Genomic DNA, 115,343 nt, shown 5'->3' with positions numbered 1-115,343 from the left:
GCTGCTCGCTGGCCTTGCGCTCGCTGATGTCGGTGAAGAAACACACATAGCTGGCCAGGTCGCGCTCATCGTCGAGCACCGCGGTGATGCCCACCCAGGCCGGATAGTGCTCGCCGCTGCGGCGCTTGAGCCACACTTCACCTTCCCAGGTGCCGCGTTGGTTCAGTTGCTTGAGCACATAGCCCAGGTGCGCGTCCTGCTGGCCTTCGACGGTGAGCATGTTCGGGCGCTGGTCGAGTACTTCATCGGGCGCATAGCCGCTGACCCGGCTGAAGGCCTCGTTGACCTGGACGATGTAGCCCGCCGGGTCGGTGATCAGGATCGCCGAGGTCGAGTGCTCGAATACCGTCGCGGCCATGCGCAGGTCTTTCTCGGCGCGTCGTTGCTGGCTGATGTCGCGCGCTACCCCAAGGACGCCCTCGAAGCGCTCGTGGTCGTCCCACACCAGCACCAGGCGCAGCTCGATGGGTATCTTGCGACCGTCGGCACGCAGGCAGTCGAACAGGAACATCTGGGTCGGCAGCTGGCTGCGCAACTGGCGCAGTTGCTCGCGGTCGTCCAGTGCCTTGCTGACCCGCTCCATGAGCGTCTGCATGCCGCTGAGCTGGGAGGGGTTGGCGATGATCGATGGCCAGCCGTTGTCGAAGATGTAGTCCACCGAGTAGCCCAGCACCGTCTGCACCGAGGGGCTGATGTAGTTGAGCTGCAGTTGGTTGTCGGTGGAGAAGATCACGTCACTGATGCTTTCGGCGAGCATCCGGTAGCGCTGCTCGCTGTCACGCAGCGACTGGCTGGCCTCGATCTGCACTGTGACATCCTTGCCCACCCCGATGATCCGCGTGACCTGGCCTTCGCCATCACGGGCCAGGACCTGCTCGCGGATGTCGTAGCAGCGCCAGCCGCCGTCGCGGTGGCGGAAGCGCAGTTGGCAGTGCAGTGATTGGCTGTGACCGCTGTCGCGCTGTTGCTGGCGCAGGCTGCGGTAGTGCTCGGCATCCTCGGGGTGCAGCAGCAGCTCCCAGAAGTGATCGCCCATCTGCGCAAGTTCCGAGCGGTCGTAGCCCAGGGTTTGTCCCAGGTGGCGGTTGCTGAAGATCATGCGTCGGTTGTGCACGTCCTGAACGTAGAGCTGGTCGGGTACGGTACGCACGACGTCTGACCAGAAGCTTTCACGTTCGAGCAGCGACAGTTCGACCTGTTTGCGGCTGGTGATGTCGCTGATGCTGAGGATCACGGCCTGGTAGTCGCGCCGCTGCTGGGGCAGGCGGGCCATCAGCCACAGGTGCAGCTCGCCACCCAGTGGCGCGGGCAGGCGTACTTCGAGCTCGAACTGTGCGCGCTGCTCGATCAGCGCGTCGAGCAACTGCATGCCGATGCTCTCGCGGCCATCGCCGCTACCCTCGATCAGCCGTTGCCAGGCGCCCTCGTTGCAGGTCACGTTGAGCAACTGGCGTGCAACTTCGTTGATCTCGGTGATCTTCAGTTCCTGCAGCAGGTTGCGCCGCAGGCCCGGTTCCAGTGCCAGGCTTTGCTTGAGTGCGGCGAGGTTGCGCAGGTGGTAACGATCGAGCTGGCCGGGCAGGCTCGACAGGTCGAGCACGCACAGGGCCACGCCGGTGCTCTCGAAGATATCCTGATAGCGCCGGCGGTCTTCCTGCAAGGCACGCTGGCGACGGCGCATGTTGATCAACGCCAGGCCCGGCAGCAGGGCGCAGAACAGCACCAGCAAACTCTTGCCCAGCAGCGCGGGCAACAGTTTCTCGCGGGCCGAGGTCGGGTCGTACAGGCCGCGGACCTGCCAGGTACTGTTGTCGATGAAGGCCAGCAGCACGCTGTGCAGCGCCGATGGGTTGGCGTGGGCGACACCGCTGCGCTCGATCACCGCGCCGTCACGGCTGTTTTCCAGCAGCCATAGCGGGTGGATTGGCGTGTTGAGCTTGCTGGTCAGCTCCTGGTAGTAGTCGGTGGACAGGCGCAGCAGCCAGTAGCCGCGATCCTGTTCGGCGGACTGGCGCAGCAGCAGGTAGACCAGCTGGTTGTCGCTCGAATTGCCATAGAAGTAGGCATTACCCTGATTCAGGCGCACCAGGCCGTCGATCGTTTGACGGTCCGGGCTGTCGCGCAGGCTGTCGCCGCGGATCTGCCCATTACTGTCCAGCCAGGCCAGGCCGCGCAAGGCCGGCAAGCGTCCCCTGAGGGTCTGCAGCAGCGCCGGCAACGCCGCCGGTGACGGTGGCTTGACGTAGGGCTGCACCAGATTCATGGCTTGCTGCGCCTTGAGCGCCATGTTCAGGGTGAGGTGGTCGGCCAGTTCCGCACTCGTCGCCACGCTTTGCTGGCGCAGGTCGGCCTGTGTGTGGCGGAACTGCGAGAACAGTTGCCAGAACAACAGACCCAGCAGGACCAGGGCCAGCAGAGCAAGCGCACCCTTGAGCGAGCCTCGCAACGAAGCAGACGGCGCAGGGCGCTGGATGGGCGGTTGGGTGAAGTTGGTCAAGCGTTGGTCCTGCGATTGGGCTGGCGAAGGCAGGGGAGATCATGCACGCGGCATGCCGCCGTGGCGCACTATAAGGCCGGACATACGAAAGCGGCTAGGTTCAACCTCATATGTATCTGCACTCGCCCATACTGCGTTGAAACGGAGCGAGCAATGCGCATGTACTTCAGTACACTGCGCTTGCTCGCTCCGTTTCGCCTTGTCTGGCCTTCGCGCAGACACATTTCAGACTGACCCTAGCATGCCTTGGATTATGGCAAAGTGCCAGTCCATATGTCGCCGATCCAGCGCTGACCGTGCATTCGGCAACCCGCTTCCACCTGTGCGAGAATGCCGGCCGTTTCATAGTCAATGCATCGGAGAAGTACGGTTTGGTTACTCACTATTCCACCAATGGCCTCGATTCCGCCTGTGGGCGCAGCAGTCAGACCCTGGTCAGCACTGCCGTGGCCGACGACGTATCCTGCAAGTCCTGCCAGCGCTCGTTCACCAAGCCCGACGCCGCGGCTGCGCAGCGCAAGACACCTTCGCTGGCCGAGCTGCGCAAGTCGGCCAAGGTTGCGGTCGAGCCCGTCATGGCGGCGGTCGTCACGGCCGATTTGGAGCCCGCTGCCAAGGTTGTGAACAAGTCGGCGAGCAGGTCCGTCCAGACCCCTGCCCGTGCCGGCGGTTTCAGCACCAAGGCTGCCTGGGCCGCGCGCCTGGCCGAACAGAGCGGGCAGTCTCGCCTGCCGCGCGGCATGGGCAAGCAACGCCACGTCTGAGTCACGCTGCTTGTGGTGGCGAGGCTTGCCTGCGAAAAGCCCCTGCGCTGCCTGGCACCCGCCAAGCCGGTGTTCGGGGCCAGGCCTATCGATCTGTTACCCGTTCGTCATTGAACGCCTGGCCCTCGATCGCGATGCGCCTGGCGTACCCGACGCCCCATACCAACGCCCGGCTCATGTTTTCGCCCGGGCGTTGGACATAGGCTTGTTCGTATAACGCCGAGCCATCGGCGCGATAGACACCGATGAACAACTGTGTCGCCCCCGTACGTGACAAGCGTGCCTGCACTTCAAGGCAGGCGCCGGTGCTCAGCGTTTCCTCATGGATTTGGTGGTGCAGGATCGGGTCGTACCACTGTCGATAGGTCTTGCCTCTTTTTTTCATCTGCCTACCCTCTGCATTGTTGTCAGCGGTAGATCACTTCCTGTGCGTATTCCGTCCAATTCAAACGGCACCATCGGACAGTCGGCAGACTTGTACAAATAGTCCTTGTTTGTACACCTGAGTTGTCGTCAATCCATAAATCCAAACCCATTCCTGATTGTCATTGGACAAGACTTTCGGGCCGTTGATAAGCGTGGCTGATATGCCCGCTCGCCAGGTTTGTGTCTACAAGATTAAAGACTCAAGTTCATTAGAGCCTTTCGTCCTCGCATTCAAAATCTTTTGCACGATGAGCCGCTTGCCCCCGGTCACTCATTTACACAGACCGTTCTGTGTAACTAACGACATGAGGTGTCAATCATGGCTAACAATCAAGACAATCGTGGCAATCAGGGTGGTAATGCCAACACCAATCCGGGCAACTTCGCCAACGATCGCGAAAAAGCCTCCGAAGCGGGACACAAAGGCGGCCAGGTGTCTGGGGGCAACTTCAAAAACGATCCGGAACGCGCTTCGGAAGCAGGTCACAAAGGTGGACAAGCATCCGGTGGCAACTTCAAGAACGATCCTGAACGTGCCTCCGAAGCTGGCCATAAGGGAGGCCAGGTGTCGGGCGGCAACTTCGCCAATGATCGTGAGAAAGCCTCCGAAGCGGGGCGTGTCGGTGGACAGCATAGCCACGGCGGCGGTCGCAAGAGTGACGACAACCGCTAGCCATCCGTGAAAAGCGCAAGGGCAGCCGAGCTGCCCTTATGCGTTGATGAGGACCCGCTTATGTTCATGCACAACAAACGATTGCAGTACACCGTGCGCGTGGCGCAACCCAATCCCGGCCTTGCCAATTTGCTCCTGGAACAGTTCGGAGGCCCACAGGGTGAGCTGGCTGCAGCCATGCGCTATTTCACCCAGGCTGTCAGTGAGGACGATCCAGGACGCAAGGACATGCTCTATGACATTGCGACCGAAGAACTCAGCCACCTGGAGATCATCGGTTCGATCGTGGTGATGCTCAACAAGGGGGCCAAGGGCAACCTGGCCGAAGGCATAGAGAGCGAGGGCGAGCTTTACCGCTCGCTGACCGGCGCCGGCAACGACTCCCACATCACAAGCCTGTTGTATGGGGCTGGGGCGCCGCTGGTGAATTCCGCCGGCGTACCCTGGAGCGCAGCCTACATCGATACCATTGGCGAACCGACTGCCGACCTGCGTTCGAACATTGCCGCCGAGGCTCGCGCCAAGATTGTCTACGAACGGCTGATCAACGTCACCGATGATCCTGGCATCAAAGATGCGCTGGGTTTCCTGATGAGTCGCGAGATCGCCCACCAGATGTCGTTCGAAAAGGCGTTGCACGCCATTCAGCCAAACTTTCCACAAGGCAAGCTGCCAGGAGACCCTGAACTCAATCGCACCTACTTCAATCTGTCCAAAGGCGGTGAAATGCGCGGGGCGTGGAACGAGGGACAAGACTGGGTCTACGTCGACGAACCCCAGCCTGCAGTGGACGGCGGCGATGGATCGGCCAGTGTCCAGCTCGACGAAACCAGTGCACAGGTTGTCGAGGCAATGAAACTCCGTACTCAGTCGAATCCAGAGGCGCAACCTTTGACCGGGGCGGAGCTCGGCAAGGTCAACAATGGACAGCAATGAGAACACCCCGCGCCGGAGCTGATTCGGCGCGGGGCGCTGGTCAACGCTTGGCTTCGGTGTCTGTGGGGGGGATCGGGCCGGGAGCGCGCAGGTCACCTCTGGCAAGTGGTCCGTCAGCCATTCAGCCATGGCCACTTCTTCCTTGAGAGTTGAGCAGCAGGCTTGCGCAGTGGCTCTCTCTTCGACCGCAACCCTATGTGGGCCACCCCGCAAGCGCTGCCGCGGGCGTTTGGCCAGCGACATGAGACCTCATTTCAGACAGGGCACATCGTACCCAGCAAGCGAATTTGCGCTGAACGCCCTTAAAGCTCGACAATGGCCCATTTTGCAAAGCTGGCCAGGTAGTTGTCAGTTTTATTCACGTTTGTGCAAGAGGTCCACAGAATGGCTCAATACGTCTACACCATGCATCGGCTGAGCAAGGTCGTGCCGCCGAAGCGGGAAATTCTCAAGAACATCTCCCTGTCGTTCTTCCCCGGCGCCAAGATCGGCGTACTGGGCCTGAACGGCGCCGGTAAGTCCACGCTGCTGCGGATCATGGCGGGTGTCGACAAGGAATTCGATGGCGAAGCCCGTCCGATGCCCGACATCAATGTCGGCTACCTGCCGCAGGAGCCCCAGCTGGACGCGAGCAAGACCGTGCGTGAAGTGGTCGAGGAAGCGGTCAGCGTGATCAAGGACGCCCAGGCGCGCCTGGACGAGGTCTACGCGGCCTACGCCGACCCGGATGCCGACTTCGACAAGCTGGCCGCCGAGCAGGCCAAGCTCGAAGCCATCCTGCAGGCCGCCGACGGCCACAACCTGGAGCGTCAGCTGGACGTCGCCGCCGATGCCCTGCGCCTGCCGGCCTGGGATGCGAAGATCGAGCACCTGTCCGGTGGCGAGAAGCGCCGTGTGGCGCTGTGCCGCCTGCTGCTGTCTGCCCCCGACATGCTGCTGCTGGACGAACCGACCAACCACCTGGACGCCGACTCGGTAGCCTGGCTGGAGCGCTTCCTGCACGACTTCCCCGGCACCGTGGTGGCCATTACCCACGACCGCTACTTCCTCGACAACGTCGCCGGCTGGATCCTGGAACTGGACCGCGGCGCGGGCATCCCGTACGAAGGCAACTACTCGGGTTGGCTGGAAGCCAAGTCGGAGCGTCTGGCGCAGGAATCCAAGCAGCAAAGCGCCCACGAGAAAGCCATGAAAGAGGAACTGGAGTGGGTGCGCAAAGGCGCCAAGGCTCGCCAGTCCAAGTCCAAGGCCCGTCTGCAGCGTTTCGAAGAGATGCAATCGCAGGAATTCCAGAAGCGCAGCGAGACCAACGAGATCTACATCCCGGCAGGTCCGCGCCTGGGCGACAAGGTCATCGAGTTCAAGAATGTCTCCAAGGGCTATGGCGATCGCGTGCTGATCGACAACCTGTCGTTCTCCATGCCAAAAGGCGCCATCGTCGGCGTTATCGGTGGTAACGGTGCCGGTAAGTCGACCCTGTTCCGCATGCTGATGGGCAAGGAGCAGCCGGACTCGGGCAGCATCGAGATCGGTGAAACCGTGCAACTGGCCTGCGTCGACCAGAGCCGCGAGGACCTGGACGGCAGCAAGACCGTGTTCCAGCAGATCTCCGACGGTTCCGACCAGATTCGCATCGGCAACTACGAGATCCCGTCGCGTACCTACGTGGGCCGCTTCAACTTCAAGGGCGGCGACCAGCAGAAGTTCGTCAAGGACCTCTCCGGTGGTGAGCGTGGCCGTCTGCACCTGGCGCTGACCTTGAAAGAGGGCGGCAACGTCCTGCTGCTCGACGAACCGTCCAACGACCTCGACGTCGAGACCCTGCGTTCGCTGGAGGAAGCCCTGCTGGACTTCCCGGGCGCCGCCATCGTGATTTCCCACGACCGTTGGTTCCTGGACCGTGTGGCGACCCACATCCTGGCCTACGAAGATGATTCGAACGTGGTGTTCTTCGAGGGCAACTACACCGAGTACGAAGCCGATCGCAAGAAGCGCCTGGGCGACGCTGCTGCCCAGCCGCATCGGGTACGGCACAAGAAGCTGGCGCAGTAAGCCGGTTTTCGTTGCACAAGGATGGGGCCCTCAGGGGCCCCATTTTTGTGCCTGGCTGGGAGCGGTGGTGGCTTCATTCGCGGGCAAGCCCGCTCCTGCAAGGGCTTGGAACTGCAAGCTTCCCTGTGGGAGCGGGCTTGCCCGCGACTGCCACACCGCGGTGACAATTTGTATACATTTATATAAAACGCACCAAAAAAATTCAGAAAAACGACATTTTGCCCTGTTCCAGTGCGATTGCTTCTTGATAGAGTCCGGAAAAAATCAATAAGTCCAATCCTCTTGGTGAGATGTCTACCATGATCGAATCCGTCGACCATTTCCTTGCACGCCTGAAGCAGCGTGACCCTGCCCAACCCGAATTCCACCAGGCCGTCGAAGAGGTGCTGCGCAGTCTCTGGCCATTCCTCGAAGCCAATCCCCACTACCTGCAGGCCGGCATTCTCGAACGCATGGTCGAGCCGGAGCGTGCGGTACTGTTCCGTGTGTCGTGGGTCGATGACCAGGGTAAGGTCCAGGTCAACCGCGGCTATCGCATCCAGATGAGCAGCGCCATCGGCCCGTACAAGGGCGGCCTGCGTTTCCATCCGTCGGTGAACCTGGGTGTGCTCAAGTTCCTGGCCTTCGAGCAGGTGTTCAAGAACTCGCTGACCTCGCTGCCCATGGGGGGCGGCAAGGGCGGCTCGGACTTCGACCCCAAGGGCAAGAGCGACGCCGAAGTCATGCGCTTCTGTCAGGCGTTCATGAGCGAGCTGTACCGCCACATCGGTGCTGACCTCGACGTGCCGGCCGGCGATATCGGTGTGGGCGCCCGTGAGATCGGCTTCATGTTCGGCCAGTACAAGCGCCTGGCCAACCAGTTCACCTCGGTGCTGACCGGCAAGGGTATGACCTACGGCGGCAGCCTTATCCGTCCTGAGGCCACCGGCTACGGCTGCGTGTATTTCGCCGAAGAGATGCTCAAGCGCAAGGGCCTGCGCATCGACGGGCGTCGCGTGGCCATCTCCGGTTCTGGCAACGTCGCCCAGTATGCGGCGCGCAAGGTCATGGACCTGGGCGGCAAGGTGATCTCGCTGTCCGACTCCGAGGGCACGCTGTTCTGCGAGGCCGGGCTGAACGACGAGCAGTGGGATGCGCTGTTGGAGCTCAAGAACGTCAAGCGCGGCCGCATCAGCGAGCTGGCCGAGCGTTTTGGCCTGGAGTTCCGCAAGGGCCAGACGCCGTGGAGCCTGCCGTGCGACATCGCCCTGCCGTGCGCCACGCAGAACGAACTGGACCTCGAGGATGCCCGCACACTGCTGAGCAACGGCTGCATCTGTGTGGCTGAAGGCGCCAACATGCCGACCACTCTGGAAGCGGTGGATGTGTTCATCGAAGCCGGCACCTTGTTTGCACCGGGCAAGGCGTCCAATGCCGGTGGCGTTGCGGTGTCGGGCCTTGAGATGTCGCAGAACGCCATGCGCCTGTTGTGGACAGCGGGTGAGGTGGACAGCAAGCTGCATGCGATCATGCAGTCGATCCACCATGCGTGCGTGCACTATGGCGAGCAGGCCGATGGGTCGGTCAACTACGTCAAGGGCGCGAACATCGCCGGCTTCGTGAAAGTGGCGGATGCCATGCTGGCGCAGGGCGTGGTCTGATTCGAGATCGTCGGGCCGCTTTGCGGCCCAATCGCGGGACAAGCCCGCTCCCACAGGGATTGGGCTGGTCTTTAGATTTTGAGCAAGACAGTTGCTCGTACAGGAATCGCGATTGAGCTGCGCAGCAGCCCCTAACCTTCTCCCAGGATCTCGACCACCTCGATGGACAGATCCCCCGCAGGCCGCCGCCATACCACTTCATCCCCAGGCCCCGCGCCAAGCAGCGCCCGCCCCAGCGGTGAGCCCCAATTGATCAACCCCCGCGCTGCATCGGCCTGATCTTCCCCGACCAGCTGCACCCTGTGCTCCTCATCCTGCTCATCGACGAACCTCACCCGGCTACCGATCTGCACCTTGTCCTGCGAGGTTGCAGGTGGCACCACCTGGGCGCTCTGTACGCGTGCCCGGAAATAGCGCAGGTCGCGCTCGGTATCGGCCAGGCGCTGTTTGTCGGCATGCTCACCCTGGGCTTGCAGATCGCTGTGCAGGGCAATGAGCGCCGCCACGCGTTGCTGCAACTGTGCAAGCCCGCTGGCGGTGACGTAGTTGGGCTGGTCGCTGACCCGTCGCTCCACCGGCTGGCTGGCCTGGGCGGCGGCCTGGTCTTCGTTGACGAATGCTCGGCTCATGAACGGCCTCCTTGTTTCTGGAGACCATGGTGAGGGCTGTCGGGTTTCCCTGAATGTCTGGCTGCGACCTAATTGTGGCGATAGGCGCGCGCGGCACCGCGGTCTTTTTCCTGTTGCCAGTCGCGGTCACGCTCGTCCCAGTAGCGCTCTCGGTACTGGCGCGTGTCTTCGCTGTTCTGCATGGCATGGCACTGGCGAAAGCCGTCGTCCCAACCGCTTTCGTAGCGGCGGTCGTGGAGGTAGCGCGGCACGTCCTTGCGAAAATCACCGACCATCAGCCCGGCTGCCTGGCGGCCGCTGCTGCAGCCGTCCTGGAATCCATCGGCGTAGGCCGGTGGATAGCCCTGGTCGAGCATCTGCTCGTGGGTGGACTGGCAGCCGACCAGCAGCAGGGTTATCCACAGGGCGAACGCGTACCGCAACATAGACTCTGGACCTCCGGGTGATAGGGGAAGTCTAGGTCGCGGATTGTCGTGGCGATGTCAAAACGCCGTCGAAGGATTGCGCGTCATGATGCGAATCCCTGTGAGTGGTATCAGTACTGATACCACTTCAATTCGAGCATCACCTCGTTCTGCGCGGTGGCCAGGTGGCTGAACTCGCGCTTGGCGCTCAACCGCAGGCCCAGGTTCTGCGAAATCTCCCACTGCTGGTTCAGGCTCAGGCTGCGCCGCACTTCGCCATTGGTGAAGTAATCGCCTTTCGCCTCCAGGGTCATGTTGCCCAGCCCGTTGCGCCACAGCAGGCCGCCATTGAAACCGGCTGCCGGCGAGATGAACTCGGCGAAGTCGTTGTGGTGTTCGACCCGCACCGTACCGAGAGCGAAGCCCAGCAGGCCGTCGGCGAGCTGCCAGGTGCCACCGCCGCCACCGTTGACGTGGCTGACCAACACTTCGTCGTCATGCTTGCCCGGCACCCGCTCGAGGCCGCCGGCCACCTGCCACGACCAGGGTTTGAGCAGCTCGTTGCGCGGGGTCAGTGAGCGGATGGTGGCCAGGTCGAGGCGTTGCACCTGCCAGTCGTTGCCCTCGTACTGGCGCAGCTTGAGCTGGAGAATCTCGATCTGTGCGCCGAGCGGGAAGCCGTAGGCGTTGTCGTTGAGGTCGTGGTAGGCCATGCGCAAGCCATACTCGGCGAAGGCGCGGTCTTCGCGGGTGCCGACACCCAACTGCCAGGTCCGCGACTGGTGACCGTCCTCAGGCAGGCCGGGGCGTTCGATCTGCAGCGGTGGCGGCGGGTTGCGGTTGATTGCCCGCAGCAGCTCGAAGCTGCGCCTGGCCTGTTCGGGGTCACGCTCCTGGCCGGTGGCGCGGTAGCGTTCCAGGCGATAGGCGGCATCTTGTACCAGGGCCTGGCGTTCGCGGGGCAGGGCGGTGAACGCGGGGCTTTGCAATTGCGCGGTGTCGGCGCTGACGGCCAATACCTGCTGTTTTTCGTGATGGTCCAGTGGCTCGGCGCGGGCCAGCAGCTCGCGTTCGCGCGATGGCCGGTAGCGCACATCGGACACCAGCCCCGACTGCTTGACGGCCTTGACCGTGTCGGTGGGGATGGCGGTGAGCGGGAACTGCGAGGTCAGGTCCAGCCCGGGGCGGGCGACCTGCAGCAGCTCCAGCAGGCGGTAGGAGCAGTTCTCGTCGAAGAAGAAGTAGTCGAACTGCACCTGCTTGAGTTCCCAGACGTGCTCGACCATGCGCCCGGTCTCTTCAGGCGTCAGGTCCAGCTGGTACTCCCACAGGTCGCGGTTCTCCAGGCTGCGGTATTCGGAGAGTTTCTCCTGGTACGGCATCATCGCGAACAGCCCGGGGTAGCCGCCCATCAGGCCTTTCCAGGCGTAGAGGATGCTGTTGTCGCTGCCTTCGATATAGGCGCCGAAGTTGATCGCGTAGCTGAGCAGCGTGGTGTCGTTGCTGCGGGTGTCGGCCTTGTCGATGCGCAGCAGGGTATGGCCGAACATCGAGGACGGGCTGTTGAGGTAGGCCGCCGGGAAGATCAACACCGCGCTGTGCGGTGCGACGTCGGCGTACCAGCGGCTGTATTCCTGGCAGTCCGGGGTCGGCAGGTCGCTGAGCTGCAGTTGCTCGCGCAGCCAGCGGGTGCGCGCCGGAAAGACGCATTGGGCGTGTTTGTCGCCCAGGCTGGCCGGGGCATACAGCGCATCGACCGTGGCCCGCAGTTCGCGATCCGGATGATGGGCGCCGTCCTCGGCGAGAAAGAATTTGTCGTCGTCCACATAACTGCGCCAACCGCCCAGCTTGGCGGTTTCGTAGTGACCCAGTGCGATCCAGTAGCGGTCGGCGGCCAACTGCTGCACCCGCGCCTCATCCAATGAAGGTGTCGCGTAGGCAGGGGCGCAGGCGCATAACGTCAGGTAGGCGAAGCGTTTGAGCATATCGGGCAACTACTTCTGAATGATGCCGAAGGGAGGCGGGCGAAACCCGCCCCGCAAGCGGGGCGGGCAGGGTCGAACTTACGCTTCGGTAGCGTATTTCGCCAGTTGCGGATCTTTTTTCAGGACCGCGATGGTGTTGTTGTGGACATCTTCGGCAGTGACGTTGGCGCTGCTGAAGATCTGCTGGAAGTGGTCGTGGGTGACCGAGGCGAAGTGCGCGCGGTCTTCGGGTTTGACGCCCAGTACCACGGCGTAGGTGGTCAGGGCTTCGCCCTGGCCCTGGGCCATGTCTTCGGACAGTTCGTTCATGGTGCCATTCATGGCCAGCCACGATTTACCGCCGTAGGTGAGCGCGGCCTTGGTGGAGCAGCCGTTGGTGCCGGAGGTCATGCCGAAGGTGGCGTTACCGGAGGTGCCGTTGGTGGTGGAGGCCAGGAAGTGCGCCGGAGTGCCGCGCTGGCCTTCGAACAGCAGGTTGCCCCAACCGCAGTTCGGGCCGCCTGGCGCTTCGGCCATGGCATTGATCGAAACCGCGGCGAACAAGGTACCCAGAAGAATCCGTTTCATAGCGTTATTCTCTTTTTCGATACGTATCAATGATCAGGGTTGTCTGGCAGTTCACTGCCAGGACGGGGAAGCGTTTTACCCACCCGCGCAGTTTGGAGTTTAGGCACGATCCAATAGTTGCGTAGTTGATTGCGAAAAAATCTTGGACAAACCTTTTTAACGCCTGCGACATAAAGTCCCGCGGAGCCTTGCAAGGCGCGCGCCCCCGGCGCCAGAATGCTGCGTATCCGCCCCGCCGAAGTAAGGAAACCCAATGCCCGATCCTGTTGCTGCGCGCCTGCGTCTCGCGCCCGAAGCCCTGACCCGGCGTTTTTCCCCCGAGCAGTTTGCCTTCACCAACACCGATGATCTGGAGCCGTTTCGCGGAGTACTGGGCCAGGAGCGTGCCGTCGAGGCCCTGCAGTTCGGCGTGGCCATGCCACGCCCTGGCTACAACGTCTATGTGATGGGCGAGCCGGGCACCGGCCGCTTCTCCTTCGTCAAGCGCTACCTCAAGGCCGAGGGCAAGCGCCAGCAGACCCCGGCTGACCGGGTCTACGTCAATAATTTCGAAGACACCCGCGAGCCGCGTGCGCTGGAGTTGCCGGCAGGCACTGCTGGCGAGTTCATCGCCGATATGAACGGTTTGATCGGCAACCTGCTGGCGACCTTCCCGGCGGTGTTCGAGCACCCGTCCTACCAGCAGAAGAAGGGCGCCATCGATCGCGCCTTCAACCAGCGCTACGACCGTGCCCTGGATGTGATCGAACGCGCGTCGCTGGAAAAGGACGTGGCGCTGTACCGCGACGCCAGCAATGTCGCCTTCACCCCCATGGCCGACGGCAAGGCGCTGGATGAGGCCGAGTTCGCCCAGTTGCCTGAAGAGGTCCGCGAGCAGTTCCACGAAGACATCGCCGAGCTGGAGGAGCGTCTCAACGAGGAGCTGTCCAGCCTGCCGCAGTGGAAGCGCGAGTCGAACAATCAGCTGCGCGAACTGAACGAAGAAACCATCACCCTGGCCCTGCAACCGCTACTGGCCCCTCTGTCGGAGAAGTACGCCGAGAACGCTGCGGTGTGCGCCTACCTGCAGTCGGTGCAGTTGAACCTGCTGCGCACCGTGGTCGAGCAACTGGTCGACGATGCCAAGACCGACGCGGTGGCGCGCAAGATGCTCGAAGAGCAGTACGCGCCAAGCCTGGTGGTGGGGCATCCGGTCAATGGCGGCGCGCCGGTGGTGTTCGAGCCGCACCCGACCTACGACAACCTGTTCGGTCGCATCGAGTACAGCACTGACCAGGGCGCGCTTTCCACTTCCTACCGCCAGCTGCGTCCCGGTGCATTGCACCGCGCCAATGGCGGCTTCCTGATCCTGGAAGCGGAAAAAATGCTGGGCGAGCCCTTCGTCTGGGATGCACTCAAGCGCGCGCTGCAGTCGCGCAAGCTGAAAATGGAGTCGCCGCTGGGCGAGCTGGGTCGCATCGCCACCGTCACCCTGACGCCGCAGATGATCCCGCTCAACGTCAAGCTGGTGATCATCGGCTCGCGTCAGCTCTACTACGCGCTGCAGGACCACGATTCGGACTTCCAGGAGATGTTCCGCGTCCTGGTCGACTTCGACGAAGACATGCCGATGGTCGACGAGAACCTCGAGCAGTTCGCCCAGCTGCTGCGTACGCGTACCAATGAAGAGGGCATGGCGCCGCTGACCAGCGATGCCGTGGCGCGCCTGGCGACCTTCAGCGCGCGCCTGGCAGAGAACCAGTCGCGGCTCTCGGCGCGTATCGGCGACCTGTTCCAGCTGGTCAGCGAGGCTGACTTCATCCGCCAGTTGGCCAACGACGAGATGACCGACGCAGGCCACATCGAGCGTGCGCTCAAGGCCAAGGCGACCCGCACCGGGCGGGTGTCGCAGCGGGTGCTCGATGACATGCTCGCCGGCATCATCCTGATCGACAGCGAAGGCGCTGCCATCGGCAAGTGCAACGGCCTGACGGTACTGGAGGTCGGCGATTCGGCATTTGGCATGCCTGCGCGGATCTCCGCCACGGTCTACCCGGGTGGCAGCGGCATCGTCGACATCGAGCGTGAGGTCAACCTCGGCCAGCCGATCCACTCCAAAGGCGTGATGATCCTCACCGGGTACCTGGGCAGCCGCTACGCCCAGGAATTCCCCCTGGCGATCTCGGCGAGCATTGCCCTGGAACAGTCCTATGGCTATGTGGATGGCGACAGTGCCTCGCTTGGCGAGGCCTGTACGTTGATCTCGGCGTTGTCGCGCACGCCGCTCAAGCAGTGCTTCGCCATCACCGGTTCGATCAACCAGTTCGGCGAAGTGCAAGCGGTGGGCGGGGTCAACGAGAAGATCGAAGGCTTCTTCCGCCTGTGCGAAGCGCGTGGCCTGACTGGCGAGCAAGGGGTGATCATCCCGCGCGCCAACGTTGCCACGCTGATGCTCGACGAGCGCGTGCTGCAGGCGGTCGAAGCCGGGCGCTTCCATGTCTATGCGGTGAGCCAGGCCGATGAAGCGCTGAGCCTGCTGGTGGGCGAGGATGCCGGGACGCCGGACGAGAAGGGCGAATTCCCTGAAGGCAGCGTCAACGCGCGGGTGGTCGAGCGTCTGCGGGTCATCGCCGAGATGATCAGCGAGGAAGAGATCAAGGAGGCCGAGAAGGAACGGCTGGAGGAGATGGTGGCCCAGGCCAAGCCGGCCTGAGTCAATAAACTGGCGCTGGCGGCCAAGTGCTACCGTTCAGCGCCGGTTTTCCAGCAATGCCCACCTGTCATCTATGCTGGAACTTAAGGAGTTTTCAGGGTTCAGGATGGAAACAGCCTGTCTTGCAGGCTGAACAGGGCTTCTCAGAGGGGACGCCGCCATGCGCAACCTCAGCCTCACCCGCCAGTGCCTTGGCCTGGTGACCCGCATCGAGTGCAGCATCCGTCCGCTGGCCGGCGACAACGGCATGTGGACCTTGCTGTTTGCCGCCGGCATGTCCGGTGAACAGCCTTCGGCGATCAAGGCACAAGGGCCGTTTCATGGGCCGATGGTGGCCGAATCGGTGATGAACGCCGTTGTCGACAGCTTGACCCTGCACGGCTACCAGGTGGCTGAAGACCCGCAGATCTGGTGCCTGCACCTGCAGGCGCAATTGCGGCGGATCAACGGAGAACGTTGCCGCAATATCGGGGATTACCAGTTCCGTCCGGATAATTGAAGAGGACTCTGCGGCAACCCGCCGCAGACTTTTGCTGTCATTGATGGCTGGCTATACTCGCGCACGCTTTTCCAGTCATCTCATGAGTCCCTATCCTCCATGGAACGTATTCTCGAAAACGCGATGTATGCCTCTCGCTGGCTGCTCGCACCCATCTATTTCGGCCTGTCGCTGGGCTTGCTGGCGCTGGCGCTGAAGTTCTTCCAGGAAGTGGTCCACGTCCTGCCCAACGTCTTCGCGCTGAGCGAAGCGGACCTGATCCTGGTGATCCTGTCGCTGATCGACATGTCGCTGGTCGGCGGCCTGTTGGTGATGGTGATGATCTCCGGCTACGAGAACTTCGTCTCGCAACTGGACATCGACGAGAGCAAGGAGAAGCTCAACTGGCTGGGCAAGATGGACTCTTCTTCGCTGAAGATGAAGGTTGCGGCGTCGATCGTGGCCATTTCCTCGATCCACCTGCTGCGCGTGTTCATGGATGCGCAGAACATCTCCACCGACTACCTGATGTGGTACGTGATCATCCACATGACCTTCGTGGTCTCGGCCTTCTGCATGGGCTATCTGGACAAGCTGACCAAGCATTGAGTCGGTATCGCCCTTCTCGCGAGTTCGCCCGCGAGAAGGGCGACGTGCTTCCGACCGACGAGAGGCCTCTTGTCTAATCCCGGCTTCTGTACAAAAAATGAGCAATTATGTGGGCTTCCCACAGCGAGGTGCATCCATGAACCTGCATCAGCTCAATACCGAGGCCAGGGCCGGCCACGTCGATGAACTCAACCTGATCGCCATCGAAGGCGGCGATTACTTGCTCGAGGCCCGGATCAAGGGTCATGCCCATCCGTTGAACGATCCCCGTGGCGAGCGCCTGCGGGTGCACTCGGTCGAAGATGCTCGCTTGCTCCTGCAAGCCCTGCCCATGCTGTCGATGAACCTGGTGCACTGGTCGGTGCAGGATGAGATGTGCGGGATGGGCAGCCACCCGGAGGAAGACCTCAAGGTCCCGATATCCCAGCGTTCGGCCTGGTAGCTGCTTCGCGCGGCCCCAGTGTGCTAGGCTGCTTGCCCTTTTGACCAAGGGCGCGGATGCAGTGCGCCCTTAAGCGGAGCAAGCCAATGTCCGAACTCAACCTGTCCACCGACGAATCCCGCGTCAGCTACGGCATCGGCCGTCAGCTGGGCGGCCAGCTGCGCGACAACCCACCACCAGGCGTGAACCTGGAAGCGATTCTCGCTGGCCTGACCGACGCCTTCAACGGTGCCGACAGCCGTGTCAGCGAAGCCGACCTGTCTGCCAGCTTCAAGGTTATCCGCGAAGTGATGCAGGCCGAAGCTGCCGCCAAAGCCGAAGCCGCCGCCGCCGAGGGCAAGGCCTTCCTGGTCGAGAATGCCAAGCGTGACGGCATCACCACCCTGGCTTCGGGCCTGCAGTTCGAAGTGCTGACCGCTGGTAGCGGCGCCAAGCCGAGCCGCGAAGACAACGTGCGTACCCACTACCACGGCACCCTGATCGACGGCACCGTGTTCGACAGCTCCTACGAGCGTGGCCAGCCTGCCGAATTCCCGGTAGGTGGCGTGATCGCTGGCTGGACCGAAGCGCTGCAACTGATGAACGCTGGCAGCAAGTGGCGCCTGTACGTGCCGAGCGAGCTGGCCTATGGCGCGCAAGGCGTTGGTAGCATCCCGCCGCACAGCGTGCTGGTGTTCGACGTCGAGCTGCTCGACGTTCTGTAAGACTGCGTTGTCTTCATCGCGGGACCAGCCCGCTCCCACATGTGCCCTGCAGGCTCTAATGCGCAGATTTACTGGTGGGAGCGGCTGTCTTGTTCAAAATCTAAGGACCAGCCCAATCCCTGTGGGAGCAGGCTGGTCCCGCGAAGAGGCCGGTAATGCCGGCCTCAATTCCAATCCGTTCCCCCTGGGCGCAACGCCCGCGCATAGCAGAACAGAAACAGATTCCTCACCAGCTCCTTCAGTACTCCAGGCTCACTCGAGTTCAGGCCGTTGAGGTCCAGGTCGCCCTGGTCACGCAGTTCGTCGAGTGCTTCTTCCTCGAGTACGGCACAGACTTCGCCGGTCTCGCGATGGAGGATGCGCAGGTAGGGATGGGGGCGGTCGAGCCAGGCGTCGATCAGGTAGGTCATGGCTATTCTCCTTGGAAAGCGTTCCAATGAGAATAATTCTTATTATCAAAATAGCAAGTGACTATTGGATTAATTCTGCCGAAGGGTGCAGATGATCCCGTTGCAGGATCTGTCAGGGCCACCCGAGGGCAGCCCTGCAAATAGCCTCAGACCTTGCGCACGAACTCGGACTTGAGTTTCATCGCGCCGATGCCGTCGATCTTGCAGTCGATATCGTGGTCGCCGTCGCACAGGCGGATGTTCTTGACCTTGGTGCCGACCTTGACCACCAGCGACGAGCCCTTGACCTTGAGGTCCTTGATCACGGTGACGGTGTCGCCATCCTGCAGGACGTTGCCGACCGAATCTTTTTTCACCACGTCATCGCTGGCCGTCTCGGCGTCGCCGCTGGCCGACCACTCGTGGGCGCATTCGGGGCAGATCAGTTGGGTGCCATCCTCGTAGGTGTATTCGGAGTTGCAGGCGGGGCAGGGCGGCAGAGTGCTCACTTCGTTTCCTTGGTGTACAGAGGGTTAAAGGCGCACATTGTATAAGGTTTTGCGGCGAAAATGTTTTTTGTCCGCACCAAAGCATTCGCGGGCAAGCCCGCTCCCACAGGACCCAAGTACATCAGGTCCTTGTGGGAGTGGGCTTGCCCGCGAATGAAGACGATGCGATCTATCAGTGCGTACGCGCGACCGCAAACTCGCTCAGCTCGACCAGTGCATCACGGTATTCGCTTGCTGGCAGCACTTCCAGGCAGGCGATGGCGCGGGCGACGTAGTCGCGGGCCATCCGTGCGGTGTAGTCGAGTGCGCCGGAGGCTTCGACGGCAATGCGGATCTGCTCGAGGTCTTCCAGGCCGCCCTTCTGGATGGCCTGGCGCACCAGCGCCGCCTGCTCTGGTGTGCCTTCGCGCATGGTGTAGATCAGTGGCAGGGTGGGCTTGCCTTCGGCCAGGTCGTCGCCGACGTTCTTGCCCAGGGTTTCGGAGTCGCCCTTGTAGTCGAGCAGGTCGTCGACCAGCTGGAAGGCCACGCCCAGGTGGTCGCCGAAGGTGCGCAGGGCCTCGCGCTGTTCGTCGCTGGCGCCGGCCAGCGCCGCGGCGCTGTGGGTCGAGGCTTCGAAGAGCATGGCGGTCTTGCCGCGGATGACGTCCATGTACACCTCTTCGGTGGTGCTGGCATCACGCACGCGCGACAGCTGCAGCACTTCACCCTCGGCGATCACCCGGGTGGCCTTGGACAGGATCTGCATGACCGGCATCGAGCCCAGTTCGACCATCATTTCGAACGAGCGCGAATAGAGGAAGTCGCCGACCAGCACGCTCGGGGCGTTACCCCACAGGGCATTGGCAGTGGAGCGGCCGCGGCGCATGCCGGACATGTCGACCACATCGTCGTGCAGCAGGGTGGCGGTGTGCAGGAATTCGATGGTCGCGGCCAGCAGGCGCAGGTCGTCGCCTTCACGGCCCAGGGCCTTGCCGCACAGCAGCACCAGCAATGGGCGCAGGCGCTTGCCACCAGCGGATGTGATATAGTCGCCGATCTTCGATACCAGCGGCACGCGCGAGGTCAGCTGCTTCTTGATGATCTCGTCGACGGCGCTGAAATCGTCAGCTACCGCGCGGTAGAAGGATTGGGGTTGCATCGGCTGCTCCATTGAGGTTGCGCGGCATGCTAGGTCGCGGGTCCCGGTGTGTCAAGGCGCGCTGCCTGCACCCTCGGGGCGGCACTTGCAAGGCTTTACCGGGTTGCGTACAATCGCGCACCCTAACTTCCTGGGCAGCACCTGCCTTACGCAATTGCACCGGGCCGTTCCAGCCTCGTGCAGCCATGCCAGCCAATACTCATCATATAAAGCGCTGGGTGAGCAGGATTATCGGAGATTCAAAATGTCCTACGCAGTAATCGTTACCGGCGGCAAGCAGTACAAAGTCGCTGAAGGTGAATTCCTCAAGATCGAAAAACTGGAAGTCGCCACTGGCGAATCCGTGACTTTCGATCGCGTTCTGCTGGTCGCCAACGGTGAAGAAGTCACCATCGGTGCTCCAGTCGTTGCTGGCGCCAAAGTAGTGGCCGAAGTTGTTTCGCAAGGCCGCCACGACAAGGTTCGTATCATCAAGTTCCGTCGTCGTAAGCACCACATGAAGCGCATGGGCCACCGCCAGTGGTTCACCGAGATCAAAATCACCGGTATCCAGGCTTAATCCCCTAGGTCCCCTGAATTTATTTGGAGAATTGAACCATGGCTCACAAGAAGGCTGGTGGTAGTACTCGTAACGGTCGCGACTCAGAATCGAAACGCCTTGGCGTGAAGATGTATGGCGGCCAGGTTATCAAGCCGGGCAACATCATCGTCCGTCAGCGCGGCACCGAATTCCACGCTGGCTACGGCGTTGGCATGGGCAAGGATCACACCTTGTTCGCCAAGATCGACGGCGTGATCAAGTTCGAGAAGAAAGGCGAGTTCAACCGCCGTTACGTGAGCATCGTCGCCGCTTAATCGCGACGTCGCTCCAGAAGCCCCGTCATGCGACGGGGCTTTTTCGTTTGTGGTGAGCCTCTTGCAAAGCTGTTTGTCTGGGCTGCCGGCGTTGGTTTCTGATGATACGGGGCCGCCGCGCTCATTTTTGCAAGAGCCTCAGGGTTTTCTGGTTTTCAGCTCGTCGTCCGACGAGAGGCGGTTTTGAATGAAGTTTGTTGACGAAGTATCGATCCGGGTAAAAGCCGGTGACGGCGGTAACGGTTGCATGAGCTTCCGCCGCGAAAAATTCATCGAGAACGGTGGTCCCAACGGCGGTGACGGTGGCGACGGCGGCTCGGTGTACATGGTGGCCGACGAGAACCTCAACACCCTGGTCGACTACCGCTACACCCGCCACCACGAGGCCCAGCGCGGCCAGAATGGCGGCAGCACCGATTGCACCGGCAAGAAGGGCGAGGACCTGTTCCTGCGCGTGCCGGTCGGCACCACGGTGATCGATGCCTCCACCCAGGAAGTCATCGGCGACCTGATCACCCCGGGTCAGAAGCTGATGGTCGCCCAGGGCGGCTGGCACGGTCTGGGCAACACCCGTTTCAAGTCGAGTACCAACCGTGCGCCGCGTCAGACCACTCCTGGCAAACCAGGCGACCAGCGCGACCTGAAGATGGAATTGAAAGTGCTCGCCGACGTCGGCCTGCTGGGCCTGCCGAACGCTGGCAAGAGCACCTTCATTCGCGCCGTCTCGGCCGCCAAGCCAAAGGTGGCCGACTACCCGTTCACCACCCTGGTGCCGAACCTGGGCGTGGTCAGCGTCGACCGCTGGAAGAGCTTCGTCATCGCCGACATTCCCGGCTTGATCGAGGGCGCCTCCGAAGGTGCCGGTCTGGGTATCCGCTTCCTCAAGCACCTGGCCCGTACCCGTGTGCTGCTGCACCTGGTCGACCTCGCGCCGCTGGACGAGAGCAGCCCGGCCGATGCCGCCGAAGTGATCATCAACGAGCTGGCGCAGTTCAGCCCGGCGCTGGTCGATCGCGAGCGCTGGCTGGTGCTGAACAAGGCCGACATGCTGATGGAAGACGAGCGTGACGAGCGTGTGAAGGAAGTCGTCGACCGCCTGAACTGGGATGGCCCGGTCTACGTGATCTCGGCGATCTCCAAGCAGGGCACCGAGAAGCTCAGCCACGACCTGATGCGCTTCCTCGAAGACCGCGCCGACCGCCTGGCCAACGACCCGGCCTACGCCGCCGAGCTCAACGAACTCGACCAGCGCATCGAAGACGAGGCCCGTGCCCAGCTGCAGGCCCTGGACGACGCTCGTACCCTGCGTCGTACCGGGGTCAAGAGCGTCCACGACATCGGCGACGATGACGACTGGGATGACTTCGAGGACGACGAGGACGGCCCGGAAATCATTTACGTGCGCGACTGACCGGTTGCAGTACACTGGACGCCGCTCTTCGAGCAGTGTGCCGTGATCAGGCTTGGGCGTTGAGCCCATCGCGGGACGAGCCCGCTCCCACAGGTCCGCTGCGATCCTTATGGGAGCGGGCTTGTCCCGCGATGGCCTCAACACCCTCTCACGGTACGCCGCTCAAATGAGCGGCGTTTTGGTATCTACAGATTCGACATAGGTTGGAAGAGAAGATGCGAAGCAAGGTGACGGGCGCCAAGCGCTGGGTCGTGAAGATCGGCAGTGCGCTGCTGACCGCCGATGGCAAGGGCCTCGACCGTGGTGCGATGGCGGTCTGGGTCGAGCAGATGGTCGCACTGCGTGAAGCGGGCGTGGAACTGGTATTGGTCTCCTCCGGGGCCGTGGCCGCAGGCATGAGCCAGCTGGGCTGGACCACGCGACCGAGTGCGATGAACGAGCTGCAGGCGGCCGCCTCGCTCGGCCAGATGCGCCTGGTGCAGGCCTGGGAGTCGAGCTTCGGCGAGCACGGCAAGCACACCGCGCAGATCCTCCTGACCCACGACGACCTCTCCGACCGCAAGCGCTACCTCAATGCCCGCAGCACCCTGCGCACCCTGGTCGACCTGGGCGTGGTGCCGGTGATCAACGAGAACGATACCGTGGTCACCGATGAGATCCGTTTCGGCGACAACGACACCCTGGCCGCGCTGGTGGCCAACCTGGTCGAGGCCGACCTGCTGGTGATCCTCACCGACCGCGACGGCATGTTCGACGCCGACCCGCGCAACAACCCTGAAGCCCAACTGATCTATGAAGCCCGCGCCGACGATCCGTCGCTCGACGCCGTGGCGGGCGGTACCGGTGGCGCCCTGGGGCGCGGTGGCATGCAGACCAAGCTGCGTGCCGCACGCCTGGCTGCGCGCTCCGGTGCCCATACCATCATCATCGGTGGCCGTATCGAGCGTGTACTGGACCGCCTGAAGGCCGGCGAGCGCCTGGGCACCTTGCTGTCGCCTGAGCGCGGCATGCTCGCTGCGCGCAAGCAGTGGCTGGCTGGCCACCTGCAGACCCGCGGCACCCTGGTGCTCGATGCTGGCGCTGTGAAGGCCCTGCGCGAATCGAACAAGAGCCTGTTGCCGGTCGGCGTGAAGACTGTGCAGGGCAGCTTCCGCCGTGGCGAGATGGTGGTCTGCGTCGGACCCGATGGCCTGGAAGTGGCCCGTGGCCTGGCCAACTACAGCGCCCTGGAGGCGCAGAAGATCATCGGTCAGCCGTCGGACGCCATCGAAAGCCTGCTGGGCTACAGCGCCGAGCCCGAGCTGGTGCACCGCGACAACCTGGTCCTGGTCTGAAGGAGACGCCCATGCTGAAAAGGATGTTTGCCGTGGCAGCGCTGATGCTGCCGATGCTGGCCGGCGCCGAGGAAATCGGCCAGGTGTCCACCGTGTTCAAGTTCCTTGGGCCCAACGACCGCATCGTGGTCGAGGCGTTTGACGATCCCAAGGTCGAAGGTGTGACCTGCTACCTGTCGCGAGCCAAGACCGGCGGCGTGAAGGGTGGGTTGGGGTTGGCGGAGGACCGCGCAGAGGCATCGATCGCCTGCCGTCAGGTTGGGCCGATCAACTTCAAGGGTGAGCTCAAGGATGGCGAGGAGGTGTTCAAGGAGCGCACCTCGCTGGTGTTCAAGACCATGCAGGTGGTGCGTTTTCTCGACAAGAAGCGCAATACGCTGGTGTACCTGGTGTACAGCGACCGGATAGTCGAAGGTAGCCCGCAGAATGCGGTGACGGCGATTCCGATCCTGCCTTGGGCGCATGCCCAATAAACGACGCAGCTCCCCCTGTGGGAGCGGGCTTGCCCCGCGATAGGGCCCGACCTGGCGGCGAGGTTGCCAAGTCGGGCCCTATCGCGGGGCAAGCCCGCTCCTACAGGAATGGGCCGCGGTTGCCTCAGGCCAGCTCTTCGGCCTGATCCTCACGCACGATCGCCTTCACTTCATCCCGGCGGCTGATGTACTTCCAGTCCGCCTCGTCGATGTAGATCCCGTTCGGCCCGCTGCCGCCTTCCAGGTCGATCGCCACGCGCGCCGACACCTGCGGCTTCACGCTCGCCAGAATCGGCACGAAGCCCAGTTGCTGGCTGGTCTCCAGCAGCGCCGCCTGGTTGCGTTCGTCGATGTCCGCCGCTTCGTCGAGGTAGTAGGGCAGGCGGATGCGCCCGGCCAGGTCGCGATCCATCAGGTGCAGCAACAGGTACATGTTGGTCAGCGCCTTGATGGTCATGGTGGTGCCGTTGGATGCGGCGCCGTCGATGTCGGCGTGGATCACCGGCTGGCTGTTGATCTTGGTGATCTCGAAGGCCAGCTCGAACAGGTCTTTCAGGCCCAACTGGTTGTGGTTGGCCGCTACCAGCCGCGCCAGGTACTCCTTGGCCTCTTCGTTCTTGTGATCCTGCTCGGCGCTCTGCGTGAGGTCGAACACCGACAGCGTTTCGCCTTCCTCGTACTGGCCGGCACTGTGGATGATCTGGTCGATGTGCTTGAGCGCTTCCTTGTTCGGCGCCAGCACCACGCGGAAACTCTCCAGGTTGGACACCTGGCGCTTGTTGATCTCGCGGTTGAACAGCGCCAGCTGGTGCTCGAGGCTGTCGTAGTCGCTGCGGATGTTGCGCAGGGTCCGGGCGATGTCGGTGACCGCCGCGCGGCGCGCCTTGGCCAGGGTGAGGGCTTCCTCGGTGCGGTGCGAGTAGGCGTTGATCAGCAGCATCAGGCGACGTTCCATGTCGTCTTCGCTGTCGAACTTGGCCACACCTTTCAGGCGCACCTGGGCATACAGCGCCTCGATCTGGTTGTCGACGCGCTGCAGCGCCTGCCAACTGTCCTGGTAGTCGTTCAGCAGCGGCAGCAGGTTGTCCATCGAGTCATCGACCGGCTCCATGAACGGCGTGCCGAACGGCAGGTCGGCCGGCAACAGCTGGCGGCGGCGCAGGGCATCGTCCAGGGTGCGCTGCTTGGCTTCCATGTCGGCGATCTGGCGGCCGACCAGTTGCAGCTTGGCCGACAACTGCTGGACGCGCTCGGTGAAGGCGTCGCTGGAGCGCTTGAGCTCGTCCTGGGCGGCTTCGAACTGCGCCAGTTGCTCCATCTTCTCTGGCTCTTCGGCGCTCAGGGTCTCGGTGCGGCGGAAGTCCTCAAGGGCCTTCTGCGCATCCAGCACCTGCTGGTACAGCGCCTCGGTCTGGGCCTTGCTCGCGGCGCGGTCCAGGGCCACGGCCTGCTGGGTCTTGAGCTGCTTGAGCTCCTTTTCCAGGCGTTCTTTCTGGTCGCGCAGGGCCGCACGGTCGGCCAGTGCCTGCAGCGCTGGCGGCTCGATGTGCGACAGGTCGATGGACAGGCCCGGCACTTCGAAGCGCTCGCCCTTGAAGCTGTCGAGCACGCCTTCAAGCGTCTTGACCCACAGGTCGCTGTCGTCCAGTTCGATGCCCCGATCGCCCAGCGGCAGGCTGAACAGCGCGCCATTGAACAGGCGCATCAGGCGATCGACGTCCTGTTGCGAGAACTCTTCGCGCAGGCGTGCGTAGCTGTTGTTGTCGGCGTGTTCGAGCTGCTGCTTGACTGCCTTGACGCGTTTTTCCAGGTCGCGCACGCGTTCGTCGAGGTCTTCGGCGGAGAACTGGCGCGACTGCGCCAGGGCGCCGGCCAGTTCGTCGTGGGCGTCCTTGGCGGCGAGCAGTTGCTGCTCCAGGACCTTGACGTCATCGACCAGGGCGAAGCGGTGCTTGAGCACCGACAGCTCGCCGAGCCAGCGCTGGATGCCGGTGATCTCGCGTTCCAGGCGCATCAGCTCCTGGGTGCCGCCACGCTGGTCGTTCTGCAAGCCATCCTGCTCGGCGCGGTAGTGCTCGGCCTGGATCACCAGCTCTTCCTTGCGCGCTATGGCGTAGTCCTGCCAGGTGCCGAGCAGGCTGTCGAGCAGGGGGGAGAGACGGTGCAGCTTGCCGCGCAGGATGTCGCGCTGGGCCACGCCGCCGGCAAGTGCTTCGACCAGCGGGCCGGCAGCGACCAGGGCGTTGTAGTCCTGCTCCATGCGGCGCACGTCGCGGAAGGCTTCTTCACAAGCCGCAATGTAGTCGACGCTGCCCGAGCGCAGGCTGTGCTCGAAGGCATCCAGGAACAGCTGCTTGAGCTTGGCGGCAGTGATCTCGCGCATGTGCAGCAAGTTGATGAACAGTGCGCGGAAGGTCTTCAGGCTCTGCTCGCTGGTCGAGCGCAGCGGGATCAGGGTGAGGTCCAGCGGCACCGAGGTGTGGCCGCCGACCAACAGCCGGCGCAGTTCGTCCGGCTTGAGTTCGTAGGCCTTGAGGCCGTTGCGCTCGAGGTTGGTGAACAGCTCCTTCTGGCGCAGGCAGGTGTCGTCTTTCTGGTAGTGAGCCAGGTCCAGCTCACCCTGGTAGGCGAAGAACTGGTGGCCGAAGCCGCCGCCCGGGCCGCGCCCGACCACGCCGATCACGTGCGGGCCGTGGGGCAGGTTCAGTTCGCAGAGGATGTAGCTGGTGTCGCTGGCGAAGTAGAAGCGCCGCGACTGCTCCAGGCTGTACTTGCCGAAGCTCATGTCCGACATGCGCGCCAGGATCGGGAATTGCAGGGCGTTGATCGATGCCGATTTACCCAGGTTGTTCGCGCCATAGACCGACAGCGGATGTTCCAGCGGGAACAGGCCGAGGCTGTAGCCGGCGGTGTTGAGCAGTGCGAAGCGGCGAATGCCGTAGCGTTCCTGGCTCATGCGTCAATCTCCTGTTGCTCTTCGCGGATGGCCCGGGCCAGGGCGTCCTCTTCGCTCTCTTCGCCCTCGAAGGGGGTGAGGTCGAGCGGATCGTCGGTGCGGTTGAGTTGTTCCGGGGTTTCTTCCTCGACCAGCACCGGGACCGGCAGCGGCAGGTCGCTGTGCAGGGTGGCGGCCAGGTCGCGGTCCTGCTGGACCGACAGGCACACATCGAGGAAGCGGTGCATCGGCGGCAGGAAGCGGTAGATGCCGCCTTCTTCGTGGGCGAAGCCCAGCTGGGTCATGCGGCGCAGGATCTTCTCTTCGAGCTCCTCGACCGTCTGCACTTCGGCCTGCAGGAACAGGTCGCGGTATTTCTCCAGCAGCGAGGGCAACTCGTCGCGGCCGATGCTGCCGCCGTCGAGCACGGCCATCGGGTCGCGGCCCTGGTCGGCCAGGTGCTCGACCAGGATGAAGGTGAACAGCGACAGGCGCTGGGCGGTCTTGTTGACCTGCGCGGCGGCCTGCTCGGGGACGAAGTAGTAGAAGCCACGGGTGTCGCAGACCAGCTCGAAACCGAGCGCCTTGAACAGGGTGCGGTACTGGTCCTGGAAGTTCGACAGTTGGGCGTACAGTTCCGGGTCGCGGCGGCTGACGTGGAAGCCCTTGAACAGCTCGCGGAAGATCGGCGCGAGCTGGGACAGTTCGGAAAGATCAAGATGCATTGGCTGGGCTCGCGGTGGATTCGGTGGCTGCCGGTTGTTGTTCGCGGCTGGATGTCAGGGCGAAGGAACGCAGGCTGACCAGGTGTTCGCGGGTGGTGTAGTCCTGGCGCTGCAGGCGCTCGCGGCTGAAGCGCTTCTCGCGCGAGAGGCGCGAGAACCAGTACAGCAACTCGTCGGTGGCGCCTTCGGGTTCCTGCTCCAGCAGCCAGACCATCAGGTCAGGCAGCGGCAGGGCGTCTTCGCAGCGCTCGAGCATTTCCTTGACCGTACGCGGCGCGCGTGGCAGCGGGCCCTTGTGGGTCTTGTGCGCCTTGGGGAAGCGCGCAGGCTTGGGCTCGAAGCGGGCCAGGGCATAGACATAGGCCTCGACCTGGCTGGCGCTGCCGAGGAAGGTGCTCTGCGGGCGGGTGAACATCGGCATGGCCGCCTGCGGCACGGCATCGATGCCTTTCTTGCGGATCACCGACAGCGCCAGTGCCGCGCCGCGGGTGACGGCGTTGTGCCGGCGCGCTTCCTCGCGCAGTGGCAGCAGCAGCTCGCGCGCGTGGCGCAGGGTGAGCTGTGCGCTGGTCTGCATCTCGAGGATGCGCGCGTGGGTGCGCAGCAGCATGTCGTCATCGACCAAGTGGCCGAGGCGCGCCTGCTCGCCCAACAGGCGCAGCAGCACGGTCTCGACCTTGCGTACGCCCTGCTCGAAGGCACCGTCGGCGTTGACCAGCTGGATCATCGGCTCGACGTATTCGTCCCAGGTCGCCAGCACTTCGGCGTAGCGCTGGCGCAGCGGGATCTGGCGGTTGCTGGTCTTGGCCCGTTCGGCCACCGCGACCAGCGCCTGTTCGTCGTTGTCGAGCTTCTTCAGCACATCGCGCACGCGCATGTCGAGCAGGCGTAACTGGCGCGCCAGGTCGTCGCTGTCGCGGTTGTCGAAGGCGTCCTGGATGTGCCCGGCGAGGCGCTCGAGGTGGCGCAGGTAGGCTTCGATCTCCAGGCACAGGCCCAGGCGGTGCTCGCGACGCAGGTAGGCGAGGAAGTCGTGGATCTGCGCGTTGAGCTCGAAGCGGTTCGGGCTCTTGGCCACCGGGACCAGGATATCCAGGCGAATCCACACGTCGAGCAGCTGGGTGATGTCCTGCGGCGTGCTCTCCACCTGCTGGCGGGCCAGTTGCTGACGCAGCTCGACCAGGCTCAGGGTGCCCTGGTCGAAGCGCTCGCACAGCGGCTCGATCAGGGCCCAGTGTTCGGCTAGGGCGCGCAGGACGCGCTTGGGTTCGATCATTGGCGGGTCGACTCTTGCCAAATAAAAGGGGCGATTGTACTGCATACGGGGGGGAGGATTTCACCCCTTGGTCCGGGATTTGCGTTGATCTGTGCCAGCCTCTTCGCGGGCAAGCCCGCTCCCACTGGCTTATCACCGTTGGTGGGGCAGGCGCTGTACCTGTGGGAGCGGGCTTGCCCCGCGATAGGGCCGGCACAGGCGATAAATTTCCGCCAGCCTGTTGCGGCACGCCGCCGCCAACAGCGTTAGAATGCCCGACTGAACCAAACCCCCGGGATACCCGAGCCTTGCTGACCGAACCCCGCCGCCGCGCCTACCTTTCCGCCATGCAAGTGGTGCACTGGCTGCCGCGTGCCGAACTGCCGTTCGCCGCGCCTTCGCGCCCCGAGCTGCTGTTGCCGGTGGCGCCGGTCGAGGATCTGGATATCGAGGCGCAGCCGGTGCGCCAGGCGCCTGCGCAGGGCGAAGCCGCGCCGGCCCATGCCCGCTCTGGCGAACGCCCGAAAATCGAGATCCCACGCCCCGGCAGCACGCCCAAGGCCGCTGCCAAGCCGGTCGAGCGCGAAGAGGAAGCCCCCAAGGCCGCACGTCCGGCGCCTGTGCCTCCGCCGCGTTTTGCCCTGCAACTGCTGCGTGCCGGCACGTGCCTGTTGCTGGTGGAGCTCGCCACCGGCCAGCCGTTCCAGAGCCGCGACCCTTCTTACCTGTTGCTCAAGGACATGCTGCGCGCCGCCGGCCTGCCGGACGCGCCGCAGATCATCGGCGAGCCGGTGCGCTGGCCGCTGTTCGTGCGCGGCAACATGGAGCAGGGGCCGGAGGCTGCGCGTGATTTCGTCCAGGGCTTCATCCAGGCCCGCCTCGAAGAGGTCCCCTGCACCTGCCTGTGGCTGATCGGCCTGCCAGCGGTGCGTTTTGCCGGCGACGCCGATGCCCAGGCCTACTACCAAGCACTGAAGATCGATGGCCTGGGCGACGTCTGGGCGTTGCCGGGTCTTGAACTGTTGATGGACGAGCCGCAACGCAAGGCGGACGTCTGGAAAGCGATGCGCCAGCTGATGGCGCGCTGGAAGAGCGTTGAATGAGTGACTCGATCAGTTTCCGCCCGATGACCGAGGCGGATCTGGATAGCGTGCTGAAGATCGAATATGCCGCCTTCAGCCACCCCTGGACCCGCGGGATCTTCCAGGATGCGCTCAAGTCCTACGAAGTGTGGCTGATGTTCGACGGCCAGCAACAGGTCGGGCATGGCGTGATCAACGTGATCATCGACGAAGCGCACCTGCTCAACATCACGGTCAAGCCAGAAAACCAGGGGCGCGGCCTGGGTTTGCGGCTGCTCGAACACCTGATGGCGCGAGCCTGGCAGCTCAATGGGCGCGAATGTTTCCTGGAAGTACGTGCCAGCAACCAGTCGGCCTATCGTTTGTACGAACGCTACGGATTCAACGAAATCGGTCGGCGTCGGGATTACTACCCGGCCGCTGGCGGACGTGAAGACGCCCTGGTGATGGCCTGCACCCTGTTCGAAGAGTGACCGCCTGCCAAGCTACCAGCCGAACAGCTCACAAGCGTTGCGCGTACTGGCTGCGGCCAGCGCGGTGCACTCCACGCCCATGACCTCGGCCAGCGCTCGGGCGATATCGGGCAGATGTTCGGGGCTGTTGCGCGCATTGGGGTGCATCACCGGCGGCATGTCTGGCGCGTCGGTTTCCAGTACCACGCTCTCCAATGGCAAGCGGGGCAAGGTCTTGCGCAGGCGCAAGGCTTGCGGCCAGGTGGCGGCGCCTCCCAGGCCCAGTTTGAATCCGAGCTTGATGTATTCGCGTGCTTCTTCGTAGCTGCCGGCGAAGGCGTGGATGATGCCTGCGCGTACGGGCTTGTAGCGCTTGAGCGTGGCGATCACCTGGGCATGGCTGCGGCGTACGTGCAGCAGCGCAGGCAAGTCGAAGTCGCAGGCCATCTGCAATTGCGCTTCGAACAAGGCCTGCTGGCGTGTCTTGTCGAGCTCGGGCAGGTAATAGTCCAGGCCGAACTCGCCGACCGCACACAGGCGCGGGTCGCCCCGCAGGCGTTCGAGCCACCCGCGCAGTTGCGCCAGGTGTTCGGGCTGATGCTGCTCGAGGTACACCGGGTGCAGGCCGAGGGCGGCTGGCAGGCGTGTGTCGCTGCAGGCCAGGTCCCAGACTCGCTGCCAGTTGCCCTGATCCACCCCCAGTACCACCATGCGCTCGACCCCCAGCGCCGCGGCGTTGGCCAGGAGGCGCTCGCGGTCGGCGTCGAAGTCGGGGAAATCCAGGTGGGTGTGGGTGTCGATCAGGCGCATGTTCAGGCCGAGATGCGCTGCTTGAAGGTTCGCGCCACGGCGTGTACGCCGGGGGCGTAGGTCTTCTGCTCGATAGCGGCCAGGGCCAGTTCCAGCGCGGTGGCGGCGATCTGGCCGTGCTGTTGGGCCATGGCGTTGACTGGCAGCGGCAGGAAATCGAGCAACTGGTTGTCGCCGAAGGTGCCCAGTTGCAGCTCGCGTGGCTCGCTGGCACGGGCTTGCAGGGCATCGAAGACGCCTTGCAGCAACACATAGGAGGTCGTCACCAGGGCATCGGGCAGGTCGCCGAGCTCGTCGATCAGCGTTTCCATCAGGCGCTGGCCACAGGCGCGGCTGAAGGCGTCGCCTTCGTAACGGCGAACTTCGCCATCAAAACGCTGCAGGGCCTCGTCGAATCCTCCGGCGCGGGCCTGGCTGACCGACAGCTCCGGACGCGCACCGATCAGGGCGATGCTGCGAGGCTTGCTGCCCAGCAGGCTTTCCGTGAGTTGGCGGCTGGCCTCGCGGTCGTCGCTGATCACCGAGCAGAAGTGCGCGGGGTCGAGGCGACGGTCAATGGCGATCACTGGCAGGCCCTTGCTCTGCATTTCGCGATAGCTGTCATCTTCCGGCGGCAGGCAACTGGCGACGAACAACGCATCGCAGCGGCGAGCGCGGAACAACTGCTGCAGCTGGCGTTCGCTTTCGGGCTGGTCATCGCTGCTGGCGATCAGCAACTGGTAGCCACGGGCGCGCGCGCCTTGTTCGAGCTGCTTGGCGATGCGTGCGTAACTGGGGTTTTCCAGGTCCGGGAGGATGAAGCCGAGGGTGCGTGTGTGCCGGCTGCGCAGGCCGGCCGCCTGGGGGTTGGGCGTGAAGTCGTGGGCCTCGACCACCGCGCGCACTCGCTCGACGGTGGCGCTGCTGATGCGCTGCTGTTCGGCCTTGCCATTGATGACGTAGCTGGCAGTGGTCACGGAAACACCGGCCAGACGTGCGATATCGCTGAGTTTCACCGCATTTTCCTTGTTATTACCGGGGCGGCCAGGGGCGCCTGATCGGGTAGTCTTACTCAGAATTGTGTCCAAGTGCAGGCGACCATTGTCGCAATTGTTCCGACAAACTGGGGCTTTTTCCTACGCAGATTATCGAGTAACGTGGCCGCCTGGTCAGATTAAACGTTTCAGCATCCGATTGAACGGGAACTGCCCCTGAGCCCGCGGGTGAAAAAACGCGTTGAATCCCACAACAATAACCTCAGTCCCGAACGACGGGTACTGCAAAAGGAGAAGGTCATGCTCGAGCTCGCGAGAGAGCAGATAGCCATGGGCCAGGTCGCCAGCGATAAAGCGGCGGCATTGCGCTTGCTGGCCGATCGGCTGGTCAGCGACGGTCTGGTCGCCGAGGGTTACCTACAGGGCCTTGAGGCGCGCGAGGCGCAGGGCTCGACCTTTCTCGGCCAAGGCATCGCCATCCCCCACGGTACCCCGCAGACCCGCGACCTGGTGTTTGCCACCGGTGTTCGCCTGTTGCAGTTTCCCGAAGGGGTGGACTGGGGCGACGGGCATATCGTCTACCTGGCGATTGGCATCGCCGCACGCTCTGACGAACACCTGCGCCTGTTGCAACTGCTGACGCGCGCCCTGGGTGAAACCGACCTGGCCGAGGCGCTGCGCCGCGCCAGCTCCGCCGACGCACTGCTCAAGCTGTTGCAGGGGGCGCCGCGCGAGCTGGGGCTGGATGCACAACTGATCGGTCTGAACCTGCCTGCCGAAGACTTCGCTGAACTGGCCTGGCGCGGTGCGCGCCTGCTGCAGCGTGGCGGCTGTGTGGACAGTGGTTTCGCAGCGCTGTTGCAGCAGGCCGAGCCACTTCCACTGGGAGAGGGGCTGTGGTGGTTGCACAGCGAGCGCGAGGTGCTGCAGCCGGGCCTGGCGTTCGTGACCCCGCAGCAGCCCCTGCGGCATCGCGATCAGCCCTTGAACGGCCTGTTCTGCCTGGCCAGCCTTGGTGCTGCGCATCAGGCCTTGCTCGAGCGTCTTTGTCAGGTGCTGATCGAAGGGCGTGGGCAGACCCTCTACCAGGCCACCAGCAGTCGCGATGTGTTGCAGGTGCTGGGCGGCGAGGCGCCGCCCGACTGGCCCAGCGTGCGCGTGATACTGGCCAACCCCCATGGCCTGCATGCCCGCCCGGCGAAGGTGCTGGCCCAACTGGCCAAGGGCTTCGAGGGCGAAATCCGCATCCGCCTGACCGACAGCGGCCATCCCGGCGTGTCGGTGAAAAGCCTGAGTCGCCTGCTCTCACTAGGGGCCCGGCGTGGGCAGGAGCTGGAGCTGATCGCCGAGCCGGCCATCGCCAGTGATGCCCTGCCGGTGTTGCTGGAAGCCATCGAACAGGGCCTGGGCGAGGACGTCGAACCGTTGCCGGCGCTTGCCCTGCCGGTCGCCGAGGTGGTGCGCGAAACCTTGCAAGCGCCGCTGCCCGGTAGCCAGGTCCAGGGCGTCGGTGCAGCGCCAGGCATCGCCAGCGGGCCGGCCCATGTGCGCATTGAGCGCCAGATCGACTATCCGCTGCGCGGCGAATCCTGTGCACAGGAGCGTGCCAGGCTGCGTGCTGCCCTGGCGGCGGTCGACGCCGAGCTGCAGACACTGGTGCAGCGCAGCGACAAGGCCATCGGTGAGATCTTCATCACACACCAGGAGATGCTCGCCGACCCGGCACTGGGCGATGAGGTGGATCTGCGCCTGGCCCAGGGCGAAAGTGCCGCAGCGGCGTGGATGGCGGTGATCGAGGCGGCCGCCAGCCAGCAGGAGGCGCTGCGCGATGCGTTGCTCGCCGAACGTGCCGCCGACCTGCGCGACATTGGCCGAAGGGTGCTGGCGCAGCTGTGTGGCGTCGCCGAGCAGGCCGAGCCGCAACAGCCCTATGTGCTGGTGATGGCTGAAGTCGGGCCGTCCGATGTGGCGCGTCTCGACCCGGAGCGGGTTGCTGGCATCGTGACCGCGCAAGGAGGGGCCACCGCACACAGTGCCATCGTCGCCCGCGCCCTGGGCATTCCGGCGGTCGTCGGTGTCGGGGCGGCGATCCTGCTGGTGGAGGCGGGCACGCCGCTGTTGCTTGACGGCCAGCGCGGCAAGGTCAGCGTTGCGCCAGCTGCCGATGAGCTGCAGCGTGCGTTGGCCGAACGCGATCAGCGTGAGCAGCGTTTGCAGGCCGCCTGGGCGAATCGCCACGAGCCGGCCGTGACCCGCGATGGCCATGCCGTCGAAGTCTTCGCCAACATCGGTGACAGCAGTGGCATCGACAAGGTGGTGGAGCTTGGCGCCGAAGGTGTCGGCCTGTTGCGCACCGAACTGATCTTCATGGCCCATCCGCAACTGCCGGATGTCGCCACCCAGGAAGCGGAGTATCGCCGCGTGCTCGATGGCCTGCAGGGGCGCCCGCTGGTGGTGCGCACCCTCGACGTGGGCGGTGACAAACCCTTGCCCTACTGGCCGATCGCCGACGAAGACAACCCTTTCCTCGGCGTACGTGGCGTGCGCCTGACCCTGCAGCGTCCGCAGGTCATGGAGGCGCAGTTGCGCGCCTTGCTGCGGGCGGCCGACGACCGGCCACTGCGGATCATGTTCCCGATGGTCGGCCAGATGCACGAGTGGCGCGCGGCCAAGGCCATGGTCGAGCGGCTGCGTGAGGAGATCCCGGTCAATGACCTGCAGGTGGGGATCATGGTCGAGGTGCCGTCGGCTGCGCTGCTGGCCCCGCAACTGGCCCGGGAGGTGGACTTCTTCAGCATCGGTACCAACGACCTGACCCAGTACGCCCTGGCCATCGACCGTGGCCATCCGAGCCTGTCGGCCCAGGCCGATGGTCTGCACCCGGCAGTGCTGCAACTGATCGACATGACCGTGCGCGCCGCCCATGCCGAAGGCAAGTGGGTCGGCGTGTGCGGTGAGCTGGCGGCCGATCCGCACGCTGTGCCAGTGCTGCTGGGGCTGGCGGTGGACGAACTGAGCGTCGCGGCGCGCAGTGTCGCCGAAGTCAAGGCCCTGGTGCGCCAGGCCGATTACTCGACGGCCCGCGCCCTGGCGCGCGAGGCCCTGCAGCAGGACAGCGCCGAGGCGGTACGGGCGCTGGTGGAGCGTGACTGAAATGGCCAAGATTCTCACCCTGACCCTCAACCCTGCGATCGACCTCACGGTCACCCTCGAGCAGCTGCGCGCAGGCGAGGTCAATCGCACTCATGAACAGTGCAGCCACGCCGCCGGCAAGGGCCTGAACGTTGCCCAGGTGCTGGCTGACCTTGGGCATCAGGTGACGGTCAGCGGTTTTCTGGGGCGCGATAACCTGCAGCCTTTCGAAGCGCTGATTGCCCGTCGCGGCTTCGACGACGGGTTCGTTCGCGTGCCAGGCGAAACCCGCACCAACATCAAGCTGGTCGAGGCCGATGGCCGGGTCACCGATGTCAATGGCCTGGGCCCTCAGGTCGACGACGCGGCCCAGGCCGAGTTGCTCGAGTACCTGGCCCAACGGGCGGCTGGGCATGACGTGGTGGTGGTGGCGGGCAGCTTGCCACGTGGCGTCAGCGCGCAGTGGTTCTGCCAGTTGCTGGGCCAGTTGGTCGCCCAGGGCCTGAAGGTGGCGTTGGACACCAGCGGCGAGGCCTTGCGCGCCGGTCTGCAAAGTACGCCCTGGTTGGTCAAGCCCAATACCGATGAGCTCGGCGAGCTGTTCGGCATCACCGTGCAGGCTTTTGCCGAGCAGCGTGATGCCGCCCAGCGCCTGCTCGACGGCGGCGTCACCCACGTGGTGGTGTCCCAGGGCGAGCACGGGGTCAACTGGTTCGCCGCTGACCTGGCCCTGCATGCCCAGCCGCCCAAGGTGAGCATCGCCAGTACCGTGGGCGCGGGCGACTCGCTGGTGGCGGGCATGGTTCATGGCTTGCTGCAAGCCGAGAGTGCCGGGCAGACCTTGCGCCGCGCCACTGCCATCGCCGCCCAGGCGGTGACTCAGGTGGGCTTCGGCATCGACGACCGCGAACAGCTGTCGCGCCTTGAAGCTGCCGTGCAACTGACAGAACAACAACAAGAGGCTCGCCGATGAACATTGCGATCGTCACCGCCTGCCCGAATGGCCAGGTGTCGAGTGTATTGAGTGCACGCTTGCTGGCCGCCGCGGCCCAACGTCGGGGCTGGAGTACCAGTGTCGAGGTGTGGGATGCCGAGCACCCCGAGCGGCACCTGAGTCCTGCGCAGATCGCCGAGGCCGACTGGGTGCTGGTGGTCAGTACCGGTTCGCTGGACCTGAGCCGTTTTGTCGGCAAGCCTGTGTACCAAAGCACCCCCGCCCAGGCGCTGGCTGATCGCGAAGGTTTCCTCGATGAAGCCGCGGCCAACGCCAAGGTGCTCGAGGCGAGCGTCGCCGATACGCCTGGTCGCAGCGCTGCGCCGCGTATCGTGGCGGTCACCGCCTGCCCGACCGGTGTGGCCCATACCTTCATGGCGGCCGAAGCCCTGCAGCAGGCCGCCCGGGAGCTGGGCTACGGCTTCGATGTCGAAACCCAGGGCTCGGTGGGCGCCCGCAACCCATTGTCGGCCGATGCCATCGCCCAGGCGGACGTGGTGCTGCTGGCTGCCGACATCGAGGTGCCGACGGCACGCTTTGCGGGCAAGCGCATCTATCGATGCGGCACCGGCATCGCCCTCAAGCAGGCGCGGGCGACCCTCGAAAAAGCGCTGGCCGACGGCAAGCAGGAAAGCGCCGGAGGCACGGCCGATACGCCCGCGAAAAGTGAAAAGGCCGGGGTCTACAAGCACCTGTTGACCGGTGTGTCGTTCATGCTGCCGATGGTGGTGGCGGGCGGGCTGCTGATCGCCCTGTCGTTCGTCTTCGGCATCGAGGCGTTCAAGGAACCGGGCACCTTGCCTGCGGCTTTGATGCAGATCGGTGGCGAGGCGGCATTCAAACTGATGGTGCCGATGCTGGCGGGGTATATCGCCTGGTCCATCGCCGACCGCCCGGGCCTGGCCCCAGGCATGATCGGTGGCCTGCTGGCCAGCACCCTGGGGGCGGGGTTCATTGGCGGTATCGTCGCGGGCTTTCTTGCCGGCTACAGCGCCAAGGCCATCAGCCGCTGGGCGCGTCTGCCCGCCAGCCTCGAAGCGCTCAAGCCGATCCTGATCATTCCGCTGCTGGCCAGCCTGTTCACCGGGCTGGTGATGATCTACGTGGTCGGTCATCCGGTGGCGGCCATGCTCGAGGGGCTTACGCGCTTTCTCGACAGCATGGGTACCACCAACGCGATCCTGCTCGGATTGCTGTTGGGTGGGATGATGTGCATCGATCTCGGCGGGCCGATCAACAAGGCGGCCTATGCCTTCTCGGTGGGCTTGCTGGCCTCGTCGAGCTACGCGCCGATGGCGGCGACCATGGCCGCTGGCATGGTGCCGCCAATCGGCCTGGGAATCGCAACCTTCCTGGCCCGGCGCAAGTTCGCGCAGAGCGAGCGCGAGGCAGGCAAGGCGGCATTGGTACTGGGGCTTTGCTTCATCTCCGAAGGCGCGATTCCCTTTGCTGCGAAGGACCCGTTGCGGGTGATTCCGGCGAGCATCGCCGGCGGTGCGCTGACCGGGGCGCTGTCGATGTATTTCGGCTGCAAGCTGATGGCGCCGCACGGTGGCCTGTTCGTGCTGCTGATCCCCAACGCGATCAACCATGCGCTGCTGTACCTGCTGGCGATCCTTGCCGGAAGCCTGGTGACGGCGGTGGTGTACGCGCTGATCAAGAAGGCTGAGCGGGTGGAGATGGTGGTGGCCCCGGCCAAGTGATCGCCCTGGGGGCAATGGTGGAGGCTTCGCAGGCGTGCCCGCGAGGCCTCCACCACCGATCTCAACGTTTGTGCCGCAAGGGCACCAACAACTCCCCCAGACCGTTGTGGTCGATCTCATGCATCAATGCCAGCAACCCGCCCAGCTCTCCGGGCGGAAACCCCTTGCGCGCGAACCAGGCCAGGTAGTCGCCCGGCAGATCGGCGATGATCCGGCCTTGGTATTTGCCGAAGGGCATGGTCCGTGTGACCAGCAGTTGCAGGGATTCGGGTTTCATTCGGTGAACCTGGTGCGCTGAAAACGCCGACCATACAGCAATCGCTGCGCGCATCCACCCTGCAATCTGCACGAGCGCGCAAGCGGCAATCATGCAGAACACCGCTTCCCTGCCGTTGCGCTTAAAAAATAACTATATGATTTTCAAGGATTTTTAATATTTTCCAGGCTTGGCATGAAGACTGCTCCTGTCATAGGGACTATCACCTGCCAAGGAGTTACCCCATGAGCAACCCCAACAAAGACGTGATCGACGTGCTGAACAACCTGATCGAGTACAGCAAGGATGGCGAGAAGGGTTTCAAGGAGTCGGCCGATGACGTCAAGAATCCTGAACTGAAGGCCTTCTTCGTCCAGCGTGCCGGCGAATGCGCCAGCGCCGCAGGCGAGTTGCAGAGCGAAGTACGCCGTCTCGGTGGCGACCCGGAAACCTCCACCAGCTTCAGCGGCGATCTGCACCGTGGCTGGGTCAACCTCAAGTCGATGGTGACCGGCAAGGATGAAGAAGCGGTGCTCAACGAAGTGGAGCGGGGCGAGGACCATGCGCTGAAGGCCTACAAAGAGGCTCGCGAGAAGCTGGTCAAACTCGGCCGCGGCGCCAGTGATCAAACCTATGCGCTGGTGGAGAAGCAGCTGCAAGGCGTACAGCGCAATCACGACCAGGTGAAAGTGCTGCGTGACGCTGCCCGCGCCCGCTCCTAAGCAACAGGCGTGACAGGCCCTTCTACCCGGTTACGGCCCCCCGCCTTGGCCCGGTAAAGAGCTTCATCCGCGGCACCCAGCACTGCTGTCAGGTCGTGCTGGGTGCCGGGTTGGTAAAGGCCGATGCCAATGCTGACCGTGATCGGTCGCTCATCGGCCCCGAATCGCGGCATCGCCTCGACACTCAGGCGAATGCGTTCGGCCAGCAGCAACGCGCCGGCCAGTTCGGTTTCCGGCAGCACCACCTGAAACTCCTCGCCACCATAACGCGCTGCCAGGTCGGCCGGCCTGCGAATGCAGCGATTGATGGTGCGCGCCACCTCACGCAGGGCATGATCGCCGCCGGCATGACCGTGGCGCTGGTTGAACGCCTTGAAGTGATCCACATCCACCATCAGTACCGCCAGCGCCGAGCGGTTGCGTTGCGCGCGCGCCCATTCCTGGCGCAGGACCTGATCGAGGCGACGTCGGTTTGCCAGGCCCGTGAGGCTGTCGGTGGCTGCCAGCGTGGCCAGGCCTTGCTCGGCATCGTGGCGCCGACGCAGTTCGCGCCCCAGCAGCACGGTCAGCCAGAGTATGCCCAGGCACAGCACCCCCGTGGCCAGGCCGACGATCAGCGCCGTGCGCCGCCAGGCCTGGAAGACTTCGGAAGAAGAGTGCGCCACCAGCACGATCAGCGGCAGTTCGCCCACGCGCGCAAACGTATACATGCGCCGCTCGTCGAACAGGTTCGAGTGCGCGCTGAAGCTACCACTGTGCTCCTGGAGAATGCGCTGGAAATTGGGTTGCTGGCTGAAGTCGCTGCCGATCGCTGGGTCTTGTGGCCGGGTCGGCTCGCGAGCGAGCAACTGGCCGCTGGTGTTGAGCAGGTTGATGCTGCTGTGCTCGCCGATGTCCAGCCGCTGGAACAGTTCGTTGAAATATGACAGGCGCAGGGCGCCGGTGGCCAGGCCTGCGAACTTACCGTTGGGGCCGGGGATGCGCCGGCTGAAACTGATGCACCAGTCCAGATCGCCAAGCCGCGCCTTGAACGGTGGGCCGACCAGCAGACCGAGGTTGGCGTTGGCCTGGTGGGCCTTGAACACCCCCGTGCCGGCAAAGTTCGCCTGGCGTGGAATGATGCTGGTGGAGTCGCCCACCACATCGCCTTGGGCGTCGAGCCACAGCACATCGCCGCGGCTGCGGTCGACGAAGGCCTGGTTGAACAGCAGGCGTTGGCGCAACGGGCCAGGCACCTTCGGCAGCTCGCTGCGCCCGACCGCCCAGATCAGTCCCTTGAGCGACTGGTCATAGAGTTCGGCGTTGCGCAGGATGTCACTTTCGATGAGCTGGACGATGTTGCTTGAGGCGCGGATGGAGGACTGTTCGACACTGTCCCGTTCGCGGCCGAGCAGATAGCTGACGATGCCTACAATCGCGAGCACGGCGAGGCAACTGCCCAGATTGAGGATCAGCTCGGGGTGAGGCCTGGGGAGGATGGGGCGCGGGGATCGGGTGTGCAACATCGGGCTCGCTACTGCATAGGCCCCTCTTTCCGTGAGGGTAGGGCTATAAAGCGGCGGCGATATTCTAGGGAAGTGGCAATTGTCGGACAAGATTAGTCCGTCGGAAATGCATCAGGGGTTCGCGGGACGAGCCCGCCCCTACAGGACTGTAGGAGCGGGCTCGTCCCGCGATCACCGGCAACGCCGGTGCCATCCGCTGAGAGAGGGCCGATCAGAACACGTTCAGCGGATAGTCGACGATCACACGCAACTCGTCGTTGTCGTTATCCACAGCCGAGTACCCCTGGCTGCCACGATGGCTGGCATAGCGCAGCAGCACCGACAGGTCCTTGAACTGGCCTTCCTGGAACACGTACTTCACGTCCAGGTCGCGTTCCCAGTGGCGCGCATCCTTGCCGTCCTCGCTGTACCAGTGGCCATAGCCGACGCTGTTCGGATCGGCCTTGGTGAGGTCCAGCTTGCCGCGCGAATACGACAGCGACGAGGTCAGCCCCGGGATGCCGAGCCCGGCGAAGTCATAGTCGTACTGCAGCTTCCAGGAGCGCTCGTTAGGGCCGTTGAAGTCCGAGTACATGCGCGAGTTGTCGAGGTAGATGCTGTCGCCCAGGTTGATGTAGTCGAATGGCGTATTGCCGTTGACCCGCTGGTAGGCGGCAGTGACGCTGTGATGACCGGCCGCCACGGTGAAGTGCAGGCTGTAGGTGTTGTTGTCGATCTTGCCCAGTTTCGACTGGCCAGTGTCCCGGGTGTGATAGAAGTGCACGCCCGGGTTGAGGCTGACCAGATCATTGACCGCGTAGGTGTAGTCGACGTCGGCGTAATACTGGTTCCAGATGTCTTTCAGTTCGGCGGCATAGAGGTTGGCGGTGATGTTCTCGGTGCCGTTCCACGCGGCGCCAGCCCACGACAGGTGCTTGCTGCGCTGGTCGTCGGTCTGCTGGCTGTAGTAGGTGTCGATGCGGCGGTGGCCGCTTTGGTTGTAGGGCTTGGTGAAGCTCACCTGGCCGCCTTCGAGCAGCAACCCTTCGACGCTGGTGTTGGTCAGTGCCACACCACGGAAGGTCTGCGGCAGCATGCGCGTCTCGCCACCGGCGATCACTGGGTTGGTGAGGAACAGGTCACCGGCTTTCAGTTCAGTGTCGAAGCCCTTGAGCTTGACCGCGGCGCCTGCGGTGGAGAACGAATGCGGCGCGGCGCCCAGTTCGTCTTCGTTCTTCTGGTGGGTCGGCAGGATGCTGGTGCCCGCGTGGCCGCCACCGCCATCGAGCTTCAGGCCCAGCATGGCGTGGGCATCGACACCGAAACCGATCACACCGGGCGTATAGCCCGACTCGAAGCGGGCGACGGCGCCCTGGCCCCACTCGCGATTGTCGCGCACACCCTGGTTGAGCTGGTTGCGGTTGAAGTAGGCGTTGCGAAAGTGCAGGTTCAGCGACGAACCCTCGATGAAACCATCAGCTTTTTCGTCGTCCGCCTGGGCGGCATGGGGAATCGTTGCGGCCAATGCAACGAACAGAGGCGTGAAACGGAAAGCGAGGGACACGAGTAAATGCTCCTTTGGTCTAACAGTGAGGCAGTTTCTAATTGTCGGAATTGCAGTTTCTTATGAGGGACGTTACAAACCGGCTGATAATTAAAGCGCATAAAAAAAGCCGCTGATGCGCAGCGGCTTTAAAAGGCTAACATATCGACACAGGCACTGCCCATGGCGTAGCCGGGGGAAAACAGGGCGTGTTCCGGCTGCCGATCAGCTGTCGGCACTGTCATCGTTCGTGACTTTGGAAGCTGTCTGTTGCGCGTCTTTTACCGCACCTTGATGCTTCGCGGCATAGGCGTCCTGCGACTGTTGCAGGGTGGCGGCGATCTCTGCGTTACGGGCGACGAAGGCCGGCGATTCCTCAGCCATGGCCAGGGGCGACAACAACAGGGACGACAGGACGAAGACGCTGGCAATACCCATACTGTTGGACATTTGAAACAACCTTCTTGCGTGGCAAGTGTGAGTGAAGACAGGGCTAAGTTAGTCCTGAAGAGGCACTTGAAACAGCACCGCAGAGGATAATCACTCTTGCGCAAAAAGTAAGAATGACTGCGTGGGTCTTCAGACTTTTACCCTGAACCCGCGTAGTTGAGCGCTCGGCAGGTTGATGCCGAAAGTATTGGCGCCCCCTTCGCTGCGTACAAAAACACTGCCGCCATGCATCAGCGCAATGGCCTTGACGATCGCCAACCCCAACCCATGGTTACCACCGCCGCTGTTGCTGCGCGCGGCGTCCACCCGATAGAAGCGTTCGAACAGTAGCGGCAGGTGCGCTTCATCGATAGCCGGGCCGGGGTTGCTTACGGCGATGCTGACCCGCTCTTGCTCAACGTCGATTCGCACCTGGATCACCTGCCCGGGCGCAGTGTGTTGTACCGCGTTGTTCAGCAGGTTGATGAGCGCGCGGCGCAGTTGCGCCTTTTCGATCGGGGCCTGGGCATCGCCGCTGACCTCGACGCTGACGCGCGCGTCTTCGAGGATGTAGTCCAGGTAGTCGAGGGTGGTCGCCACTTCCTCGGCCAGTGACGCCTGGGTCAGGGCGGTGGCCTTGCTGCCCTGGTCGGCGCTGGCGAGAAACAGCATGTCGTTGATGATGCTGCGCAACCGTTCGAGTTCCTCAAGATTCGATTGCAGCACTTCGAAGTAGTGCTCGGCGCTGCGCCCGCGGGTCAGGGCCACTTGGGTCTGTCCGATCAGGTTGGTCAGCGGCGAGCGCAGTTCGTGGGCAACGTCGGCGTTGAAGGCTTCGAGCCGCGAATAGGCCTGGCTGACCCGGTCGAGCGCGGCGTTGAAAGCCTCGGCAAACTGCGCCAGCTCCGGCGGTAAGTCCTGGGTGCGCAGGCGTCCGTCCAGGCGCGGTGGGGCCAGCGCCTGGGCCTCGGCTGACAGCGCCAGCAGTGGGCGCAGGCCGATGCGTGCGACCCAGTAGGCCAACAGCGAGGCCAGCAGCACACCGAGTACGGCCAGGCCGACAATGGCCACCAGCAGGCTGTGCTGGGCCTGCCAGAAGGTTTGGGTGTCGATACCGATCATGAAGCGTACCGCCGGCCGTTCACCCAGTGCCGGCAGTTGGCTGACCAGGATCTTGAACGGGTAGGGGTTGTCGGCCAGGCGCAGGTCGCGCATGCCTTCCGGGCCCTGGGCGAAGCGGCGCAACTGTTCGTTGGGGTGGCCGTACTCGAAGCGCGGATCATCGCTGACCACCCAGAAGCGGATGCGCCGGTCTTCTTCGGCCAGCAGGTTGAGTTTGTTGTGGATCTTCGCCCAGTGTTCCAGGGTGCCGAAGCGGTTGAGGGTGGACTCCAGCACGCTGAAACGCGCATCCAGCTCCGCTGCTGGCAGCAGGTCGAGGCTGCGGTCGACCTGGCGATACAACGCACTGCCGATCAGCACGAACACCGCCAGCGCCACCAGCGTGAACAGCAGCGACAGGCGCAGGGCCAGGGAGTTAGCCCGCACGGTTTTCCAGGACATAGCCCATGCCTCGAATGGTGTGCAGCAGCTTGTTGTCGAACGGCCCATCGAGCTTGGCGCGCAGGCGCTTGATCGCGACCTCGACAACATTGGCGTCGCTGTCGAAATTGATGTCCCAGACCAGCTCGGCAATGGCGGTCTTGGACAGGATCTCGCCCTGGCGCCGGGCCAGCACGCTGAGCAACGAGAACTCCTTGGCGGTCAGCTCCAGACGCTGGCCCGCGCGGCTGGCCTTGCGCGCCATCAGGTCGATCCACAGGTCGGCGACCTGGATTTGCAGCGGCTCGTGGCTGGTGCTGCGACGGGTCAGGGCCTGCAGGCGGGCTACGAGTTCGAGGAAGGAGAACGGCTTGCCCAGGTAATCGTCAGCACCTTCGCGCAGGCCATGAATGCGGTCCTCGACCCGCTCGCGGGCGGTGAGCATGATCACCGGCGTCTGCTTGCGCGCACGCAGGGCGCGCAGCACGCCGTAGCCATCCAGGCCCGGGAGCATGACGTCGAGCACGATCACCGCGTAGTCGCCTTCGAGCGCCAGGTGCAGGCCATCGATGCCATCGCGGGCCAGGTCGACGGTGAAGCCCTGCTCGGTCAGGCCACGATGCAGGTAGTCGGCGGTTTTTTCTTCGTCTTCGACGATCAGCACACGCATGGGTTTGTCTCAACTGGCAGTCGCGGCCGCGTTGGCGACCTTGCGGCGGTGGAACAGGCGTTCCAGGGCCAAGTATATGACGGGGGTGGTGAACAGCGTCAGCGCCTGGCTGACCAGCAGGCCGCCGACCACCGCGATACCCAGCGGTTGGCGCAGCTCGGCACCGGCTCCGAAGCCGAACATCAGCGGCACAGCGCCGAGCAGGGCAGCGAGGGTGGTCATGATGATCGGCCGGAAGCGCGTCAGGCAGGCCTGGTGGATCGCCTGCTCGGGTGTCATGCCCTGCGTGCGCTGGGCATCGAGGGCGAAGTCGATGAGCAGGATGCCATTCTTCTTGACGATACCGATCAGCAGCACGATGCCGATCAGGCCCATGATGGTGAAGTCCTGGCCCATGGCCCAGAGTAGGATCAGTGCACCAAGCCCCGCCGAGGGCAGGGTGGAGATGATCGTCAGCGGGTGCACGAAGCTCTCGTAGAGCACACCGAGGATGATGTACACCGCCACCAGTGCGGCGAGGATCAGCCACGGCTGGCTCGACAGCGAACTCTGGAACGCCTGTGCCGCGCCCTGGAAACTGCCGACGATGGCGTCGGGCATGCCCAGCTCGCGCTGGGTCTGTTCGAGGATGCGCACCGCATCACCCAGGGCCACGCCGGGGGCGAGGTTGAACGACAGGTTGGCGGCCGGGAACAGGCCGTCGTGGGCGATCGACAGCGGGCCGGTGCTGGGCGGTGCGACATGGGCCAGGGCCGACAGCGGCACCATCTCGCCCGACAACGGCGAGCGCAGGTAGAAGTAGTTAAGGCTCTCGGCCTTGCCGCGCTGGCGGGCATCGAGTTCGAGGATCACCTTGTACTGGTTGGTCTCGGTCTGGAACTCGCTGATCTGGCGCTGGCCGAAGGCGTCGTACAACGCCTGGTCGACGTCGGTGGTGGTCAGGCCGAAGCGTGCGGCGGCCTGGCGGTCGATGTCGATGTGGGTGACGCTGGCGCCCAGTTGCAGGTCGTTGGACAGGTCGCGCAATGCCGGGTTTTCCCGCAGGCGTTCGGTCAGGCGCTGGGTCCACAGGTTCAGGGCCACGCCATCGTTGCTCTTGAGCACGTACTGGTACTGGGTGCGCGACGGGCCGGAGCTGAGGTTGATGTCCTGGCCGGCGCGCAGGTACAGGACGATGCCGGGCACCTGGGCGAGTTTCGGGCGCAGGCGGTCGATCAGTTCGCTGGCCGATACATCGCGCTCGCCGCGGGGCTTGAGACTGATCCAGAAACGGCCGTTGGCGATGGTCTGGTTGCTGCCGGTGACCCCGACGGAATGGGAGAAGGCGCGCACCGCAGGGTCGGCTTCGATGATCTTTGCCAGGGCCTTGTGCTTCTCGATCATCGCCGGATACGACACGTCGGCTGCGGCCTCGCTGGTGCCGAGGATGAAGCCGGTGTCCTGCAGCGGGAAGAAACCCTTGGGGATGGCGACATAGCCGATCACTGCCAACGCCAGGGTCAGGCCGAACACACCCAGCGTCAGGCGTTGGTGGGCGAGGGCGCGGTCCAGGCCCTTTTCGTACCAGCGCATCAGGCGCTGGCCAAAGCCGTCGTGGTGTTCCTGCGGCGGTTTGCGCATGAACAAGGCACAGAGGGTCGGGGCCAAGGTCAGTGATACCACCACCGAAATCAGGATGGTCGAGGTGGCCGTCAGGGCGAATTCCTTGAACAATCGCCCGACCACGCCGCCCATGAACAGCAGCGGAATGAACGCGGCGATCAGCGAGAAGCTGATCGAGATCACCGTGAAGCCGATCTCGCCGGCGCCCTTGATCGCTGCGGTGCGGCTGTCATCGCCGGCCTCCAGGTGACGGTGGATGTTTTCCACCACCACGATGGCGTCGTCGACCACGAAGCCCACGGCGATGACGATGGCCACCAGTGTGAGGTTGTTGAGGCTGAAGCCTGCCACGTACATCAGTGCACAACTGGCGATCAGCGATACCCCCAGCACGCTGGAGACGACCAGGGTTGCCGACCACTGGCGCAGGAACAGCGCCATCACCCCGATCACCAGTACCACCGCGATCATCAGCGTCAGTTCCACTTCATGCAGCGAGGCGCGGATGGTCTGGGTGCGGTCGTTGAGTACCGACACCTCGACCGAGGCCGGGAGCATTTCCTGCAAGCGGGGCAGGGCGTCGAGCACGCGATCGACGGTGTCGACGATGTTGGCGCCGGGCTGGCGGAAGATCACCAGATTCAGCCCAGGTTTGTCCCCGGACCAGGATTTGACATAGGCGTTCTCGGCGCCTTCGATCACCTTGGCTACGTCCTGCAGGCGCACCGGGGCGCCGTTGCGGTAGCTGACGATGAGCTGGGCGTAGTCTTCGGGGTGGAACAACTGGTCGTTGGCGGCGATGGTCGAGACACTGTGTTCGCCGTACAGCGCGCCCTTGGCCAGGTTCAGGCTGGTCTGCTGGATGGCCTGGCGGATATCGGCCAAGGTCAGGCCGATGGCCGCGAGCTTCTCGGGCTGCGCCTGCACGCGAATCGCGGGGCGCAGTTGGCCGGTGATGTTGATCAGGCCGACCCCGTCGATCTGGCTGAGCTGGCGTGCCAGCAGGGTTTCGGTGTAGTCGCTGAGCTCGTTGCCAGGCATCTGCTCGGAGCTGACGGTCAGCACCAGCACGGGGCTGTCGGCCGGGTTGACCTTGCGCCAGGTCGGTGGGCTGGGCAGGTCCTGCGGCAGGCGCGCAGTGGCAGTGTTGATCGCGGCCTGGACTTCCTGGGCGGCGGTGTCGATGTTCTTGTCGAGGGTGAACTGCAGGATCAGCGTGGTCGAGCCCAGTGCGCTGCTGCTGGTCATCTGGGTCATGCCGGGGATGGCGCTGAACTGCACCTCCAGCGGCGTCGCCACCGACGACGCCATGGTTTCCGGGCTCGCGCCGGGAAGCTGTGCGGTGACCTGGATGGTCGGGAAATCTGCCTCGGGTAACGGCGCCACCGGCAGGCGCGGAAAGGCGATGGCCCCCAGCAGCACCAGGGCGAAGGTCAGCAGCAGGGTGGCGATGGGGTGGTCGATGCACCAGGCCGAAACGCCTTTGCGGGTGATCATGGCTGGCTCCGGCGGTCAGCCACTTCGGGGCTGGCGGGCACGTCGGGGGCAACCTCGACCCGTGCCCCGGGCTTGAGGCGCGACTGGCCGTCGAGCACCAGGCGATCACCGGCCTTGACCCCGGCGACGATGTTCAGGTCGCTGTCCTGGTAGAGCACCTTGACCGGTACGCTGGCGACCTTGTCGCCATCGAGGCGGTAGACGTAATGACCATCGACGCCGCGCTGCACCACCGGTGGCGGCACCACCAGCGCCTGCTCATCGACAGCGGTGCGCAGGCGGATGGTCACCAGTTGGCCGGGCCACAGCAGGCCATCCTTGTTGTCGAATTCGGCCTTGATGCGCACGGTGCCGGTGTTGGCCGAGATCTGGTTATCGATCAGCGCCAGATGGCCCTGGCCGAGCAGGCTGCGTTCGCCGTCGGCGTCCATGTAAGCCTCGACCACCGCCGGGGAGGGCGCTTTGAGCAGCGTCTGCAGAGTCGGCAGCATCTGCTGGGGCAGGGCGAACTCGACGGCGATCGGGTCGATCTGGGTGACGCTGAACAGACCCTGGGTGTCGCTGCTGCGCACCAGGTTACCGGGGTCGACATTGCGAATGCCGACGCGACCGGTCACCGGTGAGCGGATCTGCGTGTACGACAGCTGTACTTCGGCATTGGCGATGGCCGCCTGGTTGCCCTTGACCGTGGCCTGGAGTTGATTCACCAGCGCCTGTTGCTGGTCGAGGGTCTGCTTCGAGACGCCGTCGTCGCTGCTCAGCAGGCGGTAGCGCTTGAGGTCGACACCGGCCACTTGCAACTGGGCCTGGCTCTGGCCGAGCTGGGCGCGGGCCTGCTCGAGGCTGGCACGGATCGCGCGGTCGTCGAGGGTGGCGAGCAGATCGCCTTCCTTGACCCACTGGCCCTCCTTGACCAGCACCTGGGTGAGGATGCCCTCGACCTGCGGGCGTACATCGACGCTGTGCAGCGACAGCACCGAGCCGATGGCGCTGGCAAAGCGCGGCACGTCCTGCTGGGTGACGCTGACCACTCTCACCGGCACGGCGTTTTGCGCGCGTGGGGCAGGCGTGTCCTGGCGCAGGCGCAGCCAACCGGTCAAGGCGATCAGCAGGAGGATGGCCAGGGCGGCGAGGACGAGGGGGCGGGAGGGACGTCGCATCGGGGCTGGTACCGGTCAGTGGGGGAGGGCTGGAAACCGTGCTGGCGTCTCGCGGCTCCAGACTTTTGTCAGGTTCTTTTCTGCTTATAGCCCGCCGATCGGGTCGGCAACGTGACGTCTGGCTGACAGCGCTGACAGTTTCCAATCATTGATGGCCAGTTGCCAAGGAATTGCGCTGGACCAGTGCTCTCCGGGATTTGCCCTGGAGTCGAACGCCAACGTTGGAGGTGAGGCGCCGCAGATTCCAGCCCAGTGCGATACCTGTAAGAGCAACTGTCTGGTTCAAAATCTGAAGGTCAGCCCAATCCCTGTGGGAGCGGCGGTTCGGCGCCCCGATTTACCCGCGAAAAAGACACCGCGCTGCCTGGCACGGGCTACGCCCGTGTTCGCGGGGCAAGTCGCAGCGGCGAACCGCCGCTCCCACAGGGATTGGGCTGGCTTCTAGATTTTGAGCCAGACAGTTGATCCACACGCACTCAGAACCCGATAAAGGCGTAGTACACCGGCGCTTCGCCGGTCGTCAGCAGCCCATGCCCCTGCAGCCCGTCGGCCAGTTCGGCATCTTGCACATGCACAGTCCATGGCACGTGCGCTTGATCGCTCACCTGATCCAACGCCGCGAGAAACGCCTGCATGTCTGGCAGCCAGGCGGTAAAACCGTTGCCCTTGAGCGCGCTGGTGGTCATGCCCAGCGCCTGGCAGACGGCAACCTTGGCGGCGATGTCGTCGCGGTCGGCCTGGCGCGAGGCTTCGATCAGTGCGGCCAGTTGCGGGTCGACGGCCCTGTTGCCGACGATCAGTTGCGGGCCTTGTTGCCAGGCTTCGGGTGGGCAATCCTTGGCTTCGACGCGCAGAGGCAGGTGCGGGTTGACCTCGGCCGGATAGATACGACAGACCAGCGGGCGTGTTTCATAGATGCCGCACAGGTTGTTGGCATCCAGGTTGCGACAGCGCCCTGGATTGAAGGCCGCGAAGGTCACCGAGACCCGCACCTCTGCACTCCCGCAAGGCACGGCGAGCGAACGGCGCAGCACATGATCGCGTTGCTCGACCGGCATGCCCGGTCCATCGGTGATGAAGCCTTCGATCAGCACCACGACCTGACCGCCACTGGCAGCCCACTGGCGGGACTCGGCGAGCGTGAGGGGTACGTGGTGGCCGGTGCAGCACTTGCCGCAGCCGGTGCAGGCGAAACGAATGCCGTCGCTCACTTGGCGCCTGGCTTCCATTCGGTGACGTAGGCTTGCTGCTGGGCGCGGTCGTACAGGCACAGTTCGGTGCCTGTCTGGTTCTTCATGGATTTTGGCTTGTACACGCCTTCGATCAGCAGGGCGCTGTAGGCGGTGCGGTCGTCGAATTCGGCGGGCTTGCCCAGGGCGTGGGCGTCCTTGAACTGGCTGGCGGCCAGGCAGCGCTTGACCATCTGCTGGCGGTACTCGTTCCAGGCGTCGGGGCTGGAGGCCTGGGCAAGACCACTGGTCATGGCGAGGGCAATCAGGGCAATGCGAAGAAGGGTCATAAGCGGTACCGGCAAGAAAACCTCGGAAGGGGAGTGATTATGCCCGAGTCCTCCCCACCATCAAGTGAAGGCATTGTGTCGCCAGATGTATCAGCGCTCGGCGAACCCGACCGCTCGCGCCGCGACGACGAGGCAGTCGGTCAGCTCGGGCGAGGAGAACTTGGTGAGAATCGCGTTGGCGCCTGCGACCTTGGCTTTTTCGGCGCTCATGGCGCTGTCCAGCGAGGTGTGCAGCAGCACGTAGAGGTGCTTGAAGTCCGGGGTCTCGCGCACGGTGCGGGTGAAGGCGTAGCCGTCCATCTCGGACATTTCGATGTCCGACACCACGATGTTGATTTCCTGGGCGGTGCCCTGCAGCTCCAGCAGGACGTTGATCGCATCCTTGGCGCTGCGCGCGGTATGGCATTCGACGCCGAGGTGGCGAAGGGTGTGCACCGATTGCTGCAGCGCCACCTGGCTGTCGTCCACCACCAGGATGTTGGCGGCGGCCAGCAGGCTGGCATCTTCTGCGCTGAGCTCGCCGGGATGCGTTTCAGGTTCCGGCGGGGCGATGCCGTGGATGACTTTCTCGATGTCCAGCACCTGTACCAGCGTATTGTCGACCCGGGTCACGCCGGTGATGAAGGAGCGGTTGCCCGAGCCGTAGGGCGGTGGCTTGATGTCGGTGCTCAGGCAATGGACGATGCGGCTGACCGCCTGCACGTGCAGGCCCTGGCGGGTGCGGCTGATGTCGGTGACGATCAGGCAGCCACCGTCCGGGTCGGCCAACGGCATTTCGCCGATCGCCCGCGACAGGTCGATCACCGACAGCGAGTTGCCGCGCAGGGTCGCTACGCCTTTGACGTGGGGATGCGACTCGGGAAGCTTGGTCAGGGGCGGACAGGGGATGATCTCGCTGACCTTGAGCAGGTTGATAGCCATCAGCTTGCCGCTGCGCAGGGTGAACAGCAGCAGGGACAGCGAGTCCGCGCGGGCATTTTGCGTGGCCATGGATAACCTTCGGGCATGTCGGAAAAGGGAGTGGATGCCGGGTTATCGGCCTTTGCCGTTCAGGCTTTAGGCAAAAAAAGAGGGCCTCGCGGCCCTCGAAAGATTACCAGTTGTAACGCACACCCAGGTTCACTCCCCACGGTTGTTCGATGTTGTTGCCTTTCATGTAGTCGAAGCCTGCATTCACCTGCACGGTGTCGGTCACCTGCGCGGCCACACCGGCACCGAGTTCGATGCGGCTGCCCGAGAAGTCGTTGTCGAACTTGTTGCCGTTGACCTTGACCTGATTGTTGCGGGCGAACTCGTGGGCTGCTGCGACCTTCACGTAGGGCTGCACGAAGCCGCCTTTATCCAGAGGGAAGGTACGGCCGACATGGCTACCGACCTTGCCCAGCAAGGAATCGGCATTGGCGGCGCTGGCGCGCATGCCGTTGTCCAGGTTGTAGCTGGCACCGTCGACCCACAGCGTCGACACCTGGGTATAAGGTTCGACGAACCAGCCGTCGTCCAGCTTGATGTGCTTGCCCACTTCGACCGAGGCGCCAATGCCGTTGTTGTTGTATTCGCCCTTGGCCTTGCGGCCATCGCTCATGCGCACGTCAGATGTGTTCTGGAAGCGGTTGGCCTTGATCAATGCATCGACGTACAGGCCATCGTCCGCCAACCAGGTGCTGTAAACACCGATATGGAAGCTGTCGACCTTGCCGCTGGTGCCACCGGACAGGTCCAGGTCAGAGCGGCTGTAGCCACCGGTCACCCCCAGCAGCCACTGGCCGCTGCTCGACGGCAGCGGCGCGTCGGCACCGAACGAAATGCCCTGCTGTACCTGGTCATAGGCGGCACCGGCGCCGGCAGACACCTTGTACTTGTTGCCGTAGGTGCGCATCCAGCCGCCACTCTGGGTGTTGCCGTTGCGCAGTTCACCCATGCGCGAGCGCAGGGTGGTTGCTTCGCCGTACCAAACGGTAGGTGCCGCGCTGAACAGACCGGTGACTGTGCGTGTGCCTGGGGTGGTGGTATCGCCCTTGCGCACCAGGAACCAGTCGTCGCCGCGCTGTTCCAGTTCGTAGGCGAAGGTACCGAAGTCCACTTGGCCGCCGATCAGGTCGAACTGCGAGGTGCTGCCCTCGCCGGTGTGCACGACCTGATGGTCGATCACTGCGGCGTTCGGATCGGTGCCGGTATTTTCCACCAGCAGGTGATGCTCACCGCTGGCCTTGCCGCTGACATCGACGAGGTCGCCCTGGCCGGTACTCAAGTCGGCGCCGAGGACAAAGGTGCCCGAACCGGACAGCTCGCCGAGTTCAAGACGGTTGAGGCCTGCGCTGCCTTCGACGCCGCGCAGGTTCACGGTTCCGCCCTCGAGGTTCAGCTTGTCGACACTGGAGTCACCGGTCAGGGTCCAGATCGAGGTGCCGTCCAGAGCCAGTGAACTGGCGTTGGTGATGGTGCCGGTGAGGCTGGCGTGGTTGGCCAGGGCCAGGTCAAGATGAGAACCATCGTCCACCACGATGTTTCCATCGAGCTGGCTGTTGTTCACCGACACATCGGCAGTGGCCTGGTCTGCCACTTCCAGAATGACACCGTTGCCACCGATCAAGACCGAGCCGTTGTCGATCTGGATATTGACCTTCTCCTCTGTCCGATCCCTCGTCACCTTGATAGCGCTGCCTTCACGCCCGATGACGGTAGACCTGTCGAGTAAAAGATTGGACTCCTTGTTGGCCGCGCCAGTGGTCGCAGAAAAAATCACGATGCCATTGTTGTCGCCGCTGACCACGCTGTTTTCACGAATCCTGGCGTTCGCGCCTGCCACTACTACGCCAACACCTCCAGGGATCAGGTCCGCCCCTGGGGTTCCGGCCAGACCTTCCACTTGCGTATTGCTCAAATCCAGCAGGGCGTCGTTGGTTACATTGATCCCTCTGGCTATTCCCGAAACGAAACTGTTGCTGATGCGGGCACTCGAGGCTTGTTCAAAACCCGAGAGACGTATGCCGAAGGCCTGAGCGTTAGGGCGCGCAGGATCGAGCTTGGCGATGATCCTGCTGGCGTCGATGACGGTATGGCTGTTGTAGAGCGTGATTGCGTTACTACCAACAGCGTTTACGCTGGCACCGTCGATATTCACCTGAGCATGATTGAATGCCGTGATGGCGGCAGTGGATGCTCCGGGTCGTACGCTGAGGGTCGCACCCACGTGGACGAGGTAGGAATATTCTGGAAAACCAGGGCTGACAATGAAGCGAGTCCCTGCCGGGACACTCCATTGTTCAGCTGTTGATACCAGGGGAACTATTGCCAGGCCTAGCGTGGCGAGGCGCAGTGATACAACAGTGGGCTTCATGATGAGACTCGGCCGGAATTGAAGGGCCGATATTTAATGCGTACGGATACCTGGAGGGATGCAGGGTAATTCCCTTGGGGGCCAGGAAAAATCCTACAGCGACCACTGGTTTCGCATTAAAGAGCCTCACCAGCTGAAGCGTACCCCTATGTTCACGCCCCAAGGCTGCTCGATGTTCTTGCCGTTGCTGTAGTCGAAGTCCGCATGGGCCTGCAGTGCTCCACTGAGCGTGGCAGCTATACCTACGCCAAGCTCTGCGCGTCCACCGGACAGGTCGTCATGGAAGGTGGCGTTGTTTACCTTGATTTTATTGTTGCGAGCGAACTCGCGTACGGCTGCGACTTTGACATAGGGCTGGACGAAACCTCCGGATTCCAGTGGCAGCGTGCGCCCCAGGTGGGTACCCACCTTGCCGAGCAGCGAGTTCGCTTTGTTGTTTCTGGCACGCAGGTCATTGTCGAGACTGTAGTTCTCACCGTCGACCCACAAGGCAGACACCTGCGTATAGGGTTCGACGAACCAGTTGTCGGCGAGCTTGATGTGGCGGCCGGCTTCTACCGAGCCTCCCATGCCGTAGTTGGAATAGTCGCCTTTGGCCTTCTCGCCATCGTTCATGCGAACGTCTGCTTTGTTTTCGAAGCGGTTGGCCTTGAGTACGGCATCGACATAGTAGCCGCCGTCGGTCAGCCAGGTGCTGTAGAGGCCCAGGTAATAGCTGTTGACACGACCATTGCTGCCCAGGCGCATGCTCAGTTCAGAATCGCTGTAGCCGCCCATCACACCGACCAGCCATTGCCCATTCTGGCTGGGCAGGGCGGTGTCCGCGCCAATCGATATGCCTTGCTGGGTCTGCTGGTAATCGACCTGATCGGCCGTCGAGATCCGGTAACGATTCGCATAGCTGCGTGCCCATACCCCGCCCTGATTGCCGCCTTGGCGCAACTCACCCAGGCGGCTGCGCAGCGTGCTCAGCTCCCCATACCAGACCGTTGGCGCTGCACTGAACACGGCGATGGCTGTTTGCGCGCTGGGCGAGATGATCGGCGTCTGGGCTTGCACCAGATACCAGTCGGTAGCACGTTGCTCCAGAAGGTAGGAGTAGGCGCCGACATCCACGGTGCCGGTTTGGCTGAGAACGGCGAAGCGCGCATCTCCTCCTTCGGTATGCACGACACGTTGCGGCAAATCGCCCTGTACGGGCTCGGCACCGGTATTCTGGATCAGAAGCCCGTGCTGCCCTTGAGCCTGCCCCTGGATATTCACCAGATCGCTCAGGTGCCCTGCCAGGTCGGTACCCAGAACGAAGGTGCCCGAGCCCTGAAGGCTGGTGGCCGTCAAGGTGTGGAAGGGGCCCTGAGCGGGGCGCAGGTCGACGGTTCCACCGTTGAGGGTCAGGGCTCCGACACTTGAATCATCGATCACGGCCAAGCGGGATGAAGCATCCAGCGTGGTCTGGGAAACATTGCGCACGGTACCGGTGAACAGCGAGCCGTTGGTCAGGTTCAGCACACCGGGTGTTTGCGCATCCTGGATCATCTCGCCGGTCATGCGGCTGTTGTCAAGCGACACGCTGGCTGCATTGCTGACCGTACCGTCCAGTGTCGAGGCGTTGCGCAGGACGACTTCGGTCTGACTTCCTGCCGCAGAGATGACGTTTCCACTCACGCTACTGGCATCCAGGCTCAGGCTGCGCACGTTGTTGATATTGCCATTGAAACGCGAGCCGGCTGCCAAATCCGCGGTTGCGCTCGAGCCTAGGGGCTGGTTCAAGTTGCCGTCGACTGAGCTGGCGTCGAGTTGCAAGCTGCTGAGGTTGTTCAAGTCGCCTGTCAATTGTGCGGCGTTGATCATCCTTAGATCGGCGAGCCCACCTTGGGCAACTTGGATATTGCCCGTCAGCGTGCTCGCGTCGATCAAAATGTCTGCCTGAGCCACCCTGCCTGCCAGGTCGCCTGGTAATCCCACCTCGATCAGGGTCTGGTTGGCGGCAATCAGCGTCGATCCATTCGCGATGACGATCTCGGCGGACATGGCTTGAGCGCTCTGGTTGCTGACCACGATTGCACTGCCGTCCTGCGATGTCAGGCTGGAATTGTCCAACTCCAGGCGTGGCGCTGTATTGTCGCCCCCCGAACCGAATAGGCCTGCGCCACGATTGGTGCCCGTGGCGTTGCTGTTACGCAGGATCGCCTCGCCACCGACCAGCGTGATGCCCAGTCCATTACCCGCTACTGTACTGCCAACCACCCCTGAACCGATGATCGTCGAGTCGATGAGCGTAGCGCTGCTACCTCCCGACACGTTGAGGCCTCGGCCTGTGCCTGAAATCGTGGAGTTGGTCACCAGCACCGTCGAGCCCGGGGCTACGGCGCCTACTCCTCTGATGACCGAAAGACCTGTATCGCCCGTCGAACTCAAAGTGGAGTCCTTGATTGTTCCCGTGGACTCGGTGAGCACCACACCTCGTTGTGCGCCGCCTGTTACCGACGCTCCGTCCAAGGTCACCGTGGAGCCGGGTAGCGCAACGACACTCAACGTGGCGCCGCCAGGCGTCACCGAGAGTGCTGCGGCGTTAAGGGTCCAGGTTTCGGGGGGAGAGCCCGCACCGACTGTCGCGCTGCTGCCCGGCGCCAGACTCGCCGCCAGGGATAAAGGACTGATTGCAAGAAGCAGCAAGACCGATGGCGAGCGATAAGAAACGTGCTTTTCGATACAGTCCTTCCTCATGTGACTAGCTCCCTAGGTGCATGCATGAGTGCCCAATCCTTTGCAGCGATGCCGTGGCGTTACTGTAGACCACGTTGCGTTTTGTGCACCTGTTAAATTTGCTAGGTTACAGACGAGGCTTGCTTCATCAATATGGATCTCGCAAGTCATCCCGACGCCCTGCCATGGCGCTGTTGAGGTTTTCCGTCGGCTTAATATTGATGGTGCTTGATCCATATCAAGCACGTGCGAGAGGAATCTTTATGAACAGTAAAGTCACGATTGCTACCACCAGTAGAAAACACAGCGGTATTCGCATTCTCGCGTTGCCGGAATTGACCGTTCCCGTGCGTGATGCAACGCGCGGAATTATTCCCATTATTGAACTTGATAACGACTTGGAGGTGAAGGTTCCCAAAAGTAGCGATCTACGACCAGGTGACTTTATTCGCTTGTTCAACGCCGGAACCTGGTTCGGCGATGAATTGGAAATTACTCAGGCGGATCTCGATGACCCCACGCTCATCGAGTTCACGTTAATTTATCCTCAGAGTGAATTCCCCGCGCCAGGAACTGATGTCACCGTTGCACTGGACTACGGTATCTATGATCCCTTTTCCGAAAATGGGCAGCCCTCTCAGCGTGTAGTGAATACCCGTTTTGACCGTCGGGCAGCGGGAGGTGCGCAGTTACCGCCCATTGCCTTCACCGAGGAGCAACTTAGTGGTATTACCGAAGCGGATATGGTTGCTGATGTGCTGCCACTTGTAATTAGCCCCTATCACTACGGCGAAGCCGAAGACAAGATAGAACTTTGGCTGGGCACCTCTGCCGATGAAAGCTCCGGTACTTGGTTGGTGCCCACATTCGAGGTCACCAATCCCACCTTGAATGTGCGCGTAGAAATTACTCGCCAAGAGCTGGAAGACGCGGGAGATGGTCTGCGCTACTTTGCTTATCGCGTCACTGACTGGGCAGGCAACATCAGTGGGATTTCAAGCACCACTCCAATCGAGGTGTTCCTCCAGTTGCCTGCGTTGGATGCACCACTTGTACCGGAAGCCGACGATGGGCTGATCACCTACAATGATGCCAATCCCAGCGTCGGCGTCGCTATCCCCACCTATGACGGCGCCTCGGCGGGCGATTCTATCGTACTGAGCTGGGGGGCAGCGAGATTGGCGCCCTATGTCCTCACTCCAGCCGATGCGATCAACGATCCGCTGGTCACCCTGGAAGTGCCATATGCGATCGTCAGGCAGGAAGGCGATGGCAACATCAACGTCCGGTACCAGATGAGCCGCGCAGGGCAGCCCCCGATTACCTCTGGCGATACTCCTGTAGAGGTGAATCTGACCACCCCTGGCGGACCTGACCCCGACCCGAATCCGGAGCTGCCGGAGCACGGGAACATCAAGGCGCCAACGATCAAATGCGGGACCAGCCCTGATAACACGATCACGCCGGGAGATTTTGGCAAAGATGCCGTGGCCATCATCACGCGTCCAGGCGTTGACAACAAGCCGATCTGGCTGGTGGATGATGTGATTCAGTTGCACTGGCAGAATATTTCCAATCCGGAACTTACGCCCGTTACCGTCACGGTGAGCAATGAGCCGGCGAATATCAATTACCCGATTCCGTTCACCGGTGTTATCGATCAAACCGGATCTGGCGAGTTCGATGTGTACTTTACCCTCACTCGGGAATTACCTGCCAGTCCCAACCCTGTACCGGTAACGGTTCGTTCGCCGATTCAGCGTGTCAGAGTGACTGCCGGTGCTGAATTACCGGGCGATGGTAACCCGCTGAATCAGGCGAGTTTCCCTGATGCAAACTCGCGGAATATCATCACGCGCGCTGTCGGTATGGCAGGCACCGTGTTCCGTATTCCATTGGCCGGTGTCTCCAATATCGAACTGACGAAGAATCCAAGGGTAAGCTACGATTTCGTGGGTATCGAGACACCGTTAAACCAGGTGACTCCGCCACCACCGCCTTTCACACCGATCGAAGCATCGCGTATCAAGATGGCGGGTGTTGCCCTGACACAGAGTGACTTGGACACTGGTTATATTGATGTGCCGCTGCCGTACAGCCTCACGTACTATATCTGTCGAAATGGGGCCATTGTCGATTACACCATCGAAAACGATATCGGCCCAACTCAAGCCAGCCAAGGATATGTCTATTTTGCGCTGAATCAGGGGGGCGGGACCTGCACACTGCCTTGAGCTAAGCGCGGTGACTGTTTCTTCCCAATACAGCATTCATTGTAAGGTTGAATACGAAATGAACCAGATTTTAAAGATAGCTCCCCTGCCACCGATCAACTTCACCGACGATCAGCGCCAAGGGATTACAGACGAACTTTTGCAAGACGACAAGTTGTGGGTGAAAATCAACCCTTATTTTGGCGGCCAATCCGGCGATACGGTCGAGTTGTGGCTGGGCGATAGCCAGAATTCTGGGCGTTATTTGCAACCCGTCTATACCGTCGATGATCCTGCCGAGTTTACCGAGGTGGCATTTACGCGTGCCGAATTGCTTGAGCACAACCAAACACGCGCCTTTTTCGGATACCGCATCAACGAGAGGGAGCGGTCGTCGCTGGTCGGTATCAACATCGACCTGAGTTAACGCCCAACCTATGATGCAGGATGATCGTGTCCGGCCGCCGCTGCGTCCGGACGCGATCATCCGTGTATCAGCGTACCCCCAGTCGGCGCGCCAGCCGGCTCAAGTTGGCGCGGTCGATACCCAGTTCCCGAGCGGCCGCGGCCCAATTGTCTTCATGGCGCAACAGACACTCCTCTATGAGCTGACGCTGATAGGTGTCCATCGCTTCGCGCAGCCCCCCTTCAGGCAATGGCAACGCTTTTATCCCCGCGATATCAGGTGAGTGATCCTTGATGGCTGACGCAATGTGCAGGTCCAGGTCGACTGCGTCCAGGGTGAGTATGCGTGGACGTTGTGGATGCCGACCCAACGCCTTGAGCGCGGAGCGGCCAATGAGGTGCTCCAGTTCGCGTACGTTGCCTGGCCAGTCGTAGGCCAGCAACGCTGCCTGGGCCTCTGCGCTCAAACGCAGGCTGTCCAGGCCCAGCCGGGAGCGATTCTGCTCGAGGAAGAAACCGGCGAGCAGCAGTACGTCTCTGCCTCGCTCGCGCAACGGCGGTACCTGTAGCGGGTAAACGCTGAGGCGATGGTAGAGATCGGCGCGAAAATGCCCGTTGCGCACCTCGCTGGCGAGGTCTCGGTTAGTGGCGGCGATCAGGCGCACATCGACCCTGTGTTCTTGATCCGAACCCAGGCGCTGCAACTGGCCGCTTTGCAGAACCCTCAGCAGTTTGGCCTGCACTGACAGAGGCAGTTCGCCCACCTCATCGAGAAACAGCGTTGCGCCGTCGGCCAGTTCGAACTTGCCACGGCGCTCACTGTGCGCGCCGGTGAAGGCGCCTTTGACGTGACCGAACAGCTCGCTTTCCACCAAGGCTTCGGGCAGTGCGGCGCAGTTGAGGCTGACCAGCGGTTTGTCCGCACGTTTGCTGGCCTGGTGCAGCGCCAGTGCGACCAGTTCCTTGCCGACACCCGTCTGCCCGGTGACCAATACGGTCAGGTCGCTGCCCGCCACCAGGCGAATTTCTTCCAGCAAGTGCTTGTGCGCAGGGCTTTGGCCAATCAGTTCCCTGTGCTGATCGTTGACCTGTCGATAAACCTCGGCGCGTTGTTGCTCGGTTTCCACGCGCAAGGCCAGGTTCTCGATGCGTTCGGCCACGGTCACAGTGGCGGCAGCCAGGCTGGCGAAGGCCTGCAAGGCATCCAGTTCAAGGCTCTGGAACTGGCCCGGAGTAAGGGCATCGAGGGTCAGCAAACCCCATGGGCGCTCGTCGACCATCAGCGGGCAGCCCATGCAGTCGTGAACCTCCAGGCCTGCTTCGAGGGTGTTGACCAACCCATCGTAGGGGTCCGGCAGTTCGGAGTCGCTGGCAAAGCGAGTCGGCTGCGATCGGCTTAGCAATATCTGGAAGCGAGGGTGTTCGCTGACCTTGAAGCGTCGCCCCAGGGTGTCTGTGGATAAACCGTCGACGGCAAGCGGTACCAGCCACTCGCCATCCAGGCGCAGCAAGGCAGCGGCATCGCAGGGCAGCAAGCTGCGCATGGCTTGCAACAGACGGCGATAGCGCTCCTGGTCAGGCAGGTCGCGAGAGAGGTCGCTGACCAAGGGGAGGAGGGCGGTGAGCAGGGGTTTTGCGAACATGCGGGCGTCCTGGAGCGGCGTCTGGGGCATACGGTCGCGAGTTGTCTGCTTGACGTCAAGATCTGCCTGCCGCGTGACATGAGGTTACTCGGCATTCTTACCTGGTAAATCTGTCAGGTTACGCCCTCGTCGGTAGTGGATAGAGTTGGACGACACCTTATGCCACCCGTCCCGTCTGACGGGTAAGGCAACGGCTGGGTATCCTTTCAATCGGGCGAAGGTATTTTTCCAATGACCAAACAAGAGATATTTCTCAGCAAATTTCCTGTTTCAACCATGGCAGATGCATTGCACCCACTGGTTATCACGGATATGGACTCTGGTGGCCTACCGCGCGATGGCTTGGGTTGGAGTGAGTTGTTCGATCCTACCCGTGTCGTGTCGATGTCAGCCAAACTGCCGGACGTCGTTCGAGTGGGCGATGAAGTCAGCCTTTTCTGGACATCTGTCAAACCTTCCACGCAACCACCTCAAGCCCCTCCGACAGAGGAGCCGGTGCAGTTCTACCTATTGGATGCAGAAACCGAGGCGCGGGGCTGGTTGAGCTTTGGCGTGGTACGCGATGACCTGAATCTACCGGTAGACGATGATATTCCTTACCCATACTTCGGTTACGTCTTCTATAGGCTGTATGACCCGCTCGCCGATGAAACACGCTACTCGGAGTATCGGGAGGTGCTGATCGATCTTCGTGTGCCTGGAGGGCTCGATCCCAGGCCAGGATCTCCGGCCAATGAAAACCTTGTCGCGCCTATAGTGACGCCCTCCACGATCGACTCCCCTACCACCCCCGTGAGGGTTACGATCGAGGCATGGGATTTCATGCAGCCGGATGACCAGATCACACTGGTCTGGAACGGTGCTCGTCATGTCGGGAACCGCCTGGTCGCGGGTGATGTGGGTAAGCCATGGGTGATCAACGTTCCCGCTGAGTTGATCAGGGAGGGTGGGAGCGGTGAAAACCTGCTGGTGTATTACGAAATCCGTGATCGGGTGCAGAACTACTCGCGTCCCTCCCCGCCTACTTACGTGAAGGTCGAAGACCCCAACGCACTCGAGGCCCCTGAAGTGGAGGGAGCGGAGAATCCACCCTACAAATTGGACCTGGCAGCGTTGGACGGTGACGATGTGACCATCTACCTACCTGACTACGAGGGGTACGCGAGAGGGGATTCCGTCACCATGCACTGGGTTGGGCTAAGTGCCGAAGCCGATGGTAAGCAGGTGCCGTATGATTGGCCGGCCAGAACGATCAATGGGACCAGGGACAAGATCTTCATTCTGCCGTATATCTACGCGGCCCTCGTGGTGAACGGTCTCGCTACCGTGTATTACGAGTCCACACCTGCTGCCGGCGGTAATGCCAGACCCTCACGTCGGCGCTCGATCATCATCGTCGGTGAGGGCATTGCGTTGCAGCCCCCGGTTCTGCTCGAAGCGGTAGGTGACGAGATTGATCTGACCAGCCTGAGCGCCGAGGAGGTCCATGTGCGAGTGCCCGTTTACCCAGGGCAACGGGCAGGGGATGTAGTTACGCTGTTCTGGACTGGCAAGGTCGGTAACGGCGGTGGCATGACCTGGCAAACCGACCTGACGGTTCCCGTCGGGGGCGAAAAAGTCGAGCTTGTGTTCGAGGTGTCGTTGCCTTACCTGAGCCCATTGGTGGACGGTACCCTCACCTTGAGTTATTCGGTGCATACCCCCGAGTTCGATATCAGGCGATCCTCGCCCGAGAACGTCTACAACGTTGTGGACAGTGGGGCAGCCAATTTGCCGGCACCGACCTGTGCCCAGGTAGAAGGCAGTGGTGCCGGTGCGTCGATGCCCTCGGGTACCGAGAATGCAATCATCGAGATCCCGGACAGTGCAAGTCTGCGTGTGAACGATGCAGTCACGCTGCATTGGGAAGCAGCTTCTGGGGGTACCCCGCCAGCTTACACCGAGACCAAGACGTTCACGGGATTCCCATTCAGCTTCACTGTGGGCAACGCGGTGATCAAGTCTTTTGAAGAGGTTGATGTGTCGGTGACCTACTCGGTTCAGCGAGCTGCTGCGTGATCGATGTGTCATGAGGGGCGGGCCGTTGAGCCAGTGATCACTCACAGGCTCAACGGCTTGGTCATTTTGACTATTGCAGTCATTATGACTTCAATTGATTCAGGTCATATTGACTTCATTGATATCAAGTTGTTGATTTAAAAGAATTTAATTGTTGGCATTGTAATTGCGATTGGCTGGGTAGTCATTCGAAGCCCAAAGCTCAGGAGTCACTGCAATGCTCAATGCCGACCAACGTGCAATCATCAAGGCTACCGTCCCGCTGCTCGAGAGCGGTGGCGAGGCGCTGACCACTCACTTCTACAAGATGATGCTCAGCGAGTATCCCGAAGTGCGTCCGCTGTTCAACCAGGCGCACCAGGCCAGCGGTGACCAGCCTCGTGCGCTGGCCAACGGCGTGCTCATGTATGCCCGCCATATCGACCGGCTGGAACAACTGGGTGGCCTGGTTGGCCAGATCATCAACAAGCATGTGGCCTTGCAGATCCTGCCCGAACATTACCCGATCGTTGGCAGTTGCCTGCTGCGCGCCATCGAGGAAGTGCTGGGCAAGGACATCGCCACCCCGGAAGTGATCGCTGCCTGGGGCGCGGCCTATGGCCAGCTGGCCGATATTCTTATCGGTGCCGAAGAGGGCCTGTACAAGGCCAAGGAAGAGGCTGACGGCGGCTGGCGTGGTGCCCGGGATTTTCGTGTGGTGCGCCGTGAGCAGGAAAGCAGCGAGATCGTCTCGTTCTACTTCGCCCCCATCGATGGTAAGCCGGTACTCAAGGCCGAGCCTGGTCAGTACATCGGCCTGCAGTTGTTTATCGACGGTGCCGAACAGCGCCGCAACTATTCGCTCTCGGCATTGTGCGATGGCGAACAGTACCGCATCAGTGTCAAGCGCGAGGCCGGGGGCAAGGTGTCGAACCATCTGCACGATCAACTGCAGGTCGGCGACACGCTCAAGCTGTTCCCGCCGTCTGGCGACTTCACCCTGGCACCTGGCGACAAGCCGCTGGTGCTGATCAGTGGTGGTGTCGGCATCACCCCGACCCTGGCGATGCTCGAGGCTGCGCTGAAGACCGAGCGTCCGGTGCACTTCATCCACTGCGCACGCAACGGTTCGGTGCATGCTTTCCGTGACTGGATCGACAGCCTGGCGGCGCAGCATCCGCAACTGCAACGCTTCTATTGCTATGCCGAGGACGACGGCAGCCGTGACGCCAATGCGGTCGGCCTGCTGACCCAGGATCTGCTGGCCGAGTGGCTGCCGCGAGCGCGTGACGTGGATGCCTACTTCCTTGGACCAAAGGGCTTCATGGCGGCGATCCGTCGTCACCTCAAGGTCCTGGGGGTTCCGGATGCGCAGAGCCGCTACGAGTTCTTCGGGCCGGCGGCTGCTCTGGAATGATCTACTGACCAGGCTGGCGTCTTCGCGGGCAAGCCCGCGAAGGGGTTGGCCTGTCCATATATAAGGAAGGATGAACAGCGCCCCTCAGCTTTCATCTTTAATCCTCCTTTAATCACTGTATCCTTCACTCCCGGGTGTCGAGGGGCTGGTCCCTGCGCGACGCCCGGGCAGCCGCTTTTTTTACCGGCCAAGGTTGAACCGATGTTGCCAACGCCGGTCACAGCATCTCCGGATAGCCCTGCGCAGCGCTGTCTCGCCGCTTCCTCGACACGCTAAGAGACCATCCCTGCGTGTAGACTTGCGCCCAGGCAGGCGGAACACGCTGCACCTATCCATCCAAGGAATCGGCAATGAACGAACAAACCCTGCGCCTGAATCGGGAACGGCGCTTCCTCGTGCTGTTGGGGGTAATCTGCCTCTCGCTGATCGGCGGCGCGCTGTACATGCAGGTCGTGCTAGGCGAGGCACCTTGCCCGTTATGTATCCTGCAGCGCTATGCCTTGCTGCTGATCGCGCTGTTCGCGTTCATTGCCGCAGCCATGCCCGGACGACGGAGCCTGACCTTCTTCGAGGCGTTGGTCGTGCTCAGCGCAATTGGCGGAATCGTTGCGGCCGGCAACCATGTGTATATACTCGCCAACCCGTACGCCAGTTGCGGCGTCGATGTACTGCAGCCGATAGTCGACGACCTGCCCCTGGCGCGGCTCTGGCCCCTGGCATTCCAGGTCGACGGTTTCTGCACCACACCGTACCCGCCCATCCTGGGTCTGTCGCTGGCGCAATGGGCGCTGGTGGCGTTCGTCCTCACTGCCATCCTCGTGCCGCTGGGCATCTATCGGAATCGGCGCCGGGCTTAGACAAAAGTCCCGATTTGATGCAGGTCTATTGCACGGTGAGATAACCGGCAAAATTTCCCCAGAGACTGATCCTGATCAACGTTGAGCCCTTGTAGTACAAGGGTTTCAGGGCTATCAAGCCGGGTGCGACAAACTGTCGCGAAGTTGATTTTTCAGGCAGGATTATTACAAATCCTGTAAAAGACTGTTGCTCAATAAGTCATAGTCAAGGGGGGGCGACCTATCTACAATCGCCCCCAATTTCCGTTCGGCACTGCTTGCGAGTCGCAGGATTGAAGGAAGCCCCAGCGCTCCTTTTGCTGACTTCGACAAGTTTCGCCCAACGGCGATCCGGGCGGACACCCCTCCGCGTTTTCCCGCACCAAATGGAATTGGTCTGAAGTACAGGCCTTTAGCCTAAGAAAACCCCAAGCTCGTCCATACGCTCAACGCCCAGATCCAGCAGTCGGATCCCAGGCAGGCGCGGGTTCGAGCTCGAAATGCTAACGCTTGGCAGGACGAAGTGTTGGCGAACAAAACACATTGCATTGAAGCAAGCTGATCTAGAGGTCGTGAGATGAGTAAAAAGCGTTACCCCAGACTGTTTGGCATATTGCCCTTTTTAGGCATGCTTTTACTCAGTGGGTGCAACTGGACCCTGCTCGACCCGAAGGGCCAGGTCGGCATTGAGCAAAAGAACCTGATCCTCATCGCTACCGGCCTGATGCTGCTGGTCGTGGTGCCAGTCATCATCATGACCCTGGTCTTCGCCTGGAAGTACCGCGCTTCCAACAAGGCTGCCACCTACACCCCCGACTGGTCGCACTCGACCAAGATCGAAGCTGCGGTGTGGATCATCCCGATCCTGATCATCATCGCCCTGGGCTACGTCACCTACCACTCCACCCACAAGCTCGACCCTTATCGTCCGCTGGATTCCGATGTGAAGCCGGTGCAGATCGACGTGGTCGCCCTGGACTGGAAATGGCTGTTCATCTACCCGGAGCAGGGCATTGCCACGGTCAACAAGATCGTCTTCCCGGCTAACACCCCGGTCAACTTCCGCGTGACCTCCGACGCCGTGATGAACTCGTTCTTCATCCCTGCGCTGGGCGGCCAGATCTACGCGATGGCCGGCATGACCACCAAGCTGCACCTGATCGCCAACGAAAATGGCGAGTTCGACGGTATCTCCGCGAACTACAGCGGTGCTGGCTTCACCGGTATGAAATTCAAGGCAACCGCCACTTCGCAAGCCGACTTCGATGCATGGGTCGCGCAAGTGAAGGCTTCGCCGAAGAAGCTGGACAAGGCCGAATACGACGCCTTGGCCAAACCAAGCGAAAACAACCCAGTCGAGCTGTACAGCGAGGCTTCGCCTGACACGTTCCAGCTCATCGTCGACAAGTACGAAGGCATGAACCGTGGTCGTCCGAGCCACGAAGAAGCAGGCAGCAAAGACCTGGCCACTACCAAGGGTGTGGAAACGAGTATGCAACCAGCTGCCGGTGCAGAGGAGTAAGAGATGTTCGGTAAATTAAGCCTGGAGGCGATTCCCTATCACGAGCCGATAGTCATGGTGACGCTTGCCATTGTCGCGCTCGGGGGCCTCGCCGTCGTTGGTGCCCTCACCTATTTCCGCAAGTGGTCCTACTTGTGGACCGAGTGGCTGACCACGGTCGACCACAAGAAGATCGGGGTGATGTACATCATCGTCGCGATGGTCATGCTGCTGCGCGGCTTCGCCGACGCCATCATGATGCGTACCCAGTTGGCTGCCGCGACCGGCGGCTCCGAAGGCTACCTGCCGCCTGAACACTATGACCAGATCTTCACCGCCCACGGTGTGATCATGATCATCTTCATGGCGATGCCGTTCTTCACCGGCCTGATGAACCTGGCCCTGCCTCTGCAGATCGGTGCACGTGACGTTGCCTTCCCGTTCCTGAACTCCCTGAGCTTCTACCTGCTGCTGGCAGGCGTGCTGCTGGTCAACATCTCCCTGGGCGTCGGCGAATTCGCCAAGACCGGTTGGGTTGCCTATCCGCCACTGTCGGGGATCCAGTACAGTCCGGGCGTAGGGGTTGACTACTACATCTGGGCGCTACAGCTATCAGGCTTGGGTACGACACTCACAGGCGTGAACTTCCTGGTCACCGTCCTGAAGATGCGCGCACCTGGCATGAAGCTGATGGACATGCCGATCTTCACCTGGACCTGCACCTGGGCCAACGTGCTGATCGTCGCTTCCTTCCCGATCCTGACCGCCGCACTCGCCCTGCTGACCGTTGACCGTTATCTGGACTTCCACATCTTCACCAACGAGCTTGGTGGGAACCCGATGATGTACGTCAACCTGTTCTGGGCCTGGGGTCACCCTGAGGTGTACATCCTGATCCTGCCGGCGTTCGGCGTGTTCTCGGAAGTCACCTCGACCTTCTCCAGCAAGCGTCTGTTCGGCCACCACGCGATGATCTACGCATCGGGTGCCATTGCCGTACTGGGCTTCGCGGTCTGGCTGCACCACTTCTTCACCATGGGTGCAGGCGCCAGCGTCAACACCTTCTTCGGCCTGGCGACGATGCTGATCTCCATTCCGACCGGTGTGAAGCTGTTCAACTGGCTGTTCACCATGTACCAGGGTCGCGTGCGTTTCACTCCGCCGATGCTCTGGACCCTGGGCTTCATGGTCACCTTCTCCATTGGTGGCATGACCGGCGTACTGCTGGCCGTTCCAGGTGCTGACTTCGTGCTGCACAACAGCCTGTTCGTTATCGCCCACTTCCACAACGTGATCATCGGCGGTGCGGTGTTCGGCTACATTGCCGGCTTCGCCTTCTGGTTCCCGAAAGCCTTCGGTTTCACCCTCAACGAGAAGTGGGGCAAGGCGGCATTCTGGTTCTGGCTGTCCGGTTTCTACGTGGCCTTCATGCCGCTGTACGCGCTGGGCTTCATGGGCATGACCCGTCGTCTGAACCACTCCGACAACCCACTGTGGGAACCCTACCTGTACGTGGCCGTGGTCGGTGCGGTGCTGATCCTGTTCGGTATCGCCTGCCAGCTGATCCAGCTGTACGTATCGGTTCGCGACCGCAACCAGAACCTGGATGTCACCGGCGATCCATGGGGTGGCCGTACCCTGGAATGGTCGACTTCGTCGCCACCTCCGTTCTACAACTTCGCCCAAATGCCCGAGAAGGTCGGCCTGGACGCCTGGCAAGAAGCCAAGGAAGCCGGTGTCGCCTACAAGGTGCCGGCCAAGTACGAAGCGATCCACATGCCGAACAACACCGCTACCGGTCTGTTCATGGGTCTGTTCCTGACCATCTTCGGCTTCGCTTTCATCTGGCACATCTGGTGGCTGGTGGGTGCGAGCCTGGTAGCAACCATCGCGGTCTTCGTTCGCCACGCTGCGCGTGACGACCAGGGCTACATGGTCCCTGCCGAAGAAGTGGCGCGCATCGAAGGCGAACGCCAGCGGGCCCTGCAGCTTGCCGGTGTACCTACCGGTGGCGCACGTGTCGAAACCTTTGAACGGGTGTAATCAATGTCCAGTCAAGTAATTCACGGCGATGCACATGGTCACGACCATGGGCACGACGATCACCACCACGACTCGGGCCAGATGACCGTCTTCGGTTTCTGGCTGTACCTGATGACCGACTGCATCCTGTTTGCGTCGCTCTTCGCCACCTACGCGGTGCTGTCCGGCAGTTTTGCCGGCGGCCCGTCGGGTCATGACATCTTCCAGCTCGACTTCGTGCTGGTCGAAACCGCATTCCTGCTGCTGTCCTCGATCACCTTCGGCTTCGCCATGCTGAAGATGTTCGCCGGTAACAAGGCAGGCGTACTGGGCTGGTTGGCAGTGACCTTCCTGTTCGGTGCAGGCTTCATCGCGATGGAAATCTACGAGTTCCATCACCTGATCGTTGAAGGCTACGGCCCGCAGCGCAGTGGCTTCCTGTCGGCGTTCTTCGCGCTGGTCGGTACCCACGGCCTGCACGTGACCTCGGGTCTGATCTGGATGGCCATCCTGATGTACCAGATCAACAAGCACGGCATCACGCCGACTGCCAAGACCCGCATGAGCTGCCTGAGCCTGTTCTGGCACTTCCTGGACGTGGTCTGGATCTGCGTCTTCACCGTCGTCTACCTGCTGGGGGTTCTGTAATGGCTAACGCACACGACACTCACCACGAAGGTAACCACGGCAGCGTGAAGTCCTACATGATCGGCTTCATCCTGTCGATCATCCTGACCGCGATCCCGTTCGGCCTGGTGATGTATCCGACCCTGCCGAAGAACCTGACCGTCCTGATCGTGGTGGCCATGGCCGTCATCCAGGTCGTGGTGCACCTGGTGTACTTCCTGCACATGGACCGCTCGAAAGAGCAGCGTTCCACTGTCTCGACGTTCCTGTTCACCGCTCTGGTAATCGCACTGCTGGTAGGCCTGTCGCTGTGGATCATGTTCAGCATCCACTACGAAATGTTGGCCAAGTGAGGTAAGACTGCATGTCCGTGAAGCACTTTATCCAAATCACCAAACCGGGGATCATTTTCGGTAACGTGCTTTCCGTGGCAGGCGGTTTCTTCCTTGCCGCGAAGGGCCATGTGGACTTCGCCCTGTTCCTGGCGGTGGTGGTAGGTACTTCGCTCGTGGTTGCGTCCGGTTGCGTGTTCAACAACTGCATCGACCGTGACATCGACCAGAAGATGGAACGTACCAAGAACCGCGTCATGGTCCAGGGCGGCATGTCGCTGCCCCTCGCACTGATCTACGCCACCCTGCTTGGGGTGGCGGGCTTCAGCCTGCTGTATGTCCAGGCCAACCCGCTGTCGGCGTTCTGCGCGCTGATCGGCTTCGTGGTCTACGTCGGCTTCTACAGCCTGTGGCTCAAGCGCAAATCGGTGCACGGCACCCTGGTCGGCAGCCTGTCCGGTGCCATGCCTCCGGTGATCGGCTATTGCGCAGTGAGCAACAGCTTCGACCTGGCAGCGGTCACGCTGCTGGTGATGTTCAGCTTGTGGCAGATGCCGCACAGCTTTGCCATCGCCATCTTCCGCTTCAAGGATTACAGCGCTGCCAACATCCCGGTCCTGCCGGTGGCTCGCGGTATCCTGGCGGCGAAGAAGCAGATCGTGCTGTACGTGCTGGCCTTCGTGCTCGCCACGCTGATGCTGACGCTGGGTGGGTACGCCGGTCTGGGTTACCTTGCCGTTGCGGCTGCCATGGGTCTGTACTGGTTGTACATGGCCTGGGGTGGCTACAAGGCCGAGGACGACAGCAAGTGGGCACGCAAGGTGTTCGGCTTCTCCATCCTGACCGTTACCGCGCTGAGCGTGATGATGTCGGTGGACAGCCAGACCGCTGCCGACGTGCTGATGACCTACGCACGCTGAAGCCTTCGCGTTTTACAAGAACCCGGCCTTTGGCCGGGTTTTTTGTTGGCAGATTTTCCGTCTGCGTGCAGGCGTTCGAACACACTAGTTTGGGCCTCCAAACCATCAGGAGGCATCCAAATGAGTGTTTTTACCGTCTATTTCTGTGGCACCGGGTCCCATCGTTTCGATGACAAGAACCCCAACTTCTGGAATGGTGAGCTGATCGCCACGCTGGCGAGCAATCACTCCGGCAGGGAATTCGTCGATTGGATCACAGTCGATGGCCCAGGCAGTGGCAATCTGCAGGACGATGCCCTGTTCGTCGATGACGGCGACTACTACAAAGTGACCGGCACCCTGTTCGGCAAGGGTTGGGATGAGAATGTGCAGCACGCCCTGCAGGTCATCAAGGGCAAGAGTACCTGGGCCCGCACCAAGCTCACCGAGCAGCAATACCAGAACCTGAAGAGTGCAGGCATTCCCATTCCTGATGCCGAGGCCGGCGGCTCGTGGTTCTGGCGCACTTACGACTACGGCGATCGCGCGGTGACTCCTTAGGCCTTGCAGGAGCAGTTGATCAAGCAACTGCGCAAACCGCTGATCCCGACCACGGTCAACCTGGTGGGGTGGAGCAGGGGCGGAATCAGTTGTCACATGCTTGCCAACGCCATGGCGCAAGACCCGGAGCTGTGCGATGTAAAGGTCAACATCTTTGCCATCGATCCGGTGCCCGGCGTGGGTAACGTGCAGTCTGAGCGTGTGCAACTGGGAGCCAACGTGAAGGAGTACGTGGGGTTCTACGCACGAGACGAGCGATCCAAAGGTTTCGCCTGTGTGGTGCCTGTCACTGCATACGGTACGCGTATGAGCGTTCTCCCGATGCCGGGCCGTCATGCAACGCTGGTGGGCAATGCTTCGATAGACGGCGCAGGTTCCGGCAAGGCACTGCCTGAACCGGGGATGATCGTGCGGCACTTCGCCGAGGTTTGCCTGAAGCGTTGGGGTGTAACGCTGGACAAGTGTCTGGATTTGAGCGATGCCGCGCTGATGACCTATCACAAGACCATCGACGCGAACGATGAGCTCTACCGCGCCATGCGCAAGAAGTCCTATACCGTACTGACCGAAGGCACTGCCGATGAACGTATGGTTCACCGCGGCAGCATTGCCACGGAGTTCACCCAGGTGCGTGGCGAGCACATGGACCCCAGCGATGGGTTGAGCATCCAGCGCTTCGACTTGAACGCCTACAAGGCTTTGCGCTGAGTTACACGCTTACCCGCCAACGAGCGAGTCTCGCTGGCGGGCTGCCAATCTGTCGGTAGCCCCTTTACAACGCCAGGGCAACCAGACTATTTTCTGCCTCGGCCACCGCAGTGGCCAACGTCGCTCGGACGGTTCCGGGCGCTTACGTCTCTCGAGGAAAGCATGGCCAACCCAGGTTCGCCGCGCCGCTTTGCGCGCATCGATCGTCTCCCCCCCTACGTCTTCAACATCACTGCCGAGCTCAAGATGGCGGCACGCCGTCGCGGCGAAGACATCATCGACCTGAGCATGGGCAACCCGGATGGCGCGACTCCGCCACATATCGTCGAGAAGCTGGTGCAGGTCGCCCAGCGTGAAGATACCCACGGCTACTCCACCTCGCGCGGCATCCCGCGCCTGCGCCGCGCCATCTCCAACTGGTACAAGGAACGCTACGAGGTCGAGATCGACCCGGACAGCGAAGCCATCGTCACCATCGGCTCGAAAGAGGGCCTCGCGCACCTGATGCTCGCCACCCTCGACCATGGCGACACGGTGCTGGTGCCCAACCCAAGCTACCCGATTCACATCTACGGGGCGGTGATTGCCGGTGCTCAGGTTCGCTCGGTGCCGCTGGTACCGGGCGTGGACTTCTTCAATGAGCTGGAGCGGGCGATCCGCGAATCGATCCCCAAGCCGAAGATGATGATCCTGGGCTTCCCATCCAACCCGACTGCGCAGTGCGTGGAGTTGGACTTCTTCGAGCGTGTGGTCGCCCTGGCCAAGCAGTACGACGTGCTGGTGGTGCACGACCTCGCTTACGCCGACATCGTCTATGACGGCTGGAAGGCCCCCTCGATCATGCAGGTGCCCGGCGCCAAGGATATCGCGGTGGAATTCTTCACCCTGTCCAAGAGCTACAACATGGCGGGCTGGCGGATCGGTTTCATGGTCGGTAACCCCGAGCTGGTCAGCGCCCTGGCGCGGATCAAGAGCTACCACGACTACGGCACCTTCACTCCGCTGCAAGTGGCGGCGATCGCTGCGCTGGAAGGCGACCAGCAGTGTGTGCGCGACATCGCGGAGCAGTACCGGCAGCGCCGCAACCTGTTGGTCAAGGGGCTGCATGAGCTGGGCTGGATGGTCGAGAACCCGAAAGCCTCGATGTACGTCTGGGCCAAGATCCCCGAAGCTTATGCGCACCTCGGCTCGCTGGAGTTCTCCAAGAAGTTGCTGGCCGAGGCCAAGGTCTGTGTCTCGCCCGGTATCGGTTTCGGCGACTATGGCGATGACCATGTGCGTTTTGCCCTGATCGAAAACCAGGATCGCATCCGCCAGGCCATCCGCGGCATTCGTCAGATGTTCCGCGCCGACGGCCTGACCAGCAAGTAAGCCCCAGGCTCAAGCCGCAAGCAGGTCTGCGATGGCAGGCCGTTTGCGGCTTTACCTGCCGCTGGCAGCATGGCGCTCGAAGGTCGCGACCAGCGGCCGTCTTTTTTTCATTTCCCCTCTATCCAGCCGCTCGTGCTTGGATTAAAAATGGCGCCGCGAGCGCCCGCTCGATAACAACAACTTCCCTTCCTGGCCATCATGTCCGAACAGAACCCTTGCCTGACCTGCGGCGCCTGCTGCGGCTACTTTCGTGTGTCTTTCTTCTGGGGTGAATGCCAGTCTTCGGGCGGGTTGGTGCCCGACGATCTGGTGGTGCAGATCAATCCGACCCGCGTGGCGATGATCGGCACAGACGCCAAGCCTTGCCGCTGTATCAGCCTGGACGGCGAGATCGGCAACAAGGTCGGGTGCACCATCTACGAGAATCGTTCCACCCCCTGCCGCGAGTTCGACGCTTCATGGGAGAACGGGGTGCACAATCCCAGCTGTGATGACGCCCGTGCCGCCTATGGCCTGCCACCACTGACACCTCCCGGTGCCAACGAGCCGCACTGGCCTGACGATGGGGCAGAGGTCGCGTGAAAGTGAACGGCCGGATCATTTGCGAAACGGCCAAGCCCATCACGTTTTGCCTGCCGGACACGACCGTTCGTCGGTTGGATCCAAGCGGCGCACCGCTGCAGCCCGCGAAATACGGGCTGCCTTGAAAAAGTATTAACACCATTTGACCGCCCCGGCGGAGCCTCACGCCTGCTCGCCAGCGGCTACACATTCCCAACAAGGAATCATGTAGCCATTGGTCAGGTGTTTCGTCGTCGCGTGTTCGACTAGCCGGCAACATTGCAGTGCGCGCGTTCAAGGACCGAACCACCTGATCCACGAAGGAGCTCTCCGTGGACAGAAGCGTCGCCTCCGTTTTGCCTACCCGTCTCTCCCATTTGTCGCTCGCTGTGAGCCTGGCTGTCGGAGGGCTGGCCTTCGGTCTTTCGAGCGAGCAGGCCCTGGCCGTGTGCAGCGCGGCCGGGTCCATCATCACTTGCAGCGGTGCTGCCAACCCGCTGGCGCCGAGCTATACCAATGGCGGTAGCGGCCTGACGGTCAACGTGAACCCTGGCGCCAGCCTGGGTACCCTGCTGGGCGTGGGAGGCACGTCGCTGTCGCTGTCGGGCAACAACAATACGTTGAACAACTCCGGCACCATCGACCCTACGTTGCTGGGGTTGTTGAGCATCCAGTCCAGTGCTGTGCTGATCGGCAATACTGGTACCGGCAGCACGCTCAACATCAACAACAGTGCCACGGGGGTGATCAAGGGCACGGGTGCCTTGCTTGGCGCCAACCTTCTTAACCTGACAGGCATGGCGCTGGACGCGCGCAATGGTTTGGGCGGTACCACTACCATCACCAACGCCGGCAGCATCGGTTCCTCGGCGTTGCTTGGCCTCACGCTGCTCAGCGAGGACACGCCGGTCATCGCTGTGACCGGCGGGAGTACGGTTAACTTCACCAACACCGGCACCATCCTTGGACGGGCAGCGTTCGAGGCTTCTGCTGCGGGCAACACCTTCACCAACGCCGGCACCTTGACCGGCAGCTTGTCGATGGGGGCCAACAGCACCAACCGCTTCAATGCCATTACCGGTTCGAGTGTCGGTGCCGGGCTTGGTGTCAGCGTTGCACTGCTGGTCACCAGCAATCCCAACCTGGGCTTTGCAGCCGCCGGCAAGATCGATGGCGGTGCCGGTGGCAACAACACCCTGGCCTTGCAGAATGCCATTGGGGGCGGTAGCGGAACCACCGGCTCCGGCACGATCAACGCCAACAACTACATCAACTTCAACCGCCTTATCGTCGACAGCGGCACCTGGAGCCTGATCGGCCAGGTGCTCAACGGCACCACCCAGACCACCCTCAATGGCGGTTTGATCAACTTCGACAATGCCAGCGCCTTTGGTACCGGCGGCATCACCGTCAACGGTGGCGGGCTTGCCGGTACCGTCGCAGGTCTGAGCCTGGCCAACGCCCTGACGCTCAACGCCGGCATCAACGTCGGCGGTGCTACCGACATGACCCTCAATGGGGTCATCTCCGGTGTTGGCGGCTTGACCAAGACTGGCGCCGGCCTGCTCACCCTTGGTGCCACCAACACCTATAGCGGTGGTACCACCCTTGCCGCTGGCGGCCTCAACCTGACCAGCGCTGCGGCGCTCGGCAGTGGTGCGCTCACCGTCAGTGGCGCGGGCAGCCTGCAAGGCAGCGTGCCACTGGTATTGAACAATGCCGTGGCGCTGAACGCGGCGCTGACCTTACCCGGCAGCAACGCCCTGACCCTCGGGGGCGTGCTCAGCGGCACGGGCTCGCTGGTCAAGAGCGGCACCAGTAACCTGACCCTCAACGGCGCCAATACCTTCTCCGGCGGCACCAGCCTCGGCGGCGGCACGCTCACCCTCGGCAACAGCGCTGCCCTGGGCATTGGCGCGCTGACCCTGACCGGCAGCGGCGTGCTGGACACCACGGCCGCCATGACGCTGGCCAACGCGGTCAACCTCGGTGCCAACGCCCTGACCCTGACGGGCAACAACGCCCTTACGCTGGGCGGCGTGATCGCCGGCGCGGGTGGCAGCTTGATCAAGAACGGCGCCGCCGACCTGAACCTGAACGGCACCAACACCTTCAGCGGTGGCACCACGCTCAATGCCGGCAAGCTCACCGTCGGCGCCAATGCCGCGCTCGGCACCGGCGCCCTGACCCTGGGCGGCAATGCCAGCCTCGACGCCAGCACCGCAGTCAGCCTGGGTAACGCAATCAACCTCGGCGCCAACACCCTCAATCTGTTGGGCACCAGCGCCACTACCCTGGGCGGGGTGATCAGCGGCACCGGTGCGCTGGTCAAGAACGGCGCCGCTGACCTGGCGCTCAACGGCAACAACACCTTCAGCGGCGGCCTGACCCTCAACACCGGCAAGCTCACCGTGGGTAACAACAACGCCCTGGGCGGTGGTGCCCTGACCCTGGGTGGCAACGCCAGCCTCGATGCCAGCACCGGGGTCAGCCTGGGCAATGCCATCAGCCTGGGCGCCAATACCCTCAACCTGCTGGGTACCAGCGCTACCACCTTGGGTGGAGTGATCAGCGGCACTGGCGCGCTGGTCAAGAACGGCGCCGCCGGCCTGACCCTCAACGGCGCCAACACCTTCAGCGGTGGCACCACCCTCAACGCCGGGGTGCTGACCGTCGGTAACAACAACGCCCTGGGCACCGGCGCCCTTAGCCTGGGCGGCAATGCCAGCCTCGACGCGGGCGTGGCCGTTAACCTGGGCAACGCCATCAACCTGGCGGGCAACACCCTGAGCGTGGTGGGTAGCAACGCCACCACCCTGGGCGGTGTGATCAGCGGCACCGGTGCATTGGTCAAGAATGGCGCCAGCAACCTCACCCTCGGTGGCACCAATACCTTCACAGGTGGCCTGACCCTCAACGCTGGCACCTTGACCCTGGCCAGTGCCGCGGCGCTGGGCACCGGCGCGCTCACCGTGGGCGGTGCATCCACACTCGCCAACAGCGCGGCGATGACCCTGAACAATGGCGTCAATCTCGGCGCCAACCTGACCCTGGCCGGCGCCAACAACCTGAGCCTTGCAGGCAACCTGAGCGGTACTGGTGGCCTGATCAAGAACGGGGCGAGCACTCTGACCCTGAGCGGCAACAACACCCAGAGCGGTGCCACCGCGCTCAACGCCGGCACCCTGGTGGTCGGCAGCGCCACTGCCCTGGGCACCGGCGCACTCAACGCCGCCGCCAACACCACGCTGGATTCGTCGGTCGCCGGGCTGACCCTGGGCAACGCGCTTAACCTGGCCGGCAACCTCAACCTCACCGGTAGCAACGATCTGACCCTGGGAGGCGTGATCGCCGGTGTCGGTGGCCTGACCAAGAACGGCAGCGCTACCCTGACCCTCAATGGCGCCAACACGCAGTTCGGCGCCACCAACCTCAACGCCGGTACCCTTGTGGTCGGCAGCAACACGGCCTTGGGCTCTGGCGCGCTGAATGCCGCTGCCGGTACCCACCTAGACGCCAACGCCGCAGTCAACCTCGGCAACGCCGTGAACCTGGCCGGTGCCCTGACTCTCGACGGTACCGCCAACCTCGGCCTTGGTGGCGTGATCGCCGGTGCCGGTAGTCTGGTCAAGAACGGTGCCGCCACGCTGACGCTTTCCGGTCCCAACACCTACCTGGGCGGCACGACCCTCAATGCCGGTGGCCTGGTGCTGGGCAATGGCGCCGCACTGGGCGTCGGCAAGCTGACCGTGGCGGGGGCCGGTAGCCTGGATACCTCGGCTGCGCTGACCGTTGGCAACGCCGTCACCCTGGATGCCGACCTCACCCTGGCCGGCAGCAACAACCTCAACCTCGCCGGCCTGGTCGACGGCACCGGCCGGCTGATCAAGAACGGCACCAGCACGCTCACCCTCGGCGGGCTGAACACCTATGCCAGTGGCACGCTGCTCAATGGTGGCGCCCTGGTTCTGGGCAATGGCAGTGCAATCGGCACCGGCGATCTTACCGTCGGTGGCGCCGCGAGCCTGGACACCAGCGCTGCACTGAGCCTGGGCAATAACATTGGTTTGAACGCCGACCTTACCCTCACCGGCAGCAATGCTTTGACCCTCGGCGGTGTGGTCAGCGGGGCAGGGCAGTTGGTCAAGAACGGCAGCGCCACTGTGACCTTGAACGGGGCCAACACCTATGCCGGTGGCACCACGCTCAACGCGGGTGGCCTGGTGATAGGCAACGGCAACGCCCTGGGGACCGGCGCCCTGACCGTGGCCGGCGCCGCCAGCCTGGACAACAGCGCGGTCGCTACCCTGGGCAACGACATCGCACTGAACGCCAACCTGACCCTCGGCGGCAGCAACAACCTGACCCTTGGCGGCATCATCAGCGGTACCGGAGGCTTGATCAAGAATGGCCTGGCCGACCTCACGCTGACCGGCAACAACACCTTCAGCGGCGCCGTCGACTTGCTCGGCGGCACCCTGACCACCGTTGGTACCGGTGCGCTGGGCAACGCCTCGGCGGTCAATGTCGGCGCTGGCGCCAACCTCAACCTTGGGGCCAGCACCACGGTCGGCGGGTTGAGCGGTGCCGGCGCGGTGAGCGTGGCGGGGGGCAGTGACCTGACGGTCGGCGGCAACAACCTCAACAGCGTGTTCAGCGGCGCCCTGGCCGGTAGCGGAGGCCTGATCAAGGCTGGCACCGGTGCTCTGGAACTGTCCGGTGTGAACGTGCTTGGCGGCGCCACCACGGTCAATGGCGGCCTGCTCAATGTCAGCGGTTCGCTCGCCAGCTCCGGCGTACAGGTCAATGTCGGCGCCAGCCTGGGCGGCACCGGCAGCGTGATCGGCCCTGTGGACATCGCCAACGGCGCACACCTGGTGGCCAACAGCGGCGCGACCCTCAACACCGGTGCGCTGACCCTGCACAGCGGCTCGATCCTCGACTTCGGCCTCGGCTCGCCCTCCACGGGCGGCACTGCCTTGGTCAACGTCAACGGCAACCTGACCCTCGACGGCACCCTCAACGTCACCGACCTCGGTGGTTTCGGCACCGGTATCTATCGGCTGTTCGACTACACCGGCGCGCTGGTCGACAACGGCCTGCTTGTTGGCGCGTTGCCGGGTAGCGTACTGCCGGGCGATGTCCAGGTGCAGACCGCCATCGGCGCGCAGATCAACCTGCTGGTGGGCGGTGCCACCGGCACCGTGCAGTTCTGGGACGGTGCGCAAAGCGTGCCGAACGGCGTCATCGACGGTGGCGCCGGCACCTGGGACGGCAGCAATACCAACTGGACCGACATCAACGGTGTGCTCAACGGCAGCTGGGCCAGCGATTTCGCCGTGTTCCAGGGCACCGCTGGCGATGTCAACGTGGTGGGCACCCAGGCTGCCACCGGTCTGCAATTCGTCACCAACGGCTATCGCCTGATCGGTACCGGTGGCCTGAACCTGGTCAATGGCAGCAACGGTGCATTCGCCGTGCGTGTCGATCCGGGCGCTACTGCGACGATCAACGTCGGCCTCTCCGGCAGCGGCCAACTGGCCAAGCTCGACACCGGAACCCTGGTGCTGAACGGCGCCAACAGCTACAGCGGTGGGACCTTGCTCAACGGCGGCACCCTGGTGGTAGGCACCAACACCGCCCTGGGTACTGGCGCGGTCAGCGCCGCAACGGGCACCACGCTGGACAGCAACACCGCAGTCACCCTTGGCAACGCCCTGGCCCTGAGCGGCGCCCTGACCATCGCTGGCAGTGCCGACCTCGGCCTGTCTGGCGTGGTTTCGGGCGCCGGCAGCCTGGTCAAGAACGGCGTTGCCAACCTGACGCTGGGCAACGCCAACACCTACAGCGGCGGCACCACCCTTGCCGCTGGCACCCTGACCCTGGGTAACGACCTGGCCCTCGGCACGGGCGGCCTGAACGTCACTGGCGCCTCCAGCCTCGCCACCACGGGTAACGCGGTGTTGGCCAACACGGTTGCGCTGAACGCCAACCTGACCGTGCCAGGCACTGGCAACCTCACGCTCAACGGCGCACTCAGCGGCACCGGTGGGCTGATCAAGAACGGCACCGGTGTGCTCACCCTGAACGGCAGCAACAGCCAGCAGGGTGTTACCAGCCTCAATGGCGGAACCCTGGTGGTCGGCAGCAACACCGCCCTGGGCACTGGCGCGCTGAATGCCACAGGTGGCACAACCCTGAGTGCAGGCGCCAACGTGACCCTGGCCAATGCGCTCAACCTGGCGGGCAACCTCACCATCGCCGGCGCGCAGGACCTGGTGCTAGGCGGCAACATCATTGGCGTCGGCGGCCTGACCAAGACCGGCAGCGGCACACTCACCCTCAATGGCACCAATGGCAACCTGGGCAACACCAACCTCAACGCGGGCACCTTGGTGCTCGGCAGCGCAAGCGCGCTCGGCCTCGGCCAGCTCAACGCGGCTGCGGGCACCACGCTGGATAGCAATGCGGCGCTCACTATCGGCAACACCGTCAATCTGGGCGGCAACCTCACCATCGCCGGCAGCAACGACCTGGGCCTGGGTGGGCTGGTCACGGGCGCTGGCAGCCTGACCAAGAATGGCGCCGGCAACCTCACCTTGAGTGGCCCCAACACCCTGTCCGGTGGCGTGACCCTCAACGCCGGCACCCTGACCCTGGGCAATAACTCGGCACTGGGCCTTGGCAACCTGACCGTCGGCGGCGCCAGCAACCTGGCCACCACCGGCGCCCTGATCGTGGCCAATCAGGTCACGCTCAACGACACCCTGACCCTGCCTGGTAACAACGACCTGGCCCTGAGCGGCGTGATCAGCGGTACCGGTGGGCTGACCAAGACCGGCACCGGCAACCTGACCCTCGGTGCCGCCAACACCTACCAAGGCACCACCACGCTCGCCGCAGGCACCCTGACCCTGGGCAACGGCAGCGCGCTGGGCGCTGGCAACCTCTCGGTGACCGGCAACAGCGCCCTGGCCACCACCGGCGCCCTGCAAGTGGCCAACGCCATCGGCCTGGGCACGGGCGCCACCTTGAGTGTCAACAACGCCCAGACGCTGACCCTCGACGGGGTCATCAGCGGCGGCGGCAGCCTGAACAAGGCCAGCACCGGTCAACTGGTGCTCAACGGCGCCAACAACTACACCGGCGGCACCTCGCTGCAGGCCGGCAGCCTGCTGCTGGGTAACGCCAGTGCCCTGGGCAGTGGTGCCCTGAACGTCACCGGCGCCGCAGCCCTCGACGCCAGCCAGGCCCTGGCTCTGGTCAACGCGGTCAACCTGACCGGTGGCAATCTTACCCTCGGTGGCAGCCAGGCCCTCACCCTCAACGGTGTGGTTTCCGGCGCCAACGCACTGGTGAAGAACGGCGCCGCCGGCCTGACCCTCAATGGCAACAACACCTACAGCGGCGGCACCACCCTTAACGCCGGCACGCTGACCGTCGGCAGCAATACCGCGCTGGGTACCGGGGATCTGAGTACAGGCGCCAATACCTCCCTCGATGCCAGCGTGAACGCCGCATTGGCCAATAATGTGCACCTGGGCGGCGCGCTCAACCTGCCAGGCACCGCCGACCTGACCCTCAACGGCGTGGTCGACGGTGTCGGTGGCCTGAACAAGGCTGGCGCCAGTACCCTGACCCTCAATGGCGCCAACAGCTACCTGGGCGGCACCACCCTGGGCGCCGGGCAACTGGTGGTGGGTAACGACAACGCGCTGGGGCAGGGCGCTCTCACCGTCGCGGGGGCCTCCACCCTGAGCAGCGGCGTCGCCAGTACCACATTGGCCAATAACGTCACCCTCAACGCTGGCCTCACCGTCGCCGGCACCAACGACCTGACCCTCAACGGAGTGATCAACGGGGCCGCCGGGTTGACCAAGAACGGCAGCGGCAACCTCACGCTCAACGGTAACAACGGCTACCAAGGCGGCACCCAGCTCAATGCCGGGCGCCTGACCCTCGGCAGCAGCGGCGCCCTGGGCACCGGCACCCTCGACGTGACCGGCGACGCCACCCTGGTCAACAGCGCGCCGATGGCACTGGGCAACACCATCGCCCTGAGCAACGGCGCCAACCTGACCGTCGACGCTGCCAATGCCCTGATCCTCAGTGGCGACCTGGGCGGCACAGGTAACCTGGTCAAGGCCGGTGCCGACGACCTGACCCTGGTCGGCGTCAAGACCTTCACGGGCAACGTCGATATCCAGGCCGGCTCGCTCACTGCGCTCGGCAGCGGCGTGCTGGCCAACGTCGACACCCTCAACGTCGGCGCCAGTGGCCAGCTCAACCTCAATGGCAACACCAGCCTTGGTGCCCTCACCGGCAGCGGCAACGTCGATGTCGGCGTTGGCAGCACCCTGAGCCTGGGCAGCAACAACGTCAGTACGACCTTCGCGGGCGCCCTCAATGGCTCGGGCGGCCTGGCCAAAGATGGCACCGGTACCCTGACCCTCACCGGTACCAGCAATCTGGCTGACAACACGCAGGTCAACGCTGGCACCCTGAAAGTCGATGGCAGCCTGGGCAGTAACCTGCTGACCGTCGCCAGCGGCGCAACCCTCACCGGCAGCGGCTCTGCCAATGCCTCGGTGGTGATCGACAACGGCGGCCACCTGGCAGGCCAGAGCGGCGCCACCCTGGGCGTCGGTTCGCTGGTGCTCAACAGCGGATCGATCGTCGATGTCGGCCTGGCTTCGCCAGGCACTGGCGGCACCGCGCTGTTCAATGTCGGCGGCAACCTGACCCTCGACGGCACCCTCAACGTCAGCAATATCGGTGGCTTCGGCAACGGCGTGTACCGCTTGTTCGACTATGCCGGTGCGCTGACCGACAACGGCCTGGACTTCGGCACCCTGCCGCTGGGCGTGAGCCTTGGCGATGTGTCGCTGCAGACCGCGCTGGCCAACCAGATCAACCTGCTGGTCAGCTCCAGCGGCCTGAACATCCAGTTCTGGGACGGCAGCCAGACTGCCCCGAACGGCCAGGTCGATGGTGGCACCGGCGTGTGGAACGCCGGCAACACCAACTGGACCGACCTCAACGGCACCGTCAACACCACCTGGGGCAGCACCTTCGCGGTGTTCCAAGGCACGGCAGGTGACGTCACCGTCGACGGCAGCCAGAGCGTCAATGGCATGCAGTTCGTCAGCAACGGCTATCGCCTGCTGGCCGGGACCGCCGGCCTGCTCGACCTGGTCAACGGCAGCGGTGGCGATACCAGCGTGCGGGTCGATCCCGGCGTGATCGCGACCCTGGATGTTGGCCTGGGCGGTGTCGGCAAACTGAACAAGCTCGACACCGGCACTCTGGTGCTCAACGGCAACAATAGCTACAGCGGCGGTACCCAGCTCAGTGGCGGCACCCTGGTCCTGGGCAGCAACACTGCGCTCGGCACCGGCCTGCTGGACACTGCCAGTGGCACCACCCTGGACACCAACAAGAGCGTGAGCCTGGCCAATGCGATCACCCTCGCCGGCCCGCTGAACCTGACCGGCAACAACGACCTGGCGCTCACTGGCAACATCGGCGGCGCCGGCAGCCTGGTCAAGGCTGGTAATGCGCAACTGGCCTTGTCCGGCAACAACAGCTACAGCGGCGGCACGGCGCTGAACGGCGGCACGCTGGTGGTAGGTTCCAACACTGCCCTGGGTACCGGCGTGCTCAGTGCGGCGGCAGGCACCAGTCTGGACAGCAGCCAGGCCGTGACGCTGGCCAACAACGTCAACGTCGCCGGCAATCTCAACGTGCTCGGCAGCAATGACTTGAGTCTTGGCGGCACCGTCGCCGGCGCTGGCCGTCTGATCAAGTCCGGCATCGCGCGGTTCAGCCTGCTGGGTGCCAATACCTTCAGCGGCGGCACCGAGCTGCAGGCCGGCACCCTTGTGGTCGGCAACAACGGCGCGCTCGGCACTGGTGGCCTCGACGTGACCGGCAACGCCAACCTCGACAGCAGCACTGCGGTGACGCTGGCCAATCCGGTCAATGTCACCGGCGTCCTCAACGTGCTGGGCAGCAACGACCTGCAACTGGCCGGTGTGCTCAGTGGCAACGGCGTGCTGAACAAGAACGGCCTGGCCGACCTCACCCTGTCGGGCAACAACACCTTCAGCGGTATCCTCAACATCCTCTCCGGCAGCCTGAGCACCATCGGCACCACCGCGCTGGGCACCCAGAGCGAGTTGAACGTCAGTACCGGCGCGAGCCTCAACCTCGATGGCAACACCACCCTGGGCGAGATCGGTGGCACCGGCGCGATCCAGATTGCTGCAGGCAACAGCCTCAACGTCGAAGGCGGCGTGTTCGATGGCAACATCAGCGGCACCGGCACGCTCAACAAACTCGGCACCGGCACCCTGGCCCTGAGCAGCAGCAACAGCCATACCGGCAATACCAACGTGCAGGCCGGTGGCTTGAAGGTGGATGGTTCGCTCGCCAGCAGCGCGGTCAACGTTGCCAGTGGTGCGACGCTGTCGGGCGCGGGCAACCTCGGTGGGGCGGTGACGGTCGCCAGCGGCGGTAGCCTCGCTGCTGCCAGCGGCGCGACCCTGAACGCGAGCAATCTGGCGCTGGATGCCGGTTCGAACTTCAACGCCGCGCTCGGCACGCCGACCGGCGGCAATTCGCCGCTGGTCAACGTCGCCAACAACCTGACCCTCGGTGGCACGCTCAACGTCACCGACATCGGCGGCTTCGGTGCAGGCGTCTACCGCCTGTTCGCCTACGGCGGCAGCCTGATCAACAACGGCCTGGCCTTTGGCACCACGCCCGTTCCAGTGACCGACCTCACCGTGCAGACCGCCGTGGCCAATCAGGTCAACCTGGTGGTTGGTGGTGCCAGCAACGTGCTGTTCTGGGACGGTAGCAACACCGTCGCAAACGGTGTGATCGAGGGTGGCAGCGGTGTCTGGGATGCCACCAACAGCAACTGGACCGATGCCAACGGCGTACTCAACAGCACCTGGAACGACACCTTCGCAGTCTTCCAAGGCACTGCCGGGACCGTCACCGTCAACGGCAGCCACAGCATCACTGGCCTGCAATTCATCACCGATGGCTACGTGCTCAACGCAGGTGCAGGCGGCGAACTGCTCACCAGCACCAGCGGCACTACCAACCTGCGGGTCGATAGCGGCGTCACGGCAACCCTCAACGTTGCCCTCAACGGCAACGGCAACGTCGCCAAGTACGATGCCGGCACCCTGGTGCTCAACGCTGCCAACGGCTACAGCGGCGGCACCGCGCTCAACGGCGGCACCCTGGTGGTCGGCAACGACAGTGCGCTGGGTAGCGGCACGCTGACCGCCGCAGCGGGCACCACCCTGGACAGCAACACTGCCGTCACCCTGGCCAACGCCGCAGTCCTCAACGGCGCACTGGCCATCGGCGGCAGCAACGCGCTGACCCTCAACGGCGATATCAGCGGTGCTGGCGGGCTGGTCAAGAATGGCGCAGGCCTGCTGACCCTGGGCGGCAGCAACAGCTACAGCGGCGGCACCCAGATCAACGCGGGCAGCGTGGTCGGCAACACCACCAGCCTGCAGGGTGCGATCCTCAACAATGCGGCGCTGACCTTCGAGCAGAACGCCAACGGCAGCTACACCGGCAACCTCACTGGCAGCGGTACGCTGACCAAGAACGGCAGTGGTGAACTGCTGCTGACCGGTGTCAACGGCTTGACCGGTGCCACCACCGTCAATGCTGGCAGCTTGCTGGTCAACGGACGGCTGGACAGCGCCACGGTACAGGTCGCTACCGGCGCTCGCCTGGGCGGCAGCGGCACCTATGCCGGGGCTGTGCAGATCGCCGACGGCGCCACCCTGGCCGCGGGCCAGAGCAGCACACCGTTGACGGTAGGCAGCCTGAACCTGAGTTCCGGCAGCGCCCTGGACTTCTCGCTCGGGGCGCCAGCGGCGTCCACTACAGTGGTCAAGGTCGACGGCAACCTGGTGCTCGACGGTACGCTGAACATCACCAATGCCGGCGGCTTCGGCACCGGCGTCTACCAACTGTTCAACTATGGCGGCGCACTGACCAACAACGGTCTGGTCTTCGGCGCCATCCCCGGCAGCGTGGCACTGGGTGACCTGAGCCTGCAGACCGCCATCGCCAACCAGATCAACCTGGTGGTGCAAGGGGCGGGCGACCAGTTGCAGTTCTGGAACGGTGGCAAGACCAACCCGGATGGCAGCATCGGCGGCGGCAGCGGCACCTGGGGCCCTGGTACCAACTGGACCAACTCCAACGGCACCACTGGCGAAACCTGGAGCGATGCCTTCGCTGTGTTCGGTGGCCAACCTGGCACCGTCACCGTGGTCGGCAACCAGTCGTTCAGCGGCATGCAGTTCCTCAGCGACGGCTACCAGGTGGTGCCGGGCACAGGCGGCAGCCTGACCCCGGTCAACGGTGCCGATGGCAGCCTGGCCCCGGTACGGGTCAACGCAGGTGCCAGCGCCGTGATCAGCGCGCCACTGGTAGGCACTGGCGGTATCGAAAAACTCGACGCTGGCACGCTGTTGCTGACCGGAGCCAACACCTACACCGGTGGCACCATTGTCAACGGCGGTACCTTGGGCGGTAACACCACCAGCCTGCAGGGCAACATCACCAACAACGCCAACCTGGTGTTCGCGCAGGGTACCAACGGCACCTTCAACGGCACCCTCAGCGGTACCGGCACCACCACCAAGCAAGGGGCGGGCAGCCTGTTGCTGACTGGCAACCAGCCGTTCAGCGGGGCCTTCAACGTCAACCAGGGCACGCTTCAAGTCGGCAATGCCGACAACCCGGGCACCAACCTTGGCGCCCAGGTCACCGTGGCCAACGGCGCGGCGCTCACCGGCAACGGTACCGTCGCCAGCCTGACCAACCACGGCACCGTGCTGCCAGGGCCTGCGGGCAACCTCAATGTCAGCGGCAACTTCACCAACGCCAGCGACGGCAATCTGGTCATCGACCTGGGCACCGCGCCGGTGAACTACCTGAATGTCGGCGGCACGGCCAACCTGGGCGGCAGCCTGACGGTGGCCAACCTCGCCGGTGGCAACGGGCAGTACACCGTGGTCAGTGCAGCTGGCGGCATCAACGGCACCTTCGCCAGCAACAACCTGATGAACTCGGCATTCCTCAACAGCTCGCTCGACTACGGCGCCAACCAGGTGACCCTGTCGGTCAGCCGCAACGGCAACGCGTTCGCCGATGTCGCGGCCTCCAGCAACCAGCGTGGTGTCGCCACGGCACTGGAAAGCGCCGGTGCGCCGACCAGCCTGCGCGACAACATCCTGCCGCTGGACCGTCAGGCCGCGCAGTCGGCGTTCGACAGCCTGTCCGGGGAAATCCACGCCAGCACCGCGACCGTGCTGATCGAGGATTCGCGCTACATCCGCGACGCGGTCAACGACCGTATGCGTCAACCGGATTGCAGCCGCGAGGACGATCCACGCCGCACCCTGGCGCCGACCGCCAACCAGCAGCTGACCAGCGAAGGTTGCCAGGGCCAGGCCGTGGGCTGGATCCGCGCCATTGGCGGCTGGGGTGACTACGACGGCAGCAGCAGCCATGCCAGCGTCGACCGCGACCTGTCGGGCTTCATGCTCGGTGTCGACCGCGCCCTGGACGATCAGTGGAAAGTCGGTATCGCTGCCGGATACACCCGCAGCAGCATCGATGCTCACCGTCGTCAGTCGGACGCCAGCGTCGACAGCTACCACCTGGCCACCTACCTGGGTTACCAGATGGATGCCTTCGCCGCACGCCTGGGCGCCAGCTACACCTGGCATGACATCGACACCAAGCGCGATGTCCAGGTGGGCAGCTACGACGACCGCCTGAAGGCCAAGTACAAGGCGCGCAGCGCCCAGGTGTTCGGCGAGGTGGGTTACGCCATCGACGCTGGCGGCATCGCCCTGGAACCGTTCGCAGGCCTGGCCTATGTCAACTACGACAGCGACAGTGCCCGTGAGAAGGGGGGTGTCGGCCGCCTGAAGGCCAGCGTCGATCAGGACGTGACCTTCTCCACCGTCGGGGTGCGCGCCGGCAAGCGCATCAAGCTGGACAACGGCAGCGAGATCACGCCACGGCTGTCGGTTGGCTGGCGGCATGCCTTCGGCGACACCAAGCCCGATGCCGACGCTCGCTTCATCGCCGGTGGCGCTGGCTTCAGCACCGAAGGCGTACCGATCGCCCGCGATGCTGCGGTGGTCGAGGCCGGTGTCGACCTGGCTGTCGGCCAGAGCGGCAAGCTGGGTGTGGGGTACTCCGGGCAACTGTCCAGCGAGAACCGCGACCATGGCGTGGTGCTGAGCTTCAGCATGGGCTTCTGATCGGCTGAACCGCAGTGGGCTGTTCTGCAGTCCTATCACGGAACAAGCCCGCTTCCACGGATCTGGTGGACGCGGGCTTGTTGCGTGATAGGCCCCTCACTGACGCCCGGCTTACTTTCATCACGCCGCTGACGCTAGACTGTCATCTTCCCAAAAGTCGGACAGGAGTCCCTGCGTGACCCACCCCCGCAGTTTCCCCAGCGACCTGTGCCTGGACAGCCCGCGCCTGCAACTGCGCCCCATGCGTCATGGCGATGCGGCGCAGTGGCTGGCGATCATGGCTGATCCTGAGGTCATGCGTTTCTGGCACCACGCCCCTTGGCAGGAACTGGCCGAGGCCGAAAGCGCCCTGGCCGCCGATCGCGAAGCCTATGCTGCCGGCAATCTGCTCAAGCTCGGCATGTACCGTCGCGACAATGGCGAACTGATCGGCATGGTCCAGTTGTTCAATCTCGATGACGATTCGCGTCGCGGCGAGATCGGCTACTGCCTGGCCAAGGCCGTGCAAGGCCGGGGTTACATGGACGAGGCGCTGACCTGCTTCATCGACTATCTGGCCCATACCCTGCACATGCGCCGCCTGGAGGCGGAGATCGACCCGCGCAACCAAGGCTCGGCGCGCACCTTGGAGCGCCAGGGCTTCGTCCTCGAAGGCACCTTGCGCGCCCGTTGGTGCGTGGCGGGCGAGTTGTCCGACTCGGGGATCTACGGGTTGTTGCTGGAACCGCCTGTCGTCTGAGGCGCGGGTGCGGTAAGGTCGGGGTTTCGCCCGATCCGATGGAGCTCCGGTTGCCAGCCTACTACATCAGCATCAGCCTGCTGCTTTACCTGCTTGGCCTGTTTTTCGATGGCGCCCTGATGGGCGCCGAGCAGCATATGCCTGCTTTGCAGATGCTGCTCTACGGCCCCTGGGGCGTGGCATTCGAGCTGTATCAGTGGTTCGCCAATCCCCTGCTGGCGCTGGCGATCCTGAGCCATCGGCGCTTGCGGCGGCTGTCGCTGCTGTTCGGTCTGCTGGCGCTATATCTGGCGGCAAGCAGCCTCGGCGTTGAGCGGCTTCCCGACAACCGCAGCTACGCATTCCACGATGTCACGGGTTTCGGGGCCGGGTTCTACCTGTGGTCGCTGTCGATCCTCACCTTCTGCGCAGGTCATGCCTGGTGGTGCTGGAAGGCCCGCAAGGCCGACGACATGCCGGGTTGGAACTGGCTGGACGTGGCCCTGATCGCAGCGCTCGGCGTGATGCTGTATGCCGCCACGCAGATGCCCTCGCTGCGCTTCGAGGTGGATCAGGTGCTGATGCCCCCCGAGCCTGCACACAGCCTGTAGCGGCCTGGGCTCAGGCGCTGCGTGCCGTGCCCCACTGCACCACCAGCATGCCCCCGACGATCATCGCCACCCCCAACAGCCGTGGCAGGTTCACGGGTTTCTCCGGCAGGCCCATCAAGCCGAACTGGTCGATCAGCAACGACGACAGCACCTGCCCGGCGATCACGCAGACGATGAACCCCGCCGCGCCCAGGCGTGGCGTCAGCACCAACGCGGCGGTGATGTAGATCACCCCGGCGACGCCCCCCAGCCAGGCCCACCAGGGTGCCTGGGCCAGGTTCTGCAGCTGTGGCATGGGCGCGCGCATCAGCAACAGTGCTGGCACCAGCATCATCAGGCTGACCAGCAGCGAAACCCCCGCTGCCCACAACGGGTGCCCGAGCAAGCGCCCCAATGCAGCATTGCTGCCAGCCTGAAAAGGCACCGCCGCCCCGGCGAGCAGGGCGATGAGCAAGGGAAGGATGGCGGACAAGGCAATGACCTTGGGCATGGCGTGAGCTCCTGTGGATAACCTTGGTCCAGTCTCTTGTATGCGCTTAAATGATGGAAATTCGAATTCTGCACAGGCCTTATTCGTCACATGGATGATTTGCGTCGCATCGACCTCAACCTGCTGCTGACCCTGCATGCCCTGCTCAGCGAGCAGCACGTATCCCGGGCAGCAATTCGCCTGCACCGCAGCCAGCCGGCGGTGAGCCATGCCTTGGCGCAACTGCGCGATATCTTCGCCGACCCGCTGCTGGTGCGTCGTGGCGCGCGCCTGGTACTCAGCCCCCGCGCCCAGGCCCTGCGCGACCCATTGCAGCAGGCACTGGCGCAGCTCGACGGGCTGTTGGGCAGCCCGGGGTTCGAGCCGGGCAGGGCTCGCCGCACCTTTCGCCTGGCGATGTCCGACTATGGCGCCCAGGTGGTTCTGCCTGCGCTGATGCGCGAGTTGCGCACCCTGGCACCGCAGATCGATCTGGTCGTCTCCCAGGGCAGTCGCGAAGCGATGCTCGGGCAGTTGATCGACGGGGAGGTCGACCTGGCGCTTGGGGTGTTCCCCGAGTTGCCGTCGGAGATCCATGAGCAGGGTTTGTTCGACGAGTCGTTCGTCTGCGTGGCCGATCGTGGCACCTTGCCGGTGCGCGGCAACCTGACCCTCGACGCCTGGCTGGCGCGTCCGCATGTGCTGGTGGCGGTACGCCCCGGTATCGACAACGAGATTGACCAGGCACTCAAGGCCCTCGGCGTCCGTCGGCGCATTGCCCTCACGCTCCCGCACTGGGGTGTGGCCCAGACCGTGCTGGCCGGGACCGACCTGGTGTTGACCGTGGCCCGGCGCAGCCTGGCAGCAAGCCCGCCAGACAAGGCCCTGCGCGTATTCGAGCCGCCGCTGCCGATCAGCGCGTTCAGCTTTGCCCAGGCCTGGCATGCCCGACGCGAGGGCGATGCTGGGCATCAGTGGTTGCGCGAGCTGATCCTTGCCCATTGTCGGGGCTGGCATTCGCGCGCGTAGGACAGGTCCGATTTCACAGGGTCACAGGGGCCTTGCGGCGCACTTGCTGCTAGGCTGGCAATCTTTCTGATCAGAGGGTTCTCTTCGATGTTCAAGCATTCCCTGGCAGCCGTCGTTGCCGCGCTGGTGTTCGCCTCTCAGGCCCAAGCCGACGAGAACTCCCCCACCTATACCAAATGCATGGACAAGGCCTCCAGCACCGTTGCGATGAGCGCCTGCATCAAGGATGAAACCAAGCTGCAGGACGACCGCCTCAACCGTGTCTACAAGCAGTTGCTCGGCAAGCTCGATGCGCCGCAGCAGAAAAGCCTGCGTGAAGTGCAGCGCGACTGGATCAGCTTTCGTGACAAGAACTGCAAGTTCCATGTCCAGGCCAGCGGCGGGACCATGGCGCAACTCGAAGGCGGCATGTGCGTACTGGACATGACCCGCGAGCGCGCCGCGGAGCTGGAGCGGATTCTCAGCCCCGGACAGTGAACGGTCTCGAACCCTGTAGGAGCGGGCTTGCCCGCGAAAAATACACCGCGCTGCCTGGCACGGGCTACGCCCGTGTTCGCGGGACAAGTCGCAGCGGCGAACCGCTGCTCCTAGAGGTACCGCACCGGCAAAGCCGGTGCCATGCCCCGCGGGGCAATCAGCGCCGGCGCAGCGCCCGTGCTTTCAAGTACTCCCGCACCTCGAGTGCATCACCGGCAAACTCGATCCTGCCCGACTTCGCCTCACGCTGGTACGCATACATCGGGTCGTAGTACTCGTTGAGCAGACCCTCGATCCAGCCTCGGTGCAGATCCACCTCACCGCTGTGCAACTGCACTTGCAGCGCCTGCTCCAGCAGCGCATACAGCCGCTGGAAGCGTTCGCCCCCCAGACGCTTGTGGATATTGCCCATGCTCTGACGCAGGCGCTCGGCAAACAGGCGGCGCCCATCCTCTTCGCCATGCAGGGCAACGAATTCGGCACACAGGTTGATCACGTAGTCGCGCAGGATGCGCTCGACGCGATTGGCAAAACTGTCCTCCAACCACACCAGCGGATACTGCTGCATGCCTTGGTACAGCGCCAGCGGCACCGAGCAGCTGCCGACCATCCGCCCCTCGTCCTCCAGCACGAACTGCTGCACGCCCCGCGCGCGTTTTTTCAGCACGTCGATGGCCAGGCGGTTCTCGAAATCGATCGGTGCAGGTTGCACGGTGGCGCGCTTGCCGAAGCTCGAACCGCGGTGGTTGGCGTGGCCTTCGAGGTCGAGCACGTTGTCCAGTTGCAGCAGCACGTCGGTCTTGCCGGTGCCGGTCAGGCCGCCCAGCAGCACGAAGTCACATTGCTCGACTGCCTGTTGGGTGGTGTCCATCAGGAAGGTCCGCAGGGCCTTGTAACCGCCTTTGACCCGCGGATAGTCAATGCCCACCTCTTTCAGCCAGCCCTGGACGATCTGCGAGCGCAGGCCGCCACGAAAACAGTAAAGATACCCCTGGGGATGGGCCTGGGCGAATGCGGCCCAGGCCTCCAGGCGCGCCTGCTTGACCGCGCCGCTGACCAGTTGGTGCCCCAGGGCGATGGCTGCGCTTTGGCCCTGGTGCTTGTAGCAGGTGCCAACCTTCTGCCGCTCCTGGTCGTTCATCAGCGGCAGGTTGATGGCGTTGGGGAAGGCGCCCTTGGCAAACTCGACCGGTGCGCGCATGTCCATCATCGGCGCATCGTCGAGGAACAGCTGTTTGAAGTCGGTGCAGTCGGGGCGCATCAAATCACCTCGACTGCGTAGGTCTGTCGCTCGACCAGCGTGCCGATCGGCGCCAGATCCAGGCCCAGTTCAGCGGCGACCGCCAGAAACTCCGCCTGACCCTCGGGGCTCACCGCCACCAGCAAGCCACCGCTGGTCTGCGGATCGCACAGCAGGTGCTTCTGTTCATCGCTCAGGGCGCCGATCTTGTGGCCATAGCTTTCGTGGTTGCGCAGGGTACCGCCGGGGATGCAGCCCTCGGCCAGGTAGTGCTCGACACCCGGCAGGCGCGGTACTGCATCGAACTGCAGGCGCGCGGTGAGAGCGCTGCCTTCGGCGACTTCGACCAGATGGCCGAGCAGGCCGAAGCCAGTCACGTCGGTCATGGCCTTGACCCCGTCGAGCTTGCCGAAGCGGCTGCCGGGTGTGTTCAGGGTGCACATCCAGTCGCGCGCCAGGCCTTGGTCCTGTTCACGCAGCTTGGATTTTTTTTCGGCAGTGGTAAGGATGCCGATACCCAGAGGCTTGGTCAGGTACAACGTGCAGCCGACGGTCGCGGTGTCGTTGCGCTTGAGATTGCGCTTGCCGACCACGCCGGTCACCGCAAGGCCGAAGATCGGCTCGGGCGCATCGATGGAGTGGCCGCCGGCCAGTGGAATGCCCGCTTCGGCGCAGACCGCACGGCCGCCACGGATCACCTCGCGGGCAACCTCAGGCGGCAATACGTTGACTGGCCAGCCAAGGATGGCGATGGCCATCAGCGGGTCGCCGCCCATGGCGTAGATGTCGCTGATGGCGTTGGTCGCGGCGATACGGCCGAAGTCGTACGGATCGTCGACGATGGGCATGAAGAAGTCGGTGGTCGAGACCACCCCACGTTCGTCGTCCAGGGCGTACACGGCAGCGTCGTCACGCGAGGCGTTGCCGACCCAGAGCTTGGGGTCCAGCGCCTGGCTGCCGCTTTCGGCGAGGATCACATCCAGCACCTTGGGGGAGATCTTGCAGCCACAGCCTGCGCCGTGGCTGTACTGGGTCAGGCGAATCGGCTCGCTCATAGGTACCTCGGGGTCCAATTGTTGCGCGATTGTAGCAAAGCTGGCCTTTGCGCCATCGGCTCTTATAATTCCCGCAGTCGGTGCGTCGCCGGCACTTTCCCCGCTATTGAACCGGAGAACTCCCATGCTCAAACGCCCCTTGGCGCTCGCCGCCGGCCTCGTGCTGTCCTGCTGCGCCGTCATCGCACAGGCCGCCGACACTTTGCGGGTCAGCGCTATTCCCGACGAAGCGCCGACCGAGCTGCTGCGCAAGTTCAAGCCGCTGGGTGAATACCTCGAGCAGCAACTGGGCATGAAGGTGCAGTTCGTACCGGTCGCCGACTACCCGGCGGTGGTCGAGTCGCTGGCCAGCAATCGCCTGGACCTTGCCTGGCTGGGTGGCTTTACCTTCGTCCAGGTGCACCTGAAGGACCCGACCGCCACACCGCTGGTGCAGCGCGAGCAGGACGCGCAGTTCACCAGCAAGTTCATCACCGCCAACCCGGACGTGAAGAGCCTGGCCGACCTCAAGGGCAAGACTTTCGCCTTCGGTTCGATTTCCTCGACCTCCGGCAGCCTGATGCCGCGCTATTTCATGCTCAAGCAAGACAACATCAAGCCTGAGAGCTACTTCAGTCGGGTTGCCTATTCCGGCGCGCACGACGCCACCGTGGCCTGGGTTCAGGCGGGCAAGGTCGATGCCGGCGTACTCAACGCCAGTGTCTGGCAGAAGCTGGTCGATGCGGGCAAGGTCGACACCAGCAAGGTGAAAGTGTTCGCCACCACGCCGACCTACTACGACTACAACTGGACGGTGCGCGGCAACATGGACCCGGCCCTGAAAGACAAGATCAAGCAAGCCTTCCTCGCCCTCGACCCGGCCAAGGCTGAGCACAAGGCGATCCTCGACCTGCAGGCGGCCAGCCGCTTCATCGAGACCAAACCCGAAAACTACGCCGGCACCGAACAGGCTGCCCGTGAGGCCGGCTTGCTCAAGTGAGTATCCAACTGCACGCGGCAGGGCTTCGGCACGGCCAGGTACGCGCCCTCGAAGACGTGAGCCTGCGCATCGACAAGGGCGAGCGGGTGGCGGTGATCGGGCCGTCGGGGGCGGGCAAGTCCAGCCTGCTGCACCTGATGGCCACGGCCGTGCAGCCCGGCGCCGGGCACCTGGAACTGCTTGGCGAACAGCCCTGGGCGCTGTCGGCGGGCGCGCGGCAACGCCTGCGGGCGCGGGTCGCGCTGGTGCATCAGGCACCGCCGTTGCCGCCGCGCCAGCGGGTGGTCACCGCCGTATTGGCCGGGCGTCTTGGCCAGTGGGGCACCTTGCGTGGCCTGCTCAATCTGCTGCACCCCAGCGATGTGCCGGGCGCGCGACAGGTGCTGGCGGAGCTGGGGCTGGCCGACAAGCTGTTCGTGCAGTGCGGGCAGCTGTCCGGTGGCCAGTTGCAAAGGGTGGGTATCGCCCGTGCGCTGTACCAGCAACCTGAAGTATTGCTGGCCGACGAACCGGTCTCGGCGATGGACCCGGTGCTGGCTGATCACAGCCTGGCCCTGCTCAATCGCCACGCGCAAACCCATGGCGTGACACTGGTCGCCAGCCTGCATGCGGTGGAGCTGGCGCTCGCGCATTTTCCCCGGGTGATTGGTATCCGCGAAGGGCGTGTGGTGTTCGATTGCTCGGCAGCGGCGGTGACCGATGCCTTGCTCGACGCCCTCTACGCCAATGAGCAACTGGCGTCGCCGACGACCGTGGGGCCGACGCTGACGGTGCAGATTCCGCGATGCTGAAGACCGATGCCCGCGACCCAGCGGCGCTGCCACGCCTGTTGCTGACCCTGTTGTGCCTGGCCCTGTTGTGGCCGGGGTTGCAGTTGAGCGAACTCGACCCCGGGGTGCTGTTGCAAGCCGAGAACCGTCGACAGATGGCGAGCTTCGTAGGCGCCTTCTGGCCGCCTGCCCTTGATCGGGAGTTTCTGGCGTTGCTGTTCGAAGCCACCCTGCAGACGCTTGCCGTGGCCACTGCCGGCATGACCCTGGCATTGCTGCTGGCCATCCCGGCCAGCCTGGTGGGCAGCCGGGCATTGTCGTTAAGGGCGGCATCACGCGCCGGCCGCCCGGGGCCTTGGTCGCGGCTGGTGCGCATGCCGGTGCGCGGCCTGCTGGTGTTCCTGCGCAGCGTGCCGGAGATCGTCTGGGCGCTGTTGTTCGTGCGCGCCGTGGGGCTGGGGCCGACGGCGGGGGTACTGGCCATCGCCATCACCTACAGCGGCATGCTTGGCAAGGTCTATGCCGAGATCTTCGAGTCGGTGGACCAGCGCCCGGCCCATGCCTTGATGCAGGCCGGCAGCGGACGGTTGAGTGCGTTCTGCTATGGCATCCTGCCGGTGGCGGCGGCGGAGGTGGTGTCTTACACGGTCTACCGCTGGGAATGCGCGGTGCGAGCTTCGGTGGTGATGGGCTTTGTCGGTGCCGGTGGGCTGGGGCAGCAGATCGACCTGTCGATGCGCATGTTCGCCGGCGCCGAGGTGGCGAGCATGCTGCTGGCGTTTCTCGTACTGGTCACCCTGGCCGATGTGTTGAGCCGCGTGTTGCGTGGGAGGCTGACATGAACCGGGCGATCAACCTGCTGGTGATCGTCGCCATCGTTGCGGCGGTGGTGTCGTCGTTCGCCTACCTGGAACTCGACCTTGCGTCTGTCATCGGCAATGGTGGCCTGGCGCAGATGGGCGAGTACGCCTCGCGCTTCCTGAGCCCTGATCTTTCTTCCGAGCACCTGCGTGCGGTGGCGCGCGGTGCGCTGGAGACCCTCGCCATGTCCGGGCTGGGCACCTTGCTGGCGATGCTGCTCGGCCTGCTCTTGGCATTGCCTGCGGCCGGGCGCTTCGGCTGGCCGCTACAGGGTGCGGCGCGCTTGCTGCTCAATGCCCTGCGGGCTATCCCTGAGCTGGTGTGGGCGGCCTTGACCGTGCTGGCAGCCGGGCTCGGGCCCAATGCCGGCACCCTGGCCCTGGCGCTGCACACCGCAGGCGTGCTGGGGCGCCTGTTCGCCGAGGCGCTGGAGAATGCCCCCGCCGAGCCGGCGGCGGCGATCCGCTTGCAGGGCGGGAGCCAGGTCGCGGCGTTCTGCTTTGGCACCTTGCCCAATCTGTGGCCGCAGTTGCTGGCCTACAGCCTGTATCGCTGGGAGAACAACATCCGCATGGCCAGTGTGCTGGGCTTCGTCGGCGCGGGCGGGCTGGGGCAGATGCTCTACACCACCCTCAGCCTGTTCCAGGAAGCCCAGGCCAGCACGGTGATCATCGGCATGCTGGTGCTGGTGTTGCTGGTGGATGCCTTCAGCGATGTACTGCGCCAACGGTATGTGCGGGCGTAGGTGAACGGGTCGGCCTCAGTCCACCCACTCCCCACATTGCGCTTCGCGCTGCATCGATTCCAGGTTCCGTTCGATGGTCTCGCAGATCGTGTCCATCGGAATCTGGTGCTCACTGCGTCGAAACGGGCTCTGCAGGTCGGTGCCGATCCGCTCGATCGCCAGCAGCATGAAGCCCACCACCGTCGAAGCCAGCGGCGTGAACCACTCCAGCGACTCGACCAGCCCGATCGGCACGATCACGCAGAACAGCGTGATGAACAACCGCGGAAAATACACGTAGGGGTAGGGCAGCGGTGTATTGGCGATCCGCTCCATCCCGCCCTGGGCGTTGGACAGGTCTACCAGCGTCGACTCCAGCCGCGCCAGGCGAATGCTGTCCAGCCGCCCAGCCTTGTATTCGCCTGCCAGCAAGGCGGCGGAGCCGGCCAGAATGTCATTGGCGAAGTTGTTCGAACCATTGCGCCGCTCGAACTCGTGATGGGGGATGAACGCCATCAGTTCCGGCGGGCACGGCTCGTTCCTCAGGTGCGCTGCCAGGCAGTTCACATAGGCCACATGCCGACGCAGCAAGGTCGCCTTGACCGGATTGAGCCCGTCATCCGGATCGTCCACCAGCGTCAGCACCTGCCGCGCGAAGCTGCGTGAACTGTTCACCATCGCCCCCCACAGCGTGCGCGCTTCCCACCAGCGGTTGTAGGCACTGCTGTTGCGAAAGCTCACCAGCACCACCAGCGCTGAACCCAGCAGCGTCAGTGGGATCAGCGGCAGGCTGAACTTGCTGTTGAAGAACAGCATGAAATCGATGGTGACCAGGATGTCCCACACCAGCAGCCACAGCAGCGACCAGCCGATGTAGTTGAAGGTCTTGAGGACCAGGCGGTACTTGCGCACGAGGTAGTTTTTCACGCAGGGATCTCTTCGTGGAGCGGATGAAGGATCCGACGTCGGGGGCGGGGCAAGGTTCGGTGGGCAGGCTGGTTGGATGTTACTGGACGTGTTTTGTTGTGGTTGCGTCGGAAACAGGCCGCATATTTATCAGACGGTTCGTTAGGTGAGCCCCATTAGAATATCGGCGACCTTGGACAATCCGACGAAACGGAGATCTTGGCGATGATGCTCGAATTATCCACTTTCAGCTTGCCTGAGCTGCTGGACAGCGAGATTGCAATCGCCGAGTACTGGAGACAGGTTTTGGTAGACGGAGATGCGGGCGAGATAGCCCGAGCGCTCGATCACATTTGCGTCGCCCGGCTCCGCATGTCTAGTGAAGCGTCTACCGTATCTGCTGAGTCGAGACGGAATTAACCCGACGGTTAGTGTATTTCGTCCAGCACGTTTGAAGTCCTGTTTTCGATAGTGGCACAATGCTCGAACGCCGAACCCCAGGGCACTTTCCCGCCTGGCTGCCTGTCCGGTGCATTCAAGGACAGTCCATTTTTTCGGTGAGCCCTCGATGATCGAGCGAACGGGTAAGGGTCTTTCCTTCGCCAAACGCATGTACCCACCCCGCGCCATCGGCACCGGGCTTGGATTCTTCTGTGTGCTCATTGGCATCTGGCCGCTGCAGCCGGCCTGGTGGACCTGGGCCTTGCTCGCGCTGCACGGCTTCGTCTGGCCGCACGTCGCGTATCAGCTGGCCCGGTTGTCGAAGCAGCCCTTTCGCGCCGAGCAGCGCAACCTGGTATTCGATGGCTTCGCCGGAGGCTGCTGGGCTGGTGTCATGGGGCTCAACCCGCTGCCGAGCGTGATCATCCTGTCGATGATCGCCATGGACAAGATCGCCGCAGGCGGCTGGCACATGCTCGGCAAGACCTTCCTCGCCCAGGCGCTGGGCATTGGCCTGGGGCTCTGGTTGTACGCACCACCGCTATTCCCGCCTACCAGTCAGGCACAGATGCTTGCATGCCTGCCGATCCTGCTGATCTATCCCATGGCCATTGGCCTGATCTGCTATCAGGTCACCGTCCAGCTCGCCCAGCATAAACGCACTCTCTCGCGCCTGAGCCAGACCGACAGCCTCACCGGCCTGATCAACCACGGCGCCTGGAAAGACCTGCTGCTGCGCGAATTCCAGCGTTGCCGCCGCGACAATCAGGCCAATGTGCTGGCACTGATCGACATCGACCATTTCAAGCAGATCAACGACCGTCACGGCCACCTGATGGGCGACGACATCCTGCGCACCCTCAGCGCCTTCCTGCCAACCCACCTGCGCAAGAGCGACCCGGTGGCCCGCTATGGCGGTGACGAGTTCTGCGTGATGCTGCCCGGCGTCAGCGTGGCCCAGGCCGAGGAAGTGCTCGAGCGGCTGCGCGAGGCGGTGGAGTGTTATCGCCATCCTGAATTGCCGGAGCAGGGGTTGAGCCTGAGCATCGGCATCGCGCCTTTTGGTGGGCATCTGCAGAGCGCCGAGGCCTGGTTGCATGAGGCGGATATGGCGCTGTACCAGGCCAAGAGTGCGGGGCGGAATAGGATTGTGGTGGCGGGGCGGTATGGGGCGTTGGTGTGACACCCGCACTTGCGTAACTGCTATGTGTTGGTTTTGAGTTCGCTCAGCAGGCCGACCTCTTTTGACCTACGCCAGCGAGTCGGGACGGGCAGATGGATTAGCGCGTTTTCACTCATCTCAGCGCCGCGCAACTCACAAATAAACGGATATAATCGTCCGTTTATTTCAATTAGTCGGACAGATTGAGCCGCTTATGGAAAGGTTTTTTCCGGTGGATTGTGACGCAAGCCTCCAGCGCATAGGGCTTCTAGTCAAAACAGCGCGCCTGGAGCAGGGTGTCCGGCAACTGGATGTGGTCAGTAGACTCGGCGTTACCGAGAAGATGCTGCGTCGAATCGAGCTTGGGGATCCATCGGTCAGTGTTAGATCGTTGATGCTCGTGCTGTGGAAGCTTGGTCTCACAGACAAGGTTTTTCGTCCTCTGGAGGACGCTTCAGTCTCCTTCTCTGAGTTGAAGGAAGAGACCAGCGGTCGCCGAGCGCGCAGACGTCGCGCCAAGCCGGAGGACTTCTGATGCGCAGTGCCTGCATCTACATGGAGCCCCTCAAGACCGGTGGTAAGTTTCTGGTACTTGGGCGTCTGACCTTGCATAGCAATCAATCCGGTGAGTTCGTGTGTTCTCCCGCTATGGTGTTCTGGCCTTGATGAATTATCGGTTTCGGCGATTTACTCAATTATCTTGGGGTGCGATGGATGCGCTCATCATTGTGCTCTACGCAGTCGCCAGTATTCGCCGTGGTCGGATTCCATTTTGGGATGATCTGCAAAGCATTGTTGCCTTGTCACGTGAGCATGGTGAGTTGGCATTGTTTATCGGCCTTACAGGCGTAGCGGTGCATCTCTCGGTAGTCGCCAGTGGTTTGCTGTTTATCAAAGGCGTGCGTGCTGCGGCCTATGTCGGCCTGGCCCAGGCGCCATTTCGAATGATCCTGCTTCCCTCGATACCTATCGCCTTCCTATGGCCCAACGTGCTTGTTACGCCAGCACCCTGGCTGCTTTTTCTACTGGGAGTTGGTGCGGAAGCCGTCAAAGTGTGGAGTTTGGTGCTGCTGGTGCGAAGCCAGCGGTTCGCCCAAGCGACTGAATCACAGCCTGTGTAGCCGATTCGATTCAATAGGCCGGGGCCACGTGCAGCCCCAGCCTATCGACAATGCGGCTCTGACCTAGCGGCTTTCCCGCCCGCGTCCTATCTCCACGTCGTCCATCACCGCCTTGACCATGTCGCACAGCAAGTGCGCGGCCCAGCCCAGGTCGGCCTCGCCATCGGTGGAGGCGAGCAAGGTCATGCGCTTGGCGCAGGCCATCATCGCCGACGCCTGTTCCATTGCCAGTTTCGAATCATGTCCGGGCTCGACCCGGAACAGCGGTTTGTCGCCATCTCCATATCCGAACCCGGTGACGCCTGCAGTGGTATCGCTCATGTTCGATGCTCCTTCAGTGACGGACCTGGATCCTGCTCAGTGCGGTTTCTGCCAGCGTCAGGGCGGCATCGACTTCGTGGGCGGTGGTGATGGTCAGGGGCTGGGCGGGGGAGCCGAGGGTGAGGGCGGTGCTGTGGTGGGTGATGGCGAGGGCGCAGGTGAGGTGTTCGATGATTTGGAGGACGAGGTCTTCGAGGGCGTGGGGATTTTCGGGGGCGAAGGGGGGATCGGGGACGATCTTTAACATGGTAACTCCTTGAGCCGTTTTCAGGAGTTGCGAACCATCGCTGTCAAACGAATGGAGGCAACCGTACGTGGGTTGACAGACCGGAGGCTCAAGAACCCGGCGCACACGAATGTGCCCCACGTACAGCTGCCATTGAGGTCAGCCGTTTGGACTTGAGCATGCGGCCTGTCAAAGCCGGTCGTTGATGAGCAACGACCGGGCGAGACTAGAACGCGCCCCATGGCACCGCAACGGCTTTAGGCGGCCGAGAGTATGTTTGGGAAACGGACTACAGGGAATGGGGAAAAACTGAAAATCGAGCCACTTATCCACAACGAAAAAAGCGTCGCCCAAGCTAATCTAGGGCAACTTCCTGCCCAGGTAGAGCCCCCATGTCCATCGCCGACAATCTGATTGCCTTCACACTCGCGGCTACCCTGCTGACGGTAACCCCCGGCCTCGACACCGCCTTGATCCTCAGAACCTCCGCCGTCGAAGGACGCAAGCAGGGGCTGCGCGCGGCCCTGGGCATCAACGCCGGCTGCCTGCTCTGGGGCGCGGCGGTCGCCTTCGGCCTTGGTGCATTGATCGCCGTCTCCGAGCTGGCGTACGACATCCTCAAGTACTGCGGCGCGGCCTATCTGGCATGGTTGGGCGTGAACATGCTCCTGCGCCCACGCCAGTCGCTGGCGCCTGCCGAGGCCGAGAGGCGACCGGCAGCGAACTGGTTCCTCAAGGGCATGATGGGCAATCTGCTCAATCCCAAGGTCGGGATTTTCTACGTGTCGTTTCTGCCGCAATTCATTCCGCAAGGCCAGCCGCTGATTGCATGGACCTTCGGGCTTGTGGGAATTCATGTGCTGCTGGGGTTGATCTGGGCGATGGGGTTGATCAGTGCGACACAATCCATGGCGGGTGTGCTGCGCAAAGGGAAAGTGATTCAGTGGATGGAACGGGCGACCGGGCTGGTGTTTGTGTTGTTTGCGGCGCGGCTGGCGTTGAGTCGGCGCTGAGATCGCCAAAACCTAGTTAAAAAAAGAACCGACCTTTTGGTCGGTTCTTCATGGAGTCGCAGTATTGGCATAGACCATTCGATTTGAGCTTGAGAAAAACAAACTCAAAGCTTTATCGACTACGGGTCAGGCGTGGGCTGTTTCTTTTTCTGGAACCAGCCGCACCTCGACGCGCTGACCGAGCGCGCGGGCGGCGCTAGCCAGGGTCGCCAAGGTCATTCCTGGATCGTCCTGATCGAGCGCGCGATCTACTGCGGTACGGCTGGTATGCATGCGCATGGCCAGTGCTTTCTTCGTCATCTTCTGGCGCTTCATGGCTTCAGCGATCTGCCAAGAGATGACTCGCTTGAGGGCAGCAGCAGACACTTCTTCTGCGAGCCCTTGCTCTGCAAGGAAATCATCGAAGTCGGAGCCGATGTGCTGGTTCATTGCTTGTTCCTCTTGAGTGTTGCTTTGCGCTTTCTGGCAGTGGCCAGGTCAGACGCCGGTGTTTTCTCACTTTTTTTGATGAAGCCGTGAAGCAGGACCATGGTCTGACCTTCTACCGCAAACAAAACCCTGGCGATGGTATCGACCAAGCTCGTCCTTACTTCCCAGAGTCCTGGCTCCATCTTGCGTACGACAGGCATCCCGATCGGCCACCCAAGCTGCACGGTCTTGATGTCGACTCCAATGAGTCGGCGACTTTCACGGTCCAGCTCTGTCAGCCATTCACGCACGGGTTCATTTCCTGCCTCCGTGCGGAAAAATCTGACGTTCAGCTTGATAAGGGGTTCGTCCATGAATGGGATTGTACCAAAAAAGGTGCATCAATCAACTGATCAGGTAACTGGACGACAATGATGGTAGGGCTGCACTGACAACAGGCACAAAAAAACCGGCTCGTTGGCCGGTTTCTTGTTGTTCCAGGTCTGGTAGGGACCGCTTGGAACTATGTGATGGTGCCCCGAGGGAGACTCGAACTCCCACTCCTTTCGAAAACGGATTTTGAATCCGCCGCGTCTACCAATTCCGCCATCAGGGCTTGTGGCGCCGCAGTATAGAGAGGCTCCTGCACCCGGTCAATCGGCTTTCATGGTCAATTTTCATGCATTGGGCTAAACTTCCCGGCCCTGCCAAGCCGAACACGATCATGCGCGTCGCCGATTTTTCCTTCGAACTCCCCGATTCCCTCATCGCCCGCCACCCCCTGGCCGAGCGCCATGGCAGCCGTCTGCTGGTCCTCGACGGGCCGAGCGGGGAGCTGGCGCACCAGCGCTTTACCGATTTGCTCGAGTACCTGCGCCCGGGCGACCTGATGGTGTTCAACAACACTCGGGTGATTCCGGCGCGGCTGTTCGGTCAGAAAGCCTCCGGCGGCAAGCTGGAAGTGCTGATCGAGCGCGTGCTCGACAGCCATCGGGTGCTGGCCCATGTGCGTGCCAGCAAGGCACTGAAGGTCGGCGCCACGGTGCTGATCGATGGCGGTGGCGAGGCCGAAATGGTCGCGCGCCATGAGGCGCTGTTCGAGCTGCGCTTCACCGAAGAGGTGCTGCCACTGCTCGAGCGCGTTGGCCATATGCCGCTGCCGCCGTATATCGACCGCCCGGACGAAGGCGCCGACCGTGAGCGCTACCAGACCGTTTACGCCGAGCGTGCCGGTGCGGTTGCTGCACCTACGGCGGGCCTGCATTTCGACGAGGCGCTGCTGGAGCAGATCGCCGCCAAGGGCGTCGAGCGTGCCTTCGTCACCCTGCACGTGGGTGCCGGCACCTTCCAGCCGGTGCGGGTCGACAAGATCGAAGATCACCACATGCATAAAGAGTGGCTCGAAGTGAGCCAGGATGTGGTCGATGCCATCGAGGCCTGCCGCGCCCGTGGCGGGCGGGTGATCGCGGTCGGTACCACCAGCGTGCGCTCGCTGGAGAGTGCGGCGCGCGATGGTGTGCTCAAGGCGTTCAGTGGCGACACCGACATCTTCATCTACCCCGGTCGGCCGTTCCACGTGGTCGATGCGCTGGTGACCAACTTCCATTTGCCCGAGTCCACGCTGCTGATGCTGGTCTCGGCCTTTGCGGGGTATCCCGAGACCATGGCCGCATACGCCGCGGCGGTCGAGCAGGGATACCGCTTCTTCAGTTACGGTGATGCCATGTTCATCACCCGCAATCCGGCGCCGCGCGGCCCCGAGGATCAAGCATGAGTCGCACCTGTCGAATGTCCTTCGAACTGCTGGCCACCGACGGCAAGGCCCGTCGCGGTCGGCTGACCTTCCCCCGTGGCACCGTGGAAACCCCAGCGTTCATGCCGGTGGGCACCTATGGCACGGTCAAGGGCATGTTGCCGCGGGACATCGAGGCCATCGGCGCCGAGATCATCCTGGGCAACACCTTCCACCTGTGGCTGCGCCCGGGCACCGAGGTGATCAAGAAGCACAACGGCCTGCACGACTTCATGCAGTGGAAAGGCCCGATCCTCACCGACTCCGGCGGTTTCCAGGTGTTCAGCCTGGGCGCGATGCGCAAGATCAAGGAAGAGGGCGTGACCTTCGCCTCGCCGGTCGACGGCTCCAAGGTGTTCATGGGCCCGGAAGAGTCGATGCAGGTGCAGCGTGACCTGGGCTCGGACATCGTGATGATCTTCGACGAGTGCACGCCGTACCCGGCCGAGCACGATGTGGCGCGCACCTCCATGGAGCTGTCGCTGCGTTGGGCCCAGCGCTCGAAGAACGCCCACGGCGACAACACCGCGGCACTGTTCGGCATCGTTCAGGGGGGCATGTACCAGGACCTGCGCATGCGCTCGCTGGAGGCGCTGGTCAATATCGACTTCGACGGCCTGGCCATCGGCGGTCTGTCGGTGGGCGAACCCAAGCACGAGATGATCAAGGTGCTGGATTACCTGCCGGCACAAATGCCTGCTGACAAACCTCGTTACCTTATGGGGGTAGGCAAACCGGAAGATCTGGTTGAGGGTGTGCGCCGCGGCGTCGACATGTTCGACTGCGTGATGCCCACGCGCAACGCGCGCAACGGCCATCTGTTCGTCGATACAGGGGTGATCAAGATCCGCAATGCGTTCCATCGCCACGATGATTCGCCGCTGGATCCGACCTGTGACTGCTATACCTGCACCAACTTCTCCCGCGCTTATCTGCATCACCTGGACAAGTGCGGCGAAATGTTGAGCAGCATGCTGAATACCATCCACAACTTGCGCCATTACCAGCGCTTGATGGCCGGTTTACGCGAGGCTATTCAACAGGGTAAATTGGCCGCCTTTGTCGACGCCTTCTATGCCAAGCGCGGACTTCCCGTTCCGCCTTTGGACTGACTGTTCGCACACATAACTAAATTCAGCAACTGGAGTGCTACATGAGCTTTCTGATTCCCGCCGCTTACGCGGACGCTGCAGCCCCTGCCGCCGGCCCAGCCGGTACCGGCTTCGAGTGGATCTTCCTGGTCGGTTTCCTGGTCATCTTCTACCTGATGATCTGGCGCCCGCAGGCCAAGCGTGCCAAAGAGCAGAAGAACCTGCTCGGCGCCCTGCAGAAGGGTGACGAAGTGGTCACCAACGGCGGTATCGCCGGCAAGATCGTCAAAGTTTCCGACGACTTCGTGGTGCTGGAAGTGTCCGACAACGTCGAGCTGAAGTTCCAGAAGGGCGCCATCGCCGCGACCCTGCCAAAAGGTACGCTCAAGGCTATCTGAGTTACCGGTTTCATTTTTTCCAGTCGGGGCGCGCAAAGCGCCCCGCGTCTTGAACGGGCGGCGTGATGCTGAACAAATACCCTCTGTGGAAATACCTGCTGATCCTGGTGGTACTGGCGGTCGGCTTTATTTATTCCGCTCCCAACCTCTACCCGGATGACCCGGCGGTGCAGATCAGCGGTGCAAGTTCCGCGCTGCACGTGAGCCAGGCCGACCTCGACCGCGCCACCAAGGCGCTGGCCGATGCCGGTATCACCGTCAAGGGTGGCAGCCTGGGCGAGAAGGGCAGTGCGCTGGTGCGCCTGACCAACCAGGAAGACCAACTGCCGGCCAAGGATGTGGTGCGCAAGACCTTGGGTGACGACTACGTCGTCGCACTGAACCTGGCCCAGACCACCCCGCAGTGGCTGCGCAACCTGGGTGCCAGCCCGATGAAGCTGGGCCTGGACCTCTCCGGTGGTGTGCACTTCCTGCTGGAAGTGGACATGGACAAGGCCATGAGCGCCCGCCTGAAGGTCTACGATGGCGAAGTGAAGACCCTGCTGCGCAAAGAGCGCGTGCGCTACCGTAGCCTGCCCCAGCAGGACGGCAGCATCATGCTGGGCTTCGCCGACGATGCTACTCGCGAACAGGCACGTGCCCTGGTCCGCAAGAATTTCAATGATTTCGACATCACCACCACCGAGCGCAACGAGCTCTCCGTGCTGCGTCTGGCGCTGACTCAGGCCAAGGTCGCCGAAATCCGCGAATACTCCATCAAGCAGAACCTGACCACCGTCCGCAACCGTGTGAACGAGCTGGGCGTGGCCGAGCCGCTGGTTCAGCGCCAGGGCGCCAACCGTATCGTGGTCGAGCTGCCGGGCGTGCAGGACACTGCCGAAGCCAAGCGTATCCTCGGCAAGACGGCCAACCTGGAGTTCCGCTTCGGCGCTGAGCCAGGTGCTTCGAAAGCGACCACCGAGGTCTTCGAGTTCCGTGACGGCAACCGTTCGGCTGCGGTCGAGCGTGGCTTGATCATCACCGGTGACCAGGTTACCGATGCTCAGGCGAGCTTCGACGAGCACGGTCGTCCGCAGGTGAACATCCGCCTGGATGGCCACGGTGGCGAGTTGATGAGCCGCGCCACGCGCAGCAACGTCGGTCGCAGCATGGCGGTGATCTTCATCGAGCAGAAGCCGGTGACCCGCTACGTCAAGCAGACCGTTGATGGCGTCGAGAAGGAAGTGGCGGTACAGAGCTTCCAGGAAGAGAAGAAGATCATCAGCCTGGCGACCATCCAGTCGCCGCTGGGCAGCCAGTTCCGTATTACCGGCCTGAACGGCCAGGGTGAGTCGTCCGAACTGGCCCTGCTGCTGCGTGCCGGTGGTCTGGCCGCACCGATGTACTTCGCCGAAGAACGTACCATCGGCCCAAGCCTGGGTGCCGACAACATCACCAAGGGTGTCGATGCATCGCTGTGGGGCATGTTGTTCGTCTCGCTGTTCATCATCGCCATCTACCGTGGCTTCGGCGTGATCGCCACCATCGCCCTGGCGGGCAACATGGTGCTGCTGCTGGCGCTGATGTCGCTGTTGGGCGCGACCCTGACGCTGCCGGGTATCGCCGGTATCGTGTTGACCATGGGTATGGCGGTCGACGCCAACGTGCTGATCTTCTCGCGGATTCGCGAGGAGCTGAAAAACGGCATGTCGGTGCAGCGCGCCATCCACGAAGGCTTCAACCGTGCCTACACCGCGATCATCGACGCCAACCTGACCAGCCTGCTGGTCGGCGGCATCCTGTTCGCCATGGGTACCGGCCCGGTCAAGGGCTTCGCGGTCACCATGTCCCTCGGGATTTTCACCTCGATGTTCACCGCCGTCATGGTGACCCGCGCAATGGTCAACCTGACCTGTGGCGGGCGTGACATCAAGAAGCTGTGGGTTTGAGGGAGCTGCGATGAAAACCATCAACTTCATGGGCGTGCGCAACGTTGCGTTCGCCGTCACTGTCCTGCTGACCGTACTGGCGCTGTTCAGCTGGTGGCACAAGGGCTTGAACTTCGGCCTGGACTTCACCGGCGGTACGCTCATCGAGCTGACCTACGAGCGTCCGGCCGACCTCAAGGCGGTGCGTGCCGAGCTGGTCGACTCCGGCTTCCACGAGGCCATCGTGCAGAGCTTCGGTGCCACCACCGACCTGCTGGTGCGCATGCCTGGCGATGACCCGCAACTGGGCAATCAGGTTGCCCAGGCGCTGCAGAAAGTGGGCGGCGACAACCCGGCCACCGTCAAGCGTGTCGAGTTCGTCGGCCCGCAGGTCGGTGAAGAACTGCGTGACCAGGGCGGCCTGGGCATGCTGCTGGCGCTGGGCGGGGTACTGATCTACCTGGCGTTCCGCTTCCAGTGGAAGTTCGCGGTGGGGGCGATCGTCTCGCTGATTCACGACGTGATCGTGACCGTGGGCATCCTCTCGTTCTTCCAGATCACCTTCGACCTGACGGTACTGGCGGCAGTGCTGGCGATCATCGGTTACTCGCTCAACGACACCATCGTCGTGTTCGACCGCGTGCGTGAGAACTTCCGCGTCATGCGCAAGGCGTCGCTGATCGAGAACATCAACGTCTCGACCACCCAGACCCTGCTGCGCACCATCGCCACCTCGGTGTCGACCTTGCTGGCGATCGCAGCGCTGCTGTTCTTCGGTGGCGACAACCTGTTCGGCTTCTCGCTGGCGCTGTTCCTGGGCGTCATGGCGGGTACCTACTCGTCGATCTACATCGCCAACGTGGTGCTGATCTGGCTGAACCTGAACAGTGAAGACCTGATCCCGCCGGTCAAGGCCGAGGGTGTGGACGACCGTCCGTAAGGGCTTGTCCTACGCCGTTTGGCGTAAAGAGAGGCGCGAGTGTTGAACTCGCGCCTTTTTTTTTGCTCCAAGGCAGGGAGAAGGCGGGCAATGTCCCGCGGGTATGATCAGGAGATTCCACGTGAACAAATCAATGCTGGTGGGTGCGGTTCTGGGTGCTGTCGGTGTTACAGCCGGAGGTGCTGTGGCGACCTACAGCTTGGTGAACAAAGGGCCGGAATACGCCCAGGTCACTGACGTACAACCGATCAAGCAGCAGGTGAAGACGCCGCGCGAAGTGTGCAAGGACGTGACCGTGACGCGCCAGCGTCCGGTGCAGGACCAGCACCAGATCGCCGGTACCGTGGTGGGCGCCCTGGCCGGTGGCCTGCTGGGTAACCAGATCGGTGGCGGCACCGGCAAGAAGATCGCCACGGTCGCAGGTGCGGTGGGTGGTGGTTATGCCGGCAACAAGGTGCAGGAAGGCATGCAGGAGCGTGACACCTACACCACCACGCAAACGCGCTGCAACACGGTCAACGACATCAGCGACAAGGTGGTGGGCTACACCGTGAAGTACACCATCGGTGACCAGGCTGGTGTGGTGAAGATGGACCACGAGCCAGGTTCGACCATTCCGCTGGACAAGAACGGCAAGCTGGTGCTGAGCCAGGCGCAGCCCGGCCAGTGATCTGGATGCTGGCTTCGTCGCGGGCCAGCAGAACCAGGGAAAACAGGCACAAAAAAAGCACCCCTCGGGGTGCTTTTTTTGCATCCTAAGCCCTGGCTCAGCGCTTGAGGTTTTCCGGCAGGTGCGGCTGGATGGCGGTCAGTACCGCCTTGAAGCACTTGATGTTGCCGGCAACGATGTGGCCTTTGTCGAGGAAGTCGTGGCCACCGTTGAAGTCGCTCACCAGGCCGCCCGCTTCCTGGATCAGCAGTACGCCTGCGGCCATGTCCCACTCGGACAGGCCCGACTCCCAGAAGGCGTCGAAACGACCAGCGGCAACGTAGGCCAGGTCCAGGGCGGCGGAACCCGCGCGGCGGATGCCGGCGGTCTGGCCGGTGAGGGCGCGGAACATGCCGAGGTAGTTGTCCAGGTCAGCCATCTGGCTGTCGCGGAACGGGAAGCCGGTACCCAGCAGGGCGCCTTCCAGGCTGGTGCGCGAGCTGACGCGCAGGCGACGACCGTTGAGCTGGGCGCCACGACCGCGGCTGGCGGTGAATTCTTCCTGGCGGACCGGATCGACGATGACCGCGTGCTCAAGGCGGCCGCGGTATTTGCAGGCGATGCTGACCGCGAAGTGCGGAACGCCACGCAGGAAGTTGGTGGTGCCATCCAGTGGATCGATGATCCACAGGTAGTCCTTGCCTTCCTCGCCGGAGCCGGCGTGCAGGCCAGTCTCTTCACCCTGGATCGAGTGGTTCGGGTAAGCCTTGCGCAGGGCGTTGACGATGGTCTGCTCGGCGGCGCGATCGACCTCGGAGACGTAATCCTTGGCCTCTTTCTCGTCGACCTTGATGCTGTCCAGGCGTTCGATGGAGCGGAAAATCAGTTCACTGGCGCTGCGAGCGGCGCGCAGGGCGATATTCAGCATAGGCTGCATGGGCGTTTCACCTGGAGATGTTAAAGAAGAAAGCCGCCTAGTCTATCAGAAAACTGTTCCGGCAGAAGGGTGACATTCGCATTCGTGGCGTTACGCCCGTCGCTTAGGTAAGATCGTTCCCCCCTTTATAGGCATCCGTGAGCTCGACACCTTGCTGCAGAATATTCGTGTTGTTCTGGTCAATACCAGCCACCCCGGCAACATCGGCGGCGCTGCTCGTGCCATGAAAAACATGGGCTTGTCGCGCCTGGTGCTGGTCCAGCCACTGGATTTCCCCGCGGCAGACGCCAGTGCCCGTGCCTCTGGTGCCGACGATGTGCTGGACGGCGCCATTGTGGTCGATACGCTCGAGCAGGCGCTGGCCGGTTGCAGCCTGGCGATTGGTACCAGCGCCCGTGATCGCAGCATGCCGTGGCCGATGCTCGACCCGCGCGAATGCGGGGTGCAGAGCGTCGCGCGTGCGGCCGCTGGCGAGGAGATCGCCCTGGTGTTCGGTCGTGAACACGCAGGCCTGACCAATGACGAACTGCAGCGATGTCACTTCCACGTGCACATTCCATCGAACCCCGATTTCAGCTCGCTGAATCTTGCCGCCGCGGTCCAGGTGCTCGCCTACGAGGTGCGTACCGCATGGCTGGCGGCGCAAGGTGCGCCGGCGAAGGTCGAGAAGGTCGATGCCAGCGATGAGCTGGCCACCCTGGACGAAATGGAGCTGTTCTACGAACACCTGGAAAAGACCCTGGTGGACATCAGCTTTCTTGACCCTGAGAAGCCCAAGCACCTGATGGCGCGCCTGCGCCGGTTGTATGGGCGCAGCTCGGTCAATCGTTCGGAAATGAGCATTTTGCGCGGCATCCTCACCGAGACCCAGAAGGTCGCACGGGGTGATGCGCACAAGCGGAAGGACTAGAAACAATGTTCGAGCGTCTGCGTGAAGATATCCAGAGTGTGTTTCATCGTGACCCGGCGGCGCGCAATGCCTTCGAGGTACTGACCTGCTACCCCGGGATGCATGCCATCTGGCTGCATCGCCTGGGCAATGCCCTGTGGAAACGCGACTTCAAATGGCTGGCGCGCCTGGTGTCGAACTTCGGGCGCTGGATGACCGGCATCGAGATCCATCCGGGCGCCACCATTGGCCGGCGCTTCTTCATCGATCATGGCATGGGCATCGTCATCGGCGAGACCGCCGAGATCGGCGATGATGTCACGCTCTACCAGGGCGTTACCCTCGGCGGCACCAGCTGGAACAAGGGCAAGCGACACCCGACCCTGGAAAACGGCGTAGTGGTGGGGGCGGGCGCCAAGGTGCTCGGCCCGTTCACGGTTGGCGCCGGGGCCAAGATCGGCTCCAATGCGGTGGTGACCAAGGCCGTGCCGGCCGGCGCCACGGCAGTCGGGATCCCGGGGCGGATCATCGTCAAGACCGAAGACAGTGAGGTCGAGGCCAAGCGCAAGGCCATGGCCGAGAAGATCGGCTTCGATGCCTACGGCGTCAGTGGCGACATGCCCGACCCGGTAGCGCGCGCCATCGGCCAGATGCTCGACCACCTGCAGGCGGTCGACGAGCGCCTGGAGGGCATGTGCGGGGCGCTGACCAACCTGGGCAGTGACTACTGTGCCAAGGCCCTGCCGGCGCTGCCGGAAGAAGACTTCGCCGAGGTCAAGCAGGCTGCGCAGAGCGACACTCCGTCGCATTGATTACGCCCGGCTGATACACGGGGCGTGTGCTCGCGCCCCTTGTCTGCTATCATCGCGCCCGCTTCCCGCATGCAAACCCGACTAAAGCACTAGGTCTTATAGTTGACTTAAATGCTCGGGAATCGCATACTCGCACACATCCTGTAACTCCCGTGGTACCCATAGCCATGCGATTGACTACCAAAGGCCGTTACGCCGTCACCGCCATGCTCGACCTGGCGTTGCACGCGCAGCATGGGCCGGTATCCTTGGCCGACATTTCCGAGCGCCAGGGCATCTCCCTCTCCTATCTGGAACAGCTGTTCGCCAAGCTGCGCCGCAGCAGCCTGGTATCCAGCGTGCGCGGTCCGGGTGGCGGCTACCAGCTGTCGCGGGGCATGGAAACCATCCAGGTGGCGCAGGTAATCGACGCGGTCAACGAGTCGGTAGACGCCACTCGCTGCCAAGGCCTCGGGGATTGCCACGCCGGTGATACCTGCCTGACCCACCACCTGTGGTGCGACCTCAGCCAGCAGATCCACGAATTCCTCAGCGGCATCAGCCTGTCCGACCTCGTCATGCGCCGTGAGGTGCAGGAAGTCGCCCAGCGCCAGGACCTGCGTCGAGTCGCCGGTCGCGTTGCCCAGCTGGACAAGATTGAGACGTCCGCCGTCGACTGATGCAGCGACGAGCGACGCCAACGCCTGATAGGAGATACTCAATGAAGTTGCCGATCTACCTCGATTACTCCGCGACCACCCCGGTCGATCCCCGCGTCGCCCAGAAAATGGCCGACTGCCTGCTGGTCGACGGAAACTTCGGTAACCCGGCCTCGCGTTCCCACGTGTTCGGCTGGCGCGCTGAAGAGGCGGTCGAGAATGGCCGCCGCCAGGTCGCCGAGCTGATCAACGCCGACCCGCGCGAAATCGTCTGGACCAGCGGTGCCACCGAGTCCGACAACCTCGCGCTCAAGGGTGTCGCGCACTTCTATCAGACCAAGGGCAAGCACATCATCACCTCCAAGATCGAGCACAAGGCGGTCCTCGACACCGCTCGCCAGCTCGAGCGCGAAGGTTTCGAAGTCACCTACCTCGAACCCGGTGAAGACGGCATCGTCACCCCGGCGATGGTCGAGGCAGTGCTGCGCGACGACACCATCCTCGTCTCGCTGATGCATGTGAACAACGAAGTCGGCTCGATCAACGATATCGCCGCCATCGGTGAACTGACCCGCTCGCGCGGCGTGCTGTTCCACGTCGATGCCGCTCAGTCGGCCGGCAAGGTCGAAATCGACGTGCAGAAGACCAAGGTCGACCTGATGTCGTTCTCGGCGCACAAGGTCTACGGCCCGAAGGGCATCGGCGCGCTGTACGTCAGCCGCAAGCCGCGTGTGCGCCTGGAAGCCATCATTCACGGCGGTGGCCATGAGCGCGGCATGCGTTCGGGCACCCTGCCGACCCACCAGATCGTGGGCATGGGCGAGGCCTTCGCCATCGCCAAGCAGGAAATGGCCGCTGAAAACGTCCGCATCAAGGCGTTGAGCGACCGCTTCTTCAAGCAGGTCTCCGACCTTGAAGAGCTGTACGTCAACGGCAGCCAGACCCAGCGCGTTCCGCACAACCTGAACCTGAGCTTCAACTACGTCGAAGGCGAGTCGCTGCTGATGTCGCTCAAGGACATCGCCGTCTCTTCCGGTTCGGCCTGCACCTCCGCGTCGCTCGAGCCGTCTTATGTACTGCGCGCCCTGGGCCGCAACGACGAGCTGGCGCACAGCTCGATCCGCTTCTCCTTCGGTCGCTTCACCACTGAAGAAGAAGTCGACTACGCCGCGCAGGAAGTCTGCAAGGCAGTGAACAAACTGCGTGAACTGTCGCCGCTGTGGGACATGTACAAAGACGGCGTCGACATCTCCAAGATCGAGTGGGCCGCCCACTAAGCAGTCGCCAGCAAGAGCGGCTCCCTGATGAGGAAGGAATTGCACCATGGCATACAGTGAAAAGGTCATCGACCACTACGAAAACCCGCGCAACGTCGGCAAGATGGACGCCGAAGATCCGGACGTCGGTACCGGCATGGTCGGCGCCCCGGCTTGCGGTGACGTGATGCGTCTGCAGATCAAGGTCAACGAGCAAGGCATCATCGAAGATGCCAAGTTCAAGACCTACGGCTGCGGTTCGGCCATCGCCTCCAGCTCCCTGGCCACCGAGTGGATGAAGGGCAAGACCCTGGACGAAGCCGAAACCATCAAGAACACCCAGCTGGCCGAAGAACTGGCGTTGCCGCCGGTCAAGATCCACTGCTCGGTACTCGCCGAGGATGCCATCAAGGCAGCCGTTCGCGATTACAAGCAGAAGAAAGGCTTGATCTAAGTCGCCGCGAGGTAAGGAGTTCCGATGGCTATCAGCATGACAGAAGCCGCCGCCAACCACATTCGCCGCTCCCTCGATGGGCGCGGCAAGGGTGAAGGCATCCGCCTGGGCGTGCGCACCACCGGCTGCTCGGGCCTGGCCTACGTGCTGGAGTTCGTCGACGAGCTGGCCGACGAGGATCAGGTGTTCGAGAACCATGGCGTGAAGGTCATCATCGACCCAAAGAGCCTGGTGTATCTCGATGGCACCGAGCTGGATTTCGTCAAGGAGGGGTTGAACGAAGGCTTCAAGTTCAACAACCCCAACGTGCGCGGTGAGTGTGGCTGCGGCGAAAGCTTCAATGTCTGAGGCTTGACGTGGGTACTCCTTGCCATTTCGCCCTGTTCGACCTGCAGCCGGGCTTTCGCCTGGACCTCGACAAGCTGGCCACCCGTTATCGTGAGCTGGCCCGCGAGGTCCATCCGGACCGCTTCGCTGACGCCTCCGAGCGTGAGCAGCGTGTCGCCCTGGAAAAGTCCGCAGCACTCAACGACGCCTACCAGACGCTGCGCAGCGCGCCGCGTCGCGCGCGTTATCTGCTGGCCGTCAGCGGTCACGAAGTGCCCCAGGAAGTCACGGTCCACGACCCCGACTTCCTGCTGCAGCAGATGCAGTGGCGCGAAGAACTCGAAGAGCTGCAGGACGAAGCCGACCTCGACGGTGTTGCCGTGTTCAAGAAGCGCCTGAAGGTCGCCCAGGACACGCTCAACGAGGATTTCGCCGCCTGCTGGGATCAAGCTGCCGAGCGCGACAGGGCCGAGCGCCTGATGCGCCGCATGCAGTTTCTCGACAAGCTCGCCCAAGAAGTGCGCCAACTCGAAGAGCGCCTCGACGATTAACCCCGGCGTTGCCCGTGATGACGCCTAAGGTATTCAGATAAGCATGGCCCTACTGCAGATCGCCGAACCCGGTCAGAGCCCCCAGCCGCACCAGCGTCGCCTGGCGGTGGGTATCGACCTGGGTACTACCAACTCTCTCGTCGCTGCGGTGCGCAGCGGTCGCAGCGAGCCCCTGCCCGACGCCCAGGGCAACGTCATCCTGCCGTCCGCAGTGCGCTATTTGCCCGGGCACAGCGACGTTGGCCAGGCGGCTCGTGATGCAGCCGCCAGCGACCCGCTGAACACCGTGCTTTCGGTCAAGCGCCTGATGGGGCGCGGTCTTGCCGACGTCAAGCAGTTGGGCGAGCAACTGCCCTATCGCTTCGTTGGCGGCGAGTCTCACATGCCGTTCATCGACACCGTCCAGGGGCCGAAGAGCCCGGTGGAGGTGTCAGCCGACATTCTCAAGGTCCTGCGTCTGCGCGCCGAGCAAACCCTCGGTGGCGAACTGGTGGGGGCGGTCATCACCGTGCCGGCCTATTTCGACGACGCCCAACGCCAGGCCACCAAGGACGCGGCGCGTCTGGCTGGCCTGAACGTGT

At 63.1% G+C, this 115,343-nt stretch carries 96 protein-coding genes, 1 tRNA gene and 3 pseudogenes (2 of these 100 only partly in view); 62 read left to right on the top strand and 38 right to left on the bottom strand.

All coding sequences use genetic code 11. The features are described from left to right. Positions 1–1,660: pseudogene (locus ACTYOL_RS23295) on the bottom strand (sensor domain-containing protein) (its annotated part extends 1,325 nt beyond the left edge of the window); the annotation flags it as partial. A 1,208-nt stretch (positions 1,661–2,868) separates the two neighbouring features. Between ACTYOL_RS23295 and ACTYOL_RS23290 the strand changes: the two are divergent. Beyond that, positions 2,869–3,261, top strand: coding sequence for a hypothetical protein (locus tag ACTYOL_RS23290; protein ID WP_444757114.1), 393 nt, complete (start codon positions 2,869–2,871; stop codon positions 3,259–3,261). Positions 3,262–3,346: 85 nt separating this feature from the next. On the opposite strand, the gene ACTYOL_RS23285 is transcribed toward ACTYOL_RS23290, so the two are convergent. Beyond that, entirely contained in the window at positions 3,347–3,646 is a 300-nt protein-coding gene (locus tag ACTYOL_RS23285; RefSeq protein ID WP_054894055.1) for a hypothetical protein, read from the bottom strand. A gap of 360 nt (positions 3,647–4,006) precedes the next feature. Between ACTYOL_RS23285 and ACTYOL_RS23280 the strand changes: the two are divergent. From ACTYOL_RS23280 to gdhA, 5 genes and pseudogenes are all read left to right on the top strand, one after another. Next, a pseudogene (locus ACTYOL_RS23280) lies at positions 4,007–4,267 on the top strand (general stress protein); the annotation flags it as partial. Beyond that, a complete protein-coding gene (locus ACTYOL_RS23275; protein ID WP_231100338.1) occupies positions 4,253–4,360 on the top strand; it encodes a general stress protein in 108 nt (35 codons plus the stop codon). The pseudogene ACTYOL_RS23280 and the gene ACTYOL_RS23275, both read left to right, overlap by 15 nt. A gap of 60 nt (positions 4,361–4,420) precedes the next feature. After that, positions 4,421–5,296 carry a manganese catalase family protein gene (locus ACTYOL_RS23270; protein WP_054894057.1) on the top strand — a complete coding sequence of 292 codons (876 nt, stop codon included), beginning with the start codon at positions 4,421–4,423 and terminating at the stop codon, positions 5,294–5,296. Positions 5,297–5,680: 384 nt separating this feature from the next. After that, entirely contained in the window at positions 5,681–7,348 is a 1,668-nt protein-coding gene (gene ettA / locus ACTYOL_RS23265; protein WP_054894058.1) for an energy-dependent translational throttle protein EttA, read from the top strand. Between the two features lie 299 nt (positions 7,349–7,647). Continuing rightward, complete coding sequence (gdhA, locus tag ACTYOL_RS23260) at positions 7,648–8,988, top strand: NADP-specific glutamate dehydrogenase (RefSeq protein WP_444757113.1); 1,341 nt, start codon at positions 7,648–7,650, stop codon at positions 8,986–8,988. A gap of 131 nt (positions 8,989–9,119) precedes the next feature. Here the strand turns inward: gdhA and ACTYOL_RS23255 are convergent, their stop codons facing one another. From ACTYOL_RS23255 to ACTYOL_RS23240, 4 genes are all read right to left on the bottom strand, one after another. Next, on the bottom strand, positions 9,120–9,617 hold the full coding sequence (locus ACTYOL_RS23255) for a GreA/GreB family elongation factor (protein WP_063546126.1): 498 nt from the start codon (positions 9,615–9,617) through the stop codon (positions 9,120–9,122). Between the two features lie 68 nt (positions 9,618–9,685). After that, positions 9,686–10,042 carry a hypothetical protein gene (locus tag ACTYOL_RS23250; protein WP_054894060.1) on the bottom strand — a complete coding sequence of 119 codons (357 nt, stop codon included), beginning with the start codon at positions 10,040–10,042 and terminating at the stop codon, positions 9,686–9,688. A gap of 110 nt (positions 10,043–10,152) precedes the next feature. Further along, positions 10,153–12,006 (bottom strand): Lnb N-terminal periplasmic domain-containing protein, encoded by a 1,854-nt coding sequence (locus ACTYOL_RS23245; protein WP_153774726.1) that lies wholly within the window; start codon positions 12,004–12,006, stop codon positions 10,153–10,155. Positions 12,007–12,084: 78 nt separating this feature from the next. Next, the gene (locus tag ACTYOL_RS23240; protein ID WP_065864072.1) at positions 12,085–12,573 is read right to left on the bottom strand and encodes a DUF3015 domain-containing protein; all 489 of its coding nucleotides are present in this window, start codon (positions 12,571–12,573) and stop codon (positions 12,085–12,087) included. A gap of 253 nt (positions 12,574–12,826) precedes the next feature. On the opposite strand from ACTYOL_RS23240, the gene ACTYOL_RS23235 reads away from it, so the two are divergent. The 5 genes from ACTYOL_RS23235 (at position 12,827) to ACTYOL_RS23215 (ending at position 17,498) form a co-directional block, all read left to right on the top strand. Beyond that, on the top strand, positions 12,827–15,265 hold the full coding sequence (locus ACTYOL_RS23235) for a Lon protease family protein (protein WP_054894063.1): 2,439 nt from the start codon (positions 12,827–12,829) through the stop codon (positions 15,263–15,265). Between the two features lie 160 nt (positions 15,266–15,425). Continuing rightward, on the top strand, positions 15,426–15,764 hold the full coding sequence (locus ACTYOL_RS23230; protein WP_054894064.1) for a PA4575 family protein: 339 nt from the start codon (positions 15,426–15,428) through the stop codon (positions 15,762–15,764). A gap of 99 nt (positions 15,765–15,863) precedes the next feature. Beyond that, positions 15,864–16,352, top strand: a complete 489-nt coding sequence (locus ACTYOL_RS23225; protein ID WP_003247486.1) for a TIGR00645 family protein — start codon at positions 15,864–15,866, stop codon at positions 16,350–16,352. A gap of 136 nt (positions 16,353–16,488) precedes the next feature. Beyond that, positions 16,489–16,794 carry a DUF6482 family protein gene (locus ACTYOL_RS23220; RefSeq protein WP_054894066.1) on the top strand — a complete coding sequence of 102 codons (306 nt, stop codon included), beginning with the start codon at positions 16,489–16,491 and terminating at the stop codon, positions 16,792–16,794. An 86-nt stretch (positions 16,795–16,880) separates the two neighbouring features. Next, positions 16,881–17,498, top strand: coding sequence for an FKBP-type peptidyl-prolyl cis-trans isomerase (locus tag ACTYOL_RS23215; RefSeq protein WP_054894067.1), 618 nt, complete (start codon positions 16,881–16,883; stop codon positions 17,496–17,498). A gap of 164 nt (positions 17,499–17,662) precedes the next feature. Here ACTYOL_RS23215 and ACTYOL_RS23210 read toward each other — a convergent pair whose 3' ends face one another. From ACTYOL_RS23210 to ACTYOL_RS23200, 3 genes are all read right to left on the bottom strand, one after another. Then, complete coding sequence (locus ACTYOL_RS23210) at positions 17,663–17,908, bottom strand: PA4570 family protein (protein ID WP_054894068.1); 246 nt, start codon at positions 17,906–17,908, stop codon at positions 17,663–17,665. A gap of 146 nt (positions 17,909–18,054) precedes the next feature. Beyond that, positions 18,055–18,396 (bottom strand): zinc ribbon domain-containing protein YjdM, encoded by a 342-nt coding sequence (locus tag ACTYOL_RS23205; RefSeq protein ID WP_054894069.1) that lies wholly within the window; start codon positions 18,394–18,396, stop codon positions 18,055–18,057. A gap of 172 nt (positions 18,397–18,568) precedes the next feature. Next, entirely contained in the window at positions 18,569–19,537 is a 969-nt protein-coding gene (locus tag ACTYOL_RS23200; RefSeq protein ID WP_063546121.1) for a polyprenyl synthetase family protein, read from the bottom strand. Between the two features lie 244 nt (positions 19,538–19,781). Here ACTYOL_RS23200 and rplU point away from each other — a divergent pair, with 244 nt between their 5' ends. From rplU to ACTYOL_RS23175, 5 genes are all read left to right on the top strand, one after another. Continuing rightward, complete coding sequence (rplU, locus tag ACTYOL_RS23195; RefSeq protein WP_003247466.1) at positions 19,782–20,096, top strand: 50S ribosomal protein L21; 315 nt, start codon at positions 19,782–19,784, stop codon at positions 20,094–20,096. 38 nt (positions 20,097–20,134) lie between these two features. Next, on the top strand, positions 20,135–20,392 hold the full coding sequence (rpmA, locus tag ACTYOL_RS23190) for a 50S ribosomal protein L27 (protein ID WP_029614211.1): 258 nt from the start codon (positions 20,135–20,137) through the stop codon (positions 20,390–20,392). A gap of 187 nt (positions 20,393–20,579) precedes the next feature. After that, entirely contained in the window at positions 20,580–21,803 is a 1,224-nt protein-coding gene (cgtA, locus tag ACTYOL_RS23185) for an Obg family GTPase CgtA (RefSeq protein WP_054894071.1), read from the top strand. Between the two features lie 215 nt (positions 21,804–22,018). Further along, complete coding sequence (proB, locus tag ACTYOL_RS23180; RefSeq protein ID WP_054892485.1) at positions 22,019–23,137, top strand: glutamate 5-kinase; 1,119 nt, start codon at positions 22,019–22,021, stop codon at positions 23,135–23,137. Between the two features lie 11 nt (positions 23,138–23,148). Next, entirely contained in the window at positions 23,149–23,610 is a 462-nt protein-coding gene (locus ACTYOL_RS23175; RefSeq protein ID WP_197893263.1) for a CreA family protein, read from the top strand. A gap of 124 nt (positions 23,611–23,734) precedes the next feature. Here the strand turns inward: ACTYOL_RS23175 and mksF are convergent, their stop codons facing one another. The 3 genes from mksF to mksB are packed head-to-tail and all read right to left on the bottom strand — an operon-like array spanning position 23,735 to position 28,546. Continuing rightward, entirely contained in the window at positions 23,735–26,566 is a 2,832-nt protein-coding gene (mksF, locus tag ACTYOL_RS23170; RefSeq protein WP_444757112.1) for an Mks condensin complex protein MksF, read from the bottom strand. Next, positions 26,563–27,270, bottom strand: a complete 708-nt coding sequence (gene mksE, locus ACTYOL_RS23165) for an Mks condensin complex protein MksE (protein WP_054892489.1) — start codon at positions 27,268–27,270, stop codon at positions 26,563–26,565. Before mksE ends, mksF begins: the two co-directional genes overlap by 4 nt. Next, complete coding sequence (gene mksB / locus ACTYOL_RS23160; protein ID WP_054892490.1) at positions 27,260–28,546, bottom strand: Mks condensin complex protein MksB; 1,287 nt, start codon at positions 28,544–28,546, stop codon at positions 27,260–27,262. Before mksB ends, mksE begins: the two co-directional genes overlap by 11 nt. A 287-nt stretch (positions 28,547–28,833) precedes the next feature. Between mksB and ACTYOL_RS23155 the strand changes: the two genes are divergently transcribed. Further along, on the top strand, positions 28,834–29,628 hold the full coding sequence (locus ACTYOL_RS23155) for an energy transducer TonB (protein ID WP_444757111.1): 795 nt from the start codon (positions 28,834–28,836) through the stop codon (positions 29,626–29,628). Next, a complete protein-coding gene (rimI, locus tag ACTYOL_RS23150; RefSeq protein ID WP_054892492.1) occupies positions 29,625–30,080 on the top strand; it encodes a ribosomal protein S18-alanine N-acetyltransferase in 456 nt (151 codons plus the stop codon). Before ACTYOL_RS23155 ends, rimI begins: the two co-directional genes overlap by 4 nt. Before the next feature lie 12 nt (positions 30,081–30,092). Here the strand turns inward: rimI and ACTYOL_RS23145 are convergent, their stop codons facing one another. Further along, positions 30,093–30,869 (bottom strand): TatD family hydrolase, encoded by a 777-nt coding sequence (locus ACTYOL_RS23145; protein ID WP_444757110.1) that lies wholly within the window; start codon positions 30,867–30,869, stop codon positions 30,093–30,095. A gap of 2 nt (positions 30,870–30,871) precedes the next feature. Further along, on the bottom strand, positions 30,872–31,864 hold the full coding sequence (gene cra, locus ACTYOL_RS23140) for a catabolite repressor/activator (RefSeq protein WP_063546114.1): 993 nt from the start codon (positions 31,862–31,864) through the stop codon (positions 30,872–30,874). Positions 31,865–32,143: 279 nt separating this feature from the next. On the opposite strand from cra, the gene ptsP reads away from it, so the two are divergent. The 3 genes from ptsP to ACTYOL_RS23125 are packed head-to-tail and all read left to right on the top strand — an operon-like array spanning position 32,144 to position 37,672. Next, on the top strand, positions 32,144–34,996 hold the full coding sequence (ptsP, locus tag ACTYOL_RS23135) for a phosphoenolpyruvate--protein phosphotransferase (protein ID WP_444757109.1): 2,853 nt from the start codon (positions 32,144–32,146) through the stop codon (positions 34,994–34,996). Between the two features lies 1 nt (position 34,997). Then, positions 34,998–35,948 carry a 1-phosphofructokinase gene (pfkB, locus tag ACTYOL_RS23130; RefSeq protein WP_414154254.1) on the top strand — a complete coding sequence of 317 codons (951 nt, stop codon included), beginning with the start codon at positions 34,998–35,000 and terminating at the stop codon, positions 35,946–35,948. Further along, complete coding sequence (locus ACTYOL_RS23125) at positions 35,945–37,672, top strand: PTS fructose transporter subunit EIIBC (RefSeq protein WP_197892352.1); 1,728 nt, start codon at positions 35,945–35,947, stop codon at positions 37,670–37,672. The genes pfkB and ACTYOL_RS23125 overlap by 4 nt, the downstream gene beginning before the upstream one ends. A gap of 61 nt (positions 37,673–37,733) precedes the next feature. On the opposite strand, the gene ACTYOL_RS23120 is transcribed toward ACTYOL_RS23125, so the two are convergent. Then, complete coding sequence (locus ACTYOL_RS23120) at positions 37,734–37,949, bottom strand: DUF3820 family protein (protein WP_054892498.1); 216 nt, start codon at positions 37,947–37,949, stop codon at positions 37,734–37,736. 224 nt (positions 37,950–38,173) lie between these two features. Here ACTYOL_RS23120 and ACTYOL_RS23115 point away from each other — a divergent pair, with 224 nt between their 5' ends. Further along, positions 38,174–38,650 carry a ferritin-like domain-containing protein gene (locus ACTYOL_RS23115; protein ID WP_063546110.1) on the top strand — a complete coding sequence of 159 codons (477 nt, stop codon included), beginning with the start codon at positions 38,174–38,176 and terminating at the stop codon, positions 38,648–38,650. Here ACTYOL_RS23115 and ACTYOL_RS23110 read toward each other — a convergent pair. From ACTYOL_RS23110 to ACTYOL_RS23055, 12 genes are all read right to left on the bottom strand, one after another. Further along, entirely contained in the window at positions 38,647–40,152 is a 1,506-nt protein-coding gene (locus tag ACTYOL_RS23110) for a sensor domain-containing diguanylate cyclase (RefSeq protein WP_444757108.1), read from the bottom strand. The two genes, ACTYOL_RS23115 and ACTYOL_RS23110, sit on opposite strands and share 4 nt — an antisense overlap. Positions 40,153–40,366: 214 nt before the next feature. Next, positions 40,367–41,698 (bottom strand): OprD family porin, encoded by a 1,332-nt coding sequence (locus tag ACTYOL_RS23105; protein WP_444757107.1) that lies wholly within the window; start codon positions 41,696–41,698, stop codon positions 40,367–40,369. A 204-nt stretch (positions 41,699–41,902) separates the two neighbouring features. After that, positions 41,903–42,127 (bottom strand): hypothetical protein, encoded by a 225-nt coding sequence (locus ACTYOL_RS23100; RefSeq protein WP_444757106.1) that lies wholly within the window; start codon positions 42,125–42,127, stop codon positions 41,903–41,905. A 129-nt stretch (positions 42,128–42,256) separates the two neighbouring features. Continuing rightward, on the bottom strand, positions 42,257–43,669 hold the full coding sequence (locus tag ACTYOL_RS23095; protein WP_323452489.1) for a heavy metal sensor histidine kinase: 1,413 nt from the start codon (positions 43,667–43,669) through the stop codon (positions 42,257–42,259). Beyond that, positions 43,644–44,318 (bottom strand): heavy metal response regulator transcription factor, encoded by a 675-nt coding sequence (locus tag ACTYOL_RS23090; RefSeq protein WP_063546106.1) that lies wholly within the window; start codon positions 44,316–44,318, stop codon positions 43,644–43,646. The genes ACTYOL_RS23095 and ACTYOL_RS23090 overlap by 26 nt, the downstream gene beginning before the upstream one ends. A gap of 9 nt (positions 44,319–44,327) precedes the next feature. Then, on the bottom strand, positions 44,328–47,417 hold the full coding sequence (locus ACTYOL_RS23085; protein ID WP_444757105.1) for a multidrug efflux RND transporter permease subunit: 3,090 nt from the start codon (positions 47,415–47,417) through the stop codon (positions 44,328–44,330). Next, the gene (locus ACTYOL_RS23080) at positions 47,414–48,577 is read right to left on the bottom strand and encodes an efflux RND transporter periplasmic adaptor subunit (RefSeq protein ID WP_444757104.1); all 1,164 of its coding nucleotides are present in this window, start codon (positions 48,575–48,577) and stop codon (positions 47,414–47,416) included. The genes ACTYOL_RS23085 and ACTYOL_RS23080 overlap by 4 nt, the downstream gene beginning before the upstream one ends. 476 nt (positions 48,578–49,053) lie before the next feature. Beyond that, positions 49,054–49,788, bottom strand: a complete 735-nt coding sequence (locus tag ACTYOL_RS23075; RefSeq protein WP_153774763.1) for a YkgJ family cysteine cluster protein — start codon at positions 49,786–49,788, stop codon at positions 49,054–49,056. Beyond that, the gene (locus tag ACTYOL_RS23070; RefSeq protein ID WP_054892507.1) at positions 49,785–50,096 is read right to left on the bottom strand and encodes a hypothetical protein; all 312 of its coding nucleotides are present in this window, start codon (positions 50,094–50,096) and stop codon (positions 49,785–49,787) included. The genes ACTYOL_RS23075 and ACTYOL_RS23070 overlap by 4 nt, the downstream gene beginning before the upstream one ends. Before the next feature lie 90 nt (positions 50,097–50,186). Beyond that, a complete protein-coding gene (locus tag ACTYOL_RS23065) occupies positions 50,187–51,086 on the bottom strand; it encodes a chemotaxis protein (protein WP_054892508.1) in 900 nt (299 codons plus the stop codon). A gap of 103 nt (positions 51,087–51,189) precedes the next feature. Next, the gene (locus ACTYOL_RS23060) at positions 51,190–53,217 is read right to left on the bottom strand and encodes an autotransporter outer membrane beta-barrel domain-containing protein (protein WP_444757103.1); all 2,028 of its coding nucleotides are present in this window, start codon (positions 53,215–53,217) and stop codon (positions 51,190–51,192) included. 342 nt (positions 53,218–53,559) lie between these two features. Beyond that, positions 53,560–56,160, bottom strand: a complete 2,601-nt coding sequence (locus ACTYOL_RS23055; RefSeq protein WP_197892340.1) for an autotransporter outer membrane beta-barrel domain-containing protein — start codon at positions 56,158–56,160, stop codon at positions 53,560–53,562. Between the two features lie 242 nt (positions 56,161–56,402). On the opposite strand from ACTYOL_RS23055, the gene ACTYOL_RS23050 reads away from it, so the two are divergent. Together ACTYOL_RS23050 and ACTYOL_RS23045 are read left to right on the top strand one after the other, a co-directional pair. Beyond that, on the top strand, positions 56,403–58,373 hold the full coding sequence (locus ACTYOL_RS23050; protein WP_444757102.1) for a hypothetical protein: 1,971 nt from the start codon (positions 56,403–56,405) through the stop codon (positions 58,371–58,373). 58 nt (positions 58,374–58,431) lie between these two features. Beyond that, positions 58,432–58,779: a hypothetical protein gene (locus ACTYOL_RS23045; protein ID WP_153774768.1), complete on the top strand. Its 348-nt coding sequence runs from the start codon at positions 58,432–58,434 to the stop codon at positions 58,777–58,779. 67 nt (positions 58,780–58,846) lie between these two features. On the opposite strand, the gene norR is transcribed toward ACTYOL_RS23045, so the two are convergent. Continuing rightward, complete coding sequence (gene norR / locus ACTYOL_RS23040) at positions 58,847–60,400, bottom strand: nitric oxide reductase transcriptional regulator NorR (protein WP_444757101.1); 1,554 nt, start codon at positions 60,398–60,400, stop codon at positions 58,847–58,849. 231 nt (positions 60,401–60,631) lie between these two features. Here norR and ACTYOL_RS23035 point away from each other — a divergent pair, with 231 nt between their 5' ends. The 14 genes and pseudogenes from ACTYOL_RS23035 (at position 60,632) to ACTYOL_RS22970 (ending at position 88,919) form a co-directional block, all read left to right on the top strand. Then, positions 60,632–62,458, top strand: a complete 1,827-nt coding sequence (locus tag ACTYOL_RS23035) for a hypothetical protein (RefSeq protein WP_444757100.1) — start codon at positions 60,632–60,634, stop codon at positions 62,456–62,458. Between the two features lie 217 nt (positions 62,459–62,675). After that, positions 62,676–63,854, top strand: coding sequence for an NO-inducible flavohemoprotein (gene hmpA, locus ACTYOL_RS23030; protein WP_444757099.1), 1,179 nt, complete (start codon positions 62,676–62,678; stop codon positions 63,852–63,854). Between the two features lie 350 nt (positions 63,855–64,204). After that, positions 64,205–64,711, top strand: coding sequence for a disulfide bond formation protein B (locus ACTYOL_RS23025; RefSeq protein WP_054892511.1), 507 nt, complete (start codon positions 64,205–64,207; stop codon positions 64,709–64,711). A gap of 556 nt (positions 64,712–65,267) precedes the next feature. Next, entirely contained in the window at positions 65,268–66,212 is a 945-nt protein-coding gene (gene cyoA, locus ACTYOL_RS23020) for a ubiquinol oxidase subunit II (RefSeq protein WP_054892512.1), read from the top strand. A 3-nt stretch (positions 66,213–66,215) separates the two neighbouring features. Beyond that, positions 66,216–68,234, top strand: a complete 2,019-nt coding sequence (cyoB, locus tag ACTYOL_RS23015) for a cytochrome o ubiquinol oxidase subunit I (protein WP_444757098.1) — start codon at positions 66,216–66,218, stop codon at positions 68,232–68,234. Positions 68,235–68,237: 3 nt separating this feature from the next. Then, positions 68,238–68,861: a cytochrome o ubiquinol oxidase subunit III gene (locus tag ACTYOL_RS23010; protein WP_054892514.1), complete on the top strand. Its 624-nt coding sequence runs from the start codon at positions 68,238–68,240 to the stop codon at positions 68,859–68,861. Then, entirely contained in the window at positions 68,861–69,193 is a 333-nt protein-coding gene (cyoD, locus tag ACTYOL_RS23005; RefSeq protein ID WP_054892515.1) for a cytochrome o ubiquinol oxidase subunit IV, read from the top strand. The genes ACTYOL_RS23010 and cyoD overlap by 1 nt, the downstream gene beginning before the upstream one ends. A gap of 11 nt (positions 69,194–69,204) precedes the next feature. Continuing rightward, positions 69,205–70,092 (top strand): heme o synthase, encoded by an 888-nt coding sequence (gene cyoE / locus ACTYOL_RS23000; protein ID WP_054892516.1) that lies wholly within the window; start codon positions 69,205–69,207, stop codon positions 70,090–70,092. A gap of 120 nt (positions 70,093–70,212) precedes the next feature. Beyond that, a pseudogene (locus ACTYOL_RS22995) lies at positions 70,213–71,340 on the top strand (hypothetical protein). Between the two features lie 162 nt (positions 71,341–71,502). Continuing rightward, positions 71,503–72,711, top strand: a complete 1,209-nt coding sequence (gene alaC, locus ACTYOL_RS22990; protein ID WP_054892518.1) for an alanine transaminase — start codon at positions 71,503–71,505, stop codon at positions 72,709–72,711. 198 nt (positions 72,712–72,909) lie between these two features. After that, a complete protein-coding gene (locus ACTYOL_RS22985) occupies positions 72,910–73,293 on the top strand; it encodes a YkgJ family cysteine cluster protein (protein ID WP_054892519.1) in 384 nt (127 codons plus the stop codon). Between the two features lie 311 nt (positions 73,294–73,604). Continuing rightward, the gene (locus ACTYOL_RS22980) at positions 73,605–87,590 is read left to right on the top strand and encodes an autotransporter-associated beta strand repeat-containing protein (RefSeq protein ID WP_444757097.1); all 13,986 of its coding nucleotides are present in this window, start codon (positions 73,605–73,607) and stop codon (positions 87,588–87,590) included. Between the two features lie 175 nt (positions 87,591–87,765). Further along, positions 87,766–88,329 carry a GNAT family N-acetyltransferase gene (locus ACTYOL_RS22975; RefSeq protein ID WP_054892521.1) on the top strand — a complete coding sequence of 188 codons (564 nt, stop codon included), beginning with the start codon at positions 87,766–87,768 and terminating at the stop codon, positions 88,327–88,329. 50 nt (positions 88,330–88,379) lie between these two features. Continuing rightward, a complete protein-coding gene (locus tag ACTYOL_RS22970) occupies positions 88,380–88,919 on the top strand; it encodes a hypothetical protein (RefSeq protein WP_444757096.1) in 540 nt (179 codons plus the stop codon). Between the two features lie 10 nt (positions 88,920–88,929). Here the strand turns inward: ACTYOL_RS22970 and ACTYOL_RS22965 are convergent, their stop codons facing one another. Beyond that, positions 88,930–89,409, bottom strand: a complete 480-nt coding sequence (locus ACTYOL_RS22965; protein ID WP_151924415.1) for a DMT family transporter — start codon at positions 89,407–89,409, stop codon at positions 88,930–88,932. A 90-nt stretch (positions 89,410–89,499) separates the two neighbouring features. Here ACTYOL_RS22965 and ACTYOL_RS22960 point away from each other — a divergent pair, with 90 nt between their 5' ends. Continuing rightward, positions 89,500–90,417 (top strand): LysR family transcriptional regulator, encoded by a 918-nt coding sequence (locus ACTYOL_RS22960; protein ID WP_112899144.1) that lies wholly within the window; start codon positions 89,500–89,502, stop codon positions 90,415–90,417. Between the two features lie 87 nt (positions 90,418–90,504). Further along, positions 90,505–90,894, top strand: a complete 390-nt coding sequence (locus ACTYOL_RS22955; protein WP_054892525.1) for a lysozyme inhibitor LprI family protein — start codon at positions 90,505–90,507, stop codon at positions 90,892–90,894. A 157-nt stretch (positions 90,895–91,051) separates the two neighbouring features. Here the strand turns inward: ACTYOL_RS22955 and mnmH are convergent, their stop codons facing one another. After that, complete coding sequence (gene mnmH / locus ACTYOL_RS22950; RefSeq protein ID WP_153773252.1) at positions 91,052–92,155, bottom strand: tRNA 2-selenouridine(34) synthase MnmH; 1,104 nt, start codon at positions 92,153–92,155, stop codon at positions 91,052–91,054. Beyond that, the gene (selD, locus tag ACTYOL_RS22945; protein ID WP_323453305.1) at positions 92,155–93,189 is read right to left on the bottom strand and encodes a selenide, water dikinase SelD; all 1,035 of its coding nucleotides are present in this window, start codon (positions 93,187–93,189) and stop codon (positions 92,155–92,157) included. The genes mnmH and selD overlap by 1 nt, the downstream gene beginning before the upstream one ends. Positions 93,190–93,313: 124 nt before the next feature. Here selD and ACTYOL_RS22940 point away from each other — a divergent pair, with 124 nt between their 5' ends. Genes ACTYOL_RS22940 through phnE form a run of 4 tightly spaced genes read left to right on the top strand, consistent with a single transcriptional unit; the run spans position 93,314 to position 96,544 of the window. After that, on the top strand, positions 93,314–94,168 hold the full coding sequence (locus ACTYOL_RS22940; RefSeq protein WP_153773250.1) for a putative selenate ABC transporter substrate-binding protein: 855 nt from the start codon (positions 93,314–93,316) through the stop codon (positions 94,166–94,168). Further along, positions 94,165–94,959 (top strand): phosphonate ABC transporter ATP-binding protein, encoded by a 795-nt coding sequence (locus ACTYOL_RS22935; RefSeq protein WP_151925219.1) that lies wholly within the window; start codon positions 94,165–94,167, stop codon positions 94,957–94,959. The genes ACTYOL_RS22940 and ACTYOL_RS22935 overlap by 4 nt, the downstream gene beginning before the upstream one ends. Beyond that, positions 94,953–95,780, top strand: a complete 828-nt coding sequence (locus tag ACTYOL_RS22930) for a PhnE/PtxC family ABC transporter permease (RefSeq protein WP_444757095.1) — start codon at positions 94,953–94,955, stop codon at positions 95,778–95,780. Before ACTYOL_RS22935 ends, ACTYOL_RS22930 begins: the two co-directional genes overlap by 7 nt. Then, positions 95,777–96,544, top strand: coding sequence for a phosphonate ABC transporter, permease protein PhnE (gene phnE / locus ACTYOL_RS22925; protein WP_112899138.1), 768 nt, complete (start codon positions 95,777–95,779; stop codon positions 96,542–96,544). The genes ACTYOL_RS22930 and phnE overlap by 4 nt, the downstream gene beginning before the upstream one ends. A gap of 15 nt (positions 96,545–96,559) precedes the next feature. Here the strand turns inward: phnE and ACTYOL_RS22920 are convergent, their stop codons facing one another. Continuing rightward, complete coding sequence (locus ACTYOL_RS22920) at positions 96,560–97,450, bottom strand: bestrophin family protein (protein ID WP_444757094.1); 891 nt, start codon at positions 97,448–97,450, stop codon at positions 96,560–96,562. Positions 97,451–97,654: 204 nt separating this feature from the next. Between ACTYOL_RS22920 and ACTYOL_RS22915 the strand changes: the two genes are divergently transcribed. From ACTYOL_RS22915 to ACTYOL_RS22905, 3 genes are all read left to right on the top strand, one after another. Continuing rightward, positions 97,655–97,849 (top strand): hypothetical protein, encoded by a 195-nt coding sequence (locus tag ACTYOL_RS22915; RefSeq protein ID WP_332261749.1) that lies wholly within the window; start codon positions 97,655–97,657, stop codon positions 97,847–97,849. A 148-nt stretch (positions 97,850–97,997) separates the two neighbouring features. Beyond that, on the top strand, positions 97,998–99,053 hold the full coding sequence (locus tag ACTYOL_RS22910) for a diguanylate cyclase (protein WP_197892326.1): 1,056 nt from the start codon (positions 97,998–98,000) through the stop codon (positions 99,051–99,053). Between the two features lie 614 nt (positions 99,054–99,667). After that, a complete protein-coding gene (locus ACTYOL_RS22905) occupies positions 99,668–100,153 on the top strand; it encodes a hypothetical protein (protein ID WP_197892319.1) in 486 nt (161 codons plus the stop codon). A gap of 63 nt (positions 100,154–100,216) precedes the next feature. On the opposite strand, the gene ACTYOL_RS22900 is transcribed toward ACTYOL_RS22905, so the two are convergent. After that, the gene (locus tag ACTYOL_RS22900) at positions 100,217–100,474 is read right to left on the bottom strand and encodes a DUF3077 domain-containing protein (protein WP_054892538.1); all 258 of its coding nucleotides are present in this window, start codon (positions 100,472–100,474) and stop codon (positions 100,217–100,219) included. 13 nt (positions 100,475–100,487) lie between these two features. Further along, a complete protein-coding gene (locus ACTYOL_RS22895; RefSeq protein WP_153773244.1) occupies positions 100,488–100,721 on the bottom strand; it encodes a hypothetical protein in 234 nt (77 codons plus the stop codon). A gap of 371 nt (positions 100,722–101,092) precedes the next feature. On the opposite strand from ACTYOL_RS22895, the gene ACTYOL_RS22890 reads away from it, so the two are divergent. Further along, on the top strand, positions 101,093–101,713 hold the full coding sequence (locus ACTYOL_RS22890; RefSeq protein WP_444757093.1) for a LysE family translocator: 621 nt from the start codon (positions 101,093–101,095) through the stop codon (positions 101,711–101,713). Between the two features lie 126 nt (positions 101,714–101,839). On the opposite strand, the gene ACTYOL_RS22885 is transcribed toward ACTYOL_RS22890, so the two are convergent. From ACTYOL_RS22885 to ACTYOL_RS22875, 3 genes are all read right to left on the bottom strand, one after another. Continuing rightward, complete coding sequence (locus tag ACTYOL_RS22885; RefSeq protein WP_197892317.1) at positions 101,840–102,142, bottom strand: XRE family transcriptional regulator; 303 nt, start codon at positions 102,140–102,142, stop codon at positions 101,840–101,842. Continuing rightward, a complete protein-coding gene (locus ACTYOL_RS22880) occupies positions 102,139–102,495 on the bottom strand; it encodes a type II toxin-antitoxin system RelE/ParE family toxin (protein WP_153773241.1) in 357 nt (118 codons plus the stop codon). Before ACTYOL_RS22880 ends, ACTYOL_RS22885 begins: the two co-directional genes overlap by 4 nt. Positions 102,496–102,652: 157 nt before the next feature. Continuing rightward, a tRNA-Leu gene (locus ACTYOL_RS22875) sits at positions 102,653–102,737 on the bottom strand. Positions 102,738–102,845: 108 nt separating this feature from the next. On the opposite strand from ACTYOL_RS22875, the gene queA reads away from it, so the two are divergent. The 6 genes from queA to ACTYOL_RS22845 all read left to right on the top strand — a co-directional run bounded on the left by queA (position 102,846) and on the right by ACTYOL_RS22845 (position 108,919). Next, a complete protein-coding gene (queA, locus tag ACTYOL_RS22870) occupies positions 102,846–103,895 on the top strand; it encodes a tRNA preQ1(34) S-adenosylmethionine ribosyltransferase-isomerase QueA (protein WP_197892315.1) in 1,050 nt (349 codons plus the stop codon). A gap of 14 nt (positions 103,896–103,909) precedes the next feature. After that, positions 103,910–105,025 (top strand): tRNA guanosine(34) transglycosylase Tgt, encoded by a 1,116-nt coding sequence (gene tgt, locus ACTYOL_RS22865; protein WP_162144435.1) that lies wholly within the window; start codon positions 103,910–103,912, stop codon positions 105,023–105,025. Between the two features lie 41 nt (positions 105,026–105,066). Beyond that, positions 105,067–105,402, top strand: coding sequence for a preprotein translocase subunit YajC (gene yajC, locus ACTYOL_RS22860; protein ID WP_054892542.1), 336 nt, complete (start codon positions 105,067–105,069; stop codon positions 105,400–105,402). 65 nt (positions 105,403–105,467) lie between these two features. Further along, positions 105,468–107,330 carry a protein translocase subunit SecD gene (gene secD, locus ACTYOL_RS22855; protein ID WP_054925563.1) on the top strand — a complete coding sequence of 621 codons (1,863 nt, stop codon included), beginning with the start codon at positions 105,468–105,470 and terminating at the stop codon, positions 107,328–107,330. A gap of 10 nt (positions 107,331–107,340) precedes the next feature. Further along, complete coding sequence (secF, locus tag ACTYOL_RS22850) at positions 107,341–108,249, top strand: protein translocase subunit SecF (protein WP_197892313.1); 909 nt, start codon at positions 107,341–107,343, stop codon at positions 108,247–108,249. A gap of 121 nt (positions 108,250–108,370) precedes the next feature. Continuing rightward, complete coding sequence (locus ACTYOL_RS22845; RefSeq protein WP_054892545.1) at positions 108,371–108,919, top strand: glycine zipper 2TM domain-containing protein; 549 nt, start codon at positions 108,371–108,373, stop codon at positions 108,917–108,919. A 97-nt stretch (positions 108,920–109,016) separates the two neighbouring features. Here ACTYOL_RS22845 and suhB read toward each other — a convergent pair whose 3' ends face one another. Next, a complete protein-coding gene (gene suhB / locus ACTYOL_RS22840) occupies positions 109,017–109,835 on the bottom strand; it encodes a type III secretion system regulator SuhB (RefSeq protein WP_054892546.1) in 819 nt (272 codons plus the stop codon). A gap of 151 nt (positions 109,836–109,986) precedes the next feature. Here suhB and trmJ point away from each other — a divergent pair, with 151 nt between their 5' ends. The 8 genes from trmJ to hscA form a co-directional block, all read left to right on the top strand. Further along, positions 109,987–110,745 (top strand): tRNA (cytosine(32)/uridine(32)-2'-O)-methyltransferase TrmJ, encoded by a 759-nt coding sequence (gene trmJ / locus ACTYOL_RS22835; protein WP_054892547.1) that lies wholly within the window; start codon positions 109,987–109,989, stop codon positions 110,743–110,745. Positions 110,746–110,750: 5 nt separating this feature from the next. Next, positions 110,751–111,536: a serine O-acetyltransferase gene (gene cysE, locus ACTYOL_RS22830; RefSeq protein WP_054892548.1), complete on the top strand. Its 786-nt coding sequence runs from the start codon at positions 110,751–110,753 to the stop codon at positions 111,534–111,536. A 167-nt stretch (positions 111,537–111,703) separates the two neighbouring features. Beyond that, positions 111,704–112,195, top strand: coding sequence for a Fe-S cluster assembly transcriptional regulator IscR (gene iscR / locus ACTYOL_RS22825; RefSeq protein ID WP_054892549.1), 492 nt, complete (start codon positions 111,704–111,706; stop codon positions 112,193–112,195). 41 nt (positions 112,196–112,236) lie between these two features. Continuing rightward, positions 112,237–113,451 carry an IscS subfamily cysteine desulfurase gene (locus tag ACTYOL_RS22820; RefSeq protein ID WP_054925565.1) on the top strand — a complete coding sequence of 405 codons (1,215 nt, stop codon included), beginning with the start codon at positions 112,237–112,239 and terminating at the stop codon, positions 113,449–113,451. 46 nt (positions 113,452–113,497) lie between these two features. Continuing rightward, a complete protein-coding gene (iscU, locus tag ACTYOL_RS22815) occupies positions 113,498–113,884 on the top strand; it encodes a Fe-S cluster assembly scaffold IscU (RefSeq protein ID WP_003443374.1) in 387 nt (128 codons plus the stop codon). Between the two features lie 24 nt (positions 113,885–113,908). Further along, complete coding sequence (iscA, locus tag ACTYOL_RS22810) at positions 113,909–114,232, top strand: iron-sulfur cluster assembly protein IscA (RefSeq protein WP_003248536.1); 324 nt, start codon at positions 113,909–113,911, stop codon at positions 114,230–114,232. An 8-nt stretch (positions 114,233–114,240) separates the two neighbouring features. Continuing rightward, positions 114,241–114,762, top strand: coding sequence for a co-chaperone HscB (hscB, locus tag ACTYOL_RS22805; RefSeq protein WP_054892551.1), 522 nt, complete (start codon positions 114,241–114,243; stop codon positions 114,760–114,762). 43 nt (positions 114,763–114,805) lie between these two features. Further along, positions 114,806–115,343, top strand: the beginning of a protein-coding gene (gene hscA / locus ACTYOL_RS22800; RefSeq protein WP_200603851.1) for a Fe-S protein assembly chaperone HscA. 1,325 nt of this gene lie beyond the right edge of the window; 538 of the gene's 1,863 nt are visible here — the first part of the coding sequence; it begins with the start codon at positions 114,806–114,808; its stop codon lies off the right edge, out of view.

The sequence above is a fragment of the Pseudomonas sp. A014 genome, from assembly GCF_052378495.1.
Taxonomy (GTDB): Bacteria; Pseudomonadota; Gammaproteobacteria; order Pseudomonadales; family Pseudomonadaceae; genus Aquipseudomonas; species Aquipseudomonas machongensis.
Note: the sequence above shows the minus strand (reverse complement) of the source record. Positions and strands in the feature narration are given on the sequence as shown.

What these genes read in the sequence shown, in the direction of transcription:
- ACTYOL_RS23285 (WP_054894055.1), bottom strand. Translation starts at nt 3,646, where the DNA reads ATGAAAAAAAGAGGCAAGACCTATCGACAGTGGTACGACCCGATCCTG.
- ACTYOL_RS23270 (WP_054894057.1), top strand. Translation starts at nt 4,421, where the DNA reads ATGTTCATGCACAACAAACGATTGCAGTACACCGTGCGCGTGGCGCAA.
- ettA (WP_054894058.1), top strand. Translation starts at nt 5,681, where the DNA reads ATGGCTCAATACGTCTACACCATGCATCGGCTGAGCAAGGTCGTGCCG.
- gdhA (WP_444757113.1), top strand. Translation starts at nt 7,648, where the DNA reads ATGATCGAATCCGTCGACCATTTCCTTGCACGCCTGAAGCAGCGTGAC.
- ACTYOL_RS23255 (WP_063546126.1), bottom strand. Translation starts at nt 9,617, where the DNA reads ATGAGCCGAGCATTCGTCAACGAAGACCAGGCCGCCGCCCAGGCCAGC.
- ACTYOL_RS23250 (WP_054894060.1), bottom strand. Translation starts at nt 10,042, where the DNA reads ATGTTGCGGTACGCGTTCGCCCTGTGGATAACCCTGCTGCTGGTCGGC.
- ACTYOL_RS23245 (WP_153774726.1), bottom strand. Translation starts at nt 12,006, where the DNA reads ATGCTCAAACGCTTCGCCTACCTGACGTTATGCGCCTGCGCCCCTGCC.
- ACTYOL_RS23240 (WP_065864072.1), bottom strand. Translation starts at nt 12,573, where the DNA reads ATGAAACGGATTCTTCTGGGTACCTTGTTCGCCGCGGTTTCGATCAAT.
- ACTYOL_RS23235 (WP_054894063.1), top strand. Translation starts at nt 12,827, where the DNA reads ATGCCCGATCCTGTTGCTGCGCGCCTGCGTCTCGCGCCCGAAGCCCTG.
- ACTYOL_RS23230 (WP_054894064.1), top strand. Translation starts at nt 15,426, where the DNA reads ATGCGCAACCTCAGCCTCACCCGCCAGTGCCTTGGCCTGGTGACCCGC.
- ACTYOL_RS23225 (WP_003247486.1), top strand. Translation starts at nt 15,864, where the DNA reads ATGGAACGTATTCTCGAAAACGCGATGTATGCCTCTCGCTGGCTGCTC.
- ACTYOL_RS23220 (WP_054894066.1), top strand. Translation starts at nt 16,489, where the DNA reads ATGAACCTGCATCAGCTCAATACCGAGGCCAGGGCCGGCCACGTCGAT.
- ACTYOL_RS23215 (WP_054894067.1), top strand. Translation starts at nt 16,881, where the DNA reads ATGTCCGAACTCAACCTGTCCACCGACGAATCCCGCGTCAGCTACGGC.
- ACTYOL_RS23210 (WP_054894068.1), bottom strand. Translation starts at nt 17,908, where the DNA reads ATGACCTACCTGATCGACGCCTGGCTCGACCGCCCCCATCCCTACCTG.
- ACTYOL_RS23200 (WP_063546121.1), bottom strand. Translation starts at nt 19,537, where the DNA reads ATGCAACCCCAATCCTTCTACCGCGCGGTAGCTGACGATTTCAGCGCC.
- rplU (WP_003247466.1), top strand. Translation starts at nt 19,782, where the DNA reads ATGTCCTACGCAGTAATCGTTACCGGCGGCAAGCAGTACAAAGTCGCT.
- rpmA (WP_029614211.1), top strand. Translation starts at nt 20,135, where the DNA reads ATGGCTCACAAGAAGGCTGGTGGTAGTACTCGTAACGGTCGCGACTCA.
- cgtA (WP_054894071.1), top strand. Translation starts at nt 20,580, where the DNA reads ATGAAGTTTGTTGACGAAGTATCGATCCGGGTAAAAGCCGGTGACGGC.
- proB (WP_054892485.1), top strand. Translation starts at nt 22,019, where the DNA reads ATGCGAAGCAAGGTGACGGGCGCCAAGCGCTGGGTCGTGAAGATCGGC.
- ACTYOL_RS23175 (WP_197893263.1), top strand. Translation starts at nt 23,149, where the DNA reads ATGCTGAAAAGGATGTTTGCCGTGGCAGCGCTGATGCTGCCGATGCTG.
- mksF (WP_444757112.1), bottom strand. Translation starts at nt 26,566, where the DNA reads ATGAGCCAGGAACGCTACGGCATTCGCCGCTTCGCACTGCTCAACACC.
- mksE (WP_054892489.1), bottom strand. Translation starts at nt 27,270, where the DNA reads ATGCATCTTGATCTTTCCGAACTGTCCCAGCTCGCGCCGATCTTCCGC.
- mksB (WP_054892490.1), bottom strand. Translation starts at nt 28,546, where the DNA reads ATGATCGAACCCAAGCGCGTCCTGCGCGCCCTAGCCGAACACTGGGCC.
- rimI (WP_054892492.1), top strand. Translation starts at nt 29,625, where the DNA reads ATGAGTGACTCGATCAGTTTCCGCCCGATGACCGAGGCGGATCTGGAT.
- ACTYOL_RS23145 (WP_444757110.1), bottom strand. Translation starts at nt 30,869, where the DNA reads ATGCGCCTGATCGACACCCACACCCACCTGGATTTCCCCGACTTCGAC.
- ptsP (WP_444757109.1), top strand. Translation starts at nt 32,144, where the DNA reads ATGCTCGAGCTCGCGAGAGAGCAGATAGCCATGGGCCAGGTCGCCAGC.
- pfkB (WP_414154254.1), top strand. Translation starts at nt 34,998, where the DNA reads ATGGCCAAGATTCTCACCCTGACCCTCAACCCTGCGATCGACCTCACG.
- ACTYOL_RS23125 (WP_197892352.1), top strand. Translation starts at nt 35,945, where the DNA reads ATGAACATTGCGATCGTCACCGCCTGCCCGAATGGCCAGGTGTCGAGT.
- ACTYOL_RS23120 (WP_054892498.1), bottom strand. Translation starts at nt 37,949, where the DNA reads ATGAAACCCGAATCCCTGCAACTGCTGGTCACACGGACCATGCCCTTC.
- ACTYOL_RS23115 (WP_063546110.1), top strand. Translation starts at nt 38,174, where the DNA reads ATGAGCAACCCCAACAAAGACGTGATCGACGTGCTGAACAACCTGATC.
- ACTYOL_RS23100 (WP_444757106.1), bottom strand. Translation starts at nt 42,127, where the DNA reads ATGTCCAACAGTATGGGTATTGCCAGCGTCTTCGTCCTGTCGTCCCTG.
- ACTYOL_RS23095 (WP_323452489.1), bottom strand. Translation starts at nt 43,669, where the DNA reads ATGTCCTGGAAAACCGTGCGGGCTAACTCCCTGGCCCTGCGCCTGTCG.
- ACTYOL_RS23090 (WP_063546106.1), bottom strand. Translation starts at nt 44,318, where the DNA reads ATGCGTGTGCTGATCGTCGAAGACGAAGAAAAAACCGCCGACTACCTG.
- ACTYOL_RS23085 (WP_444757105.1), bottom strand. Translation starts at nt 47,417, where the DNA reads ATGATCACCCGCAAAGGCGTTTCGGCCTGGTGCATCGACCACCCCATC.
- ACTYOL_RS23080 (WP_444757104.1), bottom strand. Translation starts at nt 48,577, where the DNA reads ATGCGACGTCCCTCCCGCCCCCTCGTCCTCGCCGCCCTGGCCATCCTC.
- ACTYOL_RS23070 (WP_054892507.1), bottom strand. Translation starts at nt 50,096, where the DNA reads ATGACCCTTCTTCGCATTGCCCTGATTGCCCTCGCCATGACCAGTGGT.
- ACTYOL_RS23065 (WP_054892508.1), bottom strand. Translation starts at nt 51,086, where the DNA reads ATGGCCACGCAAAATGCCCGCGCGGACTCGCTGTCCCTGCTGCTGTTC.
- ACTYOL_RS23055 (WP_197892340.1), bottom strand. Translation starts at nt 56,160, where the DNA reads ATGAGGAAGGACTGTATCGAAAAGCACGTTTCTTATCGCTCGCCATCG.
- ACTYOL_RS23050 (WP_444757102.1), top strand. Translation starts at nt 56,403, where the DNA reads ATGAACAGTAAAGTCACGATTGCTACCACCAGTAGAAAACACAGCGGT.
- ACTYOL_RS23045 (WP_153774768.1), top strand. Translation starts at nt 58,432, where the DNA reads ATGAACCAGATTTTAAAGATAGCTCCCCTGCCACCGATCAACTTCACC.
- norR (WP_444757101.1), bottom strand. Translation starts at nt 60,400, where the DNA reads ATGTTCGCAAAACCCCTGCTCACCGCCCTCCTCCCCTTGGTCAGCGAC.
- ACTYOL_RS23035 (WP_444757100.1), top strand. Translation starts at nt 60,632, where the DNA reads ATGACCAAACAAGAGATATTTCTCAGCAAATTTCCTGTTTCAACCATG.
- hmpA (WP_444757099.1), top strand. Translation starts at nt 62,676, where the DNA reads ATGCTCAATGCCGACCAACGTGCAATCATCAAGGCTACCGTCCCGCTG.
- ACTYOL_RS23025 (WP_054892511.1), top strand. Translation starts at nt 64,205, where the DNA reads ATGAACGAACAAACCCTGCGCCTGAATCGGGAACGGCGCTTCCTCGTG.
- cyoA (WP_054892512.1), top strand. Translation starts at nt 65,268, where the DNA reads ATGAGTAAAAAGCGTTACCCCAGACTGTTTGGCATATTGCCCTTTTTA.
- cyoB (WP_444757098.1), top strand. Translation starts at nt 66,216, where the DNA reads ATGTTCGGTAAATTAAGCCTGGAGGCGATTCCCTATCACGAGCCGATA.
- ACTYOL_RS23010 (WP_054892514.1), top strand. Translation starts at nt 68,238, where the DNA reads ATGTCCAGTCAAGTAATTCACGGCGATGCACATGGTCACGACCATGGG.
- cyoD (WP_054892515.1), top strand. Translation starts at nt 68,861, where the DNA reads ATGGCTAACGCACACGACACTCACCACGAAGGTAACCACGGCAGCGTG.
- cyoE (WP_054892516.1), top strand. Translation starts at nt 69,205, where the DNA reads ATGTCCGTGAAGCACTTTATCCAAATCACCAAACCGGGGATCATTTTC.
- alaC (WP_054892518.1), top strand. Translation starts at nt 71,503, where the DNA reads ATGGCCAACCCAGGTTCGCCGCGCCGCTTTGCGCGCATCGATCGTCTC.
- ACTYOL_RS22985 (WP_054892519.1), top strand. Translation starts at nt 72,910, where the DNA reads ATGTCCGAACAGAACCCTTGCCTGACCTGCGGCGCCTGCTGCGGCTAC.
- ACTYOL_RS22965 (WP_151924415.1), bottom strand. Translation starts at nt 89,409, where the DNA reads ATGCCCAAGGTCATTGCCTTGTCCGCCATCCTTCCCTTGCTCATCGCC.
- ACTYOL_RS22960 (WP_112899144.1), top strand. Translation starts at nt 89,500, where the DNA reads ATGGATGATTTGCGTCGCATCGACCTCAACCTGCTGCTGACCCTGCAT.
- ACTYOL_RS22955 (WP_054892525.1), top strand. Translation starts at nt 90,505, where the DNA reads ATGTTCAAGCATTCCCTGGCAGCCGTCGTTGCCGCGCTGGTGTTCGCC.
- mnmH (WP_153773252.1), bottom strand. Translation starts at nt 92,155, where the DNA reads ATGCGCCCCGACTGCACCGACTTCAAACAGCTGTTCCTCGACGATGCG.
- selD (WP_323453305.1), bottom strand. Translation starts at nt 93,189, where the DNA reads ATGAGCGAGCCGATTCGCCTGACCCAGTACAGCCACGGCGCAGGCTGT.
- ACTYOL_RS22940 (WP_153773250.1), top strand. Translation starts at nt 93,314, where the DNA reads ATGCTCAAACGCCCCTTGGCGCTCGCCGCCGGCCTCGTGCTGTCCTGC.
- ACTYOL_RS22930 (WP_444757095.1), top strand. Translation starts at nt 94,953, where the DNA reads ATGCTGAAGACCGATGCCCGCGACCCAGCGGCGCTGCCACGCCTGTTG.
- phnE (WP_112899138.1), top strand. Translation starts at nt 95,777, where the DNA reads ATGAACCGGGCGATCAACCTGCTGGTGATCGTCGCCATCGTTGCGGCG.
- ACTYOL_RS22915 (WP_332261749.1), top strand. Translation starts at nt 97,655, where the DNA reads ATGATGCTCGAATTATCCACTTTCAGCTTGCCTGAGCTGCTGGACAGC.
- ACTYOL_RS22910 (WP_197892326.1), top strand. Translation starts at nt 97,998, where the DNA reads ATGATCGAGCGAACGGGTAAGGGTCTTTCCTTCGCCAAACGCATGTAC.
- ACTYOL_RS22900 (WP_054892538.1), bottom strand. Translation starts at nt 100,474, where the DNA reads ATGAGCGATACCACTGCAGGCGTCACCGGGTTCGGATATGGAGATGGC.
- ACTYOL_RS22895 (WP_153773244.1), bottom strand. Translation starts at nt 100,721, where the DNA reads ATGTTAAAGATCGTCCCCGATCCCCCCTTCGCCCCCGAAAATCCCCAC.
- ACTYOL_RS22890 (WP_444757093.1), top strand. Translation starts at nt 101,093, where the DNA reads ATGTCCATCGCCGACAATCTGATTGCCTTCACACTCGCGGCTACCCTG.
- ACTYOL_RS22885 (WP_197892317.1), bottom strand. Translation starts at nt 102,142, where the DNA reads ATGAACCAGCACATCGGCTCCGACTTCGATGATTTCCTTGCAGAGCAA.
- ACTYOL_RS22880 (WP_153773241.1), bottom strand. Translation starts at nt 102,495, where the DNA reads ATGGACGAACCCCTTATCAAGCTGAACGTCAGATTTTTCCGCACGGAG.
- queA (WP_197892315.1), top strand. Translation starts at nt 102,846, where the DNA reads ATGCGCGTCGCCGATTTTTCCTTCGAACTCCCCGATTCCCTCATCGCC.
- tgt (WP_162144435.1), top strand. Translation starts at nt 103,910, where the DNA reads ATGTCCTTCGAACTGCTGGCCACCGACGGCAAGGCCCGTCGCGGTCGG.
- yajC (WP_054892542.1), top strand. Translation starts at nt 105,067, where the DNA reads ATGAGCTTTCTGATTCCCGCCGCTTACGCGGACGCTGCAGCCCCTGCC.
- secD (WP_054925563.1), top strand. Translation starts at nt 105,468, where the DNA reads ATGCTGAACAAATACCCTCTGTGGAAATACCTGCTGATCCTGGTGGTA.
- secF (WP_197892313.1), top strand. Translation starts at nt 107,341, where the DNA reads ATGAAAACCATCAACTTCATGGGCGTGCGCAACGTTGCGTTCGCCGTC.
- suhB (WP_054892546.1), bottom strand. Translation starts at nt 109,835, where the DNA reads ATGCAGCCTATGCTGAATATCGCCCTGCGCGCCGCTCGCAGCGCCAGT.
- cysE (WP_054892548.1), top strand. Translation starts at nt 110,751, where the DNA reads ATGTTCGAGCGTCTGCGTGAAGATATCCAGAGTGTGTTTCATCGTGAC.
- iscR (WP_054892549.1), top strand. Translation starts at nt 111,704, where the DNA reads ATGCGATTGACTACCAAAGGCCGTTACGCCGTCACCGCCATGCTCGAC.
- ACTYOL_RS22820 (WP_054925565.1), top strand. Translation starts at nt 112,237, where the DNA reads ATGAAGTTGCCGATCTACCTCGATTACTCCGCGACCACCCCGGTCGAT.
- iscU (WP_003443374.1), top strand. Translation starts at nt 113,498, where the DNA reads ATGGCATACAGTGAAAAGGTCATCGACCACTACGAAAACCCGCGCAAC.
- iscA (WP_003248536.1), top strand. Translation starts at nt 113,909, where the DNA reads ATGGCTATCAGCATGACAGAAGCCGCCGCCAACCACATTCGCCGCTCC.